This window comes from Mycobacterium sp. G7A2, assembly GCF_041902445.1.
GTDB lineage: Bacteria > Actinomycetota > Actinomycetes > Mycobacteriales > Mycobacteriaceae > Mycobacterium.
In genome coordinates this window covers 3985941-4100154 of record NZ_CP169251.1, presented here as the reverse complement: position 1 = coordinate 4100154, position 114214 = coordinate 3985941, and the positions used below count along the sequence as shown (strand labels likewise).

106 protein-coding genes (2 of these 106 only partly in view) are annotated in these 114214 nt (G+C 67.6%); 55 read left to right on the top strand and 51 right to left on the bottom strand.

Translation table 11 applies throughout. The features are described from left to right. On the bottom strand, nucleotides 1-724 hold the 5' portion of the coding sequence (locus ACEWX3_RS19510) for a thiolase family protein (protein ID WP_374157388.1). It extends 422 nt beyond the left edge of the window; 724 of the gene's 1146 nt are visible here — the first part of the coding sequence; its start codon is at nucleotides 722-724; its stop codon lies beyond the left edge, outside the window. Nucleotides 725-1054: 330 nt separating this feature from the next. On the opposite strand from ACEWX3_RS19510, the gene ACEWX3_RS19505 reads away from it, so the two are divergent. Further along, nucleotides 1055-2275 carry a cytochrome P450 gene (locus tag ACEWX3_RS19505; protein ID WP_374157387.1) on the top strand — a complete coding sequence of 407 codons (1221 nt, stop codon included), beginning with the start codon at nucleotides 1055-1057 and terminating at the stop codon, nucleotides 2273-2275. 3 nt (nucleotides 2276-2278) lie between these two features. Here the strand turns inward: ACEWX3_RS19505 and ACEWX3_RS19500 are convergent, their stop codons facing one another. Continuing rightward, nucleotides 2279-2653: an NYN domain-containing protein gene (locus ACEWX3_RS19500; RefSeq protein ID WP_374157386.1), complete on the bottom strand. Its 375-nt coding sequence runs from the start codon at nucleotides 2651-2653 to the stop codon at nucleotides 2279-2281. A gap of 45 nt (nucleotides 2654-2698) precedes the next feature. On the opposite strand from ACEWX3_RS19500, the gene ACEWX3_RS19495 reads away from it, so the two are divergent. Continuing rightward, nucleotides 2699-4921, top strand: coding sequence for a molybdopterin-dependent oxidoreductase (locus ACEWX3_RS19495; RefSeq protein WP_374157385.1), 2223 nt, complete (start codon nucleotides 2699-2701; stop codon nucleotides 4919-4921). An 11-nt stretch (nucleotides 4922-4932) separates the two neighbouring features. Here ACEWX3_RS19495 and ACEWX3_RS19490 read toward each other — a convergent pair whose 3' ends face one another. The 4 genes from ACEWX3_RS19490 to ACEWX3_RS19475 all read right to left on the bottom strand — a co-directional run bounded on the left by ACEWX3_RS19490 (nucleotide 4933) and on the right by ACEWX3_RS19475 (nucleotide 10574). Then, nucleotides 4933-6144, bottom strand: coding sequence for a CaiB/BaiF CoA transferase family protein (locus ACEWX3_RS19490; RefSeq protein WP_374159901.1), 1212 nt, complete (start codon nucleotides 6142-6144; stop codon nucleotides 4933-4935). Nucleotides 6145-6337: 193 nt separating this feature from the next. After that, on the bottom strand, nucleotides 6338-7531 hold the full coding sequence (locus tag ACEWX3_RS19485) for a cytochrome P450 (protein ID WP_374157384.1): 1194 nt from the start codon (nucleotides 7529-7531) through the stop codon (nucleotides 6338-6340). Nucleotides 7532-7750: 219 nt separating this feature from the next. Beyond that, nucleotides 7751-9403 (bottom strand): acyl-CoA synthetase, encoded by a 1653-nt coding sequence (locus ACEWX3_RS19480; RefSeq protein ID WP_374157383.1) that lies wholly within the window; start codon nucleotides 9401-9403, stop codon nucleotides 7751-7753. Between the two features lie 136 nt (nucleotides 9404-9539). Continuing rightward, a complete protein-coding gene (locus ACEWX3_RS19475) occupies nucleotides 9540-10574 on the bottom strand; it encodes an aromatic ring-hydroxylating dioxygenase subunit alpha (protein WP_374157382.1) in 1035 nt (344 codons plus the stop codon). Nucleotides 10575-10695: 121 nt separating this feature from the next. On the opposite strand from ACEWX3_RS19475, the gene ACEWX3_RS19470 reads away from it, so the two are divergent. Beyond that, nucleotides 10696-12324: a flavin-containing monooxygenase gene (locus ACEWX3_RS19470; RefSeq protein WP_374157381.1), complete on the top strand. Its 1629-nt coding sequence runs from the start codon at nucleotides 10696-10698 to the stop codon at nucleotides 12322-12324. Between the two features lie 43 nt (nucleotides 12325-12367). Here the strand turns inward: ACEWX3_RS19470 and ACEWX3_RS19465 are convergent, their stop codons facing one another. Further along, nucleotides 12368-12988, bottom strand: coding sequence for a TetR/AcrR family transcriptional regulator (locus ACEWX3_RS19465; protein WP_207066369.1), 621 nt, complete (start codon nucleotides 12986-12988; stop codon nucleotides 12368-12370). 127 nt (nucleotides 12989-13115) lie between these two features. On the opposite strand from ACEWX3_RS19465, the gene ACEWX3_RS19460 reads away from it, so the two are divergent. Further along, entirely contained in the window at nucleotides 13116-13493 is a 378-nt protein-coding gene (locus ACEWX3_RS19460) for a nuclear transport factor 2 family protein (RefSeq protein WP_207066368.1), read from the top strand. Nucleotides 13494-13509: 16 nt separating this feature from the next. Next, nucleotides 13510-14553 (top strand): TIGR03857 family LLM class F420-dependent oxidoreductase, encoded by a 1044-nt coding sequence (locus ACEWX3_RS19455; protein ID WP_374157380.1) that lies wholly within the window; start codon nucleotides 13510-13512, stop codon nucleotides 14551-14553. A gap of 57 nt (nucleotides 14554-14610) precedes the next feature. Here ACEWX3_RS19455 and ACEWX3_RS19450 read toward each other — a convergent pair whose 3' ends face one another. From ACEWX3_RS19450 to ACEWX3_RS19415, 8 genes are all read right to left on the bottom strand, one after another. Next, entirely contained in the window at nucleotides 14611-15363 is a 753-nt protein-coding gene (locus ACEWX3_RS19450) for an enoyl-CoA hydratase/isomerase family protein (protein ID WP_374157379.1), read from the bottom strand. 1 nt (nucleotide 15364) lies between these two features. Beyond that, entirely contained in the window at nucleotides 15365-16903 is a 1539-nt protein-coding gene (locus ACEWX3_RS19445; RefSeq protein ID WP_207066365.1) for an aldehyde dehydrogenase, read from the bottom strand. 23 nt (nucleotides 16904-16926) lie between these two features. Next, nucleotides 16927-17691, bottom strand: coding sequence for an ABC transporter ATP-binding protein (locus ACEWX3_RS19440; protein WP_163673897.1), 765 nt, complete (start codon nucleotides 17689-17691; stop codon nucleotides 16927-16929). Between the two features lie 24 nt (nucleotides 17692-17715). After that, on the bottom strand, nucleotides 17716-18561 hold the full coding sequence (locus ACEWX3_RS19435) for an ABC transporter permease (protein ID WP_207066364.1): 846 nt from the start codon (nucleotides 18559-18561) through the stop codon (nucleotides 17716-17718). Between the two features lies 1 nt (nucleotide 18562). Then, the gene (locus ACEWX3_RS19430; RefSeq protein WP_374157378.1) at nucleotides 18563-19402 is read right to left on the bottom strand and encodes an ABC transporter permease; all 840 of its coding nucleotides are present in this window, start codon (nucleotides 19400-19402) and stop codon (nucleotides 18563-18565) included. Further along, entirely contained in the window at nucleotides 19399-20442 is a 1044-nt protein-coding gene (locus ACEWX3_RS19425) for an ABC transporter substrate-binding protein (RefSeq protein ID WP_374157377.1), read from the bottom strand. The genes ACEWX3_RS19430 and ACEWX3_RS19425 overlap by 4 nt, the downstream gene beginning before the upstream one ends. Continuing rightward, nucleotides 20439-21185, bottom strand: a complete 747-nt coding sequence (locus ACEWX3_RS19420) for a GntR family transcriptional regulator (RefSeq protein WP_207066361.1) — start codon at nucleotides 21183-21185, stop codon at nucleotides 20439-20441. The genes ACEWX3_RS19425 and ACEWX3_RS19420 overlap by 4 nt, the downstream gene beginning before the upstream one ends. 179 nt (nucleotides 21186-21364) lie before the next feature. Further along, entirely contained in the window at nucleotides 21365-22861 is a 1497-nt protein-coding gene (locus ACEWX3_RS19415) for an acyl-CoA carboxylase subunit beta (RefSeq protein WP_374157376.1), read from the bottom strand. A 77-nt stretch (nucleotides 22862-22938) separates the two neighbouring features. Between ACEWX3_RS19415 and ACEWX3_RS19410 the strand changes: the two genes are divergently transcribed. Both ACEWX3_RS19410 and ACEWX3_RS19405 read left to right on the top strand, forming a co-directional pair. Continuing rightward, nucleotides 22939-23982: an LLM class F420-dependent oxidoreductase gene (locus ACEWX3_RS19410; protein ID WP_374157375.1), complete on the top strand. Its 1044-nt coding sequence runs from the start codon at nucleotides 22939-22941 to the stop codon at nucleotides 23980-23982. Next, nucleotides 23979-25217: a cytochrome P450 gene (locus ACEWX3_RS19405; RefSeq protein WP_374157374.1), complete on the top strand. Its 1239-nt coding sequence runs from the start codon at nucleotides 23979-23981 to the stop codon at nucleotides 25215-25217. Before ACEWX3_RS19410 ends, ACEWX3_RS19405 begins: the two co-directional genes overlap by 4 nt. Here ACEWX3_RS19405 and ACEWX3_RS19400 read toward each other — a convergent pair. The 4 genes from ACEWX3_RS19400 to ACEWX3_RS19385 are packed head-to-tail and all read right to left on the bottom strand — an operon-like array spanning nucleotide 25199 to nucleotide 31202. Further along, nucleotides 25199-26497 carry an amidohydrolase family protein gene (locus ACEWX3_RS19400; RefSeq protein WP_374157373.1) on the bottom strand — a complete coding sequence of 433 codons (1299 nt, stop codon included), beginning with the start codon at nucleotides 26495-26497 and terminating at the stop codon, nucleotides 25199-25201. The genes ACEWX3_RS19405 and ACEWX3_RS19400 overlap by 19 nt on opposite strands. A gap of 39 nt (nucleotides 26498-26536) precedes the next feature. After that, complete coding sequence (locus ACEWX3_RS19395) at nucleotides 26537-27916, bottom strand: MFS transporter (protein ID WP_374157372.1); 1380 nt, start codon at nucleotides 27914-27916, stop codon at nucleotides 26537-26539. A gap of 51 nt (nucleotides 27917-27967) precedes the next feature. Beyond that, a complete protein-coding gene (locus ACEWX3_RS19390) occupies nucleotides 27968-29506 on the bottom strand; it encodes an ATP-dependent DNA ligase (protein ID WP_374157371.1) in 1539 nt (512 codons plus the stop codon). Nucleotides 29507-29537: 31 nt separating this feature from the next. Next, a complete protein-coding gene (locus ACEWX3_RS19385; protein ID WP_374157370.1) occupies nucleotides 29538-31202 on the bottom strand; it encodes a molybdopterin-dependent oxidoreductase in 1665 nt (554 codons plus the stop codon). Nucleotides 31203-31352: 150 nt separating this feature from the next. On the opposite strand from ACEWX3_RS19385, the gene ACEWX3_RS19380 reads away from it, so the two are divergent. Together ACEWX3_RS19380 and ACEWX3_RS19375 are read left to right on the top strand one after the other, a co-directional pair. Then, a complete protein-coding gene (locus ACEWX3_RS19380) occupies nucleotides 31353-32120 on the top strand; it encodes an SDR family NAD(P)-dependent oxidoreductase (RefSeq protein WP_207066354.1) in 768 nt (255 codons plus the stop codon). 83 nt (nucleotides 32121-32203) lie between these two features. Then, nucleotides 32204-33256: a phosphotransferase family protein gene (locus ACEWX3_RS19375; RefSeq protein ID WP_374157369.1), complete on the top strand. Its 1053-nt coding sequence runs from the start codon at nucleotides 32204-32206 to the stop codon at nucleotides 33254-33256. A 15-nt stretch (nucleotides 33257-33271) separates the two neighbouring features. Here ACEWX3_RS19375 and ACEWX3_RS19370 read toward each other — a convergent pair whose 3' ends face one another. Next, the gene (locus tag ACEWX3_RS19370; protein ID WP_207066352.1) at nucleotides 33272-34036 is read right to left on the bottom strand and encodes a sulfite exporter TauE/SafE family protein; all 765 of its coding nucleotides are present in this window, start codon (nucleotides 34034-34036) and stop codon (nucleotides 33272-33274) included. Nucleotides 34037-34284: 248 nt separating this feature from the next. Here ACEWX3_RS19370 and ACEWX3_RS19365 point away from each other — a divergent pair, with 248 nt between their 5' ends. Beyond that, nucleotides 34285-34743 carry a homocitrate synthase gene (locus ACEWX3_RS19365; RefSeq protein WP_374157368.1) on the top strand — a complete coding sequence of 153 codons (459 nt, stop codon included), beginning with the start codon at nucleotides 34285-34287 and terminating at the stop codon, nucleotides 34741-34743. A gap of 33 nt (nucleotides 34744-34776) precedes the next feature. On the opposite strand, the gene ACEWX3_RS19360 is transcribed toward ACEWX3_RS19365, so the two are convergent. Further along, nucleotides 34777-36258, bottom strand: a complete 1482-nt coding sequence (locus ACEWX3_RS19360) for a cytochrome P450 (RefSeq protein ID WP_374157367.1) — start codon at nucleotides 36256-36258, stop codon at nucleotides 34777-34779. A gap of 115 nt (nucleotides 36259-36373) precedes the next feature. On the opposite strand from ACEWX3_RS19360, the gene ACEWX3_RS19355 reads away from it, so the two are divergent. Both ACEWX3_RS19355 and ACEWX3_RS19350 read left to right on the top strand, forming a co-directional pair. Beyond that, on the top strand, nucleotides 36374-37000 hold the full coding sequence (locus tag ACEWX3_RS19355) for a TetR/AcrR family transcriptional regulator (RefSeq protein WP_221360961.1): 627 nt from the start codon (nucleotides 36374-36376) through the stop codon (nucleotides 36998-37000). 28 nt (nucleotides 37001-37028) lie between these two features. Further along, nucleotides 37029-37925 carry an SDR family oxidoreductase gene (locus ACEWX3_RS19350; RefSeq protein ID WP_374157366.1) on the top strand — a complete coding sequence of 299 codons (897 nt, stop codon included), beginning with the start codon at nucleotides 37029-37031 and terminating at the stop codon, nucleotides 37923-37925. 50 nt (nucleotides 37926-37975) lie between these two features. On the opposite strand, the gene ACEWX3_RS19345 is transcribed toward ACEWX3_RS19350, so the two are convergent. Genes ACEWX3_RS19345 through ACEWX3_RS19335 form a run of 3 tightly spaced genes read right to left on the bottom strand, consistent with a single transcriptional unit; the run spans nucleotide 37976 to nucleotide 40860 of the window. After that, nucleotides 37976-39145: an AAA family ATPase gene (locus ACEWX3_RS19345; protein ID WP_374157365.1), complete on the bottom strand. Its 1170-nt coding sequence runs from the start codon at nucleotides 39143-39145 to the stop codon at nucleotides 37976-37978. A gap of 39 nt (nucleotides 39146-39184) precedes the next feature. After that, entirely contained in the window at nucleotides 39185-40255 is a 1071-nt protein-coding gene (locus tag ACEWX3_RS19340; protein WP_374157364.1) for a DNA polymerase IV, read from the bottom strand. Next, the gene (locus tag ACEWX3_RS19335; RefSeq protein ID WP_374157363.1) at nucleotides 40252-40860 is read right to left on the bottom strand and encodes a TetR/AcrR family transcriptional regulator; all 609 of its coding nucleotides are present in this window, start codon (nucleotides 40858-40860) and stop codon (nucleotides 40252-40254) included. Before ACEWX3_RS19335 ends, ACEWX3_RS19340 begins: the two co-directional genes overlap by 4 nt. An 80-nt stretch (nucleotides 40861-40940) precedes the next feature. Here ACEWX3_RS19335 and ACEWX3_RS19330 point away from each other — a divergent pair, with 80 nt between their 5' ends. The 5 genes from ACEWX3_RS19330 (at nucleotide 40941) to ACEWX3_RS19310 (ending at nucleotide 45545) form a co-directional block, all read left to right on the top strand. Further along, nucleotides 40941-41492 carry an NAD(P)H-dependent oxidoreductase gene (locus ACEWX3_RS19330; RefSeq protein WP_374157362.1) on the top strand — a complete coding sequence of 184 codons (552 nt, stop codon included), beginning with the start codon at nucleotides 40941-40943 and terminating at the stop codon, nucleotides 41490-41492. A gap of 545 nt (nucleotides 41493-42037) precedes the next feature. Beyond that, entirely contained in the window at nucleotides 42038-42292 is a 255-nt protein-coding gene (locus ACEWX3_RS19325) for a redoxin NrdH (RefSeq protein ID WP_207066344.1), read from the top strand. A 47-nt stretch (nucleotides 42293-42339) separates the two neighbouring features. Next, the gene (nrdI, locus tag ACEWX3_RS19320; RefSeq protein WP_207066343.1) at nucleotides 42340-42792 is read left to right on the top strand and encodes a class Ib ribonucleoside-diphosphate reductase assembly flavoprotein NrdI; all 453 of its coding nucleotides are present in this window, start codon (nucleotides 42340-42342) and stop codon (nucleotides 42790-42792) included. Continuing rightward, nucleotides 42759-44930, top strand: coding sequence for a class 1b ribonucleoside-diphosphate reductase subunit alpha (nrdE, locus tag ACEWX3_RS19315; protein WP_374157361.1), 2172 nt, complete (start codon nucleotides 42759-42761; stop codon nucleotides 44928-44930). Before nrdI ends, nrdE begins: the two co-directional genes overlap by 34 nt. 135 nt (nucleotides 44931-45065) lie before the next feature. Then, complete coding sequence (locus ACEWX3_RS19310; protein WP_374157360.1) at nucleotides 45066-45545, top strand: MarR family winged helix-turn-helix transcriptional regulator; 480 nt, start codon at nucleotides 45066-45068, stop codon at nucleotides 45543-45545. Here ACEWX3_RS19310 and ACEWX3_RS19305 read toward each other — a convergent pair. Continuing rightward, nucleotides 45542-46288: an SDR family NAD(P)-dependent oxidoreductase gene (locus tag ACEWX3_RS19305; protein WP_374157359.1), complete on the bottom strand. Its 747-nt coding sequence runs from the start codon at nucleotides 46286-46288 to the stop codon at nucleotides 45542-45544. The two genes, ACEWX3_RS19310 and ACEWX3_RS19305, sit on opposite strands and share 4 nt — an antisense overlap. 147 nt (nucleotides 46289-46435) lie before the next feature. Further along, a complete protein-coding gene (locus tag ACEWX3_RS19300; protein ID WP_374157358.1) occupies nucleotides 46436-46816 on the bottom strand; it encodes a DUF5997 family protein in 381 nt (126 codons plus the stop codon). Nucleotides 46817-46844: 28 nt separating this feature from the next. On the opposite strand from ACEWX3_RS19300, the gene ACEWX3_RS19295 reads away from it, so the two are divergent. After that, nucleotides 46845-47558, top strand: coding sequence for a LysR family substrate-binding domain-containing protein (locus ACEWX3_RS19295; protein ID WP_374157357.1), 714 nt, complete (start codon nucleotides 46845-46847; stop codon nucleotides 47556-47558). Between the two features lie 61 nt (nucleotides 47559-47619). Here ACEWX3_RS19295 and ACEWX3_RS19290 read toward each other — a convergent pair whose 3' ends face one another. The 4 genes from ACEWX3_RS19290 to ACEWX3_RS19275 all read right to left on the bottom strand — a co-directional run bounded on the left by ACEWX3_RS19290 (nucleotide 47620) and on the right by ACEWX3_RS19275 (nucleotide 50136). Then, on the bottom strand, nucleotides 47620-47880 hold the full coding sequence (locus tag ACEWX3_RS19290) for a contact-dependent growth inhibition system immunity protein (protein WP_374157356.1): 261 nt from the start codon (nucleotides 47878-47880) through the stop codon (nucleotides 47620-47622). Between the two features lie 175 nt (nucleotides 47881-48055). Next, on the bottom strand, nucleotides 48056-48382 hold the full coding sequence (locus ACEWX3_RS19285; protein ID WP_374157355.1) for a contact-dependent growth inhibition system immunity protein: 327 nt from the start codon (nucleotides 48380-48382) through the stop codon (nucleotides 48056-48058). 159 nt (nucleotides 48383-48541) lie between these two features. Next, nucleotides 48542-48862 carry a contact-dependent growth inhibition system immunity protein gene (locus ACEWX3_RS19280; RefSeq protein ID WP_374157354.1) on the bottom strand — a complete coding sequence of 107 codons (321 nt, stop codon included), beginning with the start codon at nucleotides 48860-48862 and terminating at the stop codon, nucleotides 48542-48544. After that, nucleotides 48859-50136 carry an RNase A-like domain-containing protein gene (locus ACEWX3_RS19275; protein WP_374157353.1) on the bottom strand — a complete coding sequence of 426 codons (1278 nt, stop codon included), beginning with the start codon at nucleotides 50134-50136 and terminating at the stop codon, nucleotides 48859-48861. The genes ACEWX3_RS19280 and ACEWX3_RS19275 overlap by 4 nt, the downstream gene beginning before the upstream one ends. Before the next feature lie 197 nt (nucleotides 50137-50333). Between ACEWX3_RS19275 and ACEWX3_RS19270 the strand changes: the two genes are divergently transcribed. Further along, the gene (locus tag ACEWX3_RS19270) at nucleotides 50334-50816 is read left to right on the top strand and encodes a hypothetical protein (RefSeq protein WP_374157352.1); all 483 of its coding nucleotides are present in this window, start codon (nucleotides 50334-50336) and stop codon (nucleotides 50814-50816) included. On the opposite strand, the gene ACEWX3_RS19265 is transcribed toward ACEWX3_RS19270, so the two are convergent. Next, nucleotides 50765-51043 (bottom strand): hypothetical protein, encoded by a 279-nt coding sequence (locus ACEWX3_RS19265; protein ID WP_374157351.1) that lies wholly within the window; start codon nucleotides 51041-51043, stop codon nucleotides 50765-50767. The genes ACEWX3_RS19270 and ACEWX3_RS19265 overlap by 52 nt on opposite strands. Before the next feature lie 109 nt (nucleotides 51044-51152). Then, nucleotides 51153-51569 carry a VOC family protein gene (locus ACEWX3_RS19260; RefSeq protein ID WP_221360947.1) on the bottom strand — a complete coding sequence of 139 codons (417 nt, stop codon included), beginning with the start codon at nucleotides 51567-51569 and terminating at the stop codon, nucleotides 51153-51155. A 208-nt stretch (nucleotides 51570-51777) separates the two neighbouring features. Between ACEWX3_RS19260 and ACEWX3_RS19255 the strand changes: the two genes are divergently transcribed. Beyond that, complete coding sequence (locus ACEWX3_RS19255; protein ID WP_374157350.1) at nucleotides 51778-53934, top strand: EAL domain-containing protein; 2157 nt, start codon at nucleotides 51778-51780, stop codon at nucleotides 53932-53934. Nucleotides 53935-53992: 58 nt separating this feature from the next. Here the strand turns inward: ACEWX3_RS19255 and ACEWX3_RS19250 are convergent, their stop codons facing one another. Next, complete coding sequence (locus tag ACEWX3_RS19250; RefSeq protein WP_221360943.1) at nucleotides 53993-55174, bottom strand: geranylgeranyl reductase family protein; 1182 nt, start codon at nucleotides 55172-55174, stop codon at nucleotides 53993-53995. A gap of 153 nt (nucleotides 55175-55327) precedes the next feature. Between ACEWX3_RS19250 and ACEWX3_RS19245 the strand changes: the two genes are divergently transcribed. From ACEWX3_RS19245 to ACEWX3_RS19230, 4 genes are all read left to right on the top strand, one after another. After that, on the top strand, nucleotides 55328-56068 hold the full coding sequence (locus tag ACEWX3_RS19245; protein ID WP_207066331.1) for a TetR/AcrR family transcriptional regulator: 741 nt from the start codon (nucleotides 55328-55330) through the stop codon (nucleotides 56066-56068). 64 nt (nucleotides 56069-56132) lie between these two features. Next, on the top strand, nucleotides 56133-56876 hold the full coding sequence (locus tag ACEWX3_RS19240) for a hypothetical protein (RefSeq protein WP_374157349.1): 744 nt from the start codon (nucleotides 56133-56135) through the stop codon (nucleotides 56874-56876). Between the two features lie 35 nt (nucleotides 56877-56911). Next, nucleotides 56912-58471, top strand: coding sequence for an HD domain-containing phosphohydrolase (locus ACEWX3_RS19235; RefSeq protein ID WP_374157348.1), 1560 nt, complete (start codon nucleotides 56912-56914; stop codon nucleotides 58469-58471). Nucleotides 58472-58519: 48 nt separating this feature from the next. Next, on the top strand, nucleotides 58520-60037 hold the full coding sequence (locus ACEWX3_RS19230) for a flavin-containing monooxygenase (RefSeq protein WP_374157347.1): 1518 nt from the start codon (nucleotides 58520-58522) through the stop codon (nucleotides 60035-60037). A 14-nt stretch (nucleotides 60038-60051) separates the two neighbouring features. On the opposite strand, the gene ACEWX3_RS19225 is transcribed toward ACEWX3_RS19230, so the two are convergent. Beyond that, nucleotides 60052-60546 carry an FBP domain-containing protein gene (locus ACEWX3_RS19225; protein WP_221360931.1) on the bottom strand — a complete coding sequence of 165 codons (495 nt, stop codon included), beginning with the start codon at nucleotides 60544-60546 and terminating at the stop codon, nucleotides 60052-60054. Between the two features lie 369 nt (nucleotides 60547-60915). Here ACEWX3_RS19225 and nrdF point away from each other — a divergent pair, with 369 nt between their 5' ends. Beyond that, nucleotides 60916-61878 (top strand): class 1b ribonucleoside-diphosphate reductase subunit beta, encoded by a 963-nt coding sequence (gene nrdF, locus ACEWX3_RS19220; protein ID WP_152519616.1) that lies wholly within the window; start codon nucleotides 60916-60918, stop codon nucleotides 61876-61878. 206 nt (nucleotides 61879-62084) lie between these two features. Here nrdF and ACEWX3_RS19215 read toward each other — a convergent pair whose 3' ends face one another. Further along, the gene (locus tag ACEWX3_RS19215) at nucleotides 62085-63134 is read right to left on the bottom strand and encodes an NAD(P)-dependent alcohol dehydrogenase (protein ID WP_207066325.1); all 1050 of its coding nucleotides are present in this window, start codon (nucleotides 63132-63134) and stop codon (nucleotides 62085-62087) included. 130 nt (nucleotides 63135-63264) lie between these two features. After that, a complete protein-coding gene (locus ACEWX3_RS19210) occupies nucleotides 63265-64392 on the bottom strand; it encodes an iron-siderophore ABC transporter substrate-binding protein (RefSeq protein WP_374157346.1) in 1128 nt (375 codons plus the stop codon). 207 nt (nucleotides 64393-64599) lie between these two features. Here ACEWX3_RS19210 and ctaD point away from each other — a divergent pair, with 207 nt between their 5' ends. Both ctaD and serB read left to right on the top strand, forming a co-directional pair. After that, the gene (gene ctaD / locus ACEWX3_RS19205; protein WP_207066323.1) at nucleotides 64600-66345 is read left to right on the top strand and encodes a cytochrome c oxidase subunit I; all 1746 of its coding nucleotides are present in this window, start codon (nucleotides 64600-64602) and stop codon (nucleotides 66343-66345) included. A 33-nt stretch (nucleotides 66346-66378) separates the two neighbouring features. Beyond that, the gene (gene serB, locus ACEWX3_RS19200) at nucleotides 66379-67632 is read left to right on the top strand and encodes a phosphoserine phosphatase SerB (RefSeq protein ID WP_207066322.1); all 1254 of its coding nucleotides are present in this window, start codon (nucleotides 66379-66381) and stop codon (nucleotides 67630-67632) included. Nucleotides 67633-67636: 4 nt separating this feature from the next. Here the strand turns inward: serB and ACEWX3_RS19195 are convergent, their stop codons facing one another. Beyond that, nucleotides 67637-69079 carry a PLP-dependent aminotransferase family protein gene (locus tag ACEWX3_RS19195; protein ID WP_374157345.1) on the bottom strand — a complete coding sequence of 481 codons (1443 nt, stop codon included), beginning with the start codon at nucleotides 69077-69079 and terminating at the stop codon, nucleotides 67637-67639. A gap of 62 nt (nucleotides 69080-69141) precedes the next feature. On the opposite strand from ACEWX3_RS19195, the gene ACEWX3_RS19190 reads away from it, so the two are divergent. The 7 genes from ACEWX3_RS19190 to ACEWX3_RS19160 all read left to right on the top strand — a co-directional run bounded on the left by ACEWX3_RS19190 (nucleotide 69142) and on the right by ACEWX3_RS19160 (nucleotide 74807). After that, on the top strand, nucleotides 69142-69288 hold the full coding sequence (locus tag ACEWX3_RS19190) for a hypothetical protein (protein ID WP_207066419.1): 147 nt from the start codon (nucleotides 69142-69144) through the stop codon (nucleotides 69286-69288). Between the two features lie 126 nt (nucleotides 69289-69414). Further along, the gene (locus ACEWX3_RS19185) at nucleotides 69415-70269 is read left to right on the top strand and encodes an ABC transporter ATP-binding protein (RefSeq protein ID WP_163673973.1); all 855 of its coding nucleotides are present in this window, start codon (nucleotides 69415-69417) and stop codon (nucleotides 70267-70269) included. A 2-nt stretch (nucleotides 70270-70271) separates the two neighbouring features. Beyond that, on the top strand, nucleotides 70272-71102 hold the full coding sequence (locus ACEWX3_RS19180) for an NUDIX hydrolase (protein WP_374157344.1): 831 nt from the start codon (nucleotides 70272-70274) through the stop codon (nucleotides 71100-71102). After that, nucleotides 71099-71803, top strand: a complete 705-nt coding sequence (locus tag ACEWX3_RS19175; protein WP_374157343.1) for an enoyl-CoA hydratase — start codon at nucleotides 71099-71101, stop codon at nucleotides 71801-71803. Before ACEWX3_RS19180 ends, ACEWX3_RS19175 begins: the two co-directional genes overlap by 4 nt. Nucleotides 71804-71845: 42 nt before the next feature. Then, complete coding sequence (locus tag ACEWX3_RS19170; protein WP_221360915.1) at nucleotides 71846-72826, top strand: class I SAM-dependent methyltransferase; 981 nt, start codon at nucleotides 71846-71848, stop codon at nucleotides 72824-72826. Continuing rightward, nucleotides 72760-73998 (top strand): class I SAM-dependent methyltransferase, encoded by a 1239-nt coding sequence (locus ACEWX3_RS19165; RefSeq protein ID WP_374159900.1) that lies wholly within the window; start codon nucleotides 72760-72762, stop codon nucleotides 73996-73998. Before ACEWX3_RS19170 ends, ACEWX3_RS19165 begins: the two co-directional genes overlap by 67 nt. A 68-nt stretch (nucleotides 73999-74066) precedes the next feature. Beyond that, nucleotides 74067-74807, top strand: coding sequence for an esterase (locus tag ACEWX3_RS19160; RefSeq protein ID WP_374157342.1), 741 nt, complete (start codon nucleotides 74067-74069; stop codon nucleotides 74805-74807). Nucleotides 74808-74810: 3 nt separating this feature from the next. Here ACEWX3_RS19160 and ACEWX3_RS19155 read toward each other — a convergent pair whose 3' ends face one another. Together ACEWX3_RS19155 and ACEWX3_RS19150 are read right to left on the bottom strand one after the other, a co-directional pair. After that, nucleotides 74811-76364, bottom strand: coding sequence for an alanine/glycine:cation symporter family protein (locus ACEWX3_RS19155; RefSeq protein ID WP_374157341.1), 1554 nt, complete (start codon nucleotides 76362-76364; stop codon nucleotides 74811-74813). Nucleotides 76365-76494: 130 nt separating this feature from the next. Next, a complete protein-coding gene (locus ACEWX3_RS19150) occupies nucleotides 76495-77793 on the bottom strand; it encodes a PQQ-binding-like beta-propeller repeat protein (RefSeq protein ID WP_374157340.1) in 1299 nt (432 codons plus the stop codon). Between the two features lie 106 nt (nucleotides 77794-77899). Here ACEWX3_RS19150 and ACEWX3_RS19145 point away from each other — a divergent pair, with 106 nt between their 5' ends. Continuing rightward, nucleotides 77900-78637, top strand: coding sequence for an acyltransferase (locus ACEWX3_RS19145; RefSeq protein WP_152516539.1), 738 nt, complete (start codon nucleotides 77900-77902; stop codon nucleotides 78635-78637). A gap of 54 nt (nucleotides 78638-78691) precedes the next feature. After that, the gene (zwf, locus tag ACEWX3_RS19140) at nucleotides 78692-80191 is read left to right on the top strand and encodes a glucose-6-phosphate dehydrogenase (RefSeq protein ID WP_207066313.1); all 1500 of its coding nucleotides are present in this window, start codon (nucleotides 78692-78694) and stop codon (nucleotides 80189-80191) included. Between the two features lie 4 nt (nucleotides 80192-80195). Here zwf and ACEWX3_RS19135 read toward each other — a convergent pair whose 3' ends face one another. From ACEWX3_RS19135 to ACEWX3_RS19125, 3 genes are read right to left on the bottom strand one after another with little or no spacing between them, the layout of a single operon-like run. Continuing rightward, the gene (locus ACEWX3_RS19135; RefSeq protein WP_207066411.1) at nucleotides 80196-81422 is read right to left on the bottom strand and encodes a glycosyltransferase family 4 protein; all 1227 of its coding nucleotides are present in this window, start codon (nucleotides 81420-81422) and stop codon (nucleotides 80196-80198) included. Nucleotides 81423-81424: 2 nt separating this feature from the next. After that, on the bottom strand, nucleotides 81425-83041 hold the full coding sequence (locus ACEWX3_RS19130; protein WP_374157339.1) for a 1,4-alpha-glucan branching protein domain-containing protein: 1617 nt from the start codon (nucleotides 83039-83041) through the stop codon (nucleotides 81425-81427). Next, nucleotides 83038-83847 carry a class I SAM-dependent methyltransferase gene (locus ACEWX3_RS19125; protein ID WP_221360901.1) on the bottom strand — a complete coding sequence of 270 codons (810 nt, stop codon included), beginning with the start codon at nucleotides 83845-83847 and terminating at the stop codon, nucleotides 83038-83040. The genes ACEWX3_RS19130 and ACEWX3_RS19125 overlap by 4 nt, the downstream gene beginning before the upstream one ends. Nucleotides 83848-84086: 239 nt before the next feature. Between ACEWX3_RS19125 and ACEWX3_RS19120 the strand changes: the two genes are divergently transcribed. The 6 genes from ACEWX3_RS19120 (at nucleotide 84087) to mnmA (ending at nucleotide 90090) form a co-directional block, all read left to right on the top strand. Beyond that, a complete protein-coding gene (locus tag ACEWX3_RS19120; protein ID WP_207066310.1) occupies nucleotides 84087-84878 on the top strand; it encodes an electron transfer flavoprotein subunit beta/FixA family protein in 792 nt (263 codons plus the stop codon). Between the two features lie 52 nt (nucleotides 84879-84930). Further along, nucleotides 84931-85887: an electron transfer flavoprotein subunit alpha/FixB family protein gene (locus ACEWX3_RS19115; RefSeq protein WP_207066309.1), complete on the top strand. Its 957-nt coding sequence runs from the start codon at nucleotides 84931-84933 to the stop codon at nucleotides 85885-85887. A 179-nt stretch (nucleotides 85888-86066) separates the two neighbouring features. Further along, nucleotides 86067-86912: a GNAT family N-acyltransferase gene (locus tag ACEWX3_RS19110; RefSeq protein WP_207066308.1), complete on the top strand. Its 846-nt coding sequence runs from the start codon at nucleotides 86067-86069 to the stop codon at nucleotides 86910-86912. Continuing rightward, nucleotides 86909-87769 carry a 1-acyl-sn-glycerol-3-phosphate acyltransferase gene (locus tag ACEWX3_RS19105; protein ID WP_207066307.1) on the top strand — a complete coding sequence of 287 codons (861 nt, stop codon included), beginning with the start codon at nucleotides 86909-86911 and terminating at the stop codon, nucleotides 87767-87769. The genes ACEWX3_RS19110 and ACEWX3_RS19105 overlap by 4 nt, the downstream gene beginning before the upstream one ends. A gap of 45 nt (nucleotides 87770-87814) precedes the next feature. Beyond that, complete coding sequence (locus tag ACEWX3_RS19100) at nucleotides 87815-89014, top strand: cysteine desulfurase family protein (RefSeq protein WP_207066306.1); 1200 nt, start codon at nucleotides 87815-87817, stop codon at nucleotides 89012-89014. A gap of 2 nt (nucleotides 89015-89016) precedes the next feature. Next, on the top strand, nucleotides 89017-90090 hold the full coding sequence (gene mnmA, locus ACEWX3_RS19095; protein WP_207066305.1) for a tRNA 2-thiouridine(34) synthase MnmA: 1074 nt from the start codon (nucleotides 89017-89019) through the stop codon (nucleotides 90088-90090). Here the strand turns inward: mnmA and ACEWX3_RS19090 are convergent. Further along, nucleotides 90087-90734 carry a sensor domain-containing protein gene (locus tag ACEWX3_RS19090; protein WP_374157338.1) on the bottom strand — a complete coding sequence of 216 codons (648 nt, stop codon included), beginning with the start codon at nucleotides 90732-90734 and terminating at the stop codon, nucleotides 90087-90089. The genes mnmA and ACEWX3_RS19090 overlap by 4 nt on opposite strands. A 35-nt stretch (nucleotides 90735-90769) precedes the next feature. Between ACEWX3_RS19090 and ACEWX3_RS19085 the strand changes: the two genes are divergently transcribed. Further along, nucleotides 90770-91780 (top strand): methionine synthase, encoded by a 1011-nt coding sequence (locus ACEWX3_RS19085; protein ID WP_374157337.1) that lies wholly within the window; start codon nucleotides 90770-90772, stop codon nucleotides 91778-91780. Between the two features lie 9 nt (nucleotides 91781-91789). Here the strand turns inward: ACEWX3_RS19085 and ACEWX3_RS19080 are convergent, their stop codons facing one another. Genes ACEWX3_RS19080 through ACEWX3_RS19070 form a run of 3 tightly spaced genes read right to left on the bottom strand, consistent with a single transcriptional unit; the run spans nucleotide 91790 to nucleotide 95332 of the window. Next, nucleotides 91790-93253, bottom strand: coding sequence for a 13E12 repeat family protein (locus tag ACEWX3_RS19080; protein WP_374157336.1), 1464 nt, complete (start codon nucleotides 93251-93253; stop codon nucleotides 91790-91792). A gap of 31 nt (nucleotides 93254-93284) precedes the next feature. Next, nucleotides 93285-94892 carry a 4-coumarate--CoA ligase family protein gene (locus ACEWX3_RS19075; protein WP_374157335.1) on the bottom strand — a complete coding sequence of 536 codons (1608 nt, stop codon included), beginning with the start codon at nucleotides 94890-94892 and terminating at the stop codon, nucleotides 93285-93287. 38 nt (nucleotides 94893-94930) lie between these two features. Further along, nucleotides 94931-95332, bottom strand: coding sequence for an MmcQ/YjbR family DNA-binding protein (locus ACEWX3_RS19070; protein ID WP_374157334.1), 402 nt, complete (start codon nucleotides 95330-95332; stop codon nucleotides 94931-94933). A 154-nt stretch (nucleotides 95333-95486) separates the two neighbouring features. Here ACEWX3_RS19070 and ligA point away from each other — a divergent pair, with 154 nt between their 5' ends. Then, a complete protein-coding gene (gene ligA / locus ACEWX3_RS19065; RefSeq protein ID WP_374159899.1) occupies nucleotides 95487-97532 on the top strand; it encodes an NAD-dependent DNA ligase LigA in 2046 nt (681 codons plus the stop codon). A 64-nt stretch (nucleotides 97533-97596) separates the two neighbouring features. On the opposite strand, the gene ACEWX3_RS19060 is transcribed toward ligA, so the two are convergent. Next, a complete protein-coding gene (locus tag ACEWX3_RS19060) occupies nucleotides 97597-98256 on the bottom strand; it encodes an amino acid-binding protein (protein WP_374157333.1) in 660 nt (219 codons plus the stop codon). An 82-nt stretch (nucleotides 98257-98338) separates the two neighbouring features. On the opposite strand from ACEWX3_RS19060, the gene gatC reads away from it, so the two are divergent. From gatC to ACEWX3_RS19035, 5 genes are all read left to right on the top strand, one after another. After that, nucleotides 98339-98638 (top strand): Asp-tRNA(Asn)/Glu-tRNA(Gln) amidotransferase subunit GatC, encoded by a 300-nt coding sequence (gatC, locus tag ACEWX3_RS19055; RefSeq protein ID WP_207067442.1) that lies wholly within the window; start codon nucleotides 98339-98341, stop codon nucleotides 98636-98638. Beyond that, nucleotides 98635-100119 (top strand): Asp-tRNA(Asn)/Glu-tRNA(Gln) amidotransferase subunit GatA, encoded by a 1485-nt coding sequence (gene gatA, locus ACEWX3_RS19050; RefSeq protein WP_374157332.1) that lies wholly within the window; start codon nucleotides 98635-98637, stop codon nucleotides 100117-100119. The genes gatC and gatA overlap by 4 nt, the downstream gene beginning before the upstream one ends. A gap of 63 nt (nucleotides 100120-100182) precedes the next feature. Next, complete coding sequence (locus ACEWX3_RS19045; RefSeq protein ID WP_152516565.1) at nucleotides 100183-101214, top strand: ATP-dependent 6-phosphofructokinase; 1032 nt, start codon at nucleotides 100183-100185, stop codon at nucleotides 101212-101214. Further along, nucleotides 101211-102755 (top strand): Asp-tRNA(Asn)/Glu-tRNA(Gln) amidotransferase subunit GatB, encoded by a 1545-nt coding sequence (gene gatB, locus ACEWX3_RS19040; RefSeq protein WP_374159898.1) that lies wholly within the window; start codon nucleotides 101211-101213, stop codon nucleotides 102753-102755. Before ACEWX3_RS19045 ends, gatB begins: the two co-directional genes overlap by 4 nt. A gap of 7 nt (nucleotides 102756-102762) precedes the next feature. Beyond that, the gene (locus ACEWX3_RS19035) at nucleotides 102763-104130 is read left to right on the top strand and encodes a sensor histidine kinase KdpD (protein WP_221360875.1); all 1368 of its coding nucleotides are present in this window, start codon (nucleotides 102763-102765) and stop codon (nucleotides 104128-104130) included. Nucleotides 104131-104143: 13 nt separating this feature from the next. On the opposite strand, the gene ACEWX3_RS19030 is transcribed toward ACEWX3_RS19035, so the two are convergent. After that, nucleotides 104144-105277 carry a PQQ-dependent sugar dehydrogenase gene (locus ACEWX3_RS19030; RefSeq protein WP_373889076.1) on the bottom strand — a complete coding sequence of 378 codons (1134 nt, stop codon included), beginning with the start codon at nucleotides 105275-105277 and terminating at the stop codon, nucleotides 104144-104146. Nucleotides 105278-105404: 127 nt separating this feature from the next. Between ACEWX3_RS19030 and ACEWX3_RS19025 the strand changes: the two genes are divergently transcribed. Further along, nucleotides 105405-106232 carry a DoxX family protein gene (locus ACEWX3_RS19025; RefSeq protein ID WP_374157331.1) on the top strand — a complete coding sequence of 276 codons (828 nt, stop codon included), beginning with the start codon at nucleotides 105405-105407 and terminating at the stop codon, nucleotides 106230-106232. 116 nt (nucleotides 106233-106348) lie between these two features. Here ACEWX3_RS19025 and ACEWX3_RS19020 read toward each other — a convergent pair whose 3' ends face one another. Further along, nucleotides 106349-106756: a PH domain-containing protein gene (locus ACEWX3_RS19020; protein WP_207067446.1), complete on the bottom strand. Its 408-nt coding sequence runs from the start codon at nucleotides 106754-106756 to the stop codon at nucleotides 106349-106351. A gap of 294 nt (nucleotides 106757-107050) precedes the next feature. Between ACEWX3_RS19020 and ACEWX3_RS19015 the strand changes: the two genes are divergently transcribed. The 4 genes from ACEWX3_RS19015 to ACEWX3_RS19000 all read left to right on the top strand — a co-directional run bounded on the left by ACEWX3_RS19015 (nucleotide 107051) and on the right by ACEWX3_RS19000 (nucleotide 111175). Continuing rightward, nucleotides 107051-108874: an acetolactate synthase large subunit gene (locus ACEWX3_RS19015; RefSeq protein WP_286183244.1), complete on the top strand. Its 1824-nt coding sequence runs from the start codon at nucleotides 107051-107053 to the stop codon at nucleotides 108872-108874. Further along, nucleotides 108871-109383, top strand: coding sequence for an acetolactate synthase small subunit (gene ilvN, locus ACEWX3_RS19010; RefSeq protein ID WP_152516571.1), 513 nt, complete (start codon nucleotides 108871-108873; stop codon nucleotides 109381-109383). Before ACEWX3_RS19015 ends, ilvN begins: the two co-directional genes overlap by 4 nt. Nucleotides 109384-109447: 64 nt before the next feature. After that, on the top strand, nucleotides 109448-110449 hold the full coding sequence (gene ilvC, locus ACEWX3_RS19005) for a ketol-acid reductoisomerase (RefSeq protein ID WP_207067560.1): 1002 nt from the start codon (nucleotides 109448-109450) through the stop codon (nucleotides 110447-110449). A 99-nt stretch (nucleotides 110450-110548) separates the two neighbouring features. Beyond that, complete coding sequence (locus ACEWX3_RS19000; protein WP_283605254.1) at nucleotides 110549-111175, top strand: DUF3159 domain-containing protein; 627 nt, start codon at nucleotides 110549-110551, stop codon at nucleotides 111173-111175. Here the strand turns inward: ACEWX3_RS19000 and wrbA are convergent. Further along, complete coding sequence (wrbA, locus tag ACEWX3_RS18995) at nucleotides 111172-111768, bottom strand: NAD(P)H:quinone oxidoreductase (protein WP_374157330.1); 597 nt, start codon at nucleotides 111766-111768, stop codon at nucleotides 111172-111174. The two genes, ACEWX3_RS19000 and wrbA, sit on opposite strands and share 4 nt — an antisense overlap. 10 nt (nucleotides 111769-111778) lie before the next feature. Then, the gene (locus ACEWX3_RS18990; protein WP_374157329.1) at nucleotides 111779-113230 is read right to left on the bottom strand and encodes a phytoene desaturase family protein; all 1452 of its coding nucleotides are present in this window, start codon (nucleotides 113228-113230) and stop codon (nucleotides 111779-111781) included. A 35-nt stretch (nucleotides 113231-113265) separates the two neighbouring features. Between ACEWX3_RS18990 and serA the strand changes: the two genes are divergently transcribed. Then, nucleotides 113266-114214, top strand: partial view of a phosphoglycerate dehydrogenase gene (gene serA, locus ACEWX3_RS18985; RefSeq protein WP_207067452.1) — the 5' portion only. The gene runs 647 nt beyond the window's last position; 949 of the gene's 1596 nt are visible here — the first part of the coding sequence; it begins with the start codon at nucleotides 113266-113268; its stop codon lies beyond the right edge, outside the window.

Below are 114214 nucleotides of genomic sequence, written 5' to 3'. Positions count from 1 at the left end.
CCTCGTAGGCGCCGTACTTGCGGGTACGCACCTCGACCGCGCGCACGTACACCGGTTTGTCGGTGTAGCGGTGGGCGAGGTCGGCCCGGCACATGATGACTGCGGCCGCTCCTTCATCAGGTGAGCAGAACATGTACTGGGTCAGCGGATAATTCAGCATCGGTGAATTCAGCACAGCGTCTTCGGTCATCGGTTTGCGGCGGAATGCGTGGGGATTGAGGGCACCATTGCGCAGGTTCTTGGTGACGACCTTGGCCAGCGTCTGACGGCTGATGCCGTGCTGATGCAGGTAGCGGTTGGCCTTCATGCCGAAGAACTGGGTGGTCAGATACTGGCCGTTCTCGGCGTACCAGGCCGGCATGCCCACCAGCGCCGGGTCCTCGGTGAACGCGCCTCGAGGGTGCTTGTCCATGCCGACGGCGATGCCGATGTCGTAGTCGCCCAACCGGATTCCGTCCGCACAGGCCTTGGTGGCGCTGGCTGCGGTGGCACAGGCGTTGAAAACGTTGGTGAAGGGGATGCCGGACAACCCGACCATGCCGACGATGGCGTCCGGATTGGCCACCGTCCAACTGCCGCCCACCCCGAACTGGATGTCGTACCAGCTGATCCCGGCGTCTGACACCGCGGCGCCGATCGCGTCGACCCCCATGTCCATCGCGGATTTACCCTCGAACCGGCCGAACGGGTGCAGGCCGACACCGATGATCGCGACATCAGTCATCGTGGTGAATCCTTTCGGGGCGGCGGAAGAAGTGGATCCGGCCGTTCGGAGTCCATGCAACAGTAAATCTTACGGTAATGCCCCCAGGATGAGAATGCGCGGTTCGGCGAAGCGCAGACTGCGCGCGCCTGATGGCGAAGAGCAACTGCGCCCGCCAGATGGCGAAGAGCAACTGCGCGCGCCGGATGGCGAAGAGCAACTGCGCGCGCCGGACGGCGACGCGTCCAGCTGGGTGTCGCCCGCGTGTGGTTCGACGTTGCGCTCGCGCGGGGCCGTCAGCAGGATAGGCTTATCGAAAGCACAACCGGATGCCTTACAGGAGGTGGGCGCGTGGCCGCCGACACCGAGCAGGACGCCGTGGTGTTCGACCCCTTCTCCGCGGATTTCTACCGGGATCCGCACGCGTTCTATCCCCGGCTGCGGACGCAGGCGCCGGTGTTCTACAACGCGGAGTACGACTTCTACGCATTGAGCCGGCACGCCGACGTGGCGGCCGGGTTGAAGGACTTCGCCACCTATTCGTCGGCCTATGGCGTCGACCTGGGCATGGTGCGCACCGGACAGAAGGCGCCGGCCAAGATGATCATCTCGATCGACCCGCCCGAACACCGGGTGATGCGCAGCCTGGTGAACAAGGTCTTCACCCCGCGCGCGATCAGCGCTTTGCACGACATGGTGTCCGACACCGTGGAAAGATTCCTCGCGGCAGCGTCCGCCGGGCCCAGTTTCGATGTGGTCAGCGACTTCTCGGTGTACTTCCCGGTGGATGTGATCACCCAGATGCTGGGGGTCCCCGAAGAGCGGCGTCAGCAGGTCAGGCTCTGGATCGACGAATCGTTGCACCGCGAACCCGGCCAGATCGACATCTCGGAATCCGGCAAGCAGGCGATGGCCGAGATGTGGCTGATGTACTACCAGCTCATCCAGGAGCGCCGCGAAGCTCCGCGCGAGGACATGATCAGTGCCCTGATCGCCGCCGAAGTGACCCGTGACGACGGGGCCACCGACCGGCTGCGGGACTCCGAGATCGCCGGGTTCGCGACGCTGCTCGGCGGTGCCGGCGCCGAGACGGTGACCAAGTTGGTGGGCGGTGCCATCGCCACCTTCGCCCGCCATCCCGAGCAGTGGCAACAGCTGCTCGACGACCGCTCGAAGATCCCCGCCGCGATCGAAGAACTGCTGCGCTACGACGCCCCGGTGCAGTACAACGTCCGCCGGTCCACCCACGAGGTCACGATGCACGGGGTCACGATCCCGGCAGGCGCCCCGGTGTTCCTGCTCGGAGCGTCGGCCAACCGCGACCCCGATGCCTGGACCGCACCGGATGACTTCGACATCAACCGCGATCGCACCGAGGCGCAGAACCTGGGATTCGGCTACGGCATCCACAGCTGCCTGGGCGCCGCACTGGCGCGGATGGAAACGCTGATAGCGCTGGACAAGCTGCTGGATCTGATGCCGCGCTACGAAGTGCTCTGGGACGGCTGCCGCCGTGTCAGCATGCAGAACGTCGCGGGCTACTCGCATGTCCCGGTGCGGATCCTGGCGTGAGGCTCAGCGCGGGTCGACCATGTCGCGCAGCCGCTCGGCAGGAAACACGGAGGCCCCCGCCGCCCGCACCCGGTCCGCGAGACCGCGGTCGGAGGTGGCGACCCGGATCTGCTCGGGGCGGGGATCGGCGGTGACCAGGCGGACGATCTCGTCGTCGGCGGAATTCGGCGCGGCCGCCGAAGCATGGGTGACGGTGACCGCCTGCGACTCGATGGGCGGCGAAGGGGGACGTTCGAACACCACCGTCACATCGGCGTTCGCGCGTGCCGCCCACTGTCCGAGGCATTCCACCAGTGCGCCCATCGCGGCGCGGCGGTCGCGCCACCACCCGTCAGGACGGCAGCCGATCACGTTCATCCCGTCGACTATCCAGCGCACCGATTTCGACACTATCCCCAACAGCTGCATGCGAAGGTGGATGACATGGCCGACACCACCGCCAACATCGAACACAAGGTGACGTTCTGCCGCATCTGTGAGCCGCTGTGCGGCATGGTTGCCACCGTCGAAGACGGCCGGCTCGTTGCGTTGCGACCCGACAGGGACCACCCGCTGTCCACCGGATTCGCGTGCCAGAAAGGCATCGCCTTCACCGAGGTGGTCAACGACCCCGACCGGGTCACCATGCCGCTGCGGCGCACTCCCACCGGTTTCGAACAAGTCGGCTGGGACGAGGCGATGACCGATATCGCCAACCGCCTCTCGCGCATCGTGGGCGAGCACGGGCCGGGCGCGGTCGGCTGGTACATGGGTAATCCGGGGGCGTTCAGCTATGCCCACGTGCTGTCGATCCTGGCGTTCATCAAGGGGCTGGGCCGCGGCACGCACTTCTACACGGCTTCCTCGCAGGACACCAACAGCCGGCTGATGGCCAGCCAACTGCTCTACGGCACCCCGATCTCGGTACCGATACCGGACCTGAACCGCGTCGACCTTCTGGTCGTGATCGGCGCGAATCCGGTTGTCTCACACGGCAGCTTCCTGACCGCGCCGCGGATCAAGGACCGGATGAACGACGTCGTCAAACGCGGCGGGCGGGTGGTGGTGGTCGATCCACGACGGACCGAGACGGCTGCGGCGTTCGAATGGTGCGGGATCGTGCCGGACACCGACGCCTATCTGCTGCTGTCGTTGCTGCAGGTGATGTTCGACGAGAACCTCGTCGACGAGCGGCGGATCGGCGCGCAGGCCGACGGGCTGGGCTGGCTGCGCGCGCTGGTGGCGTCCTTCGCGCCCGAGACCACCCAGCGGCACACCGGCATCGAGCCCGACGTGGTGCGTGCGCTGGCGCGAGACCTCGCCGCCACGCCGCGCGCGGCGATCTACGGGCGGCTGGGCACCTGCGTCGGGCGCCACGGCACCCTGACCTCGTATCTGATCGATGTGGTCAACCTGGTGGCGGGCAACCTCGATGTGCCGGGCGGGTCGGTGTTCGGCAGTCTCGGGCTGCCCGGTCAGCGGCTGGTGAACATCGCGATGGGCGCGGCGTTGCGGCGCACCTACCGGCGGCGGCGTTCGCGCATCGGCGGTTTCCGCTCGGTGATCGGCTCCGAGCCGGCCGCGCTGATGGCCAAGGAGATGCTCACCCCGGGGCAGCGCCAGATCCGGGCGATGTTCGTCAGCGCCGGCAACCCGGTGCTGTCGGTACCCAACGGTCCCGAGCTGGAGTCGGCGTTGGAGTCGGTCGAGTTGTCGGTGGCGCTGGACTTCTACCTCACCGAGACCACCGCGCACTGCGACTACGTGCTGCCGGTCACCACGATGTACGAACGCGACGATTTCCCGCTGACCTTCCAGATGTTCCAGGCCACGCCGTTTCGTCAGGCCACCGAGGCCGTCGTCGGACCGCCCGGGCAGGCGCGCCAGGAGTGGGAGATCATCGGTGACCTGATCGGACGCCTGAACGGTGAATCGACGGTGTTCACGATGTTCGGTGCGGCCAACCGGTTGCTGCGCCGGGTCGGCATCGAGTTCACACCTCGCAGGTTCGCCGACGGCGTGATCCGGGTCTGCGCGGGCGGTGACCGTTTCGGATTGCGCCGCAGCGGTCTGACGTTCGACCGGCTCACCGCAGAACACGCCCACGGAACGGTCCTCGACGATAACCTGGCCACCGGTGTCCTCGGTTCGGTGATCGGCTATCCGAAGCGCCGGATCCGGCTCGCCCACCAGGACATCGCCGCCGAGATCGCCGGGATGGCCCGCCGCACGGAACCCGAGGGCTTTCCGCTGCGGATGATCGGTATGCGCGAAACCCGTTCGGAGAACTCGTGGATGCACAACGCGCCGCTGCTCATGCGCGGTGATCGCGGCCAGCACGGGTTGATCAACGCTGATGATGCCGCCGAATTGGACATCAGCGACGGGGCCGAGGTGACGGTCAGTTCGCCGTACGGTCGGATCAACGTCCCGGTCTGCGTGACCAAGGACATCGTGCCCGGCGTCATCGCGGTGCCGCACGGCTGGGGTCACAGAGGGACCGGCGGGTGGCGGTTGGCCAACCGCGCAGGCGGCGCCAACGTCAACCAGCTGACCTCCAGCGATCCCGACGACGTGGAGGCGTTGTCCGGGATGGCCTGGTTGACGGGGGTACCGGTGCGCCTCGACAAGGCGAATTCCGCCCTGGCAGGCCTTGAAAAGCCCTGACGCGCAGCGCGTCAGGCGATGGCGCCCACGTCCTTGAGGGCCTCGATCCGGTCCCAGTCCAGCCCCAGTTCCATGAGTACGATTTCGGTGTGCTCAGATGCCTGCGGGGCGCGGGTGGTCTCCAGCGGTTCGTGGTTGAACTGCACCGGTCCCCGAACCACTTTGAATGGCCTGCCACCGTCGTTGGCGTCCACCTCGACGATCATGTCGTTGGCGATGGCCTGCTCGTCGGTGGCCAGATCGACCAGGCTCTGGAACGGCGCCCACTGACCTTTCATCGACTTGAGGTGCTGGCGCCAGTATTCGAACGGCTTGGCCGCGATCGCCGCAGCGATGAGTTCGACACCCGCTTGGGCGTTGTTTATCAGCGGCAGTACGTCGCAGAAGCGCGGATCGTCAGCAAGTTCGGGCAGGCCGAGGTGTTCGAACGTGTCGCGGATGTAGCCGGTCGGGCTGACGATGCACAGGTTGATGGTTCCACCGTCGGAGGTCTGATAGTTGGCCATGAACGGGTTGACCGACGTCGTGGTGCCGGGCATCAGTGACCGCATCGTCTCGCCGGTCTCCATGCCTTGGGTGACGCTCGCACCCGCGGCCCACCATGCGGTGCTGAGCAGGGAGACGTCGATCTCGACGGCTTCGCCGGTGCGTTCGCGGTGGAACAGCGCCGCGGAGATCCCGCCTGCGATGTTCATTCCGCCGATCGAGTCGCCGAAGGCCGGAATGCCCTGCGGCAGTGCCCCGCCCAGCTCCTCGGGGGTCAGCGCGTGCCCGACGCCGCTGCGGGTCCAGAACGCGGTGCCGTCGAAGCCTCCGACCAGTCGTTCGGCCCCCTTGTCCCCGTAGGCGCTGCCCCGGGCGTAGATGATGTTCGGGTTGACCGCGCGGATGTGCTCGATGTCGAACTTGTTCTTCTGCCGCGCCTGGGGCATGTAGTTGGTCAGGAACACATCGGCGGTCTTGGCGATCTCGTAGAGCACCTCCTGGCCTTCGGGGGTGGACACGTCGATGCCGACGCTGCGCTTGCCGCGGTTCGGGTGCTCGATGAGGGGATGGCGATTGGGGTCGAGCTGGAATCCGCCCATGTTGACGAAGCCACGTTGGGTGTCGCCGCGGACCGGGTGTTCGACCTTGATGACGTCGGCGCCCCAATCCGCGAGGATCGCGCCGGCGGCGGGCACAAAAGTGAACTGTGCGACCTCGAGAACCCGAACGCCCTGCATCACCTTGATCACGGAACTACCTCCTGACGACGGCGTCGACCCATGGCAGCGTGAGTGTAGCCGGGTGGAATTACTGTAATAGTTACCGTTGTAATTCCATGAAGGGCGTGGGGTAACAGGTGATCGACGTGCAGTCGCTCCCGCGAGTGAGAAGCCAGGGCTGTGAATCCGGGCCTACCCATAGCCAGGAACTCTATTTCGCGGGTTGGGCGGAGGCGGGCCGGAACGTCACCGGCAGCGCCGTCGGTGACCGGAACGGCTGGCCGTGGATGTGCGGGTCGTCGTCGGTGACCAAGCGGATGTCGTCGAGCCTCGTGAGCAGGCATTCGACGGCGACCCTGGTCTCCATCCTGGCCAGGTGCAGCCCCATGCAGGTGTGCTCGCCGGCGGCGAAAGAGATGTGCGGGGTCCGCGTGCGGAAGATGTCGAACTCCTCGGAGCGTTCCCAGCGGCGCTCGTCGCGGTTGGCCGAGCCGATGCACACGTCGATGACCGAGCCGGCCTCGATCGGCACCCCGTCGATCTCGGTGTCCTCGCTCGTGTAGCGCTGCACCGTGGTCAGCGGCGTCTCGAAGCGCAGTGCTTCTTCGATCGCCGAGCCGATCAGGCTGTGGTCGGCGTTGACGGCGTCGAACTGCTCGTGGTGGGTCAGCAGCAGGTACAACAGGTTGCCCGAAGACCGGTAGGTGGTCTCCAGCCCGGCTGGCAGCAGCAGGCGCAGGAACGAGAAGATCGCTTCGTCGGTCAGCCGTTCGCCGTCGATCTCAGCCGACACCAGGTGGCCGATGATGTCTTCGGTCGGCGCTGATCGCCGTTGATCGATCAGGGTGAGGAAATAGTTCTCCAACTCCGCCGAGGCCTCGAAAGCGCGCTGGTAGTCGACCGCGTAGCTGATCAACGCCACCGCCCTTTTGCGAAACCAGGGCAGATCCTCCTGGGGGAGACCCAGCAGCGCCGAGATCACCCGGGTGGGAAATTCGAAGGTGAAGTCCCGCACCAGGTCTGCCTCGCCAAAGTCGACGAGTTCGTCGATCAGCGAGGTGACCACCGGCCGGACGATCTCGGGCTCCCAGCGCGCCAGCGAGCGCGACTTGAACGCCGCGGAAACCAGATTGCGGTGTGCCCAGTGCGTCCTTCCCTCCATCGCCAGGATCGTCGGGCCGATGAACAGGCCGATGGTGGAGTCGTAGATCGTCGAGTTGAACACCTTGCCGTCACGGAACACCCGGTTGACCGCATCGAACGATACGGCTGCGTAGACGTTCTGCGGAGTCATCGAGGCCGGGGTCTTGGACCAGTCCATCACCGAGCCGCGGAACACCCCGCCTTCGCAACGTCGCCGGGCGAACATCGGGTAGGGATCGTGCAGGTCGAGGGGTTCGTCCATCTCGGTGTCTCGTACCGGCGATTCCACAGCTGGGCCTCCCGTCGGTTCTGCCGACCAATCTGCAAAGTCATACTGTAATACTTACAGTAAATGGTGTCGAGGAGGCGTCACCGGCGTTCGGCCTGGCGGGGTTGTGCGGGTGGAGGGTGAGATGGTGCGACGGTCCCGACTTCCGGTCCTTCGTCGAGCGCACCCGGCGCCGGCTCCGGAAGAGCTGACTCAGGAACCGCCGACAGCCTGCTCTCGGGCCCACCGGTAGTCCGCCTTGCCGGCCGGGCTGCGCTCGATGGCAGGGCGGAACACGACGGCTTTGGGGAGCTTATAGCGTGCGAGGACGGCCGCGGCGTGGTCGACGAGCTCCTGTTCGGTGGCCTCGGCGCCGCCGGCCAACGCCACGACGGCCACCACCTCCTGCCCCCAGCGGTCGCTGGGCCGACCGGCGACCACCACGTCGGCCACGGCGGGGTGAGACAGGATCGCCGATTCGACCTCTTCGGCGAAGATCTTCTCGCCGCCGGAGTTGATCGTGACCGAGTCGCGGCCGAGCAGCTCGATCGCTCCGTCGGCGAGATGCCGCGCACGGTCCCCGGGAACGGAATAGCGCACCCCGTCGATGACGGGGAACGTCGCGGCGGTCTTGGCGGCGTCGCCCTTGTAGCCCAGCGGGACATAGCCGCGCTGCGCCAGCCAGCCCATCCCCTCGTGGCCCGGCTCGAGAATGGAGCCGAGGTCCTCGGCGGCGACGAAGGTGTCCGGCCCGGCGGTGAACGTGCCGGTCGACACCGCACCCGGTGCGGACATGTGCGTCATCTGGGCGCCGGTCTCGCTGGAGCCGACACCGTCGACGACCATCATGTTGGGCTTGGCGTCGATCAGGCGCTGCTTGGCCGTCGGGGTCAGTTGCGCGCCTCCGTTGGCCACCACGGCCAGTGAGGACAGGTCCGCTGAGGTGCGCTCCAGCGCGTCGGCCAGCGGCCGCGCCATCGCGTCGCCCACGACCGTGACGGCCAGGACCTTCTCGCGCTCGATCGTGCGCACCACGTCGTCGACGTCGAGGTGGCTGGTCACCTGTGAAAACACCACGGACTGGCCGGTATTCATCGCCGTGAAGACCGCCCACTGCGCGGCGCCGTGCATCAGCGGCGGTAGCACCAGCAGCGTGGTACCCGGCGAGTCGGTACACCGCGCGGCGATCTCCTCGTAGGTGGTGGCCAGCTCGCCGGTGTAGAGGCTGCGCCCCCCGAACGACGCCACGAAGATGTCGTGCTGACGCCACAGCACGCCCTTGGGCATACCGGTCGTCCCTCCGGTGTAGAGCACGTAGAGGTCATCGGGTGATGGTTGCACCGGCGGCGCCGTCGCCGGCCCCTCGGCCACGATCGACTCGTAGTCGACCGCGCCGGGCAACAATTCGTTCCCCGACTCGTCGGCGATCTGGATCAGGACCTCGAGCCCAGGCAGGTCTGCCAGCACCTCGGCCAGCCGCGGTGCGAACGCGGCGTGGTAGAGCAGCGCCGACGCCCCCGCATCGGACAACAGATACTGCAGCTCACTCTTGACGTAGCGGTAGTTGACGTTGAACGGGGCGACCCGTGCACGCCAGGCGCCCAACATGCCTTCGACGTACTCGGGTCCGTTGTGGGCATAGATGCCGAGCAGGTCCTGCCCGACTTCATGGCCGGCCAGCTGGCCGCGTTCGGTGTGGCACCCCAAGCCCCGCGAATGCAGATACCCGGCCAGTCGGTTGGAGCGCTCGACGATCTGTGCGTAGGTGAACCGGCGGTCGCCCTGGATGATGAACTCCCGATCGCCGATGACAGCAGCGACGGCGTCGGCGGCGGCGGGCACGGTGAACTCGATCGGGTCGGTCATGACAGGAACTGTAAACGTCGCCGATCGGCGGGTGGACACTTGGCCGGGAGTTGTATGGTCGAAGTCATGGCGTCCACGCGCCGATGAGGTCGTCGGTGGTGGTCACGGTGGGCAGGAGTGACAGCGTGCTGCCGACTCATGTGCGGGCCGCAGAGTCGGCGGTGACCCCGGCGGGAGGGTGGGCAGGAATCTCGTAGAACTGCTGCGCCCATCTGCGCAGCGCCATGTAGGGCTTGGCGTCGACCTTCGCCAGTGGCGGATTCTCGATGTAGCGCTGATGGCGCCAGATGTCACAGTCCTCCCACACCGTCTTGAGGAACTGACGTTCGACCTTGGCGCGCACCTCATCCGGAGGAATGTCGGACGTCGCGCCGGCGACCTTGGGCCACCAGATCGAATAGAACATGTCCGACACCTCGTCGTCGACGGGTGTGCAGGCGAAAATCAGACGGTGGTTCGACGAGCCCTCGAATGCGCTCACCGCAAAGCCCAAACCGGAGAAGTGGCTGTGGATCCGCAACGCCATCGTGGTCGGGTCGTCACTGGTGACGTCCGGCCAGCCGGTGAGGAAACGCCACTCCTCGCCGACGTGCTCCCAATGCAGACACACCGGGGTCACGGTCGCGCCGTGCACATAGCGGAAGTGTGAGCTGTCCGGACCGTTCTCGGCGACGATCTGCGGGTGCACGGGGATCGCGTCGGCGCGGCTGGAGAACTCCGGATAGGGCCGGTAGTAGGCGTCCGGGTCGGTCTCGAACTGGGGGAACTTGTGGAAGAGGTCGGGCAGCTCCCACTGCGGCTCCTTGCCCTGCGGCTGGTACCACATGAACACGCAGCCGTACTGCTCCTGTACCGGGTACGACCGCAACCGCAGCGCGCGGTTGGGCCGGTCCGGCTGGTAGGGGATGTGACGGTTGGTGCCGTCCGGGCCCCAGCGCCATCCGTGGAACGGGCATTCGACGCATTCCCCCACGACCTTGCCGCCATGGCCGATGTGCGCACCCAGATGCCGGCAGTGCGCCTCGAGTACGTGCAAGCCTCCCGACTCGTCGCGGTAGGCGACCAGATCCTCGCCGAAAAAGCGCAGCGGACGCACCGACTGGTCCCCGAACTCCGCGGACCAGCCGATCATGAACCATCCGGTGACCTTCCACGTGAACGGAACCTTCACCATGCCTCCCTGCTGCCTCGACGCAGAATCCGGCCGATCCGCTGCCCAGCCGCTATGGGCGACGATACTGTAAGAGTCACAGTAGCCTGCCCGAAGCCACCCGATCCAGGTCGGAGGAGCAATGACGATCGACGGAGACATCGCACGCTTCGACGTGATCGTCGTCGGCGCCGGGTTTTCCGGTCTCTACGCGCTGCATCATCTGCGCGAACTCGGTCTGCGGGTTCGCGTGCTGGAGAAGGCGCATGCGGTCGGTGGCACCTGGTTGGTCAACCGCTACCCCGGCGCACGGTGTGACATCGAGAGCATCGAGTACTCCTACTCGTTCTCCGAAGAGATCCAGCAGGAGTGGGTGTGGACGGAGACCATGTCCGCCCGGCCCGAGATCGAGGCCTATCTCAACTTCGTGGCCGACAGGCTCGACCTGCGGCGGGACATCGACTTCGACACCGCCGTCGTGGCCATGTCCTACAGCGACGAGGCAGCCGAGTGGACCGTGCACACCGAGGGCGGTGCCGCGGTGGCCGCGCCGTTCGTCGTCGCGGCCACCGGCATTCTCTCGGTGCCGCTGGAACCCACGATCCCCGGGATGGACCGCTTCACGGGCACTTCGCTGCACACCAGCAGGTGGCCCGACGGTGTGGTGGACCTTTCCGGCAAGCGGGTCGGCGTCGTCGGCACCGGGTCCACCGGCGTCCAACTGATCCCGGTGGTGGCCCGGGAAGCCGAGCACCTCAGCGTTTTTCAGCGCTCACCCGCGTACACGCTGCCCTGGCACGTTCGCGCGTTCGAGCCGGGCGAACTCGACGAGCTCAAGGCGAGCTACCCCCAGATCCGTGCGGCGCAGCGCGAACACCCGGTCGGGGCGGCGCGGCTGAGCGCCTTCTCGGTGCTGCTGGACATGCTGGCCAAACCGCCGCTGAAGGAGGCGTCGGCCGAGGAGCGGGCCGAAGCGGTCGAGACCGACGGCATCATGGGAGCGCTGAACTGGGGTGATCTGTTCTTCGACATCGAGGCCAACCAGATGGCCGCCGAACTGTACGGCCAAGCCATCGCGCGCATCGTCGACGACCCTCAGACGGCGCGGGCGCTGACCCCGAGTCATCCGTTCGCCTGCAAGCGGCCGATCATCGACCAGGGCTACTACGAGACCTTCAACCGGGACGACGTCACCCTGGTCGACCTGCGGACCGACCCGATCGAGTCGGTGTGCCCAAACGGAATCCAGACCGCGACTGGCCTGCACGAACTCGACGTGATCGTCTACGCCACGGGATTCGACGCGATGACCGGTGCCCTGAACCGGATCGATGTCCGGGGTCGGGGCGGCGCGTCGCTGCGAGAATTCTGGACCGAGGAGGGGCCGTTGAGTTATCTCGGTCTGGCGGTAGCAGGCTTCCCGAACCTGTTCACCATCCAGGGACCCGGAAGCCCCTCGGCAGCAGCCAATTTCGTGGCTGCCATGGAGCAGAACGTGGAATGGATCGGTGCCTGCGTGTCGTATCTGCGCGAACACGGCTTCCGCACGATCGAGGCGCTGCCCGAGGCGCAACAGGAGCGGATCGAGCAGGCCACCGCACTCGTCGCGCCCACCGTGCTCCTACACCCGAACTGTCGATCCTGGTACAACGGCGGCAACGTTCCCGGCAAGAAGCGCATGTACATGGGCTACACCGCGGGGATTCCGGAGTACCGGCGGCGGTGCGATGACATCGCCGATGCGGGCTACGCCGGATTCAAGCTGGCGTGAGGCCTCGGAGTCCACTCGGCTTCCGAGGCGTGGCCGCGCGACGTCAGTACGGCGGTGAGCCGTAATCGCGGATGAACCGGTCACGCACATAGCGCAGTTCACGATCCAGGTCGTAGCTCTGGCCACCCACGGTCCACAGATAGGCCGAACCGAAGACTGCGGCGCTGAGATCGGCTGTTGCCCTGTCGATGTCGGTGTCGGCGCGCACCGAGCCGTCTCGTACCCCACGGCGCAGGCCCGCCTCCACCTTGTCGATGCCGCGCGTCAGCCATGCCTGCACCCGCGGCCGCAACGGAGAGGTGCTCTTGACCGCCTCGAACGTGGCCACGAACATCGCCCGCAGGAACTCGCTGTCCTCGGCGAACAGATGACGCACCCGGTCGAAATGACCAACGGCCTCCGCCAGTCCTGTTGCGGTCGGGTCGGGTTCCGGGCTTAGGTCCCGGACGTACTCGTGCAGGAAGAATGCGTCCAGAATGGCGTCCTTGTTGCCGTACCGGGCGTGCACCATCGCTCTGCTGTAGCCGGCGCGCCGCCCGATCTCGGCGGCAGTGGTTGCTTCCCAGCCCTTTTCGACGATCAGGGCGGCAGCTGCCTCGACCAGGCGGCGACTGGACATCTCGACGCGCTCGGGCTGGGAGAGGCCTCGGGCGGGGGACGGCATCCTTGCATATTAGACGCTCGACAACTAACTTAGTTGCGCAGTGGCAAATAACTCGGGAGGTCGGCGTGACTTCGAGCGGGGTGGCCAGAGGCACGCCCGACACTGTGCCGAGCGGCGCCGTGTTCGCATGACGCACCGGTCGGCGCGCGAGGTCGTCGAGCAGTACAACCTCGTGGTCTGGAACCAGCGCGATTTCGCCCTCGCCGAACAACTCCTCGGTGACACAGTGATCCGCCACGACGTGGGCGAGTCGACGACGCTGACCCACGAGCAGGCCGTCGCTCGGGTGGTCGGACACTGGGAGATGTTCGAGAGCATCCGCTTCGATCTCAACCTCGTGGTCGCGGGCGACGACGGCGAGCATGTCGCAGTCGTCTATCAGTCACCGATGACCCTCAAGGACGGTACCGAGACGACGATCGGCAGCATGGAGATCTTCCGGGTGGTCGACGGCAGGATCACCGAAGTCTGGAATTGCGGCTACAAGCAGGGAGTGTGGGCATGAGCGGAGCGAATCGCCGATGACAGCGCGGATCTTGGACGAACTCGGGTATTACCTGCTGGCCGGCGCCGGCGGGGAAGGCCCGGCCACGCTGATGGACGAGGCTCGCCGCGGTGAACAACTCGGCTTCGGCACCGCGTTCATCTCCGAGCGGTGGAACGTCAAGGAAGCGTCGTCGCTGACCGGCGCGGCGCTCGCGGTGACCGAGCGCATGCGAATCGCCACGGCGGCGACCAACCACAACACCCGTCACCCGCTCATCACAGGTTCGTGGGCTACCACCATGCACCGGCTCTCCGGCGGCCGGTTCACGCTCGGGCTGGGACGTGGGATCGCCGCGATGTACCAGGCATTCGGAGTCCCGTCGGTCACGACCTCCCAGATGGAGGACTTCGCGCAGGTCATGCGCAAGCTCTGGCACGGCGAGATGATCTTCAACCACGACGGGCCGATCGGCAAGTACCAGATCCTGTTCCTCGACCCCGATTTCGACGAGGACATCAGGCTGGCATTGGTCGCGTTCGGCCCCAAGACCCTGGCGCTGGGCGGGCGGGAGTTCGACGACGTCATCCTGCACACCTACTTCACCCCCGAGACCCTGCAGCGCGCGGTGAAAACCGTCAAGAACGCCGCGGAGCAGGCTGGTCGTGACCCCGCCAGCGTGCGGGTGTGGTCCTGCTTCGCCACCGTCGGCGATCATCTGCCCGAGGAGTTGCGGCTGAAGAAGACCGTCGCCCGGCTGGCCACCTATCTGCAGGGTTACGGAGACCTGCTGGTCAGCACCAACGGCTGGGATCCGGCGGTGCTGCAACGGTTCCGCGACGACGCGGTGGTGCAGTCGATCCCCGGCGGTATCGACCACAAGGCCAGCGCCGAGCAGATCGAGCACATCGCCACGCTGATCCCCGAGGAGTGGCTGGAACCGTCGGCGACCGGGTCGCCTCAGCAGTGCGTGGACCGCGTCCGCAAGGAGTTCGACTACGGGGCCGACGCGGTGATCATGCACGGCGCCACACCCGACGAACTCGAACCCATCGTCACGGCCTACCGCGCATCCGAGTGAATTCGGCGTGGTTGTCGATGCTCGGCGGCGACGACAACCACGCCGAATTCGCAGTTTTCAGGGGGTGGCCGCGTGCCGGCGGCGGAGTGACCCGAGTACCAGCCTGTCGCTGGCCAGCTCGTAGGACTGTTGCTGCGAGAGCGACTCCACGGAGTTGAGCATGGCTTTGATCTCGGTGTGGACCCGAGGTTGTCCGGCCGACAACATCGCGATTGCCTGCTCGACCGCGGCGTCGAGTGCCTCGGAATCGTCGACGACGTCGTTGAGCAGCCCGATTCGAACAGCCTCGTCTCCGCAGACCTGAGCCCCACTGGCAGTGAGCCAGAAGGCCGCGCGCCTGCCGACCATCCGCGGCAGCCACGCCAACACCAGAGCCGGCGCCAGATCGATGCGGACCTCGGGAAAGCCGAGCTGTGCTGCACGGGTGGCAAGTGCCACGTCGCACAGGGCGGCGAGCCCGACACCGAACCCGGCTGCGTCTCCGTGCACTCTCGCCACGGTGACAAGACGTGTCGCCGTCAGCGCTTCATTGAGGGCGACAAGTCGGCGGACTTCTGCGGGTAGGTCATCGGGAGTGGCGGCCGTGCGTTCCCGACCCATGCAGAATTGGTCCCCGGCGCCTGTGATGAGCATGATGTGTGCGGAATCCGGGGGAGCGGAGAGCACCTCGACCAGTGCGTCGCACATGTCCATGGTCATCAGGTTTCCCTCGGGACTGTCCAACCGGACGGTCAGTATCGAGCCGTCCTGCTCGAACGAGAGGCCCTGTACTGCGGGGAGCGAGGTTTCGCTCAACAGATGCGCGGTCATGTCAGTTCAGCCTTTCCAGAGCGATGCCGCCGTACCAGTCCACGTCGTCGGGCGCGGTGCGCACCGTGACGGCGCGGACGTGGGTGAAGTCGTTGAATGATTCCCAGCCGCCTTCCCGGCCGTGTCCGCTGTCTCGAACCCCACCCCATGGGGAACACGGGTCGAGCCGGTGATGATCATTGACCCAGACGATGCCCTGCTCGAGCTTGGATGCGACTCGATGTGCACGGGCGACGTCTCGCGTCCAGATGGACGAGCCCAAACCGTACGGCGAGTCGTTGGCGATGCCGATCGCATCGGCTTCGTCGGTGAAGGGGATGACCACCAGCACCGGCCCGAAGATCTCTTCCCGTGCGACCCGCATCTGGTTGGTCACGTTGGACAGCACGGTGGGGGCGAGAAAGTACCCGTCGAGTCCCGGTACGTCCGGAACGACGCCGCCGGTGGCGAGCGTCGCGCCCTCGCCGATGCCGATGTCGACGTAGTTGAGAATGCGTTGGCGGGCGCGCTCGGAGATCACCGGCCCGAGCTGGGTGTCGGGTAGGCTCGGATCACCGATTCTGATCCGCTCCGCCTGCGCAACCAGGGCAGCGACGAATTCGTCATAGATGCTCTCCTGCACCACGATTCGAGTTCCGGCGATGCATGTTTGGCCGGCTCCGACGAAACCGCCGAACGCCGCCCCGCGAGCGGATACCTCGACCGGGACGTCCTCGAACACCAGCACCGGTGTCTTGCCGCCCAACTCCACCGTCGATTTGGCAAAGCGCGACGCGGTGGCCATCGAGATGCTGCGGCCTACCTCGGTTCCGCCGGTGAACACCACCTTGTCGACCAGGGGATGTTCGGCCAGTCCGGCACCGGTGACCGGACCCAGTCCGGGGATTACGTTGAACACACCCGGTGGGACTCCGGCCTCCAGCGCCAGCTCGCCGATCAACAACGCCGTCAACGGCGTCTGCTCAGAGGGTTTGAGTACCACGCTGTTACCAGTGGCCAATGCCGGGGCAACGCTCTTCGAGGCGATCATCAGCGGATGGTTGAACGAGGACAGGGTGGCGACCACGCCGAGGGGGAACCGTGAGGTGTAGGCGTGATAGGAGCCGGACATCGGGACCACGGAGGTGCGGTCAGCCAACAGCAACGCGGCGTTGTAGCGGTACCACTCCGGCAGTCGGGTGATCTGGGCCTTGGTTTCGGTGATGGGCCGGCCGTTGTTGTCGGTCTCCAGTCGATACAGCTTGTGCATGTCGCGTTCCAGAAGGTCACCGAAACGGTTCAGTATCCGCGCACGCTGATGGATCGGCATCTGCGACCACACGCCGGAGTCGAACGCTGTTCGTGCGGACACCACCGCAGCGTCGGTGTCTTGCATGGTGGCGCTGTGACAACGGGCGAATACGGTTGCCGTCGCAGGGTTGATCAGTTCGAGGATCTCGCCGCCGCCGGGTCGCAGCTCGCCATCGATCAGAAGACCGTGGACATGCTCGCCGTTACGCGAGGTGGCGGACGCGGCAGAAGCCACCGAAGAGTCAGTCATGGGATTCCTTGTCGGTCAGGTCGTCAGGCGCTGGTGGCGACGCTGGGTTGGCGGGAGCTGGCTTCGAGTTCCTCGAACCGGCGCAGAATCGACGACTCCAGCACGGCGACCTCGGTGTTGGAGGCCTTGCGCGGGCGAGCGAGGTCGACGGGGATGTCTTCATGGATGGTGCCGCCGGGCGCCAGCATGAGAATCCGGTCGGACAGTTCCGCGGCTTCGCTCACGTCATGGGTGACGAAGACCACCGTCTTCCGGGTCTGGGCCCACAGCTCCTGGAGGTGTTCGCGCAGACCGCGCGCTGTGATCGCGTCGAGGTGGCTGAACGGCTCGTCCATCAGCAACACGTCGGGCTCGATGGACAGGGCCCGGGCGATCCCGACGCGCTGCTGCTGCCCGCCGGAGAGCTGCCCGGGCCACTTGCGCTCGGCGTGGCCCAATCCGACGCGCGTGAGCGCCTGATGGACGCGCTCCTTGGCGGCCTCGTCGCGCACCTTCTGGACGTACATCAGGTTGTCGAAGATCGACCGCCAAGGCAGCAGCCGCGGCTCCTGGAAGACGTAGGCGAGTTTGGCCTGCTGGCCTGCGGCGCCCACGCTCACCGTTCCGGACGTGGCCGACTCGATGCCGGCGATGATGTTGAGCAGAGTGGTCTTTCCGCAGCCGGACGGGCCGACCAGAGAAACGAACGAACGGTCCGCGATCTCGAAGTTGATTCGGTTGATGACGGTCTGCGGACCTGTCGGCGTGTTGAACACTTTGAGCAGATCGGTGACAGTGACGTTGGCCATGCCAGTCTCCTTGATGTCGGGTTGCTAGGCGGCAGCTGCCGCGGATGGTTTGCCGGGCGCGGATTCACCGTCACGCCACCGGAACGCCCGCCGGGAAAGACGCTCGAGCACAACACGGTCGGTCAGCACCATGAAGACGATGAAGAACGCTATCCAGGCCACGAAGCCCGGAAGTTGATTGGCGTCGTACCAGTACCGCGCGCGGTGACCCACGCCGTCAGCGGAGCCGAACCACTCGGACAACAGCAATCCGTTCCAGCCCGACATCACGCCGAACCGGATGCCGGCTACCACGTATCCGGTCACTGCGGGAAGGACAGCGTGGCGTAATCGGCGTGTCCGCGGCACGTCGTAGGACTGCGACATGTCCAGGAGGTCGGGTGGTACCGACCTGGCGCCTGCGGCGACGTTGACGACGACGAACGGAACAGCCGACAGGATCACCGTGACGATCGGGGCCGTGTCGGCGAACCCGAACCACATGGTGCACAACAGCGCCCAGATCACCGCCGGTATCGCCAGTCCGACCAGATTGACGTCACCGAACAGGTTGTCGAAGATTCGCGACGAGCCGATCGCGATGCCGAGGGCCACGCCCACAACGATCGACAGTGCCATGCCGATCGCGAAGCGCTGCATGCTGATCGCGAAGTTGTAGAAGAACTCGCCGCGTTCGATCTCGCTGATCGCCGCATTCACCACCGGCATCGGCCCGGGAATTCGCTCCCCGAACGTGCCGGCCAGCTGCCACGCCACGAGAAATACCAGCGCTGCCGCCAGACTGGCCCCGAACGGACCGGTCAGCCAGTTCTGCCGCGGGGTCACTCGGCCGTCGACCGCCTGCCCGGGGTTGATCGCAGGTGCGCTCATCTCACCGTCCACCTCTCCACGCGAAGAACCGTCGTTCCAGGCCGGCCAGGAAGACTCGTTCGATCAACAGGATGAAGATCACGAAGAAGCCGGTCCAGGCCAGCACACCGGCCACCGAAAATTCTTGATAGGACTGACGGATCATGAACCCGATGCCGCTGCGACCACCGAACACCTCGGTCAGCGCTTCCACCTTCCAGGCCATGGCGAACCCGTATCGCAGTGCGGCGAACAGGAACGGCATGACAGACGGCAGGAACACCGACTTGACGATCTCCGCTCGTCCGATGCCGTACACCGCGCTCATGTCGATCAGCTTGGCGTCCACCTCCTCGACGCCCTGGGCGACGTTGAGCGCCACATAGGGAAGAGCAACGAACGCCACCACCACGATCGGACCGATGGCGCCGATGCCGAACAAGATGAGTGCGAATACCGCGAAGGCCAAGCCAGGTACGTTGCCCAGGACCAGCAGAGGTTGCTGCCAGAAGTACTTCTGGTAGCGCACGCGGCCCATCAGCAAGCCGAGCGGAACCCCGAACGCGGTGCCGATGGCGAACCCGAGGGCGATCTTGACAATGCTGGAGCCGAACTGGACAAATGCGGTGCCGTCAGCGGCGAGATGCCACATCTCGGCGGCGACTGTCCACGGTGCCGGAAGCACGTACTCGGTGAACACCACCAGCGAGCACATCGACCAGATGGCCAACAGCGTTGCGTAGCCGGCCAATTGGAGCCCGACGCGGCGGGCCATCGCGGCCCTCGGGCGGGCGGCGGGAGCGGCGCCCTCATCGGGGGCCGCGCCCGCCCCGCTTCGGGGCTTGCTCTGGGTTACTGTCACGAAGCGCCGCCTTGTTCAGACGGCCGGAACTTCGGCAGTGCCTGGTCCTGCTCCATGAACCCGGTCTCCTTGAGCAACGGGAACACCTGGGACTCGTTGTCGGCCCATGCCTGGTCGAATCGCACGTCGCGCACGAACCAGTCGTGGTCACCGACGTACTCCTGGACGAACGTGATGTCTTCCGGCGCCTCGACCGCGAAGTGCTGAGGATAGGTCTCGATGATCGTTGACTGGTTGGCCTCCCACTCCTCCAGGCCGCGCTGCCAGACGTCGAGGAAGAACTCCACCTTCTCCGGATTCTCTTCTGCCCACTCGGCACCGGCGAGGAACACGTTGATCATCGGGCCCTCATGGCCTTGCACCACCAGCTCGGAATACATGTCAGATGAGGCTTTGCCGTCGTAGAGCACCTTCAGCTCGCCGCTGCGCAGCCCCGGGGTGGCGAACTCGGGCAGGCATACGCATGCGGCGACCTCGCCCTTCTCCACGAGCTCGGCTTGTTGCTGCGGGTCCGACACGATGATGTTGTAGTCGCCGCCTCCCGAACGGAAGTCGACGTCGTGAAGCTTCTTGGCGTAGGCGCCCCAGACCAGTGTCGCCGATACGGCGGTGAAGGCCGAGATGTCCTCACCCTTCAGGTCGGCCAGCGTGCTGGCCGGATTGTCGGCGCGGGCGATGATGACGCTGCGGTCCATGTTGTACTTGCCGATGACCACGGTGTCGCGCCCGGTCTCCTGTTCGATCACGGGCACCTCGTAGGAGGCCGAGGACACGATGTCGGCGTGGCCGCCCGCGAAAACGCCGAACTCGTCCCAGGTCGAGGACGCGTCGATGGTGAACCCGGACTGTTCCTCCATCTCCGCCAGGATTCCCTGGTCGGTGATGTAGTCCCAGACAGGATCCGGTGCGAACGTGAACCGGATGACGCCCCCTTCGCCGCCGCTTGCTTCCGATCCTGGCCGGGAAACGCACCCGGACATGGTGATTGCGGTGGTCGCGGCGAGCAGAGCGGCTGCGAGCCGTTGTCCCAATCCGTTCACGATTGAGTTCCCTTCACTTGGGCGCCCCTCGGCTTCTTTGCCGTGGGTGCGGGTTCTTGGTTACCGCGGTCGTGGTAGTTCACGACGTCGTCGACCCCGGCTCCACCGGGATGCTCGAGCAGGTAGGAGAGGATGTAGTCATGTGAGGTCGCCAGATGCTCACGGGTGAGCCTCGCCGCGAGCGCTGCGTCGCCGCTTTCCACTGCGCGCAGGATTCCCAGGTGCTCGGCGTGGAGGTGTTCGGTATGCCCGATGACCTCGAGGTGCATGTAGAGGTACCGGTCGGTGAGCCGGCGCAATTGTTCGACCAGTTCGATCATGCGGGGCCGGCTGGCCCGTTTGTAGACGCACGCGTGAAACTCGGCGTTGGCTGCCAACCAGATCGGCGCTTCGTTGCTCGATTCCATCAGCTCCATGTGCTTGCGCATGGACAGGATGTCGGCGCGCCCGACGCTGGGCACCGCAATCTGGGTCGCGAGCGGTTCGACCGCTTCGCGTAGTTCGTAGAGCTCCTGCAGTTCGGGGACCGACATGCCGGTGACGATCGCGGTCGCCTTCGATGTCGGGTGCAGTAGTCCCTCGCCGGCGAGCAGCTGGATCGCGTCCCGCACGGGTATGCGGCTCACTCCGAAGCGCTCGGCGATGCTCAGTTGCGAGAGGCGCGAGCCGGGCGCCACCTCCCCGTGCAGAATCTCGTTCCGCAGCTGGCTTGCTATCCGACTCGCGGCGCTTTGGTATGCCATTTGGCCTCCATGTCTACTTACTAGCCAAAATGTATACATAGCCGAGGTGTGCTGTCAATCACGTCGGAGGGGATCGAAGGGGCCCATCACACCACGCCGAGGGTGCGGCCCTCGGCGAAGCGGGGTGATTCGCCGTGACGCTGAGCACAAGGCGTGACACGTCACGCCCGTCGGGTTGGTCAGGGGGTGATCGTGGTGCGCGCGACGGGTTCGGCGGCCGCCTGACGGCGGTGGATGCCCCGTGACAAGCCGTCGAGAAGCGCGTCGCGGGTCTCCTCGGGGTGAATCAGATCGTCGAAGCCGAGGTGGCCGGCCGAGCGGAACGACGCGTCGACTTCCGCCTGGCGCAGTCGCGCCTCCACGTCTTCGGCCGCGTGCGAGGCCCGGCTCAGCGCGGCGGCGCTCATCGCACCCATCGTGGCGCCCGGATAGGCGTAGGTAGCGCTCTGATTGTCGAATCCCAGCAGCGACATCACCATCGACCCGAATCCGTAGGCCTTGCGCAGCGTCACGTGCAGCTTGATCGTTGTCGCCGTGGTCTGGGCGGCGAACATGCGTGCCCCACTGCGCAGTACACCGCTCTTCTCGCTGCGGCTGCCCGGCAGCATCCCCGGATTGTCGGCGAGGAAGACGATCGGGAGATGGAACGAGTCGGCCACGGTGATGAAATGCGCTGCCTTGTCGGCCGCGTCGGCGTCGATCGAGCCGGCCAGCACGCGCGGCTGGTTGGCCACCACGGCGACGGGATGCCCGCCCAGGTGGGCCAGCGCGCAGATGATCGCCGGCCCGAACTTGGGTTGGACCTCGAACCAATCCGGACGGTCGAACACCGCGTCGAGCACCGCGCGCATGTCATAGACCCGGCGGTTGCCGCGCGGCACGATCTCGAGCAGTTCGGGCGTGGGTCGTGGTCCGGTCGTGTCGTCGGCGCCACGCGACGCCGGGTACGACCAGGCGCTCGACGGAAAATAAGACAGGTAGCGGCGAATGTCGTCGAGCACCGTGGCATCGTCACTGCCCAGGTTGTGGATGACGCCACTGCTCAGCGCCACGTCCGGTCCACCGAGCTCCTCTTTCGAGATGTCCTCTCCGGTGGACTCTTTGACCACCGGCGGGCCGGCGGTGAAGATGGCGCCCTGGCTGGTCATGATCGTCCAGTCGCACACCGGCGCAACGAGGGCGCCGTGACCGGCCGACGGCCCGAACAGTCCACTGACGGTGGGCACCTGCCCCGAGCACCGGGCCTGTGCCAACAGATCGGTCGGGGTGCGTCCGTAGTGCTCGCCGCTGGGACGAAAACCCGCTCCCTCCAACAGCATCACCAACGGGATGCGGTCCGACAGCGCCAGTTCGGCCAGCCGGTAACGCTTGGCGTTTCCGCCAGGGCCGATGCTGCCCGCCAGGGTGGTGAAGTCTTCGGCGCCCACCATCACGGGTCGGCCGTCGATCAACCCGGCCCCGGCGACGATTCCGTCGGCGGCGATGTCGCCGCCGACCAGGCCGCCGAACTCGCGGAATGAACCCTTGTCCAGGAGGTGGTCGATGCGGCCGCGGGCATCCAACTTGCCCTTGCCGTGATGCTTGGCCAGGCGCTCGTCACCACCCATCGCGCGGGAGTGATCCCGGCGACGGGCGAGCTCGCCGAGAGTTTCCTGCCAGTCCCCGGTCCCTGCCATCGGTATCTCCTGTCTTCGGTGGCGACGCGGCCTGCAGCGTTGACCATACTGAATTGCTTACTGTAGCGTCGCTCAGCATGGGTGCTGGAGGCGGCCTGAAGGTGGATGCGGCCGTCGTCAGTCCGCTCGCCACCGCTGCGGACGCGGCGATTCGCCTGCAGGGCTTGGGCTACGACGGCTGCTGGACCGCCGAGATCAACCACGACCCGTTCCTTCCGCTGGCGCTGGCGGCTGAACACACCACCAGCATCGACCTGGGCACCAGCATCGCGGTGGCGTTCGCCCGGAATCCGATGACACTGGCCCAGATCGGCTGGGATCTCCAGGACTACTCCCAAGGCCGGCTCATCCTGGGACTCGGCTCCCAGATCAAGCCGCACATCGAGAAGCGCTTCGGTATGCCGTGGGGCAAGCCCGTGGCCCGGATGCGGGAGTTCGTGCTGGCGATGCGCGCGATCTGGTCGTGTTGGCGCAACGACACCCCACTGGATTTCCGCGGCGACTTCTACACCCACACGTTGATGACGCCGATGTTCGTCCCGCCCGCGCACAGCTTCGGGGACCCCAAGGTCTTCGTCGCCGCGGTCGGGGATCGGATGACCGAGATGGTCGGCGAGGTCGCCGACGGGCTGCTCGCCCACGCGTTCACGACGCAGCGTTACCTGCGGGAGGTGACGGTGCCGACGCTGTCACGGGGCCTGCAGCGCGCGGGGCGGGCCCGCGCCGACGTCCAACTCGCGTGCCCGGTGTTCGTCGTCACCGGTCGCGACGACAACGAAGTGGCCACGGCTGCGACAGGCATCCGCAAACAGATCGCGTTCTATGCGTCCACCCCGGCCTACCGCAGCGTGCTGGAACTGCACGGCTGGGGGGAGCTGCAGACCGACCTGCACCGCCTGTCGCGTGCCGGGCGCTGGGATGAGATGGGCGCCTTGATCGACGACACGATCCTCGACGAGTTCGCGGTGGCCGCGCCGGTGCAGGACGTGGTGACGAAGATCAGGTCGCGCTGCGCCGGCCTGATCGACCGTGTGCTGGTGGGCTTTCCGTCATCGATCGACGAGACCACCATTGCCGAGCTGGTGACCGATCTGCGCAGTGGGACGAAGGAGACGAGATGAGCGTTCGGATCGCCGACGAAGCGGCCAGGGTGTTCGCCGACCCGAGTGCCTACGCCGACGAAACGCGCCTGCATGCGGCGATGACACATCTGCGGGCCCACGCTCCGGTGTCGTGGGTGGATGTCGAGGGCTACCGCCCCTTCTGGGCGATCACCAAACACGCCGACATCATGGCGATCGAACGCGACGACGCGGTGTTCACCAACTCGCCCCGTCCGGTGCTCACCACCGCCGAAGGAGACGCCCAGCAGGCCGCGATGGGTGTGAGCACACTGATCCACATGGACGATCCGCAGCACCGCAAGATCCGGTCGATCGGTGCGGACTGGTTCCGCCCGAAAGCGATGCGCGCGTTGAAGGTCCGCGTGGACGAGCTGGCCAGAGACTTCGTCGATCAGATGTTCCGCCGCGGCGGGGAGTGCGACTTCGTCCAGGAGGTCGCCGTGAACTTCCCGCTCTACGTCATCATGTCCCTGTTGGGCATACCCGAGTCCGACTTTACCCGCATGCTCACCTACACCCAGGAGCTGTTCGGTAGCGACGACACCGAGCTGCAGCGCGGCGTGACCATGGAGGAGCGTGGGCTCGCGTTGTTCGACATGTTCACCTACTTCAACGAGATCACCGCTGCACGGCGGGCGCAACCGACCGACGACCTCGCGTCCGCGATCGCCAATGCCCGCATCGACGGGGAGCCGCTGTCCGACATCGACACGGTGTCCTACTACCTGATCGTCGCCACCGCCGGGCACGACACCACCAGCGCCACCATCTCGGGTGGCCTGCACGCCCTGATCGAACATCCCGACCAGTTGCACCGGCTCCAGCGCGAGCCCGCGCTGCTGCCGCTCGCGGTCGAGGAGATGATCCGGTGGGTCACGCCGGTCAAGGAGTTCATGCGGACAGCCCGACAAGACACCGTCGTTCGCGGCGTCCCGATCGCCGCGGGGGAGTCGGTGCTGCTGTCCTACCCGTCGGGCAACCGTGACGAGGACGTCTTCACCGATCCGTTCACCTTCGACGTCGGTCGCGACCCCAACAAGCACGTCGCGTTCGGCTACGGGGTGCACTTCTGTCTGGGCGCGGCGCTGGCCCGCATGGAGATCACCAGCTTCTACGCCGAATTGCTGCCCCGGCTCACCTCGGTGGAACTGGCCGGAACGGCCGAGCATACGGCCACCATCTTCGTGGGCGGGCTCAAGCACCTACCCATCCGCTACGCGCTGACTGGCTGACCACCCGAGTTGCCGCGGGCGGCCGCGTGCAACGCCGCACCTCGCGAACCCTTCTCGTGGTGCGACAGGGCCTGGATGGACACGTCGTGTCCTTCGGCCGCCTTGCGCAGCGCGCCGACGGTCGCCTGGTCTTCGGCGATGTGGCTGAACGGGTCCCAGTGATACCACCGCATCGCGTTCTCGAACGTCATCTTGTTGATCTCGTCGTCCGGCACGTCGTTGGCCTTCAGGACCTCGTCGAGTTGCTCGGGGGCCTCGGGCCACATCGAGTCGCTGTGCGGATAGTCGGCCTCCCAGCAGATGTTGTCGATGCCGATCTGGTTCCGCAACGCCACCCCGACCGGGTCGGAGATGAAACAGGTCAGGAAGTGGTCCCGGAAGACCTCGCTGGGCAGCTTGCCGCCGAAATCCTGGCCCGTCCACGTGGAGTGCATCTCGTAGGTGCGATCGGCCCGTTCCAGGAAGTACGGGATCCATCCGGTGCCGCCCTCACTCAGCGCGATCTTCAGATCCGGATACTTCTTGATCGGCGCGGACCACAACAGGTCGGCGGCAGCCTGGACGATGTTCATCGGCTGCAGCGTGATCATCACGTCCATCGGCGCATCCGGGGCGGTGATCGCCAACTTGCCTGAGGAGCCGATGTGGACGTTCATCACGGTGTCGGTGTCCACCAACGCCTTCCACACCGGGTCCCAGTATCCGTCGTGGAAGCTCGGATAGCCCATGGCTGCGGGATTCTCGGAAAAGGTCAGCGCGTGCACCCCCCGTTCGGCGTTGCGCCGGATCTCGGCGGCGCAGGCCTCGGCGTCCCAGATCACCGGCAGGGTCATCGGGATGAACCGGGCGGGGTAGGCCCCGCACCACTCCTCGACATGCCAGTCGTTGTAGGCCTGCAGCAGCGCCAGGCTGAACTCCGGATCCTCGGTGGCGAACAGCCGACCGGCGAAACCCGGAAACGACGGAAAGCACACGGACCCGAGGATGCCGCCGGCGTTCATGTCCTTGACCCGCTCGTCGACCTTCCAGCAGCCCGGCCGGATCTCATCGAGGCCCTGCGGTTCCAGGCCGTACTCCTCCTTGGGCCGGCCCGCCACGGCGTTGAGCGCCACGTTGGGGATCACCACATCGCGGAACTGCCAGGTATCGGAGCCGTCCTCGTTGTGCACCAACCGCGGCGCCTCGTCGAGATACTTCTTGGGTAGGTGGTTCTTGAACATGTCCGGCGGCTCCACCACGTGGTCGTCCACGCTGATCAGGATCATGTCGTCTTTGTTCATGGCCGCCGTCCTGTATTCACTTACCGTATGGGCGACAGTTTAGCGCGCCAGGTCTATCCGGTCGGCCGAGTCCAGTGACGCGTCCCGGGTCTCGCGCATCACCAGGATCGCGACGAAGGTCAGCGACGCCGCGATGAACAGGTACAGCCCCACCCACGCGACACCGAAACTGGTAGCCAGCCAGGTGGCGATGAACGGAGCCACCGCGGCACCGAGAATGCTCGAGACGTTGTACGAGATCCCCGACCCGGTGTAGCGGACGTTGGTCGGGAACAGCTCCGGCAGCACCGCGCTCATCGGACCGAAGGTCAAGCCCATCAACGTCATTCCGATGATCAGGAACAGCAGCATGGTGCCCGCCGAAGTGTTGCCCGAGCCGAGCATCGGGGCGAACAGCGCGCCGTACACCATGATCCCGGCGGTCACCACCAACAACGTCCGTCGCCGCCCGAACCGATCGGCGAGCAGACCGGCGACCGGCAGGGTGGCCGCGAAGAACAGCACCGCGATCAGCTGCAATTCCAGGAAGTCGACATAGGCGAAGCCGAGCCCCGCACCGTCGGGCGGCAGCTTGGCGGTGCCGAAGCTCAGCGCCCACGTCGTCACGATGTAGAACAGGGTGTACGTCGCGAGCATCACGAACGTGCCGATGATCAACTGCCGCCAACTGGTGCGGAACACTTCTGCCAGCGGGGCTTTGACCTTCTCACCGCGAGCGACGGCCCGGCTGAACACCGGGGTCTCCAGGATGCGCAGCCGGACATACAGTCCGATGGCGACCATCACCGCGCTCAACAGGAACGGCACCCGCCAGCCCCAGGTGAGGAACGCGCCGTCCGGATCGGGGTCGACGTTGCTGTGGCCCAGCATCAGGATCAGCCCCACGAACAGGCTGTTGGCCAGCAGGAAGCCCAGGGGCGCCCCCAGTTGCGGCCACATCGCGGCCCACCCCCGCTTGCCGGGTGCCGCCGTCTCGGTGGCCAACAACGCCGCGCCACTCCATTCGCCGCCGAGCGCCAGGCCCTGAGCGAACCGCATCACCGCGAGCAGCGCCGGTGCGACAACGCCGACCTGGGAGTAGGTGGGCAACAGTCCGATCGCGAACGTCGCGATACCCATCAGCAACAACGAGGCGACCAGCGTGGTCTTTCGCCCCGCCCGGTCGCCGAAATGACCGAAAAGGATGGAGCCCACCGGGCGGGCGACGAACGCAAGGCCGAACGTGGCCAGCGAGGCCAGCAGCGCTGTGGTCGGGTCGCCCTTCGGGAAGAACAGGTGGGGAAACACCGAGACGGCCGCGGTGGCATAGATGTAGAAGTCGTAGAACTCGATGGTGGTGCCGACCATCGAGGCCAGCACGATCCGGCGGCGGGGGACCCCGTCGATCGTGTTGCCGTCCGAACCGTGACTGCTGTTCACCGCACCTCCAGGTGGTCGGGCAAAGCCACATCATGCCAGCGCGGCGGCGGATCAGTTGGCGCGTTCCCAGATGGCGCGCACCGTGTCGATGGTGTCGGCCTCGGAAGGGGGTTTGTCGTCGCGGTAGCGCAGCACCCGGGCGAACCGCAGCGCCATCCCCCCGGGGTAGCGCGACGACGTTTGGATCCCGTCGAACGCGATCTCGACCACCTGCTCGGGACGCACCGAGACGACGTAACCGTCGGTGGGGCCGTCGGCCAGGCTCAGGAAGCGCTCGGTCTGCCAGGCCAGAATCTCGTCGGTCATTCCCTTGAAGGTCTTGCCCAGCATGACGAAGTTGCCGGTCGCCGGGTCCAGCGCGCCGAGGTGGATGTTGGACAATCTGCCGGTGCGCCGGCCCGAGCCCCATTCGACAGCCAGAACGACGAGATCGAGCGTGTGCACCGGTTTGACCTTCAGCCAGCCCGCGCCGCGGCGGCCGGCCTCGTACGGCGCGGTGGGGGACTTGGCCATCACACCCTCGTGGCCGGCCGCGAGGGTGGCGTCCAGAAACTGCTGGGCCGCAACGGTATCCGAGGTGGTCAATCGGTCGACGCGCTGCGGTGCGGGCACCGCGGCGTCGAGCAACGCGAGCCGATCACCCGCGGGTAGGTCGAGTACATCCCGGCCGTCGATGTGCAACACGTCGAAGAAGAACACCGACAGTTGCTGGGCGTCGGCCGCCGCGACCCCGCCGCGCCGGCCGAATCGCGAAGCGGTGACCTGGAAGCGGTGGGGTCGGCCGTCGGCGCGTAACGCGATCGCCTCGGCGTCGGCGATCAGCCTGCTGACCGGCAGGGCCAAGGTGGCGGCCTCGATTTCGGGCAGCCGTGCGGTGACGTCGTCGAGGCTGCGGGTGTAGATCCTCACCGCCTGGCCGTCGCGGTGGATCTGGACCCGGGCTCCGTCGAGCTTGGCTTCGAAGACGGCTGTGCCGCCCAGTCGCTCGAGAGCGTCACCGACACCGGTCGCCGTCTGCGCGAGCATGGGCCCCACGGGGGTGCCCACCTGCAGCGTGAACCGCTCGAGCGCCGCCGCACCGTCGGTCATCGCCGCGGCGGCCACCGCCGGCAGGTCGCCGCTGAGCATCGCGGCGCGGCGGACCGCCGCACCCTGCAGGTCGGCAGCCCGGGCGACCGCGTCGGCCATCACCCCGACCAAGGCGCCCTGGCGCAGTTCGCCGGTGAGCAGGCGGCGCAGGAACATCTGTTCCACATCGGTGGCCGCACCGAACAGTTCGGCCAGCAGTTCGGCGCGGCGAGCCTGCGAGCCCTTCCCGGCGGTCGCGCCGATCGTGCCGAACCTGTCGTCGACCTCGAGCACATTCAGCACCGGCACCGTCGCGGGTTCCGGGACGGTGCGCAGTGCGGCCCAGCCGACACCGATCTGGCGTTGGGTCAGCTCACCGGACAACCACGACACGATGACGGCGACCTCGCGGGGCTCGGGCCCGGCGAGCCGCAGCAGATCGGCGATGCGCGCGACCTTGGCCAGCCGCGCCGACGTGCCGGCGACGTCCGCGGAGGCACGGGCAACCTCTACCAACAACACGGCGTCAGCCTGACATGCCGCACCGACAGCGTCACGTCACGGCGAAATCGACGGAATGCCAGCCCGTCGCGCCGTCGGGAACCGGATCGGCCCGTTCGGAGGTCTGCGTGTAACCGGTGTTGTCGGTGGCGCGCACGGTGATCGTGTGCGGTCCCGGTTGCCGGGCCTCCCAGTCGAGGCTCCACAGCCGCCACGTCTCGTCGGAGTACGCGGCACCGAGCGTGGCCTGCTGCCAGCGGCCCTCGCCGTCCGGGCCGTCGACGCGGACCTCGACGGCACGCACCCCGCGGTCCTGCGCCCACGCGACACCGCCGAACGTCACCTGGCCCGCGGGTACGTCCTGGCCGCTGCGTGGGACGTCGATGCGGGATTCGGTCTTGATCGGGCCCCGGGCCGACCAGCCCAGCCGCGTCCAGTACGCCTCGGCGCGGTCGAAACGGGTGACCTCCATGTCGATCACCCACTTGGTGGCCGACACGTAGCCGTAGAGGCCCGGCACGACGAGGCGGGCCGGGTAACCGTGCTCGACGGGAAGCGGTTCGCCGTTCATCGCGACGGCGAGCATCGCCTTCTCGCCGGTGAGGGCGTCGACCGGAGTGCCGGCGGTCCAGCCGTCGATCGACCGGGACAGCACCATGTCGGCGTCGTCGCGGACGCCGGCTTCGGCGAGCAGATCGCGCACCCGGTAACCGGTCCACACCGCATTCGAGATCAGTTCGCCGCCCACCGGATTGGAGACGCAGGTCAGTGTGACGGCCTGCTCGACGGCTTCGAAACGGTCCAGGTCGCCCCAGCGGAAGGTCACCTCACGATCGACCATGCCGTGAATTCTGAGTTCCCACTGCTCCCGGCTGAGCTGGGGCACCGTCAGCGCGGTGTCGATGCGGTAGAAGTCGGGGTTGGCGGTGACGAACGACGGTAGATCGACGTTCTTCGGTTGCACCGTCGGCGGAATCGGGGCAGCGGGCACGTCTACCTCGGGCAGCGCGAACTGCTGTCGATCACCGGCCACCGACGAGGTCAGCCGGGTGATGACGGCCCCGGCGACGCCGCTGGCGACCCCGGCGCCGATCAGGCCCAGCGTGAGCAGCGACCGGCGTTTCGCACGGTCGGGAGGCCCGGCCTCGCTGTCTTCAGCACTTTCACCGGCTCCGCCGGCTGGGCTGGTTCCACCGGCTCCGCCGGCTTCACCACTCTCACCGGCTCCGCCGGCTTCACCACTCTCACCGGCTCCGCCGGCTTCACCACTCTCACCGGCTCCGCCGGTGGTGGCAAACCGGTCCGAGATCAGCAGCCGCAGAGTCCCGATGCCGCACACGGCGCCGACGATGGTCGGGATGACGTCCACCGCGGAGCCCTGCGCACGGCTGAGCACCGCGGCGCACCCGACCACACCGGCGATCGCGATCATCGCGCTGCCGATCGGGCGGCGCTTGCGTTCGGCGAGACCGGCGACCGCGGCGAGCAGCGCGATCGCCACCAGCACGGCCACCGACAAGAACAGCTTGTCGGCCGTGCCGAACAGCTGGATCGCCCACTCCTTGACCGGGCCTGGGGTCAGCTCGATGACGGCAGAGCCGACCGCGGTACGCACATCGGCCTGCGGGCCGAACGCGGCACCGAGCAGTTGCGCGACACCGACGGCGACTGCGGCTGCGGCGATGCCGCCCGCCGCGCGCGGGCCTTGTGCGCTCATGCCGCCAAGTTACCGCCGGGAGGTACCCAAAAGCCTTACCGAACTATGTCATCCGCTAGGTTGCTTTACAGTTCCACCACAGTTTGGAAAGTCCAGAGAAGCCAGAGAAGTCCTGGAAGAGCGTCAGCAGAGTCACGGAAAGGGAGCTAGATGGAGATCGAGGGCAAGAAAGCCGTCGTCGTCGGGGGCGCGTCCGGGTTCGGTCGAGCGACCGCGGAGGCGCTGGCCAAGCGTGGCGCGGCCGTCGCCGTGCTGGACCGTCCCCAGTCGAACGGCAAGGACGTTGCCGCCGAGATCGGTGGCACGTTCCACGAGGTCGACGTCACCGACTTCGAGGGCACCGAAACCGTGCTCAACGCAGCCGTCGACGCTCTCGGAGGCCTGCACATCGCGGTCACCACCGCCGGCGGCGGGATCGCCGAACGCACCCTGAAGAAGGACGGCCCGCACAGTCTCGACTCGTTCCGCAAGAGCATCGACCTCAACCTCATCGGCACCTTCAACATCAGCCGGCTGGCCGCATGGCACATGTCAACGAACGATCCCGTCGATGAGGCAGCCGAGGAGCGCGGCGTCATCATCAACACCGCGTCCATCGCGGCGTTCGAGGGCCAGATCGGGCAGGTCGCCTACACCGCCTCGAAGGCGGCGATCGCCGGGATGTGCCTGACCATGGCGCGTGACATGGGAAGCCTGGGTATCCGCGCGCTGGCGATCGCGCCGAGCCTGTTCGCCACCGGTCTGACCGAGGGCATCCCGGATGAGTACGTGTCGATGCTGACGAAGGATGCGGCGTTCCCCAAACGCCTCGGCAAGCCCGAGGAGTACGCCAAGCTCGCACTGGCGATCGTGGAGAACCCGATGCTCAACGGACAGTGTCTGCGGCTGGACGCGGGACAGCGCTTCGCCCCCAAGTAAACGGTCATTCGGCGTGGGTGTCGCCGCTGGGGACGTTATCGGTTCAGGGCCATCCACGCCGAAGTCGCTGGCAGGATGACGGCATGCCCGTCGACGTGATGCTCACCGAGACCGATCTCGATGCGCTGCAACGCTGGGTGCAACGGACCGGGATCGGCACCTCGGTCTCGGAGGTCGAACCGCTGACCGGTGGCTCGCAGAACATCGTCGTGCGCCTGCGGGTCGACGGCCAGCCGATGGTCCTGCGCCGCCCACCCGAGCATCCCCGGCCGACCAGCGACAACACCATGCGCCGCGAGATCGCGGTTCTGAGCACGCTCGCCGGCTCCGATGTGCCGCATCCGGAGCTGATCGCCGGCTGCGAGGACCTCGACGTGCTCGGAGTGGTGTTCTACCTGATGGAGGCCGTCGACGGGTTCAACCCCGGCACCGACGTCGACGACGCGTACGTGCAGGACGCCGGCATGCGACATCGCGTCGGTTTGTCCTACGCGGCCAGTCTGGCCCGGCTGGGCCGGGTAGCGTGGCAGGACCGTCCCCTCGCCGAGCTCAAACGCCCGGGATCCTTTCTGGCGCGCCAGGTTCCGCAATTCATGCGGTTGTTGGACAGCTACCGCCACGAGCGCTACGAACCCGAGTCGTTCCCGTCGGTACACCCGCTGGCCGAGTGGCTGGAGGCCAACCGGCCCCCGGACGCCGAGCCCGGCATCATGCACGGCGACGCCCATCTGAACAACGTGCTGCTGCGTCGTGAGGTCCCCGAGCTCGCGGCGTTCATCGACTGGGAGATGTGCACGGTCGGGGACCCGCTGCTGGACCTCGGCTGGATCCTGATCTGCTGGCCGCAAGGTCCGAACCCGATCGACGCCGGCGCCGAACTGGGCGTGCTCGGTGGTCTGGCGACCCGGGCGGAGTTGCTCGAGGCCTACCGGGATGCGGGCGGGCGTCCGACCGATCGGCTGGACTGGTACCTGGCGATGGCGTGTTTCAAGCTGGCCATCGTCATCGAGGGCACGTGGTCGCGCTACCTCGCCGGCCAGGCCAGCTCCGAAGCCGGCGAACGTCTGCACGCCTCGGCGGTCAACCTGATCGAGCTGGGAACTCGGGTGACACGGAACGACAATCCGTTTCTGTGACCCGCGTTCGGGCCGTCACCGGTAGGCGTCCCACCCCAGCTTGACCGCCAGCGCGAGTCCTGCCAGCCCGATGGCGAACCGCATCGGCCGCACCGGTGCGTGACGCACGATGACCGGACCGAGGCGCGCACCGAGCAGGCAGCCGAGGCCCAGCGCCGCGACCGCACCCCACTGCACCGGCGCGATCACCGCGAAGATCAATGCGGCCACGCTGTTGGCGACGCCGAGGATGACGTTCTTGGCCGCGTTGGCGTGGGCCAGCCGCTCGTCGCCGACCCGGAGTAACAAGGCCAGCAGCAGCACCCCGGCGGCAGCGCCGAAGTATCCGCCGTAGATACAGATGGCGAAGATCGCCACCGCCTGGGCGGCGACTTTCACGGTGTGCCGGTTGTGGCTGGACACCCGCGAATAGCGCGTGGGCCGTACCGGGATCAGGATCGCCACGGCGGCGAACCCCAACAACAGCGGCACGAGCCGTTCGAAGCCCTCAGCCGGGGTGGACAGCAGCAGCGCCGCACCGACTACACCGCCCAGCGCGGCCACCGGCAGCACGCGACGCAGAGACGCGCCCTGACCCGCCAGTTCGGGTCGCGAACCCACCACCGAACCGACCCCGTTGAACACCAGCGCCACGGTGTTGGTGACGTTGGCGGTGACCGGCGGCAGTCCGATGGCGAGCAGCGCAGGGTAGGTGGCCACCGATGCGAGACCGGCGATGCTTCCGGTCAATCCACCCAGGATTCCGGCCGCGAACAGCAGCACCGCTTGCGACCAGGACACCGGCACATTGTGACAACCCGATCCCGCAACCAGCCCATCGGCGATATGTGTTTGCGCTCACCGGCACCCGGGGGTGTAGCATCGCTGCCGTGCCGAGTCGACTCGTAGTAGCAACCCGCAGCGGGGTCTGATCCTGACCGACCCCTCGCTGTGGGTCGTCGCTACTTCGTCGGTCACTTCCTCTTCCGAAGGCCGGCACCATGAATTCTCTGATCGCTTCCCCAGCCAGTGCGGCACCACGCGCTGTGATGCCTTTTGCGACCCATATCGACCATCCGATGCCGCGTGCGCTTAGAGAGCATGCCGCCAACAAGACGTTCGACGAGTTCGTCGACGAATTCGCACCAACGGCCGGACCGGTGCGATTGGGCCAGTGGTCCTGCGACGACGAGAAGCGCCCTGCCCGCCGGATTGGGCCGCAGGCCCGCACCTATCAGGCGACGTTGGCGCTGGGGGACTCCATCGACACCTCCCGGGCCGCGGCGACGGGCCCCGTCGCGGCGTTGACCGCGATGCTCTACGAGCGGGGGATCGCCGTCGAGATGACCGCGTTTCACCAGCTCCCGGCCGGTGAGCACACCGCGACGTTCATCCGGGGGTGCGACGGCACCCGCAGCGAGTGGGCGATGGGCTGGTCCGCCGACCCCACCCAGTCCGCCCTGCGAGCAGTGATCGCCTGCGCGAACCGGTTGCTCGCGTCGGCCTGAGATCAGCGCCGCAGCGCCCCGGCCCCGCAGTGCTCAGCGCAGCGGGCGCAGCACGATGGGCATGCCGTCGACCGGGACGGCCATGCCGCCGTAGTCGTAGCGCGGCGTATATCCCGGATGGGTGAGCTCGAGGCGGTACTTGCGCAGCAGCCGGTGCATGACCGTCTTGATCTCCAGCTGCCCGAACACCATGCCGATGCACTTGTGCGCGCCGCCGCCGAACGGGGCGAACGCGTAACGGTGTTTCTTGTGCTCGTTGCGCGGTTCGGCGAAGCGTTCGGGATCGAACTTCTCCGGGTCGGTCCACAACTCGGGAAGACGGTGGTTCAGCGCCGGCCACGTCATGATCGCGGTGCCTTCCGGGATGTAATACCCCAGCAGGTCGGTGTCACGCACGGCCTGGCGGAAGTTGAAGGGCAGCGGGGTCTGCATCCGCAGCGCCTCGTTGATCACCAGGTCGTAGGCCTCGAGCTTGTCGAGCGCCTCGATGTCCAGTGGGCCGTCGCCGATGCGCTCGGACTCCTCGCGCAGCCTCTCCTGCCACAGCGGGTTGGCCGCGAGGTGATAGGCCATCGTGGTCAGCGTCGACGTCGAGGTGTCGTGAGCAGCCATCATCAGGAAGATCATGTGGCTGACGACGTCGTCGTCGGTGAAGCTCTGGCCGTCCTCGTCCTGCGCGTGGCACAGCACGCTGAACATGTCGGTGCTCTCGGAGCGCCGCTTCTCGCCGATACGCGCGTTGAAGTAATCCTCCAGCGTCTGGCGTGCCTTGATGCCGCGCCACCAACTCAGCGGCGGCACCGGTTTACGCACGATGGCGTTGCCCGCGCGCGTGGTGGTGGTGAATGCCTCGTTGACCGTGGTCACCAGTTCCTTGTCGGTACCGGCCTGATGCCCCATGAACACCACCGAGGCGATGTCGAGGGTCAGCTCCTTGACGCTGGGATAGAACAGGAAGCGAGGATCGTCGGCGACCCAGTCGTGGGCGATCACGGATGAGGCCACCGAGTCGATGTGCTCGACGTATCCGGTCAGGCGGCTGCGGGTGAATGCCTCCTGCATGATTCGGCGGTGGTACATGTGATCGTCGAAGTCGCGCAGCATGAGCCCGCCCTCGAAGAACGGCCCGATCACCGGATCCCAGGCGCGCTGTGAGAAGTCCTTGTTGCGGTTGGAGAAGACGGCCTGCGTGGCGTCGGGTCCCAGCGCACCCACCGCGGGCAGCACCTGCGAGCCCGAGTAGTAGATGGGGCCCCACTTGCGGTACTGGTGCAGGATGAAGTCCGGTCCGCCGCGGAACATCTCGATCATGTGGGCGAGGATCGGCAGGCCCTGGTCGCCCTTCACGGCCTTGAGACCGCTGCCGGCCGGCGGCTCGGCCAGCGTGATCTCCTTGAAATCGTGCGCCAGCAGGCGCTTCTCCACCGCGCCCATCCCCGGGATGGTCACCGGGGTCGGCTTCAGCCGTCGTTTGGCCTGGTCAATCCAGTAATCAGTGCTGCTGATCGTCGTCATCACACGCTCCTGAGCGGGCATACTGTGGTCGATGTCACCTGCGCTCATCCTGGTAGCACGACTTGACGCATGTCAAGTTTGGCCGAGGGCGAGTCGTGGTGCGAAGGTCTAGCCCATGACTGCCGAACCCAACGACACCCGCCAGAGCCGCGGCGACCGGCAGCGTGAGGCGATCATCACCGCCGTCCGTGAGCTGCTCGAGGAGCGCTCGTTCGCGGAGTTGTCCGTCAGCACCATCAGCGAGCGGGCCGGCGTCGCGCGTTCGGGTTTCTACTTCTACTTCGAGTCCAAGTACGCCGTGCTCGCGGTGATCGTCGCCGACGCGATGGAAGAACTCGACAAGCTCACCCACGACTTCGCCCCGCGAGAGCCGGACGAATCCCCGTCGAAGTTCGCCGAACGCATGGTGGGTTACGCCGCGGCCGTGTTCGCGTCGAACGACCCGATCATGGCTGCGTGCAGTCTGGCTCGCAGCACCGATGCGCAGATCCGTGAGATCATGGACGACTTCCAGGACACCGTGGTCGACAAGATCGTCGGCGTCGTCGACCAGGACGCCGGGGCCCGGCCGGTGTCGTCGGACATCCGGGGGTTGGTGCGGACGCTGACCGCAGTGACGTCGATGACGCTGTCGCACGACAGTGCTTTCGTCGGCCGCGACCAAGACCCTGCCCGGGCCGTCGAAATCGTGCAGCGCCTGTGGCAGTACGGCCTGTGGGGCCGCGACGACCTGCCGAGCTGACGGTGGGTCGCCGGTAGGGTCGGCTGTCATGGCGCAGCAGAGCAGCTCGAACCCCGGATTCCGCACCGGCTTTGCGGGGAAGCGCTGCTTCCTGACCGGGGCGGCGAGCGGGATCGGCCGCGCGACGGCGCTGAGGCTGGCCGCTGAGGGCGCGGAGCTCTACCTGACCGACCGCAACGCCGAGGGGTTGGCTGCGACGGTTGCCGACGCCCGTGCGCTGGGGGCCGTGGTGGCGGCTCATCGTGTCCTCGACATCTCCGAGGTCGACGAAGTCGCCGCGTTCGCGGCGGATATCCACGCCAGTGGGCCCGCGATGGACGTGGTGATGAACATCGCCGGCGTGTCGGCCTGGGGCACGGTGGACAAGCTGACCCATCGGGACTGGAAGTCGATGATCGACATCAACCTGATGGGCCCGATCCACGTCATCGAGAATTTCGTGCCGCCCATGATCGAGGCGCGCCGCGGCGGACACCTGGTGAACGTCTCGTCGGCCGCCGGGTTGGTCGCGCTGCCCTGGCATGCCGCCTACTCGGCGAGCAAGTACGGCCTTCGCGGTCTTTCGGAAGTGTTGCGGTTCGATCTCGCCCGTCATCGCATCGGGGTGTCGGTCGTGGTGCCCGGGGCGGTGCAGACCCCGCTGGTGGACACCGTGCACATCGCGGGAGTGGACCGCGAGGACCCGCAGGTGCGCAAGTGGACCGGACGGTTCTCCGGTCACGCGGTGTCCCCGGAACACGCCGCCGAGCGGATCTTGCGCGGCGTCGCCAAGAACCGCTACCTCGTCTACACCTCGCCGGACATCCGTGCGCTGTACCTGTTCAAGCGAACGATGTGGTGGCCCTACAGCATCGCGATGAAGCAGGTGAACCTCGTGTTCACCCGGGTGCTGAAGCCGAAGAAGGCAAAGCCGCAACAACGCTGACAACCAACAGCGCAACAGCGCCGACGCTTAGGGCGCAACAGCGCAGAGGTTCAGCGCGTACCCCAGTCCCACGGCGGTGTGGTGAGCAGACCCTGCTCTGCGATCCGGGTCTCGCCCCAGTCCTTGTACAGTTCGAGCTCCCATCCATCGCTGTCCTCGGAGCCGAGCGGCGCGGCGCCCAGGCACTCGCGCAGCGTCGGCGAGTGCGTCACGACGATCAGCTGGGCGCGGGTGGCGGCCGACGCGATCAGCGCCGCCAAAGGCCGGACCAACTCGGGATGCAGAGAGGTCTCGGGCTCGTTGAGCACCATCAGCGAGGGTGGCTGCGGGCTCAACAGCGCGGCCGCCCACAACAGGAAACGTAATGTGCCATCCGAGATCTCGGCGCTGCGCAACGGGCGCAGCATGCCCCGCTGGTGAAGCTGCAGGTCGAACAGGCCATCGTTGACCGTCACCGACACCGTCGCACCATCGAATGCGTCGGCGACGGCGCGGGCGAGATCATCGGTACCGGTCTCGAGGATAGTCTGCACGGCGGCCGACAGGTCGGCGCCGTCATCGGCGAGTACCGGGGTCCGGGTGCCGACCTGGGGCCGTCGCGACGGCGCGTGGGGGTCGGCCCGGAAGCCGTCGTAGAACCGCCAGTCGCGCAGTCGCTCCCGCACCATGACCAGCTCCGGCGTCGCCCCCGCCCAGTCGGCGAGGACGCTTCGATGCGCAGGAAGGTCGCGGACGAGCTCGTCGAACCCGTGCCCGGTATCGGCTGCTACCTCGACGTATCCACGCGTCCTGCGCACCAGCGTCGTCGCGCGCCGGGCGGCGGGCCCGGAGAAGATCACCTCGCGTTTGATCTCGGGGTCGCGCCCGAACGCGGTCTCCTTGGCCTGCGGGAGGCCCAGATCCACCAGATAGCCGAAATCGTCGGAGGCGTAACCGAGTTCGATGGAGACCGGGCGGGTACGCGGGCCGCCCTCGGCGGTGCCGGTCCGACGCGCACCGCCGAGGTGCTCGGGGCCGGCCCACAATGCCGAAGCGACGCCGCCCTCTCGGGCGAAGGACCCGATCACTTCGCCGCGCCCGCAATCGGCCAGCAGGCGCAGCGCCCGGTACAGCGACGACTTGCCGGTGCCGTTGGCGCCGGTGACGACGGTGAGTCGGCGCAGTGGCACCACCACCTCGCGCAACGACCGGTAGCCCCGGATCGCGACCGTCTGCAGCATGGTTGCGACGCTAGCGGTCCCCGCCGACATCACCGACGATCACTGTGGGGCCGGCGTGGGGGCGGGCATCGCCAACTCCAGTCGCACGCCGAGCAGACGCACCGGCCTGTCCAGGTCGAACAGATCGAGCAGCTCCAGAGCCGTGGTGACGACCGGGCCGGGGTCGGTGGTGGGCAGGTCGAGTTTGCGGATCTTGGTGCGGGTGAAGAACGTGGCGGTGCGGACGGTGACCGCGACGCGGGTGACGAGGCGGTGCTGTTCGACGACCTCGGCCAGGGTGCGGTGGGCCAGGTCGGTGACCGCGTCAGCCATGTCGGCGCGGTCGGTGAGATCGGCGGCGAAGGTGACGACATGGCTGCGTGAACGCGGCACCCACGGTTGCGCGCTGACGGTGTCGTCGCCGCCGCCCTTGGCCAGCAGCAGGATCCACAACCCCGTCGTCGGGCCGAATGCCGACGTCAGGATCGCCGCGTCGGTGCCGGCCAACTCGGCGACGGTGGTGATCCCCATGGCGGCGAGTTTCTTCGCGGTCTTCGGTCCGACGCCCCACAGCGCGTCGACAGGCCGGTCGCCCATGGTGGCCAGCCAGTTCTCGTCGGTCAGGGCGTGGATGCCCGCCGGCTTGCCGAATCCGGTGGCGACCTTCGCGCGCTGCTTGTTGTCGCTGATACCCACCGAACAGGTCAGACCGGTCTGGGCGGTGACGAGTTCCTGGATGCGGCCGGCGAGGTCGACGGCCTCGCGCAGCTCGACGAGGTCACCGCCGACATAGGCCTCGTCCCACCCCCACACCTCGACAGGATGGCCCAGGTCGCGCAGCAGACCCATCACCTGCTCGGAGGCGGCGTCATAGGCCGCGGGGTCGGATGGCAAGAAGGTCGCGTCAGGACAGCGGCGGGCGGCCCTCCGCAGCGGCATGCCGGCATGGACGCCGAAGGTACGTGCCTCGTAGGAGGCACATGTGACCACCTTGCGCGGCTCGGACGGGTCGCCGTTGCCGCCGACGATGACCGGTAGGCCGGCGAGTTCGGGATGGCGCTGCAACTCGACCGAGGCCAGGAAAGCGTCGATGTCGACGTGCAGGATCCACGGTCCGGCCGCCGGGGTCATGTCCCGCAGAGCTTGCGCGCCACCGTCTCCCAGGCATCACCGAGATCGACCAGGCTGCGGCCGCGGTCGGTGAGCTCGTGCCGCACGTAATCGGCGTCGAGCAGGTCGAGCAGAGCGGTGGCCTGGGTGTCGAGGTCTCCCGATGTGCCCGCGCTCTCGAGCAGCAGCCGGATATGGCTGTGGTGCAACGTCATCGGAGCGTTGAACCGCATCTGCGGGTCACGGTTGACGTCGGAGAGCAGAGCGTGGTGGGTGTCGACGAACTTGAGGCGCTCGCGACCGTAGGCGAGCAGGCGCTGCAGGGGAGGGGCGCCTGGACCCAGGGGCGGAGGGCCGAACAGGATGGCCTGCTGCTGAGCCTTCTCGTCCTCGTCGAGCAGCACCACCATCAGGCCGGCGCGGCTGCCGAACCGCCGGAACAGCGTGCCCTTGCCGACGCCGGCCGCCGCGGCGATGTCGTCGGTGGTGACCGCGTCGGCGCCGCGCTGGTCGACCAGCCGGCGCGCGGCCTGCAGCAGCAGGGCCCGGTTGCGTGCGGCGTCGCCCCGCTCGGGCGGGCCGGCTTCGCTCACCGTCAGCGTCGGCAACCGGTCAGACACAGGCACCTCACAACTCTATCCCAGCCGGAATAATTCGGACTCAAGTCCGGTTAGTGGAGGCGATGACGAGCGAGCGGAGGGTGGACGTGACGGAGAATGCGAACGCGACGGTACTGGTGCTGGTGGGAAGCCTCCGGGCCGCCTCGGTCAACCGCCAACTGGCGGAACTGGCCGCGGAATCGGCGCCGGCCGGCGTCCGGGTCGAGGTGTTCGACCGGCTCGGCGAGGTTCCGTTCTACAACGAGGACATCGACGGACCGACCGTGCCCGAACCGGCGCAGGCGCTGCGTGCTGCCGCCGGCCGCGCCGCCGCCGTTCTGGCCGTCACGCCCGAATACAACGGCAGCGTGCCGGGGGTGTTGAAGAACGCGATCGACTGGTTGTCCCGGCCGTTCGGCGACGGGGCGATCAAGGGCAAGCCGCTGGCCGTCGTCGGCGCGGCGCACGGCCGCTACGGCGGCGTCTGGGCGCACGACGAGACCCGCAAGTCTTTCGGCCTCGCCGGAGCGCGGGTGGTCGAGGACCTGAAGTTGTCGTTGCCGACCGCCGAGCTGGGGGACCGGCATCCGCGGGAGAACGCCGAGGTCACTGCCCGTTTGCGTGACATCGTCGGCAAACTGCTGGCCGAGACCGACTGACGCTCGTCGGTCCGGCCGAGGTTGCCGCTCTGGCGCAGCGGCTCTGCTGGAACGCCATCGGGGTGGAAGCGCAGGTGGCTGAGCGCGGGAAATGCCGTCCCACTCTGAGTTTGCGGAGCCGGCGAACTGTTTGCTGGCGGGTTTGGGTGGCGGTACCGAGGGTGCGCGTCGTGTCGGTGGCTGGTGCTAGACATCTCTTGTGGCTTCCCGACACGCCGATGTGATGCGCGACACGCCGGACGCCGCGCTGGTCGCAGGCTTACGACCTGGGAATTTCAGAAATGTCATTCAGAACATCTTGTATCCCTTCGCAATGTCGGACACTAGGTGTAGTGTTTCGAACACCGACGGACCCCCAAGATCTGGTGGTCGGCCGGAGTCACCAGATCCGGCGGAGTCGGCCTACCGGCCCGGCGGGACGTGGCCCGGACGGCCAGGAATTTCACGGGCCGGCGGGCCGCTGAACCTCAGTGGGACGCACCATCCGACCAGTTGCCAGCACCAGCCGTTGACTCGCCTCATTCTCGACAGGAGCCGTAGCGCAGATGACTCAGCCCGCATCCGTCACCGTGTACACCAAGCCCGCCTGCGTGCAGTGCAACGCGACCTACAAGGCGCTCGACAAGCAGGGCATCGCCTATGACGTCGTCGACATCAGCCTCGACGACGAGGCCCGCGACTACGTGATGGCGCTGGGCCACCTGCAGGCGCCCGTCGTGGTCGCAGGCGGCGAGCACTGGTCGGGCTTCCGTCCCGATCGGATCAAGGCACTGGCCGGCGTCGTCTCAGCGTCTGCCTGATCCTTCCCACCTGCCGGCGGGCCCGGAACCGACCTCGAGGAGTCACCGTGAGTCATCTCGTCTACTTCTCCAGCGTGTCCGAGAACACCCACCGCTTCGTCGCGAAGCTGGGATTGCCCGCCGAGCAGGTCACCAGGATCCCGTTGCACGGGCGCATCGAGGTCGACGAGCCCTACGTGCTGGTGGTGCCCACCTACGGCGGTGGGAAGGCCACCCCCGACATCAACAGCGGTGGCTATGTGCCCAAGCAGGTCATCGCGTTCCTCAACAACGAACACAACCGGTCGTTGCTGCGCGGCGTCATCGCCGGGGGGAACAACAATTTCGGCGCCGAGTTCGCCTATGCGGGCAACGTCATCTCCCGCAAGTGTGCGGTGCCATACCTCTATCGCTTCGAACTCATGGGAACCCCGGACGACGTGGATGCCGTTCGTGCCGGACTGGAAGATTTCTGGAAGGAACAGACGTGCCACCAACCGTCACAGCTGCAGAGCCTGTAACCACCGACGGCGCGCACGCGCTTCCGGGCGAAACGGATTACCACGCGCTCAACGCGATGCTGAACCTGTACGACGCCGAGGGCAGGATTCAGTTCGACAAGGATGTGCTCGCCGCCCGCGAGTTCTTCCTGCAGCACGTCAACCAGAACACGGTGTTCTTCCACAATCAGGACGAAAAGCTCGACTACCTGGTCCAGAAGAACTACTACGAGCGCGAGGTGCTCGACCAGTACTCCCGCAACTTCGTCAAGACGCTGCTGGATCGCGCGTACGCCAAGAAGTTCCGGTTCCCGACCTTTCTGGGCGCGTTCAAGTACTACACGTCCTACACGCTGAAGACCTTCGACGGGAAGCGCTACCTGGAGCGCTTCGAGGACCGCGTCGTCATGGTGGCCCTGTCGCTGGCGGCGGGTGACACCACGCTGGCCGAGAGGCTGGTCGACGAGATCATCGACGGCCGCTTCCAGCCGGCCACCCCGACATTCCTCAATGCCGGCAAGAAGCAGCGTGGTGAGCCGGTGAGCTGCTTCCTGCTGCGCATCGAGGACAACATGGAGTCCATCGGGCGCTCCATCAACTCGGCGCTGCAGCTGTCCAAGCGCGGCGGCGGAGTCGCGTTGTTGCTGACCAATATTCGAGAGCACGGCGCACCGATCAAGAACATCGAGAACCAGAGCTCGGGTGTCATCCCGATCATGAAGCTGCTCGAGGACTCGTTCTCCTACGCCAACCAGCTCGGTGCGCGCCAGGGCGCCGGTGCGGTGTACCTGCACGCCCACCATCCCGACATCTACCGATTCCTGGACACCAAGCGGGAGAACGCCGACGAGAAGATCCGGATCAAGACGCTGAGCCTCGGTGTCGTGATTCCGGACATCACGTTCGAGCTGGCCAAGAAGAACGAGGACATGTACCTGTTCTCGCCCTATGACGTGGAACGGGTCTACGGCATCCCGTTCGCCGATATCTCGGTGTCGGAGAAGTACTACGAGATGGTCGACGACAGCCGCATCCGCAAGACGAAGATCAAGGCCCGCGAGTTCTTCCAGACCGTGGCCGAGCTGCAGTTCGAGTCGGGCTACCCGTACATCATGTACGAGGACACGGTGAACCGGGCCAACCCGATCGACGGCAAGATCACCCACTCCAACCTGTGCTCAGAGATCCTGCAGGTCTCGACGCCCTCGGAGTTCAACGACGACCTGTCCTACGCCAAGGTGGGCAAGGACATCTCGTGCAACCTTGGGTCGCTGAACATCGCCAAGGCGATGGACTCACCGGACTTCGCGCAGACCATCGAGGTGGCCATACGGGCGCTCACGGCGGTCAGCGACCAGACCCACATCACGTCGGTGCCGTCGATCGAGCAGGGCAACAACGACTCTCACGCCATCGGCCTCGGACAGATGAACCTGCACGGCTATCTGGCGCGCGAGCACATCTTCTACGGCTCCGAAGAAGGTGTGGACTTCACCAACATGTACTTCTACACCGTGCTCTACCATGCGCTGCGGGCGTCGAACCGCATCGCGATCGAGCGGGGCACCCACTTCAAGGGCTTCGAACGCTCGAAGTACGCCAGCGGCGAGTTCTTCGACAAGTACACCGCCCAGGTGTGGGAGCCCAAGACCGACAAGGTGCGCGCGCTGTTCGCCGATGCCGGCATCCGCATCCCGAACCAGCAGGACTGGGAGCGGCTCAAGGAATCGGTGCAGGCCCACGGCATCTACAACCAGAATCTGCAGGCGGTTCCGCCGACCGGATCGATCTCCTACATCAACCACTCGACCAGCTCGATCCACCCGATCGCCAGCAAGGTCGAGATCCGCAAGGAAGGCAAGATCGGCCGCGTCTACTATCCGGCGCCGTACATGACCAACGAGAACCTGGAGTACTTCCAGGACGCCTACGAGATCGGCTACGAGAAGGTCATCGACACCTACGCCGCGGCCACCCAGCACGTCGACCAGGGGCTGAGCCTGACGCTGTTCTTCAAGGACACCGCCACCACCCGAGACGTGAACAAGGCGCAGATCTACGCGTGGCGCAAGGGTATCAAGACGCTGTACTACATCCGGCTGCGCCAGATGGCTTTGGAGGGAACCGAAGTCGAGGGTTGCGTGTCCTGCATGCTGTGACCGGGATGGTGCGGCCGCCATCGCGAACGTGTTGCCACGGTAGCGCCGAGACGTTCCTCGCTACCGTGGGTGCACGTTCGGCGGCCGGTCGCCGGCGAACGAAGGGGTGCGCGTGAAACGGGCGACTCGGCTGCGGTGACCGATTACCCGCTGACGCCGGTCCAGCAGCGCGCGTGGTTGAGCTACATGCGCGTCTACCATCGGCTCGAGTACGAGATGAACCATCACCTGCGGGCCGAATGCGGACTCTCGCTCTACGACTACACGGTGCTCAACGCGCTGTCGCGCGCACCGGATCGCCGCCTACAGGTGACATCGCTCGCGACGGTGATCGGGTGGGAGCGCAGCCGACTGTCGCACCACCTCGTGAGGATGGCGCGTCGTGGCCTCGTCGACCGTCTGGCGTCGGAGACCGACGGGCGGGGCACGTTGATCGTGCTGTCTGAGCAGGGCTGGGACCTGCTCGTGCGCGCCGCTCCGACGCACGCCGAGTGGGTGCGTCGGGCCTTCTTCGCCGACCTGGATCCCGAACGCGAGGAAGCCCTCGCCGACATTCTCGCCACCGTGCACGAGAGATTGTTGCGCGAGGGCACCCTGCCGTGTCCGGACGTCTAGACCTGGTTGATGCCACCGTCGACGACGATCTCGGACCCTGTCATGAAACTGCTTGCGTCCGAAGCGAGAAACACGACCGCTGCGGCCAGTTCCTCGGGATCGCCGATGCGTTTCATCGGGTTCGAAGCCAGGCCATCCAACATGGCTTGGCGCTGCTCTTCGTCGGCCTCCAAGCCGTGCAGCCCCGGTGTCATGATCGGACCGGGAATGACGGTGTTGACGCGGATTCCGCGGTCGGCCAACTCCGTCGCCCATGTGCGACCGAACGACCGGATCGCGGCTTTGGACGCGGCATAGGCGCCGAACGCCGGGGTGCCACGGGTGGCCGCAGTGGAGCCGGCCAGCACGATCGAGGCGCCGGGGGTGAGCAAGGGCAGTGTTTTCTGCACCGTGAACACCGTGCCGCCGACGTTGCGGTTGAACGTGTCGGCGAGGTGTTCGGGGGTCTCCTCTTCGAGGGTCACGTACTCACCGCCGCCGGCGTTGGCAAAGACGATGTCGAGCCCGGTACCGCCTTCGCGAATGACATCGATCAATCGGTCCAGATCCGCCAATGCGGTGACGTCACTGGCCACACCGACCACGCCGCTTCCGAGGGACGTGGCGGCATCCTGAACCCGTTCTTTGGTGCGACCCGTGATGAACACCTTCGCGCCTGCATCGGCGAACGCGCGGGCGGTCGCGTAGCCGATGCCCGACGTCCCGCCGGTGACCAGTGCTGTTTTACCTGCAAGTGGGGACATCTCATGCTCCTGTTGTCGGGGAACGTCCGTCGCGTTCCGCCCCGCACAACAAGGTGACATGTCACCTTATTTCGCGGTGGTGTGAATCCAGCCCCCGCCCGTCGTCGGTCACTTCGGGATTCCAAGAGGGCGACGCTGAATCAGACCTCACCGCGTCTTGTCTGCACGCTGTGCTTTCAAGCGTCTCTCCTCGCGCAGGACGTTCTGGTAGCTCTCACGCTCGGAGATCAGCCAGTCGGGCTTCTGCTCGAGCAGCGCATCGATCTGCTCGGTGGTCAGTGCCTCGGTGACCCCGCCCCGCGCGAGGCCGGCGATCGACACGCCCAGCTTGGCCGCGACGAGGTTCTTCGGGTGCGGGCCGTCCTTGCGCAGGTCTTTCAGCCACGGCGGGGGATCGGCCTGCAGAGCAGCGAGCTCGTCGCGGGTGATGGGATTCTGCTGGAATTCTTCCGGGGTGGCGGGCAGGTACACATCGAGCTTCTTCGCCGCGGTGGCGGGCTTCATGGACTGCGAGTTCGGCCTGCTCATGGCTCGAGCCTATCGGTACCCTGGCGTGGTGACCCGGACCTCGCTCACCGTGGGATACGTCCCGGGAGTGACACCCGCGAAGTGGGCCCGGACCTGGGCGCAGCGCCGCCCCGAGTTGCCGCTGGAGTTGCGGGCCGTCGCGGCGGCGGACGCGGTGGCCGACGTGCGGGACGGCGCCGTCGACATCGCCATCCTGCGGCCGCCTGCCGATACCTCCGGGCTGGCGGTCATCCCGCTCTACGAGGAGACCACGGTGGCCGTGGTGCCCACCGATCACATCCTCAGCGCCGCTGACGAGGTCACCGCTGCCGACCTCGCGGACGAACCGACACTGTTGCCGATCGACGATGTGGTCGACTGGGCGGAGGCGCCCGGGGTCTTGGTCGAACACCGACCTGAAACCACGCTGGCTGCAATCGAACTCGTCGCCGCGGGCCTCGGCGTGCTGATCGTTCCGCAGTCCCTGGCGCGGCTGTACCACCGCAAGGACCTCACCTACCGCGCGATCGCCGATGCGCCCACCTGTCCCGTGGCGCTGGCATTCCCGAAGGGGGAGCAGTCCGAGCTGGTCGAAGAGTTCATCGGGATCGTGCGTGGCCGCAAAGCCAGTTCGTCACGGGGACACACCGAGTCCGCACCGAAGCGCACCGCGCGGGAGAAGACCCTCGCCAAGCAGGCGGCACGCGCCGCGGCGGGCAAGGTCGCCCGGCGGCCGGGGCGTGCGGGTCGCGGTCGACGCTGAGTCGATACCGCTCGGGATGGCGACGATCCCTCGTTGAAGAATAGGGTCGGGTGGTGAGGGCTCACAGCGAGGATGAGCCGGTGTCGGCCGCATTGGCTCGCTGGCGCAACCGTTCCGCGATCTGGCCCAACCACTGCTTGTAGGTCAGCGGGCTAGGCTCGTAGTAGGCGCCGACCGCATAGCCAAGGAACTGTGCTAGATCCACTTCGGGTCGAGCGTGCCGCAGTTCGTCGATTTCTTGGGCTAAGCGTCGCAGAAGTTCTACCGAAGCGTGGTCGGCGGCATAACTGTCGGCGATCCCTTCCCCGTCATCGGCTTCCAAGTCCCAATCTTGGTGAAAGTATGCAGCGAAAATCGGTGAAAGTCCTTCGAGATTGAACCGCCGTTCATGGGCGGGCGAAATCCTGTGAACTGCAGCTCTTCGCCTGTTCCAACGCCTTTGGAGCCACTCTAAGTCGCAGGCGCTAGATACCCAATCAAAGGTCGGCGCCTCGAAGTCAAGGCGCTCCAAGGTCGCTAATTCCGTTCGCATGCTGGCGGAATCGGTTTGCGATCTGTCTCAGCCACTCGTTGTACGCCAGCGGCGCGGGGCGATTGTCGACCCGGACGACGCGCACGAGGAGTTTCTTCAGGTCTGGCTCAGCACGGGCGTCAAGGAGGTCATCGATTTCCTGGGTCAACATCCGCAGGGGCTCCGCGGCAGGGTGTTCGTTGACACAGTTGTCGACCATTCCTTCCCAGCTATCGGCTTCCAAGTCCCAATCCTGGTGGAAGTTGGTGCCCAGGAACTGATACAGGTCTGTCGATATCGAACCATCATTCATGCTTCGGGAATCCTGTCAGCACGTACCATCCACCGGTTCCATCGCCTCTCAAAACAATCCCAAGGCTAGTGCCTGCAACTGCCTCAATCGAGTGTGCAGCGAAGAAACGGTGCAATCCATTGATGGTAAGTTCGTCGCCCATTATCAATTCGGCAACTGTTAGGCGCGAGCGATATCAGACGCCCTACCAGGCTGCCCTCGCAATCGTTCGGCAACCATCCCCAACCATTCCCGGTAGGTCATTTCCGGTCGAGGGTCGTAGTAGCCGCCCATCTTCAACATGGCTTCGTGAAGTTGGGATTCTGCCCGATCGCGGCGAAATTCATCAATGTCATGTGCCAGACTGCGCAGATGTTCAGGCTTCTCGTCGACGACAAAGCTATCGACGATCTGCGGCCAGTCTGCGGCATCGAGGTCCCAGTCTGGGTGAAAATAGCCGCCAAAAAATTGTTCCATTGCGTACGAGGGCAGGGTGTTCATGGCTGCACATATCCGGTCAGTATATTCCAATTTCCCATTCCGTCGCCCTTGAGTACGACCTTAACTGAACTTCCAGTTATCGATTCTACGCCTCCGCGCGTTAGGACCTGCCCGCCTTCGAATGGCGCAGAAATGGTGAGTGTTTTTCTGGCGCCCTCGGTTATCCAGGTGTCCACAGCCGCCTGATTGTGTTGAAGCGCTGTGATAGCTGCTGTCGCTGCTTTATCGACCGATGCAAATGTCGAGACTTCGGAAAGTCTCGGATTATTGGCTAGGCGAGTGGCGAGGTCGTCGAAAGTTTGGCCGACGTGTCGTTCGATGAGGTGTCCACCGGATGCTTCGCTCGCCTCCAGCAGCGCCCGGGCGTCCTCGATGCCGAACGGCGTGATGTCTGCGATGTCTCCGCCGCTGTGGTGCGGCACATCGACGTCGGGTGTGGGTATGTCGTCGGCGTGGCGGGCTGCGCCCGCGGGTGCGTCAACCCCGTGTTCGAAACCCTCGGCGAAGAATTTGCCGCCAGGGATCGGCGCCATGCCGGCGACGTCGAGCACCGCGCCGGCTTGATCCGCGCCGGAGTGTTCGCCCCAATTGGTGAAGACGTCGATGTCGTGGGCGACATCGGGGACGAGACCGAAGGTGCCTTCGCTGAGTGCCCGGCTGCCTTCGGCGAACGCTGATGGCTCCTGCGGGAAGGCTTGCACGTCAGCGTTGGGGGGAAGGGTGGGCACGGCGGCCATTGGTGCGCCGGCTTCGTTCGCCGCCTGGTTGAGAGCTTCAAGAATGCGGATCTGATCGGTGAGTTCGCGGCGGGCGTCGAACACAGCCTGGCTGAGCGGGACGGTTTCCCCCCGTCCTGGTCCTGCGGCGGCACCCTGCGTGTAGGACTGTCCGGCAGCGTCATCGAGCGCGGCTTGGGCAGCGTCGAGATCACTTCGTGCGGCTTCGACGCGCGCCAGCTGCTCATCGACAACCGCGGGATCAGCCCCGACGATCGGAGCCTCTAATGGAGACCGGGTGTAGCGCGTCTCGCTGTGGCCGCGTCCGGTGTGCTGGCTGATGACCTGATCGACTGCGCTCGGAGTTTCCGGAACCGGCTGGCCGGCAACTTCGTCCAGTGCGTCGTCGAGGTTCGCGGGTTGCTCGGGATCAGTCGTCTTCCCGGGGACCAGCATGTCGTCCAACGGGGACGATGACGCACCACCCACACCCTCGGCCGCCTCGTTGGTGCCGCTGTTGGCGGCTTCGCCGGTCGACGTTCCCGGTGGGCGAAGCATGTCCTGCCACGTTTTGGGCCTCTGGCCAGAGTCCGCGCCGCCGGCGTCGGTCTTGTGGTCGACCAACTGGATCGACTCGTCACGGCCTTCACCGTCGAACTGGATGCCCTGCAGTTCGAGCGCCTCGGCCTGCAGCTGGCGACTGACAAGGGCATCGGTGGCGACGAGTTGTTCTGCGCGCCAGCGATGTACTCGGCATGCTCGGCCGCGGCAGTCGCCCTGGCGGCAGCAGTCATCGGGTCGAATTCGCGGGTATCGGTGACCGAGAGGTCCTCGCCCACTCGGAAGTCATCGGCTTCGGCCTCGGCGATGGCGTCGAGCACCGCGCGGCGGGCCGCTGCAATGTCTTCGCTGCCCCGTGCAGCGACATCGGCTGCGTGGCGCTGCACGTCCCCCTGGCGGCGCACCACCCCGAGATCCGCGGCAACCCGGTCGAGCGCAGCGTCCTTGGCGTCGCCCTCCCACTCGGTGCCGCCCGGAGCTGCGATGTTCTGCCGGTGCTGCTCGAACACCGTCTCCGCCGCAGCCGCCGCCCCCCGCCAACGCTGGGTGGCGTCGTCGAGGGCAGTGGTGTCCCAGCTCTGCACCTGCGAACGGGTCGGCGCCGCCGACGCGGCAGCGGCCGGGCTCACATGGTCACCGAGATGTCGTCGGCGCTGCTCCCGTCGGTGTCGTCGTAGTCGGCGCTCGCCGCAGATAGGGAGTCGGCCTGGCCGGCGATGCGGCGTCCCTGCCGGACGCGTAGCGCCGCAGCTGCGGCATCGACGGCCGCGACCCCGGCATCGCTGGGCCGCGTGCCTGCTGTGGCGCCGACTGTGCCGCCGTTGAGCACCTCGATCGCGGCCTGCGCGCTGCCCGCGGCCGCCACCTGCAAACCGTCAGTGTCGACGGTCAAGTCTCTTGCCATACTGCCCCCTCGACCCCACTCCGATGCACGCTACCGCACCGGGCTGGCCATCCCGCCCGGCAAAGTCGCCGGGCGAGCACGTTCGACTGGTGCCCAGGTCTAATCGCATTCAGAGCGTCAGCGTGCCGTCGTCATTGATGGTCCAGAACGGGTTCATCGCGACTTCCCAGACGTGCCCATCGAGATCGGCGAAATACCCCGAATAGCCGCCCCAGAACACCTTTTCGGCCGGCTTGAGGATCGTCGCGCCGGCGGCCGCGGCCTGGGTGAGCACCATGTCGACGTCGGCTTCGGTGCGCTCGTTGATCGCGATGGTGATGCCACTGAACCGTCCGTCGACGGGATGGCGCGCATCCTCGGCGAGATCCCGGCGGCCGAACAACGCCAACGCCACTCCCGGCAGCTGGTAGAACACCACGCCCTCGGGAGCGTCCTTGGCCTCCCACCCGAGCCCTTCCTCGTAGAACCGGCGGGCCCGCGGGAGGTCGTCGACGCCCAGGGTGATCAGGCTGATGCGTTGCTCCATGGCGGCGACGCTACGCGTGCGCTGTGACAGGCCGGAACCTCGATGCGCCGGCCCGACCTCCGCCGTCTGCCGTTTCTAGTTGTCGCGCACGGCCCGTCTGGTATCTGAGTTTGCCGACCCGGTCCCGACGGTGATGTCGCCGCCTGGCGGCCGGCCTGTACGCCACACGGGAGAGCTGTGAAGATCGGCCGCACGGGTACAAGTGTCGATGTCGTCATTTTTCGCGCCGGGGCTCCACGTCGCGTCTAGTGTGTTTGCCATGCTGGTCGACGGAGCCGGGGGGCTCCCTGCCGCGGAATCGGAGACGCCGGTCGACCTGATCCGGACGATGTTGAGTGTGCTCAGGCGCCGCTTGGGCCTGGAGACGGCATGGCTGTCGTCGTTTCGCGACGACGTCCAGGTGTTCGAGGTGCTAGACGGAAATCCCGAAGCGATGGGCCTCTCATGCGGTGCCGGCGCTTCGCTGGCCGGCTCGTACTGTGTGCGCGTCATCGACGGGCGGCTGCCCTCCGTCATCCCCGACACCTCAGTCAATGAGACGACCGCGATCCTGCCGATCACGGGTGAGCTGGATCTGGGCGCCTACGTGGGTGTGCCGGTACTGGGACCTGACGGCTCAGCCCTGGGCATGGTGTGCGCGGTGAGCCGGCAGGCCAGCCCGCATCTGGTCGAGCTCGACCTGCGGATCGTCGAGCGCGTCGCGGAGCTCATCGGTCTGCTGATCGAGCCGCCTTCGGCGCCGACGAACGGCACTGCCGATCGCCACACAGCCGTCCGACGCGTGGTCGCCCAGCGCGATTTCGAGGTCGTCTTCCAGCCAATCCACGACGTTCACACCGCCACGGTGGTGGGGCTGGAAGCGCTGGCCCGCTTCCCTTGCGAACCATTCCTGCCCGACGCATTCCTGGCCCAGGCGGCCTCGCTCGGGCTGGCGACGGAGTTGGAGACGGCGATCCTGGAACGGGTGCTGTCGTTGCTTCCGCAGCTGCCCAACGACGTGTTCATCGCGGTCAACATCTCTCCGGCGGCAGTGCAACACGCGCCTTGGACGGATCTTCTCGACCGCGTCGACACGACGCGAATCGTCCTGGAGATCACCGAACATGCCGCCGTCGAGAACTACGGTGCTCTCGACGACGCGTTGGACGTGTGCCGCGCCAGAGGCGTACGGGTCGCTGTCGACGACGTCGGCGCCGGCTTCTCGTCGTTCTCCCACGTGCTCGAGTTGAACCCGGACTTCGTCAAGATCGACAAGTCGATCATCCGCAATATCGACAGTGACGCCGCGCGACGCAGACTGGCCCAAGCCATCTGCGAATTCGCGGCGCAGACCGGCGCGACCGCCATTGCCGAAGGCGTGGAGACCCAGGCGGAACTCGATGCGGTGGGTGCCGCCGGCATCAGATGTGCGCAGGGGTATTACCTCGGTCGCCCCAAATCTCATGTTCACGGTTTCGCGTCCGCCGCTGTGTCCGCGATGACCACCGAAGCAGCTCCGGCGGCGTTGGATCTGTTGGGGGAACGCAGATTCGAGCTGGCCCTCGCTCACTCGCCCATCGGTATGGCGGTCGTCGACCTCGACGGTGCGTTCCTGCGGACCAACCGCGCGATGCACGCAATGCTCGGGTACACCGGCCGGGAGATGGCCCGCTTGAACTTTCGGGACATCACCCATCCCGACGACCTCGATGCGGATCTGTCACTGATGCACGAGTGCCTCGCCGGCAAGCGGCGCTCCTATCACATCGCCAAGCGCTACATCACCGCCGATGGACGAGTCGTGTGGGGTGCACTCACCGTCGTGCTGGTGTGCGGGCCGTCCGACCGACCGCACTGTTTCATCTCCCAGATCCTCGATGTGACCGCCGAGCGGGTCAGGGAAGCCGATCTGGTCCGCCGAGCCGACACTGATCCGCTCACCACGATCGCCAATCGCGCCGCCGCCTGGAGCCGCCTCGAAGAGTTGGACGCCCGCGACGCCGGCTACGGCGTCTTGTTCTGCGACATCGAGCGATTCAAGTCGGTCAACGACCGCAGCGGTCACCACGCCGGCGACCACATGCTGGTCGAGGTCGCCGAGCGGCTGCTGGCCGCCATCGGTCCCGACGATCTGGTGGCCCGCTGGGGCGGCGACGAATTCCTGGTGGTGACCGAGTCGGTCGACGACGACGACCTTGCCCTGCTCGCCGGGCGGATCGCCGACCGAATGGAGCGCACACCGGTCACATTGGCCGATGGCACCGACGTGCCGGTGACACTGACCATCGGCGTGTGCGCGCACCGTCGGGGCGATGGCCGGTCCATCGATGACGTCCTCGCGCTGGCCGACGAAGCCATGTACCGGAAGCGGCGCAGCCGACTGTGACCGCAGGGAAGCCGGCTGAGCCAAGGCTGCGGTGAGTGCCGGAGCGGTCCCGGCCTTGTCAGAAGGTGTGCTGGGGGCCCTGGGCCTTCTTGTACAGCGCCTTGAGCATGCGGTCGCGGAACGCGGCGTTGTCGATCAGCTTCACCCCGGCGTTGGCCAGCTTCGGCTGCCCGATCAACTTGTGCATGTAACGCCCGCGCTTGTACTCGCGGCCCCACGCGGCCTCCATGCGCTGGGCGTAGTTGGTGAAATCGTCGGGGCCGCCGTTGGTCAGCGCCGCGATCGCGCACTCGCCGGCCGCCAGTCCGGATTCCAGGGCCTTGGAGATGCCCGCACCCGAGGCGGGCTTGCCCGCACCCAGCGAGTCACCGGTGAACAGCACGCCCGGCCGCCAGGGCGGCCATGCCGTGAAGCCCATCGGCAACCGCCAGGCTCGCACGCTCTTGTTCTTCTTCAGTTCCTCGATCGCCGGCAGGTCCCACTCGCGCGGCAGGGTGCGCAGGAAGTCGCCCAGGAATTTGGTGGCGTTGATCGACTGCCAGTTCTTGTAGCTGTTGACGTACCCGAGGCCGATGTTGAAGATTCCGTTGCCCATCGGGAACACCCAGCCGTAGCCCGGCAGCTGATCGCCTTCGAACATCAGCTTCAGATAGATGTCCAGCGAGTCGGAATCGGCCCGGTTGGCAGGCATCTCGGAGCGGATCGCGATCGCGGAGTAGCCGTTGTACTCGGAATCCACCTTGAGGGCGCGCTTGATGGGGGAGTAGGCGCCGTCGGCGGCGATGACCGCGTCGCCGTAGACCTTTTCGCCGCTCTTGAGCACGACGCCGATCACCCGGCCGCTGGCGTCGAGCTCGGGCCCGGACACCTCGGCGCCCTGGCGGATCTCTGCACCTGCCGATTCGGCGTGCTTGAGCAGCACAGTGTCGAGATGCTCTCGACTGACGGTGTGACCGTGGTCAGGCATGCCGGGCCGCTTCGGAAACGACAACTCCCACTTGCTCGGGCTGAACACCGTCACGCGGTTCACCCGATGGAACGTGGCCACCTCGTCGGCCAGGCCCATCTTCTGCAGGTAGCTGACCGCGCGGGCCGTCAGGCCGTCGCCGCACGGCTTCGCGCGCGGGAATTGCGCTTTGTCCAGCACCACCACTTTGGCGCCGGTCTGTGCGGCCTGCCATGCGGCGGCTGAGCCAGAGGGCCCTCCGCCTGCGATGACCAGGTCGTATCGCTGCGTCATACTTCTCGTCTCGTTGAGCGGCTGTCGCTGCGATAGTACCCAAAGCGCGTGATCGCCTCGCGGCGGGCGAACAGCGCTGGTCAGCGTGCCGTCCGGCGCCTTGTCGGCACGGTCAGGCCAGGTCAGCGGTGCCTGAACGGGTACAGTGAGCGGGTGCGGCGAGGGTCGAGATCACGTTCTGCTGACGAACCGGGTGTCAAGGTCGACGCCCGCAGCGAGCGTTGGCGCGAGCACCGCAAGAAGGTGCGCTCCGAGATCGTCGACGCCGCGTTCCGTGCGATCGACCAACTCGGTCCGGAGGTGTCGCTGCGGGAGATCGCCGAGGAGGCCGGCACCGCCAAGCCGAAGATCTACCGGCATTTCACCGACAAGTCCGATCTGTTCCAGGCCATCGGCAAGCGGATGCGCGACATGTTGTGGGGCGCCATCTTCCCCGCCATCGACATAGCCAAGGACCCGGCGCGCGCCATCATCCACCGCGCCGTCGAGCAGTACGTGCACCTCGTCGACGAGCATCCCAACGTCATTCGCTTCCTGATGCAGGGGCGGTTTGCCGAGCAGAGCGAATCGACCATGCGGGCTCTCAACGAGGGCCGCGACATCACCCTGGCCATGGCCGACATGTTCAGCAACGAGTTGCAGGAGATGGAACTCGACGCGGCGGCCTTCGAGATGGCCGCGTTCGCGACGTTCGGGGCGGCGGCGTCGGCGACCGACTGGTGGCTCGGCGCCGATCAGGACAGCCCGCGGCGGCTGCCGTCGGCGAAGTTCGTCGAGTACCTGACCACGATCATGATGGGTTCGATCAACGGCACCTGCGAGGTGCTCGGCGTGCAGGTCGATCCCGACCTGCCGCTGCACGAGGGTGTGCGCCGCCACGAGCGCGTCGCCTGACCGAGCGGACAAATGAGGCAGATGCCTCATGTGTCGATCGCCGCGGCTCGCGACGATCGTTGTCATGAACACACGACTCACTCCCCGCGAAGCCGCGGCAGCGGTGAATGCGCATCCCGTTCTGCCCGCCGGCGACGATGAACGTTTCATCGGGTTCGGCATCATGGGGCTGCCGTTCGTCAGCGGCCACTATCTGGCGTTGCGCCAATTCCCGGCAACCACTTTCGCGCCGGCGTACGTCTCGGTGTGGCATCGCGGCCCCGCATGCACCTGGACGTTCTACGCCACGACCCCGGGTCCGCAGAGTTGCGCGCGATATTTCAGTGCCGCCACCCCGAATGACGCCGTGCAGTGCGACATCGACCTCAGCTGGCCGACACCGTGGTCGGTGAGCGTCGAAATACCCGGACTTCTACGGTGGTCGGTGCGGCTCCACGCGACCCGGGCCACCCGGCTGATGACGGCGATCGGGAACCGGCTGCCTGAAGCCGCCTGGACCGACCCGATGAGCCTGTCGCTTCTGGGCCGGATTGCCGGGCCCGCGCTCGGTGTGGGTGATATCCGTCTGACCGGTAGCGCCGCCAACGGCCAGCGCTACATGGTGGCGCCGAAGACAATGTGGGCGGTCGCGGAATCGCATGCATCGCTCAACGGTCAGGACCTCGGGCCGACTGGTCCGCTGCGGCGCCAGGCCCGGCTCGGGGACTTCCGCCTGCCACAGCGCGGTATCGGCGTGATCGGCTCCGGTCACTTCGAGAACTTCGATGCCGATCGCCATCTGGCCTCCGAGCGCACCGTGACGTTCTGATCGCCGGTCCGATCGCGACGAGGCACAATCGTCGGATGGCGCCGCCGGGCCCACCACCGTCGGCCAGCAGGGCCGAACTGCTGGCGGCGCTGTCGATCGCCATAGACCTCGGTCTCGGGCAACCTGCTGAGCACATGCTGCGCTCGGCGGTCATCGCCACCCGGCTCGCCGACCGACTGGGTCTGAGCGGTCCGGACCGAGACTGTTGTTACTACACCGCCTTGGTCATGTGGATCGGATGTCATGCCGACTCCCATGAATACGCCCAGTGGTTCGGCGATGACATCGCGGTACGTCGCGACTCCTATCTGGTGGACTGGGTGGGGCTGCCTTACCTGCGATTCCTGGTGAGCAATACCGGCCGCGGTGAACCGTTGTTGCATCGATTGACCGTGCTGGCAACGCTTCTCGTCGATACCCGCGGCCGCATCGCCTCCCTCATCCATTCTCACTGCACGTCGGCCGGCGTGCTCGCGGATCGGCTCGGGCTCAGCGCCGACGTGCAGTCGGCTCTCCGCTACAGCTTCGAGCGGTTCGACGGCGCCGGTCTGCCGGCCGCAGTTGTAGGTGAGCAGATCCCGATGGCGACGCGGGTGGCGCAACTGGCGGACATGGTGGAGGTGCACCACCGCGCCTACGGCGTCGACGGGGCGGTGGCAATGGCGCGCAGCCGCCGCGGTGGGCAATTCGACCCACGAGTCGTCGACGAGTTCGTGGCCGACGCCGCTGCCGTTCTGGGCGGCCCGTGTACCGGAGATGCCTGGGAGGTGGCGCTGCGTGAAGCCCCAGATCGAGGCAAGCCACTCGATGATGCGGAGCTCGATCCGCTGCTGGTTGCCCTGGGTGATTTCGTCGACCTCAAATGTCCCTTCACGCTGGGTCATTCGCGGGCCGTCGCCGAATTGGCGGCCGGCGCCGCCACCGCGATGGGGCTGGAGGGCGAGACGACGGCGTTGGTGCGGCGCGCCGGGCACTTGCACGACCTCGGCCGTATCGGGATCTCGAACCAGGTGTGGTCGAAGCCGGCGCAGCTGACGGCCAGCGAGTTCGAGCGAGTCCGCCTGCATCCGTATTTGACGGTCCGGATCCTCAGCCAGGTGCGGGGTCTCGAGGAGGTGGCGCAGGTCGCGGGCAATCATCACGAATGCCTCGACGGCTCTGGGTATCCGCGCGGTCTGCCTGCCTCGGCGCTCGGTGTGCCTGACCGCGTGCTCGCCGCGGCGGTGGCATACCAGTCTGCAGTCGAGCCGAGGCCATACCGGGCGCCCCTGTCGACCTCGGGCGCCGCGGGCCGGCTGCGCGACCGGGTGCGGGCTGGTCACCTCGACCCGGTCGCCGCCGACGCAGTGTTGCATGCCGCAGGGCACCGCAACCGCGGCGGCCAGCGTCGTTTACACGGGCTGACGCCTCGAGAGATCGAAGTTCTCTGCCTCGTCGCCCGCGGCGCGTCGAACCGGGACATCGCGGAGCAGTTGGGCATCTCGGGCAAGACAGCGCGCAACCACGTCGAGCGGACTTACGCGAAGATCGGGGTGACCAACCGCATCGGTGCCAGCATGTTCGCGCTCCAGCACGGTCTGGTGCAACCGATGTGACACCGGCCCCGATTCCCGGTACCGGCGTTCCCCAGTACAGTCGGGTCCATGACCGTCGCTGAACAGGCCGCCGGCACTCCCGCGGTCGATGACCGGGCCCCCGTGCACACCCGCGCGCTGATCATCGGATCCGGATTCTCCGGGATCGGGATGGGCATCGAGCTGCAACGCCGCGGCGTCGATTTCCTGATCCTGGAGAAGGCCGACGAAATCGGCGGCACCTGGCGGGACAACACCTATCCCGGTTGTGCCTGCGACATCCCGTCGCACATGTACTCATTCTCCTTCGAACCGAAACCGGACTGGACGCACATGTGGTCGTTCCAGCCCGAGATCCAGAACTATCTCCTCGGGGTCACCGAGAAGTACGGGTTGCGCCGCTACGTCCGGTTCGGTGCGCACGTCGACCGGGCCCAGTGGGACGACGACGAGCAGCGCTGGCACGTGTTCACCGACGACGGCGGCGAGTTCATCGCACAGTTCCTGATCTCCGGAGCCGGCGGACTGCACATCCCGCTGATCCCCGAGTTCGACGGCCTCGACGACTACCTGGCCGGCGACGGCGTGGCGTTCCACTCGGCGCAGTGGGACCACGACGTCGACATCACCGGCAAACGTGTCGCGGTGATCGGCACCGGCGCCAGCGCGATCCAGATCGTGCCCGAGATCGTCAAAGACGTCGCCGGCCTGCAGCTCTACCAGCGCACCCCCGCCTGGGTGATGCCCCGGCCCAACAACCCGATCCCCGAGGGGATGCAGCGGATGTTCGCCAACGTGCCGGGCACCCGAGCAGCGATGCGCGCCGGCATCTACTGGATCCACGAAGCGGTCGGTTTCGCGATGACCAAACAACCCCGCCTGCTCAAACTCGGTGAGCTGATGGGCAAGTGGAACATCCGTCGCTCCATCAAGGATCGCGAGCTGCGCCGCAAGCTCACCCCCGACTACCGGGCGGGTTGCAAGCGCATCCTCAACTCCGACACCTACTACCGCGGCATCGCAGACCCGAAGACCGAGGTGATCACCGACCGCATCGCGCGGTTCACCCCGTCCGGCATCGTCACCGCCGACGGCCGCGAGCGGCCGGTGGATGTGGTGGTCTTCGCGACCGGCTTCCACGTCACCGACTCCTACACCTACGTCGACATCAAGGGGCCGGACGGAGAGGACCTGGTCGACCGCTGGAACGCCGAGGGCATCGCGGCCCTGCGCGGGATCACGGTGGCCGGAATGCCCAATCTGTTCTTCCTGCTCGGCCCGAACACCGCGCTGGGACACAACTCCGTGGTGTTCATGATCGAGTCGCAGATCCGCTACGCCGGGCAGGCCATCGCCGCCGTGGACCGTGCCGGCGCCCAGGCGCTGGCTCCGACCCGGGACGCGCAGGACCGCTACAACGACGAACTGCAGGACGAGTTGAGCGGCACCGTGTGGAGCACCGGTGGCTGCCGCAGCTGGTACCTCGACGAGCGCGGGGTCAACCGCACCCTGTGGAGCGGAATGACGTGGCAGTACTGGTTGGCCACACGGCGTTTCAAGGCTTCGGAGTACACCTTCACCCGCTGAGGGAGCAGCCGCGCTCAGCTCTCTGTGGAGAGCACCTTGTCGACGAATCCGTGCACCTTGCTCCGCAGCTCTTCGACCCGCTGTTCGCGGATGAGGTCGAGGTCGGTCTCCTTGTGATAGGCGGGCGGCAGCTGCCGGACGTTGCCGGAGCAGCCGAAGTTCGCGCAGATCAAGGTGCCCAGGGTATCGCCCTTGCGGCCGGCCGCGCCGCCCCGGCGGACGGTGTAGAGCACCGCCTCGTCGGTCAGGTTGACGTCATTGCACCAGGTGCACATGGTGCGCCCCCGCGGCTTGACCGCGGCCCGGTTGAGCAGCAGCGCCACCGGTCCGTCGGGCCTGTCGACGAGCAGGTACGCGCGGCGCGGGATCTTGGGGTCGGTCCAGCCGTAATACTCCAGCTTGCCGAACGCCACGGCGTCGAAGTCGGGTGCGAAGGTGACCTTCTTGACCTCGCTGCGGGTGGCCCCGCGGAAGGCGGCGAGGATCTGGTCACGGGTGTACGAATTCATCGGTGGAACCATCCTGAAGAAAGGCGCACAGCGGTGCGCCTGGTGAGTGAGGGTACGACTGCGCCGCCGGCCCGGTGGGTCGGCGACGGGGCGCGGTCATCTGATGTCGGCGCGAGCGCCGACGACCTCCTCGACTCGGATGTTCACGCACGCGACGATAACGAGTGACGCCTGCGGCCGCCATGGATTTTTTCGCCCGGGGGACCGCTGCGCAGCACCTGATCGACGGTCACGGAGGCGACACGCCAAACACAACATCTCGTACTGCGCGGAGATGTCGCACACCAGTTGTAGTGTTGTGGTCGTCGTCGGCGATTCCGCGGCGTCGCACAAAAAGCCAGGTGAAATGGGGTTCTCGTGAGTGATGGCATCAAACTGATCGACCGCGTCTCGGCCATCAACTGGAACCGCCTCCAGGACGACAAGGACGCCGAGGTCTGGGATCGCCTCACCGGTAACTTCTGGCTGCCGGAGAAGGTGCCGGTGTCCAACGACATCCCGTCCTGGAACACGCTGACCGAGCACGAGAAGCAGCTCACGATGCGGGTGTTCACCGGGCTGACGCTGCTGGACACCATTCAGGGCACCGTGGGAGCGGTCAGCCTGATCCCCGACGCGCTGACCCCGCACGAGGAAGCGGTGTACACCAACATCGCGTTCATGGAGTCGGTGCACGCCCGCAGCTACAGCAACATCTTCTCCACGTTGTGTTCCACGCAGGAGATCGACGAGGCGTTCCGCTGGTCGGAGGAGAACCCCAACCTGCAGCGCAAGGCCGAGATCGTCATGCAGTACTACAAGGGTGACGAGCCGCTCAAGCGCAAGGTGGCCTCCACGCTGTTGGAGAGCTTCCTGTTCTACTCGGGCTTCTACCTGCCGATGTACTGGAGCAGCCGGGCCAAGCTCACCAACACCGCCGACATGATCCGGCTGATCATCCGCGACGAGGCGGTGCACGGCTACTACATCGGCTACAAGTACCAGCGCGGGCTGGCGATGGCCGACGAGGCGACCCGCCAGGAACTCAAGGACTACACCTATGAGCTGCTGTTCGAGCTCTACGACAACGAGGTCGAATACACCCAGGACCTCTACGACGGGGTGAACCTGACCGAGGACGTCAAGAAGTTCCTGCGCTACAACGCCAACAAGGCGCTGATGAACCTCGGCTACGAGGCGTTGTTCCCGCGCGACGAGACCGACGTCAACCCGGCGATCCTGTCGGCGCTGAGCCCCAACGCCGACGAAAACCACGACTTCTTCTCCGGCTCCGGGTCCAGCTACGTCATCGGTAAGGCCGTGGTCACCGAAGACGAGGACTGGGATTTCTAGAACGCCAGGGAGTTCCAAAACTCCGGACGCGCCGGGGTGACTTCTGGCCCGGCCCGCGGGGGTGATTTCCGGCCCGGCCCGCGGGGGTGATTTCCGGCCCGGCCCGGCGGGATGATTTCTCATTCCCTTCGCCGAGTGTGCATCTGCTGCGAGAAATGTCGCTGGCAGTCGCAGTGGATGCACACTCGGCGCGAACGCCGGCGCGACTAACCGCGCAGCGACGCGGTGTCGATGACGAAGCGGTAGCGCACGTCGCTGGCGATCACCCGCTCGTAGGCCTCGTTGACGTAATCGGGCTGGATGACCTCGATCTCGGGAGCCACGTTGTGCTCGGCGCAGAAGTCCAGCATCTCCTGGGTCTCGGCGATGCCACCGATCAACGATCCGGCCAGTCGCCGGCGCCCGAAGATCAGTGCGCCGGGGGGTACCTGCATGGCGTGTTCGGGCATGCCCAGCTCGACGAGCGTGCCGTCGAGGGTCAGCAGCCCGAGGTAGTCACCCATGTCGAGATTGGCCGAGACGGTGTTCAGGATCAGGTCGAAGGAGCCCTTGAGCTTCTTGAACGTCTCACGGTCACTGGTGGCGTAGTACTCCGAGGCGCCCAGGCGCAGCCCGTCCTCCATCTTCTTCAACGACTGGCTGAGCACCGTGACCTCCGCACCCATCGCGACGGCGAGCTTCACCGCCAGGTGTCCGAGACCGCCGAGTCCGATGACCGCGACCCGAGAGCCGGGTCCGGTGTTCCAGTGCCGCAACGGGGAATAGGTGGTGATGCCCGCGCACAGCAGCGGCGCGGCTTCCTCCAGTCCGATCGCCTCGGGGATCGACAACACGTAGTTCTCGTCCACCACGATGGCGCCGCTGTAGCCGCCCTGGGTCGGTTTACCGTCGCGGCCGATGCCGTTGTAGGTGCCGACCATGCCGGGGTTGTCGCAGTACTGCTCCTCACCGGCCAGACAGAATTCGCATTCACGGCACGAGTCGACGAAGCACCCGACGCCGACGCGGTCACCGACGTTGAACTTCGAGACCTCCGAACCGACCTCGGTGACGATGCCGGCGATCTCGTGCCCGGGCACCATCGGGTATTTCACCTGACCCCACTCGCCGCGCACGGTGTGGATGTCGGAGTGGCAGATGCCGGCGAAATGGATGTCGAAGGCCACGTCGTGGGGACCGACCTCACGTCGCTCGATCGTGGTCTTGGACAGTGGCTCGGTCGCGGAGGTGGCCGCATAGGCGGAAACGGTGCTCATCACGTCCTCTTCGGTTGCACGGATTCAGGGGCTGCCGCCACGCTGCGGCTCAACTCGAGGACAACGAACCGACCGGCGGCATTAGTCCCCGCGCATGTGTGACATTGCCGACTGGCGCTGCCGACGGTGCTCAGTTGATCGGCGCGTCGACCAAGTTCAGATCAGCCAGGACTCCGCGGGCGGCGATCAGGCCTTGACCGGACTGCCAGACGGCGTTGTTCACGGCGAACACCCGGTCGTCGCGGACCGCCGACAGCCGCTTCCAGGCATCGCTGCGCATGATCTCGGTCCCTCGTTGTTTGGCTTCGTCGGAGGCGAACGACACGTAGACGAGGTCACCGTCGGCGGCAGAGAAGTCCGGGTCGTCGCCCATGTCGGCGTCGGAGATCCCGATCTCGTCGAAGGGCTTGTCGGTGAACCGTTGAGTCGCGGGCCGGTCCACCGAGGCGGCCGCGAGAACACTGCCGGGGAAGTTGTCGACGCCGAAGATCCGCAGGGTGGAGTCGGTGAACTGCACCACCGAGGCCTGGAAGTGGGTCGCGTCGTTCTGCTCGCCCGTGGTGGCGGCGGCACGGTCGAACTCCTCGATGAGGGTGTCGGCCGCCGCGGGCCGTCCTGTCGCGGCGCCCACGGTCCGCAGCGTCTCACGCCACTCGGTACCGGCGGGGCCGCTGAACACCGTCGGCGCGATCTCGGACAACTCCGGGTGGATCCCCGGCGTCAGCGCGGCCGAGCCGAGAATCAGATCTGGATCGGCGTCGCGGATCGCGCCCAGGTCGGGTTCGGAGCGACTACCCGCCCCGGGCAGGTCGTGGATCACGGTGCCCAGGTAGGCCGGCTGCACGTCGGAGCCGTCGGGCAACGCCGCGGCAACGATCCGCGACTGGAGGCCCAGGGCGCACAGGGCGTCGAGCTGGCTGCCGGACAGCACCACGATCCGCTGCGGATCCGCGGGAACCAGCGTCGTCTCCGGAATCGGCGGGCTGACCGCGTGGCCGGTGGCATTGCGCACCTCCCGCTCGGGCGGGCCGTCCTCGAGCGGCGCGGGCTCCGGTGCACACGATTCGTCGGGGCGGCGGTCGTTGCCCAACACGCCCGCACCCGCGATGCGCGTGGTGCTGGTGATGATCGAGCCGTCGGGGGGCGTGTCACCGCCGGAGCCGCAGCCACTCAACGCGGCCACGCAGACGGACAGCAGGACGGCCAACACCGCTGCCCGGGACGCTCGACCGCCCCGCCGCGCACCCGTGAACAGCACGTCGCCGACCGTAACACCCGGCGGATCCGTCACTGGTCACGCGCGGTGCCGAGGAAAACCCGGAGTGCTTGCGGCGGCGAATACGACAGTTTGTAGGACCACCCCGACCCAGCCGGGGTTCGGGGGCTAGGATTCATACCGAACACCGGGATCCGGCGGCTTGCCCGCCAGCCGGCCCGGTACGACACGGCAAGGTTGGAGGATCAGTTGGTAGCCGAAGCGCCCCCAATCGGAGAACTCGAGGCCCGGCGTCCGTTCCCGGCGCGCCTGGGACCCAAGGGCAACCTGATCTACAAGCTGATCACCACGACCGATCACAAGCTGATCGGGATCATGTACTGCGTCGCGTGCTTCGCGTTCTTCCTCATCGGCGGGCTGATGGCGTTGTTCATCCGCACCGAGTTGGCCGTGCCGGGTCTGCAGTTCCTGTCGAACGAGCAGTACAACCAGCTGTTCACCATGCACGGCACGGTGATGCTGCTGTTCTACGCCACCCCGATCGTGTTCGGGTTCGCCAACCTGGTGCTGCCGCTGCAGATCGGCGCCCCCGACGTGGCGTTCCCACGGCTCAACGCGTTCTCGTTCTGGCTGTTCCTGTTCGGCGCGCTGATCGCGACGGCAGGCTTCATCACCCCCGGCGGCGCCGCGGACTTCGGCTGGACGGCGTACTCGCCGCTGACCGACGCGATCCACTCCCCGGGAGCCGGCGGCGACCTGTGGATCATGGGACTGGCCGTCGGCGGTCTGGGCACCATCCTCGGCGGTGTGAACATGATCACGACGGTGGTCTGCATGCGCGCACCGGGCATGACGATGTTCCGGATGCCGATCTTCACCTGGAACATCCTGGTGACCTCGATCCTGGTGCTGCTGGCGTTCCCGATCCTGACCGCCGCGCTGTTCGGCCTGGCCGCCGACCGTCACCTCGGTGCCCACGTCTACGACCCGGCCAACGGCGGTGTACTGCTGTGGCAGCACCTGTTCTGGTTCTTCGGCCACCCCGAGGTGTACATCATCGCGTTGCCGTTCTTCGGCATCGTCAGCGAGATCTTCCCGGTGTTCAGCCGTAAGCCGATCTTCGGCTACACCACCCTGATCTACGCCACCCTGGGTATCGCCGCCCTGTCGGTGGCGGTGTGGGCGCACCACATGTACGCGACCGGGGCGGTGCTGCTGCCGTTCTTCTCGTTCATGACGTTCCTGATCGCGGTGCCCACCGGCATCAAGTTCTTCAACTGGATCGGCACGATGTGGAAGGGCCAGTTGACGTTCGAGACACCGATGCTCTTCAGCGTCGGCTTCATCGTGACGTTCCTGCTCGGTGGTCTGTCCGGTGTGCTGCTGGCCAGCCCGCCGCTGGACTTCCACGTCACCGACAGCTACTTCGTCATCGCGCACTTCCACTACGTGTTGTTCGGCACCATCGTGTTCGCCACCTACGCGGGCATCTACTTCTGGTTCCCGAAGATGACCGGCCGGCTGCTCGACGAACGGCTGGGCAAGCTGCACTTCTGGCTGACCTTCATCGGCTTCCACACCACGTTCCTGGTGCAGCACTGGTTGGGTAATGAGGGCATGCCGCGCCGCTACGCCGACTACCTGGCCAGCGACGGATTCACGTCGCTGAACATCGTGTCGACCATCGGCGCGTTCATCCTGGGCGCCTCTACGCTGCCGTTCCTGTGGAACATCTTCAAGAGCTGGCGCTACGGCGAGCCGGTGACCGTCGACGACCCGTGGGGTTACGGCAACTCACTGGAGTGGGCCACCAGCTGCCCACCACCGCGGCACAACTTCACCGAGCTGCCCCGGATCCGTTCGGAGCGTCCCGCGTTCGAGTTGCACTACCCGCACATGGTCGAGCGGATGCGCCGTGAGGCCCATGTCGGGCGTGCGCACGGCCCCGGCGACGGTGACGTGACGCGCCTCGAAGACGAGAACGTCCGTACCTGATCCGGCTTGCCGACAGAAACGAGCGCCCGGGGGATGAGCGCGTCGCCGCTGTTCGAACCGTCGCGTAACCGCTCCTCGTTACTGATCACGGTGACCGGGCGCGACCAGCCGGGCGTCACATCGGCATTGTTCGAGGTGCTGTCCCGGCACGGTGTGGACCTGTTGAACGTCGAGCAGGTCGTGATCCGGGGACGACTGACGCTGGGGGTGCTCGTTGCGGCGGCCGCGGAGGTTGCCGCAGGAGCAGAGTTCCCGGCCGAGGTCGAGGCCGCGATCCACGGCGTCGGTCTCGAGGTCAGCATCGAACGCAGCGACGATCTGCCCGTGATGCAGGAACCCTCGACTCACACGATCGTGGTGCTGGGCCGCCCGATCACGGCCCAATCGTTCGGGGTGGTGGCCCGCGAGGCCGCCGCGCTGGGGGTCAACATCGACTTCATCCGGGGGGTGTCGGACTACCCGGTCACCGGCCTGGAGCTGAGGGTGTCGGTGCCCGCCGGGGTGTACGGGGAGTTGCAGGCAGTCCTGGCCCGCGTGGCAGTCGCCGAGAGCGTCGACATCGCCGTCGAGGACTACAGCCTGTCCCGGCGGGCCAAGCGGCTGATCGTGTTCGACGTCGACTCGACCTTGATCCAGGGCGAGGTCATCGAGATGCTCGCCGCGCACGCTGGGGCCGAGGCGGCGGTCGCGCAGGTGACCGAAGCGGCGATGCGCGGTGAGATCGACTTCGCCGAGTCGCTGCACCGACGGGTCGCCACGCTGGCCGGGTTACCGGCCGGAGTGCTCGACGAGGTGGCCGAGCAGATCGAGCTGACACCCGGGGCGCGGACCACGCTGCGCACGCTGCGCCGGCTCGGCTATCACTGCGGAATCGTCTCCGGTGGTTTCCGGCAGGTGATCGAGCCGCTGGCGCACGAGCTGATGATGGACTTCGTCGCGGCCAACGAGCTGGAGATCGTCGACGGCAAGCTCACCGGCCGGGTGATCGGCGCGGTCGTGGACCGTCCGGGCAAGGCCAAGGCGCTGCGGGACTTCGCTCAGCAGGCCGGGGTGCCGATGGAGCAGACGGTGGCCGTCGGCGACGGCGCCAACGACATCGACATGTTGGCCGCCGCCGGGCTCGGGGTGGCCTTCAACGCCAAACCGGCGCTGCGCGAGGTCGCCGATGCCTCGCTGAGCCACCCCTACCTCGACACCGTCCTGTTCGTGCTGGGCGTCACCCGGGGCGAGATCGAAGCCGCCGACGCGTTGGACGGCGTCGTGCGCCGGGTGGAGATTCCCGAGTAGGGCTTCAGACCACGACGGCGGTCGGCTCGGGTACGGCCATCCCCGTGACGCTGCGCCAAGCGCGGGCGAGCAGTTCGATAGCTTCGACGAGTTTCGGCTCGGGCAGCGTGTACGGCACCCGGATGAAGCGTTCCAGGGTTCCGTCGACACCGAACCGCGGCCCGGGCGGGATCTCCAGCCCGATCCGCGAGGCAGCCGCCGACAGGGCCGAGCTCATCGGCGCCGGCAGCCGCACCCACACCGACATGCCGCCCTTGCCGGGAGCGGGCTGCCAGTCGGGCAGATGCTGGGCCAGCAGCTCGAGCAGCAGCGCCCGGCGGGCCCGCAGGATCTCCCGGCGCTCCGGTAGCACCTCGGCTTCGTCGGCCAACAGCCTCGCCGCCGCCAGCTGCTCCACGATCGCGGTACCCATGTCGATGGCAGGCCGCAGCGCTGCGATCGTCGGCAGCACGCTGCGTTCGGCCCTGATCCAGCCGATCCGCAGGCCGCCCCAGAACGACTTGGACATCGAGCCCACGGTCAGCAGCAGATCCCGGCGTTGGGTCATCATCGTGCCGAACGGCGGCGGTACCTGCTCGTCGAGCCACATGTCGGTGATGGTCTCGTCGATGATGGTGCGGGTGCGCGTGTCGCTGATGATGTGCGCCAACCTTTTCCGGCCGGGCTCGGGCAACGTCATCCCCGTAGGGTTCTGGTTGTCCGGAATCAGGTAGGCCAGATCCGGCGCCAGCTGGCGGACTGCGGCCTCGACGGCGTCGAGTTCCCACCCGTCGGCCGTCATCGCCACCGGCACCGGACGCAGACCGCGGTTGGCGATCGCCGACAACGCACCGTGGTAGGTGGGCTGCTCGACGAGCACCCGATCCGCGGGCTGGGTGAAGGCGGCCAGGACCAGATTGATGGCGTGCAGAGCGCCGGTGGTCACCATGATCTCGTCGGGATCAGTGGGAAGTCCACGGGCGCAGTATCGTTCGGCGATCGCGACACGCAGCGGCGCTACGCCGAGCAGCTCGATCCCGATGTCGTGCAGGTACGGGCTCACCTGTTCGGCGGCCTCGGTGAACGCTCGCGCCACCACGGTGGCCGGCGCGGCAAAGCTGGCGGCCGCCAGGTTCGCGGTCGCCGCCGCGGGGATGGCCGGTGCAGCGGGGGAGACCGGCAGGGCTGTGGTGCTGCGCGCGCCGCGGCGGGCGTTGAGGTAACCGTCGTCGCGCAGTTGCGTGTAGGCCGCGGTGACGGTCGTGCGCGAGACACGCAGCGCATCGGCCAGTGCTCGCTCGCTGGGGAGTCGGGCACCGACCGGCACCCTGCCGTCGACGATCAGCAGCCGGACGGCGTCGGCGAGGCCGTGATAGGCCGGGCCACTTCGATTGGCCGTCCGCCAATTCCCCAGTTCGCGAACCAAGAGGTCCACATCGAGCTTTCGCGCCGCCACTGAGCCAGTCATCAGGGCCAGTATTGCCGAACTGGCTATTGATAGACAAGCCAGTTGCTCGAAATCATAGCCAGATGACCCACTGGATATCTCGGTTGGCGCACCGGCTGGCCGATCTGTACTACCCGCCCACCGCGTACAGCGACGAACGCGACGCCGACGCCCGCCGGATGCGCAGCGAACTCGACGCGATCCGGATGCACTTCCCCGATCACGCCTGATCTGCCGGCCCGATCGGAGCGCAGGGTGCGTTCGTTTATTCGAACGATGAGCGCGGTGAGAGCGGTGAGGACGTTCACGCGCCGGCGCCGGCGGCTGGGGGACCCCCGCCTGACTACGATGGGCGGGTGCCTGTCGACCGCTCCGATGATGACGCCGAAGCCGCCGACCCCGACCTGCTGATCGACTTCGCCAAGATCACGCTGCGGCGTGGCGGGCGAACGCTCGTCGGCCCGGTGACCTGGTCGGTGGAACTCGATGAGCGCTGGGTGGTGGTCGGACCCAACGGTGCGGGCAAGACCTCACTGCTGCGCATCGCGGCGGCGATGGAACATCCGTCCTCGGGCATCGCCTATGTGCTCGGCGAACGTCTCGGCCGCGTCGACATGTCCGAGCTGCGCTCGCGGGTCGGTCTCAGCAGCGCCGCGCTGTCCCAGCGGGTCCCCGACGACGAAGTCGTCCGTGACCTGGTGGTCTCGGCCGGCTACGCCGTGCTGGGCCGGTGGCGTGAGCAGTACGACGAGATGGACTACGAGCAGGCCATCGACATGCTCGAAAGCGTCGGCGCCGAGCATCTGGCCGACCGCACGTACGGCACGCTGAGCGAAGGTGAACGCAAGCGGGTGCTGATCGCGCGGTCGCTGATGACCGATCCGGAGTTGTTGCTGCTCGACGAGCCCGCGGCTGGTCTGGATCTGGGTGGGCGCGAAGAGTTGGTCGCGAGGCTGTCCGACCTGGCCGACGACCCCGATGCGCCCGCCCTGGTGCTGGTGACCCACCACGTCGAGGAGATCCCGCCGGGATTCACCCACTGCCTGATCCTCGCCGAGGGCGAGGTGGTGGACTCCGGGTTGCTGCCCGACGTGCTCACGGCGGAGAACTTGTCGAAGGCGTTCGGCCAGTCGATCGCGCTGGACTACATCGACGGGCGCTACTTCGCGCGGCGCACCCGCACGCGCGCCGCGCACAGGAGGCGGATGTGACCATGACCGACGAGCCCTTGCCGGCGCGGCCGGCTGCGACCGTGATGTTGATTCGGGACGGCAAGAGCCCGCTGGAGGTCTTCTTGATGCGTCGTCATTCGGCGATGGAGTTCGTCGCCGGCGTGATGGTGTTTCCCGGCGGGGGAGTCGACGACCGGGACCGCACCGCCGACGTCGCCTGGCACGGTCCGGACCGGCAGTGGTGGGCCGAGCGGTTCGGAGTGGACCCCGACCTCGCCTCGGCTCTGGTGTGCGCGGCGGCACGCGAGACCTTCGAGGAGTGCGGGGTGCTGTTCGCCGGGGCTGCCGACGATCCCGACCTGCTGGTCGACGACGCATCGGTATACCGGGAGCAGCGGGCTGCGCTGGAGAACAAGTCGCTGTCGTTCGCCGAGTTCCTGCGCGCGGAGAACCTGATGCTGCGGGCCGACCTGCTGCGTCCATGGGCGAACTGGGTGACCCCGAAAGAGGAGCGCACCCGCCGCTACGACACCTACTTCTTCGTCGGAGCACTGCCCGAAGGCCAGCGTGCTGACGGCGACAACACCGAAACCGACAAGGCCGACTGGGTCACGCCGCGGGCCGCCCTCGACGACTTCGCCGAGGGACGTAGCTTCCTGCTGCCGCCGACGTGGACGCAGCTGGATGCTCTCGACGGGCGCACGGTCCCCGAGGTGCTGGCCGTGGAGCGGCAGATCGTGGCCATCGAGCCGTCCCTGGCCGCCCAGGAGGGCGGCAACTGGGAGATCGAGTTCTTCAACAGTGAGCGCTACAACGCGGTCCGCAACCGCCGCGCACCGCAGGGCTACACCGACGGAGCACCGCTCAGGTGAGCGAGTTCGTCGACGTCGTGGTCGCCGACCTTGCCGACCATGCTGCGCCGGAGAGTCGAGACGGCGATTCCGCGCCGCGGCTGGCGACCCTTCTGTTGTCCCGACCACCGACCAACGCGCTGACCCGGCAGGTGTATCGGGAGATCACCGAGGCCGCCGCCGCCTTGGACGCGCGCGACGACATCGCCGCGGTCATCCTGTTCGGCGGCCACGAGATCTTCTGCGCGGGCGACGACATGCCCGAGCGGGCCACCCTCAGCGCTGACGAGGGCGAGGCACGCGCCCGCCTCGGCGCCGAGGCCGTCGATGCGGTCGGCGCGCTGACCAAGCCGACCGTCGCCGCCATCACCGGCTACGCGCTCGGGGCGGGACTGACCCTGGCGCTGGCCACGGACTGGCGCATCAGCGGCGACAACGCCAAGTTCGGCGCCACGGAGATCCTCGCCGGGCTGGCGCCCGCCGCTGGTGGCGCCGTCCGGCTCGCCGACACGATCGGGTCCAGCAAGGCCAGGGACCTGGTGTTCAGCGGCCGCTTCGTCGATGCTCGCGAGGCCCTCGAACTCGGCCTGATCGACCAGCTGGTGGCGCCAGACACCGTCTACGACGCCGCCGTGGCGTGGGCCAGTCGGTTCCTGGACTATCCGCCCTCGGCCCTGGCCGCCGCGAAGGCCGCTTTCGGCGTGGCCACCGCCGGGCGGTAGACGGTTCGGGCGGGCACCCCGCCAACAGTTAGGCTGCCCTGCATGACGGAAACGAAGGACCCCGGCGTCCCGGCTCCGACGCCGCACGCGACGCAGGAGCAGGTCGAAGCCGCGATGCACGATTCCAAGCTCGCCCAGGTGCTCTACCACGACTGGGAGGCCGAGACCTACGACGACAAATGGTCGATCTCCTACGACCAGCGCTGCGTCGACTATGCGCGCGGTCGCTTCGACGCCGCCGTACCCGAAGAGGCCCAGCGGCAGCTGCCCTACGACCGGGCCCTGGAGCTGGGCTGCGGTACCGGGTTCTTCCTGCTGAACCTGATCCAGGCCGGGGTGGCACGGCGCGGATCGGTGACCGATCTCTCGCCCGGCATGGTCAAGGTGGCCACCCGCAACGGGCAATCGCTCGGTCTGGACGTCGACGGTCGGGTCGCCGACGCCGAGGGCATCCCCTATGACGACGACACCTTCGACCTGGTGGTCGGGCACGCGGTGCTGCACCACATCCCCGACGTCGAGCTGTCGCTGCGGGAGGTGGTGCGCGTGCTCAAGCCCGGCGGGCGGTTCGTGTTCGCCGGCGAACCGACGACAACAGGCAACCGGTACGCCCGTGAGCTCTCGACGCTGACCTGGCGGGTCGCGACCAACGTCACCAAGCTGCCGTTCCTGGCCGATTGGCGACGCCCGCAGGCCGAGCTCGACGAGTCGTCGCGCGCCGCAGCCCTGGAGGCGGTCGTCGACCTGCACACCTTCGATCCCGCCGACCTCGAACGGATGGCCGCCAACGCCGGCGCCGTCGAGATCCGCACCGCCAGTGAGGAGTTCACCGCGGCAATGCTGGGGTGGCCGATCCGCACCTTCGAGGCGGCCGTGCCTCCGGGGCGGCTGGGCTGGGGCTGGGCCAAATTCGCGTTCGGCAGCTGGACCAGGTTGTCGTGGCTGGACGCCAACGTGTGGCGCCACGTCGTTCCGAAGGGCTGGTTCTACAACGTCATGGTGACCGGGGTCAAACCGTCGTAGCGTTTCGCCTCGACGATGTGGCCTACCTGCGCAGCGCGGACGGACGCGCGGCGCTGGACGAGGTCGCCGGATATCAGCTCACCGACGCTTCGCTGATCGCTGAAATCAGCTCTGCCCGAGCGCGATTCGGTGATCGAGCCGGTGTTCTGGTGGAAACGGTACGGCTGCGCCGACGGGCGTCGGCGAAGCTCCGCAAGGCCGAGGGCTGGTTGTTCACCGACGAGGCGCTGCAGCAGGCCACCGCGACACCGGTGGCCGAGCATCGGGCCCGGCGGTTGGCCGGCGCCGTCGTGCACGATGTGACCTGCTCGGTCGGCACCGAGCTTGCGGCACTGCGTGATACGGCGCAGCTGGTGGTCGGCAGCGACCTCGATGCGGTACGGCTGGCGATGGCCGAGCACAACCTGGGGTTGCGCGGTGATCCGGTGCTGCTGTGCCGGGCCGACGCGCTACGTCCGGTCACCGCCGACGCGGTCGTGGTCGCCGACCCGGCACGGCGCAGTGGCACCCGCCGCCGATTCGATCCGCGCGGCTATCTGCCGCCGCTCGACGACCTCATCGGCGTTCTCGCAGGCCGTGAGTACGTCGTGAAGTGCGCTCCCGGAATCGATTTCGATGCGGTGCGGCGACTGGGCTTCGACGGGGAGGTCGAGGTGACGTCGTGGTCGGGGAGCGTGCGTGAAGCGTGCCTGTGGTCGCGCGGGCTGTCGCCGCGGGGCGTGCGCCGCCGCGCGTCGGTGCTCGACACCGGCGAACAGTTCACCGACGGCGAGCCCGACGACTGCGCGGTGCGGCCCGCGGGCACCTGGATCGTCGACCCCGACGGTGCCGTGGTGCGGGCCGGGCTGGTGCGCCAGTACGCGGTCCGGCACGGGCTGTGGCAACTCGACGCCGACATCGCCTATCTGTCCGGGGACCGGTTACCCGCAGGGGTACGCGGTTTCGAGGTGCTCGACACGCTGCCTTATCACGAGCGGCGGCTGCGGCAGGCGCTGTCGGACCGCGGCGTCGGTGCCGTCGAGATCCTGGTACGGGGGCTGGACGTCGACCCGGATGTCCTGCGGTCCCGGCTGCGGCTGCGCGGCTCGTCACAGGCCACGGTGATCTTGACCCGGCTCGGATCCGGGCGTGCCGGGCGGGCAACGGCATTCATATGCCGTCCGTCACGTTGACCGGGCACGTACCCTGGCATCAACTCCGCCGGGGACCGATCCGGCGCCGATCACGAGGACATCCGACGTTGCGCAATCTTGCCGCCGCCCTCTTTGCCGCCGGTGTGGCCACCGTTCTGGCGAGCGCCCCCGTCGCCGCCGCCCAGTCGGCCTGCGCGGAGCTCGGTGGATCGGTCGACGACGAGCAGACGTGCCGGGTGCACGTCTCCAACCCGACCTACACGCTGGATTTCACGTTCCCCGCCGACTACCCCGACCAGCAGGCGATCACCGACTACCTGCGTCAGACCCGGGACGGGTTCGTCAACGTCTCCGACATGCCCGGCTCGTGGAACCTGCCCTACGTGCTCGACGCCCGCGGAACCGACTACCGCTCCGGTGCTCCGGAGGACACCGACGCCGACGCCGCGACACCGCAGACGGCACCGCCGGCTGACGAGGCCGGTACCCGCAGCGTGGTGTTCGAGGTGTACGAGAACGTCGGCGGTGCGCACCCCCAGACCTGGTACAAGTCCTTCAACTGGAATCTCGAGGCCGACGCGCCACTGACCTTCGACACATTGTTCCGGCCGGACACCCGGCCGCTGGACGTGATCTTCCCGATCGTGCAGGCCGATGTGGCGCGTCAGCTGGGCGTCGACGCCCCGATCGCCCCCGCCGACGGCCTGGATCCAGCCAAGTACCAGCAGTTCGCGCTCACCGACGAGGAGCTGATCTTCTTCTTCGGTCAGGGCGAGATCATGGCCGGTGCCGGCGGCGCGCTGCGGGCCACGGTTCCCCGCAGCGCGATCGCCGACATGCTGGCCTGAGGGTCACTCCGGTGCGGCCGCCGAACGCTGCTTGTCCTTGCCGGTGGCCGGGTCGTAGTTCTCCCAGAATGTCGCGTTCTTGATGCCGAGGGCGATCGGGTCGAACATCGGGTCCAGACCCTGCTTCTTCTGCTTCTCGTAGTCCCACAGCGCCTTGTACGCGGGCTGCTGCAGGATCAGGATGCCGACGATGTTCAGCCAGGCCATCAGCCCGACACCGATGTCACCCAGCGTCCACGCGTCCGAGGCGGTCGACACCGCGCCGATGGTGACCGACACCAGGATCAGCGCCTGCAGCAGGATGGTCGTGTTCGAGCCGACCGTGCCACGGATGAAGGGGACGTTGATCGTCGCGGCCTTGCCCAGCAGGAACCGCAGGTTCGTCTCCGCCATGTAGTAGTAGGCGATGATCGTCGTGATGCAGAAGAACGCGAGTGAAATCGCGATGAAGCTGGCTCCGGCGCCGCTCCACAGCGTGTCGAAGCCGGTCTGCGCGAACGCCGGGCCCACCTCGACACCCTCCGGGAGGATGCCGCCCTCGGCGATCACCGCGCCGTCGGCGCTCTCACCCTCGAACACGCGGTAGGCCCCGGTCGACAGGATGAGGAACCCGGTCGCCGAGCAGATGAACAGCGTGTCGACGTAGACGGCGAAGGCCTGCACCAGGCCCTGCTTGGCCGGATGGGACACCTCGGCGGCGGCCGCGGCGTGCGGACCGGTGCCCTGACCCGCCTCGTTGGAGTAGATCCCGCGCTTGACGCCCCACATCACCGCCACCCCGAGGATGGCGCCGAACGCGGAGTCGATGCCGAACGCGCTGGAGAAGATCAGCGAGATGATCGACGGGATCTCACTGGCGTTGATCAGCACGATGACCAGCGCCAGCGCGATGTAGACCACCGCCATGAACGGCACCACGATCGAGGCGAAGGTCGCGATGCGCTTGACGCCGCCGATGATGACGAAGGCCAGCACGATGACGATGCCCACGGCCACCCACCACTCGCTCCAGCCCCAGGCGATGTTCATGGCCGAGGCCATCGAGTTGGACTGCACGCTGGGCAGCAGCAGACCCATGGCCAGCATGGTGACCGCCGCGAAGACGTAGCCGTAGATCTTCATCGGGACCGCCGCGGCCGTGTTGGCGAACGCCTGGCTGAAGTAGTACGCGGGGCCGCCTCGGTATTCGCCGGTCAGTTTGTCGCGGTCTTTGTAGATCTGGCCGAGCGTGCATTCGACGAACGAGGTCGACGCGCCGAGGAACGCGACCGCCCACATCCAGAACAGGGCGCCGGGCCCGCCGAACGCGATGGCCGTTGCGACGCCGGCGATGTTGCCGGTGCCGACACGGCCGGCCAGCGAGATCGTCAACGCCTGGAAGCTCGACACACCCGACGGTGACTTCTCTCCCTTGAGCATGAGCCGGATCATTTCCGGGATCTGGCGTACCTGCACGAATCGGGATCGGATGGAGAAGTACACACCTGCGGCCAGACAGAGATAGACCAGCGTCTCGTGCCACACGAGACCGCTGACCGTTCCGAGGAATTCCGACACCTGCGTCCCCTTGTTCGTTTTCCGGGCATGTTGGAGTGATCTGAGTGTGCACTCTTACACCGCTTCGAAAGATCGGTATTACCTGACTGTGACGCTGGTGTTAGCGCGACCAGCGGATTCCGGAACAGATTCAGGCGGGAGCGAAGCCGAACACGCGGCCGTCGCTGGTGGCGGTGACCAGGCGACCGTCGTGGCCGACCGAGACCCCGACCGGCCATCCACTGCCCCCGGGCAGTTCGTAGCGATTGATGGTGTGACCGTCGCCCAGGTCGAACACGGCCAGTGCCATGCCCGTGTCGTCGTCGCCCTCTGCGGCGCCGTCGGAGACCACGGTGTAGCCGACGCCGGCGAGGCTCGAGGTGGACAGCGGCGTGATGTCGTCGCGACGCCAGATCTCCTCACCCTCCTCGGCGGTGTCGCGGATCGCGACCAGCTGCGCCCCCGGGCCTCCACCGGCCACGACCAGACCGCTGGGGGTCACCGACGGCGGCGTCTGCGCCAGGTAATCCAGCGGGACCGACCACTTGGCGGTGCCGTCGTCGCTGTTGATGGCCCACAGCCGCTCGTCGCGGCCGTTGACGTAGATCGTTGATCCGTCGGCGGACATGACCGGGCTGGCCAGCGGCCCGCCGCCCACGGCGTCGCTGGTCCATTCGCGGCTCAACAGCGGGGTCTGGCCGGGGCGGTAGCGCAGCCCGATGAGCACGGGCGCGTCGGCACCCGGCTCCCACAGCGGCGCCACCACCAGGCCTGCGGCCTCCGAGAACGCCGGCGCGGCGGCCACCGGGCAGTCCGGTCCGCCGCTGCGGCAGTCGTCGAGACCGCGGAAGGAGTCCCGCGGGTCCAGGCCGGCGACCAGGTCCAGTGAGGTGCCCACGACGGTCCCGCGCTGGGCGTCGAAGACCAGCACCTGCCCCAGATGGGTGAGCACCAGCAGTCGCCCGGGCGACAGGAATCGCATCGTCATCGGCATGCCGATCACCGGGGTGCGCCAGCGCACCCACTGCGTCGTCGGAAACGACTGCACCAACCCCGGTTGACCCATGTAGACGTTGTCGAAGCCGTCGAGGAGGGGGCTGGCGAAACCGCCGCCCTGGACCAGCCGCGTGCACCAGCGCTGCCTGGCCCGGTTGTCGTTCTCCCACACCATCAGCGAACAGCCCGCGGCGGTCTGCCCGTTGACCGCGAGGTAGTGATCCGAGCCGAGGGCGACCTGCGCGGCGACCTCGCCCTTGACCGAGCGGATCCAGTCCAGCCGCAGCTCATCGGGACCGGCGCTCTCGGAGTAGCTGCTGTTCTCGGCGGTCGCGTACTGCGCGGCCCAACCGGTGGCGGCTCGCGCGAGCACCCAGTCGTCGGTGTCACCACAGCCGGCGCACGCACCGGCGATCAGCACTGTCGTGGCCAATACGAGGATTCGCCGCAGCACGTAATTCCTTTACTGGTCGACGGGCGCGGGGGTACGGGTGTCGTTGTTCCGCGCCCACGTGAGGGTAACCGCTGGGCCCCTGTGGGCTCGCGTAGGCTTTGCGGCCATGACGACGATGTGGGGTGCGCCGCTGCACAAGCGCTGGCGAGGCTCGCGTCTGCGAGATCCGCGTCAAGCGCAGTTCCTCACACTGGCCTCGCTGAAGTGGGTGCTGGCAAACCGCGCCTACACCCCGTGGTACCTGGTGCGGTACTGGCGGCTGCTGAAGTTCAAGCTGGCCAACCCGCACATCATCACCCGCGGCATGGTGTTCCTGGGCAAGGGTGTGGAGATCCAAGCCACCCCCGAGCTGTCCCAGATGGAGATCGGCCGCTGGGTGCACATCGGAGACGGCAACACGCTGCGCTGCCACGAGGGGTCCCTGCGCATCGGGGACAAGGTCGTGCTCGGCTGCAACAACGTGATCAACACCTATCTCGACATCGAACTGGGCGATTCGGTGCTGATGGCCGACTGGTGCTACGTCGTCGACTTCGACCACAAGATGGACAACATCGAACTGCCGATCAAGGATCAGGGCATCGTCAAGGCCCCGGTGCGTATCGGGCCGGACACGTGGGTGGCCGCGAAGGTCAGCGTGCTGCGCGGCACCTCGGTCGGCCGCGGGTGCGTGCTGGGCGCCCACGCCGTGGTCAAGGGCGAGATCGCGGACTTTTCGATCGCGGTGGGGGCGCCGGCGAAGGTGGTCAAGAACCGCAAGCTGTCCTGGGAGACCTCGGCGGCGCAACGCGCCGAACTGGCCGCGGCGCTGGCCGACATCGAACGCAAGAAGGCCTCCCGCTGAGGTGGGTTTGCTGCTGATGCTGCGCCCCGCCGACGGGGATGACAGCATTTCGGCATGGCCCTAGCCAACCCGCAGAACATCGCCTATCCCGCCACCGGGGCCCACCCCTTCCGCCACGACGAGCCGCCGCTGGCCCCGTTCGTGATCGTGCTGTTCGGCGCCACCGGGGATCTGGCGCGCCGCAAGCTGCTGCCCGGCATCGCCTACCTGGAGCAGTCGTCGCTGACACCCGACATCCGGTTGGTGGGCACGTCACTCGAGGACTACACCGACGACGAGTTCCGGGCGTTGGCCCGCGAGGCGGTCGACTCGTTCGGCAACCGCCCCCTCACCGACGAACAGTGGAGTCAGTTCGCCGAGAAGGTGACCTATGTTCCGCAGGGCGAAGGGCCCGAGGCGCTGGCCGCGGCCGTCACGCGTGGTGAACGAGAACTCGGCGACGGGGTGCAGCGCCTGCACTACCTGTCGGTGCCGCCCAAGGCCGCCGAAGCGGTGATCACGATGCTCGAGGAGGCCGACCTGGTCGAGCGGTCGCGGGTGGTGATGGAGAAGCCGTTCGGCACCGACCTGGACAGCGCGGTGCGGCTCAACGCCTTCGTGCACGAGACCTTCGACGAGTCCCAGATCTTTCGTATCGATCACTTCCTGGGTAAGGAAGCCGCGCAGAACATCCTGGCGTTCCGGTTCGCCAACGGGCTGTTCGAGCCGATCTGGAACCGCAACTTCATCGATCACATCCAGATCGACATTCCCGAAACGCTCGGTCTGGATGCGCGCGCGAACTTCTACGAGAGCACCGGCGCCTTCAAGGACATGGTGGTCACGCATCTGTTCCAGGTGATGGCATTCGTGGTGATGGAACCGCCGACCGCTCTGGAGCCGCGGGCGATCAGCGAGGAGAAGAACAAGGTCTTCCGCTCGATGCTGCCGATCGATGTCCGGAAGGTGGTGCGCGGCCAGTACACCGGCTACCGCGAGGAGGACGGGGTCGCCCGCGACTCGGACACCGAGACGTTCGTCGCGCTCGAGGTGGGCATCGACAATTGGCGCTGGGCCGGGGTGCCGGTGTATCTGCGTACCGGAAAGAAGATGGCCGAAGGCCAGCGGATCGTGTCGATCGCGTTCAAGGAGGCGCCGCGAACCATGTTCCCGGCGGGCTCGGGCGTCGGTGCGCAGGGCCCGGATCATCTGACGTTCGATCTGGCGGATTCGTCGAAGATCTCGCTGTCGTTCTACGGCAAGCGCCCGGGCCCCGGCATGAAGCTGGAGAAGCTGTCGATGCAGTTCTCCACGCAGGAAACCGAATACGTCGACGACGTACTGGAGGCCTACGAGCGACTGATCCTGGACGCGATGCGTGGGGATCACACACTGTTCACCACGGCGCAGGGCATCGAGTCGCTATGGGAACGGTCGGCCCCGCTGCTGGTCGACCCGCCGCCGGTGAAGATGTATCAGCCCGGGACGTGGGGGCCGAACGCGATTCACCAGCTCATCGCTCCGCACGCCTGGCGATTGCCGTTCGAGCGGGTGTGGCGGGAGAAGAAATCCTGATCGCTCAGCGGTCGGGCAGGGCGCGTTCGGCGATCGGGTGCCGCGGCTGCGGGCTGCGTTCGCCGCGCTTGGCGCCCAGATAGACCTGTGCGGTGGCCGCGGCCACGGTGTGCCAGGCGAATTCGGCGGTCAGTCGATCGCGGGCGGCGTTCGCGCGCCGCTGGGCGGCGTCGGCGTCGTCGAGCAGCACACGTACCGCAGCGGCCAGTGCCGCGACGTCCCCGGGTGGATGGGAGAGTCCGGTCTGCCCGTCGATCACCGCCTCGCCGAGCCCGCCGGCGGTCGACGTGACCAGCGGTGCTCCTGCGGCCGCCGCTTCGAGGGCGACGATGCCGAACGGCTCGTAGTGCGACGGCAGCACCGCGGCGTCGGCTCGGTGGAGCAGCCGCAGCAGTCCTTCATGGTCAACGCGCCCAACGAAGTTCGTCGCCTTGAGTACCTTGTGTCGGCGGGCCTGCTCGGTCAGGAAACCCAGTTGGGTGCCGTCACCGGCGACGGTCAACGTGGTGCCGGGATGGGTGCGCCGGATCCGGGGCAACGCGGCGATCGCGTCGTGCACGCCCTTCTCGTACTCGAGCCGGCCGAAGTAGAGCAGTTCCGGCGGGCCCGTCTGCGGGCGCCGGGATGCGAACGGCCATCCGTCGGTGTCGATGCCGTTGGGGATGACCGCCACCTCGGCCAGATCGGGACCGAACAGGGCGGTGATCTCGTCACGCATCGAGGCCGAACAGGCGATCAGGGAATCGGACTCGTGCACAAGCCAACGCTCCAGGGCGTGCACCTGTCGACTGACCGGCCCGGAGACCCAGCCCGAGTGCCGGCCGGCTTCGGTGGCGTGGATCGTGGAAACCAAAGGTGCATCGAAGAACTGGGCCAAGGCGACGGCCGGGTGCGCGACCAGCCAGTCGTGGGCGTGCACGACGTCGGGCCGCCAGTCACCCAGGGCGATCCCGGCCCGGATCATCGCGTGGCCCATCGCCAACGTCCAGGCCATCATGTCGGTACCGAACGCGAATTCGTGCGGATCCTCGGCGGCGGCGATCACCCGCACGCCGTCGGCGACCTCGTCGGTGGTCGGGTGGCTGTGCGGGTCGGTGGCGGTCGGTCGCCGGCTCAGCACGACGACGTCGTGTCCCGCAGCAGCCAGTTCGGTGGCCAGATGGTGCACGTGACGGCCCAGCCCGCCGATGACCACCGGCGGGTACTCCCAGGAGACGAGCAGGACCTTCATCGTCACGGGCCCGGGAGCCTGCGCGCGTCCAGCGCACCGAACAGCCCGTCGGCACGGTTCCAGCCCTCGGCCAGGCGGGCGGCCTGCTCGAGGCGGCCGGCGGCTTGCGCGGCGGCGATCTCCCGGGTGGCGTGGGCGTGCAGGTGGGCCCGGTAGCGGGCGTAATCGGCGGCGGAGTCCTTGCTGACCATGAAGGGCCAGTCGCTGGAGACCGTCAACAGCGTCTCGCGCAGAATCTGGTCGGCGACGGTGTGCCGCGGCGTCGGTGAGCCCGGCAGTGCGGTCTGGGCGAGCGCTTTGTCGACGGTGCTCAGCGCGGTGTCGACGACCTCGCTGTTGAGCTGGACGAGATCGGCGACCTTGTCGCCGGACCACACCTGCCAGTCCTTGCCCGAGCCCCACGAGCTGGGGGGCAGATCCACCGGCGTGCCGACGTACCCGTCGGCGACCGCATCGGCCAGAGTGCCGACCCGGATGCCGGCGGCCGGCAGGGCGCGCAGCACCCGTTCCAGCCAGACCGGCCCCTCGTACCACCAGTGCCCGAACAGTTCGGTGTCGAAGGCGGCGATCACGTGTGCGGGCCGGCCGATGCGCGCCGATTCGGCGGTGAGCCGTCGGCGCACCGTGTCGACGAAGTCGGCGACGTGGCCGTCGACGGCGGCTTCGGCGCGATCCGGGTCGTAGGGCGCCTTGTCCTGCGAGGGGATGTTGCGTCCCGTCACGCGGGCCGGTTTGAGGCCGGTGGCGTGGTCGTAGGTGTGGAAGTCGCGGTAGGCGGCGTGGCCGGGGTATCCCGAGCGCGGTGACCACACCCGGTAGCTGACCTGCAGATCCCGTCCGAATGCGACGACGTCGGTGTCGCCGACGGGGCGCCCCAGCGCAGTGTCGCCGTGTAGCGAGGGCCCGTCGACCATGAAGTGGCCGACGCCGGCGCCCGCGTAGTCGGTCTCCATCCCCGGCGCGTAGGCGCATTCCGGCGCCCAGATCCCGGCGGGGCGGTGCGCGTAGCGTTGCCCGGCGTCGGCCAGGCCTTCGCGCAGCGCGAACTCGCGCAGGCGCGGGTTGAGCAGGGGCTGGAACGGGTGCGCCAGCGGCCCGCCGAGCAGCTCGATGACCTGGCCGTCGATCAGCTCGCGCAGCACCGGGCTGGCGCCGTGGCGCCACAGCGTCTCGAACTCGTCGAGCTCGCGGTCGGCTTCGCGGCATTCGCGGGCGCCGAACCGGCGCAGCGCCGGCGGCGCCGAGTAGGACGCCGGCGGCGCCGAGGACGGGGTCGGAGACGCCGAGGACGGGGCAGGTCCGGTCGCGCCGCGCATGGTCGCCGCCTCCAGGGCGCGCAGCCGCCAGTTCGCCAGCCAGTGATGCATGCCCTGCAGGCAGTACGGGTCGTCGAGCTGGGCGGCCACCACCGGGGTGACGCCCAATGTGACCAGCTGGCGGCGGTTCTCGGCGGCCAGCGTGCGCAGCACCCGCACCAACGGCAGGTAGGCCGCCGACCATGACTGGTAGAGCCACTCCTCACCGACCGGCCAGCGGCCGTGGTGTGCCAGCCAGGGCAGGTGGGTGTGCAGGACCAGGGTGAACAGTCCCGGGACTGGTTCGGGCCTCGGTTCGCTCATGCCCGCACCGCGATCGCCACCAGATCCAGGCTGTCGTCGATGTGCCGGTGCGGACCGCCGGCCTCGAGGTCGAAGTCGTCGACGGTGATCGACTCGATGTCGGCCAGCAGCTCGGGTGACCACGGTGCGTCGGCCACGGCCCGGGTGATCTGCGCGTCGATGATCGATCCGCCGTGTCGTGCGTCGAGGGCAGCGAGTCGTGCCGCGTGGTAAACCCCCAGCATCGACTCCAGGACGAAGCCTCCCGACTCGAGCAATTCGGTGAGTTCGGCGGCGTTGAGTTCGCGGGTGTGGAACGGGTTCACCGGGGTGTCGCGGCCGGGGGAGAAGGTGACGCGGTTGGGGGTCGACATCAGCAGCAGGCCGCCCGGTCGCAGCACCCGATGGCATTCGGTGACGAAGCGGTGCTGGTCCCACAGGTGTTCGATCACCTGGAAGTTGACCACGACGTCGACGGAGCCCGGAGCCAGCGGCAGGTCGGCCAGGTTGCCCTGGCGCATGTCGACGCGGGGGTACCGAACGCGGACATGGTCGACGGCCGACTGGTCGTAGTCCAGGCCGATCACCTGGTTCGCGACGTCGGTGATCAAATCCGCACCGTAACCTTCACCACACCCGGCTTCGAGGACGTCGCGGCCGCGGCAGCGCTCGGCCAGCCGTCGGTAGACGACCTCGTGTCGGCGGAACCAGTAGTTCTCCTCCGCCACCCCGGGCACGGTCCGCTCGCCCGTCAGCGGCAGCTGAGCAGCACCGGGAGTGCTGCGGGGCGGATCGCCGGCGGGGCCGTCGGTAAGTGATGCGCTCATCTGGACCATCTTCTCTTCGGGCAAGCCCTCATCGGGGGCAGGCTAACGCGTAACCCTGCAATGGCGAACTGTTCGTCGCGTCTGCACCTGCCCGACGGCCTCATCGAGCACAAACTTCGACCAGCTATGGTGATCCTGAGAGCCACATTAAGTTACCCACGGGTAACATGGTGGTGATTGCTTACAACGTGGTATTGCAGGCCGGTCTCCGGCCTCTTCGAGGAGGACGAACCAGAGTCATGACGAACATCGTGGTCCTGATCAAACAGGTGCCTGACACGTGGTCCGAGCGCAAGCTGTCCGAGGATGACTGGACCCTGGACCGTGAGGCTGCCGACGCCGTGCTCGACGAGATCAACGAGCGCGCCGTCGAAGAGGCGCTGCTGATCAAAGAGAAAGAAGGCGGTGACAGCACCGTGACGGTGCTGACCGCCGGTCCCGAGCGTGCCACCGAGGCCATCCGCAAGGCTCTGTCGATGGGCGCCGACAAGGCCGTGCACCTCGTCGACGAGGGCATGAGCGGCTCGGACATGGTGCAGACCGGCTGGGCGCTGGCCCGCGCGCTGGGCACCATCGAGGGCACCGAACTGGTCATCGCCGGCAACGAGGCCACCGACGGCACCGGCGGCGCCGTGCCGGCGATCATCGCCGAGTACCTCGGCCTGCCGCAGCTGACCCACGTGCGCAAGCTGACCGTGGAGAACGGCAAGGTCACCGGCGAGCGCGAGACCGACGAGGGCGTGTTCACGCTCGAGGCGTCGTTGCCGGCCGTCGTCAGCGTCAACGAGAAGATCAACGAGCCCCGCTTCCCCTCCTTCAAGGGCATCATGGCCGCCAAGAAGAAGGAAGTGACCACGCTGACGCTGGCCGAGATCGGTGTCGAGGCCGACGAGGTCGGCGTGGCGAACGCCGGGTCGAAGGTGCTGTCGTCGACTCCGAAGCCGCCGAAGACCGCTGGCGAGAAGGTCACCGACGAGGGCGAGGGCGGTTCCAAGATCGCCGAGTACCTGGTGGCGCAGAAGATCATCTAGCAGAGCATTCGAACTTTCATCCCCCTGACAGACATAGAGGTAGACGAAACCCATGGCTGAAGTACTCGTGCTCGTGGAGCACGCCGACGGTGAGCTGAAGAAGGTCACCGGTGAACTGATCACCGCCGCCCGCGTGCTGGGCGAGCCCTCCGCCGTCGTGGTGGGCAAGCCGGGCACCGCCGACGGCCTGACCGACGGCCTGAAGGCTGCCGGTGCCGCCAAGATCTACGTCGCCGAATCCGACGACGCCGAGAATTACCTGATCACGCCGTACGTCGACGTGCTGGCGTCGCTCGCGGAGTCGGCCACGCCGGCGGCCGTGCTGCTGTCGTCGAATGCTGACGGCAAGGAGATCGCCGGCCGGCTGGCCGCGCGGATCGGGGCGGGCATCCTCAGCGACGTCGTCGACGTCAAAGAGGGCGGCAAGGCCATCCATTCCATCTTCGGTGGCGCCTACACCGTCGAGGCCGAGTCCGTCGGTGACACCCCGGTGATCACCGTGCGTCCGGGTTCGATCGACGCCGAGCCCGCAGAGGGCGCCGGCGAGGTCGTCACCGTCGAGGTCCCGGCGCCCGCCGAGAACGCGACGAAGATCACGTCTCGCGAGCCCGCCGTGGCGGGCGACCGTCCGGAGCTCACCGAGGCGACCGTCGTCGTCTCCGGTGGTCGCGGCGTCGGCAGCGAAGAGAACTTCAAGGTCGTCGAGGAGCTGGCCGATTCGCTCGGCGGCGCCGTCGGCGCCTCGCGTGCCGCGGTCGACTCCGGCTACTACCCGGGCCAGTTCCAGGTGGGCCAGACCGGCAAGACCGTGTCCCCGCAGCTGTACATCGCGCTCGGCATCTCCGGCGCCATCCAGCACCGCGCCGGCATGCAGACCTCGAAGACGATCATCGCGGTCAACAAGGACGAGGAAGCCCCGATCTTCGAGATCGCCGATCTGGGCATCGTCGGCGACCTGTTCAAGGTGACCCCGCAGCTGACCGAGAAGGTCAAAGCCCGCAAGGGCTGATCCTCCGCTGCCCAGGCAGCCGTCAGGACCCCCGTCTCCATTCGGAGGCGGGGGTCCTTTCATCGCTCTTCTGCCGGGTTCTCCTGCCGGCACGCACACCCCGAACCGTCACTTGGCGCTCACGAACACGTCACGCACCGATTGCCGTCGCGCCCGACGGCTGCGCGACCGTGCTGGCTATGAGCACTGCTTCTGTACTCATCTCGTCCGACGAATCGACGCCGAGCGGGGACTCGTCCGCTCATCCGCGGTACTCGATGCTGCTGTGCACCGACGCCGAGTCCATCGAAGCCGCGCAACGTCTGCGCTATGACGTGTTCACCTCCGAACCCGGGTTCACGCTCACCGCCGACAGCGGAGGCCTTGATGCCGACCGCTTCGACGAGCACTGCGACCACCTGCTGGTTCGTGACGACCACTCCGGCGAGTTGGTCGGGTGCTACCGCATGCTGCCCCCGCCCGGTGCGATCGCCGCGGGCGGGCTGTACACCGCCACCGAGTTCGACGTCTCGGCGCTGGATCCGCTGCGGCCGTCGCTGGTCGAGATGGGCCGCGCCGTGGTCCGGGAGGGGCACCGCAACGGCGCGGTGGTGCTGCTGATGTGGGCGGGGATCCTGGCCTACCTGGACCGCTGCGGCTACGACTACGTCACCGGTTGCGTGTCGGTTCCCGTCACCGACCCGGATGGGGTCTGCCCGCCCGGGAGCCAGCTACGGGGCGTGCGGGATTTCGTCAGGCGCCGGCACGCCGCGCCGGCCGAGTACACCGTGCGCCCGTACCGCCCGGTGGTGCTCGACGGGCGCGGCCTCGACGACATCGAGGCGCCTGCGCGGGTATCGGTGCCGCCACTGATGCGCGGCTATCTGCGCCTCGGCGCGCAGGTGTGTGGCGAGCCCGCGCACGACCCCGAGTTCGGTGTCGGGGACTTCCCGGCCCTGCTGGACAAACGCCGCGCCGACACCCGCTACCTGACACGGCTGCGATCGGTCGGCGCCGCGGCGGTGGCAGTGGGTGAGTCCGCGTGACGCTCGCGACGGAGCACGCCTGGCTGCAGCGCGCCAGCTGCGGCGCCGGATGTGTGCACGCCGGCGCCGACGACCCGGGTCGTCGCTGGATCGTGGTATGCCGCACCGCGCTGCGCACCGCGGCGGCACTGACACTGTTCTGCGGGGTATGGCTGCTGGCCGTGCCGATGCCCGGTCGCGCACACGTGCAACGCGGCTACTGCCGGATGATGCTGCGCACCCTCGGGGTGCGCATGCAGGTGTCCGGCGGCCCCATCCGCAACGTGCCGGGCGTGCTCGTGGTCAGCGGCCACGTGTCCTGGCTGGACATCTTCACCATCGGCACCGTGCTGCCCGGCTCGTACGTCGCTCGCGCCGACCTGGTCGACTGGCCGGCGCTGGGTCCGGTCGTGCGGCTGATGAAGATCATCCCGATCGACCGCGCGCGCCTACGCAGGTTGCCTGCCGTGGTGGCCGCGGTCGCTGAGCGGCTGCGGGCCGGCCACACCGTCATCGCATTCCCGGAAGGCACCACCTGGTGCGGGCTGGGTTACGGTCGGTTCCGGCCCGCGATGTTCCAGGCTGCCGTCGACGCCGGCAGGCCCGTGCAGCCGCTTCGGCTCAGTTACCGCCACCGCGACGGCAGGCCGTCCACCGTTCCGGCGTTCGTCGGCGACGACTCGCTGCTGACGTCGGTGCGGCGGGTGATCACCGCCCGGCGCACCATCTGCCACATCCACGTCGAGTCGCTGCAACTGCCCGGTACGGACCGACGGGATCTGGCTGCCCGCTGCGAGGCCGCCGTGCGCGTTCAGGCGAACCGTACTGCGCTGGTCGCGCCCACCGACTGCGGCGAGGGTCACGCGCTGGTGGCGTGAGCGCGGTGCGGTCGGTCCAGCCGCGACGGCTATGGTGGAACGGTTATGTCTGTGCCAGGCCCGGTCTATCTCGACCACGCCGCCACCACCCCGATGCGCCCCGAGGCCATCGAGGCCATGACGGCTGTGCTGGCTTCCGTGGGCAACGCATCCTCGCTGCACGGAGCGGGGCGGGTGGCCCGTCGGCGCCTCGAGGAGGCGCGCGAATCGCTGGCCAAGGTGCTGGGCGCGCGCCCGTCTGAGGTGATCTTCACCGCAGGCGGCACGGAGAGCGACAACCTCGCCGTCAAGGGCATCTTCTGGGCGCGCCGCGACGCCGATCCGCGTCGAACCCGGATCGTCACCACCGCGGTCGAGCATCACGCCGTCCTCGACGCGGTCGAGTGGCTCGTGGAGCACGAGGGCGCCGAGGTGACGTGGTTGCCGGTCGACCAGCAGGGTGCGGTCAGTGCCGCCGACCTGCGAACCGCGCTGGAGGACCCCAGCGATGTCGCCCTCGTCTCGGTGATGTGGGCCAACAACGAGGTCGGCACCCTCATGCCGATCAGGGAGCTCACCGCGGTCGCCGCCGAGTTCGACATCCCAGTGCACAGTGACGCCATTCAGGCGGTCGGTCACATCCCGGTGGACTTCTCAGCCAGCGGGCTCGCGGCGATGAGTGTCGCCGCGCACAAGTTCGGCGGCCCCACCGGGGTCGGTGCGCTGCTGCTGCGCCGCGATGCCGCGTGCGTGCCCCAGCTGCACGGGGGCGGGCAGGAACGCGATGTGCGATCCGGCACGCAGGACGTCGCGGGCGCGGTGGCGATGGCCGTGGCGGCGCTGGACGCCGTGCAGAACATGGAGTCGACCAGCGCCCGGGTGCGGGCGCTGCGGGACCGGCTCATCGACGGCGTGCTGTCCGCGATCGACGACGTCGACGTCAACGGCGCCCATCCGGAATCGGGCAGGCTGCCGGGCAACGCGCACTTCACGTTCCGCGGCTGTGAAGGTGACTCGCTGCTGATGTTGCTGGATGCCAAGGGCATCGAGTGTTCCACGGGATCGGCGTGCACCGCCGGCGTGGCCCAGCCGTCGCACGTGCTGCTGGCCATGGGAGCGGATCCGGCCAGCGCCCGCGGGTCGCTGCGACTGTCGTTGGGCCACACCAGCACCGAGTCCGACGTCGACGCAGTGCTTGCCGTTCTGCCCGCCGCGGTGGAACGCGCACGGCAGGCGGCGCTGGCCAGTTCCGGCGGGCGGGCCTAGCGATGCGGGTTCTGGTCGCGATGAGCGGCGGAGTGGATTCATCTGTCGCTGCCGCGCGGATGGTCGACGCCGGCCACGAGGTGGTCGGGGTGCACCTGGCGCTGTCTACGGCCCCCGGCACGCTGCGCACGGGGTCGCGCGGATGCTGCTCGAAGGAGGACGCCGGCGACGCCCGGCGGGTCGCCGACGTGCTCGGTATCCCGTTCTACGTCTGGGACTTCGCCGACCGCTTCAAAGAAGACGTCATCGACGACTTCGTCGACTCCTACGCCCGCGGTGAGACGCCCAACCCGTGCGTGCGCTGCAACGAGCGGATCAAGTTCTCCGCGTTGGCCTCTCGCGCTCTCGCGCTGGGCTTCGACGCGCTGGCCACGGGCCACTATGCGCGACTGTCGGAGGGCCGGTTGCGCCGCGCCGTGGATCCCGAGAAGGACCAGTCCTACGTGTTGGCCGTGCTGACCGCCGATCAGCTAGCGCACGCCATGTTCCCGATCGGTGACACAGCCAAGGCGCAGATCCGCCAGGAGGCCGCGCGACGGGGACTGGCTGTGGCAGAGAAGGCCGACAGCCACGACATCTGCTTCATCCCGTCGGGCGATACCCAGGCGTTTCTCGGTGCCCGGATCGGCGTGCGGCGCGGCAGCGTGGTCGACTCCAGCGGCGCGGTGCTCGCCGAGCACGACGGCGTGCACGGGTTCACCATCGGGCAGCGCAAGGGTCTCGGCATCGCGGGCCCCGGCCCCGACGGTCGGCCCAGGTACGTGACCGGAATCGACGCCGCCACCGCCACGGTGCAGGTCGGCGATGTGGCCGACCTCGACGTGCACACTCTCTACGGTGAGGCCCCGGTGTTCACCTCCGGGGTCGCCCCTCGAGGCCCGCTCGAGTGCGAGGTGCAGGTGCGCGCGCACGGCGGGATCACCGGCGCGGTCGCCGAATTACGCGACGGCGAACTCGTCGTCGAGCTGCGCAGCCCGCTGCGCGGCGTGGCGCCCGGGCAGACCGCGGTCTTGTACCGTCCCGACCCCGCCGGCGACGAGGTGCTCGGCAGCGCCACCATCCGGGCGGCGCACTAGCCCGGCACGTTGGCGAGGATGTTGGTCATCACGATGTCGGGCACTGAGTCCGGAAACGCGCAGAACGTGACCTCCACCAGCACCGCCGACTTGATCCGGTAGTCGCGGCCGCAGTCTCCGGGCCTGGTGTGCACCGAATCCGTGGTGCCGGCGAACTCGCCGACCAGCTGCCGGCCCGCCCGGCTCTGATCGCAGCCGCGTATGCGTTCGACCAGGCCGTCGAACGCGGCTCGCGCGGTCGGCACATCGCGATACCCGGCGGCGGCCTGGCTGATCACACCGCCGCGGCGGGGGCTCTGGTAGGTGGACTTCGTGAACTCCTCGATGTCGGGTCCGAAGACCTGCGTTTCGGCGAACACCCATTGGCATTGCTGCGGAACGGAATCGAGCATCAGATCGATGTCCACCGGTATCTTGCTCTGCATTCCGGGGATCGCGGTCAGGTTTTCGCCTGCCCCGGTGATGGCCTGCAACTCGGCTCGATCGAGCAGCACGGTGTCGACGTCGACCGGAGAGCGCGAGTCCTCGTCGATGGTGGGGGCGGTCCGCAGCGCGGTCCCTGAGACCGTCTGGGTGCACGCGGCAACCGGCACCGCCGCGAGCGCCACCGCCAACAGCGTGGACACGCAGAACCGGGCCGTCATGTCATGACACTAGCGGTGTCGATATCGTCGGGCGAGTGAGTGTTTTCGCGACCGCAACCGGCACGGGCTCCTGGCCGGGATCGGCGCCCCGGGAAGCCGCCGAGATCGTCGTGGGGGAGCTGCCCGGGCTGCCGCATCTGGTGGAGTTACCGGCCCGCGGGGTGGGGGCCGACCTGATCGGGCGCGCCGGCGCCCTGCTCGTCGACATCGCTCTGGACACGGTGCCCCGCGGATACCGGATCGCCACCGGACGCCGGGCCGCCACACGCCGGGCGGTCAGCCTGCTCGACGAAGACATCGATGCACTCGAAGAGGCCTGGGAGAAGGCGGGCATACGGGGGTCCGACCGAACGGTGAAGGTGCAGGCGCCCGGTCCGGTCACTCTGGCCGCGCATCTGGAACTGCCGAACGGGCACCGGGCCATCACCGATGTGGGAGCGGTGCGCGATCTGGCTGTGTCGCTCGCCGAGGGGGTGTCCGCCCATCGCGCACAGGTGTCGCGCCGACTGCAGACCCCGGTGGTCGTGCAGTTCGACGAGCCGTCACTGCCGGCTGCGATGGCCGGGAGACTGTCCGGGGTGACCAGTATGGCGCCCGTGCATCCCGTCGACGAGGCGATGGTGGGCGGTCTTCTCGATGACTGCGTCGCGGTCGTCGGCGGTGACGTGGCCCTGCACAGCTGTGCGGAGGGACTGTCGTGGCCGCTGCTGCAGCGCAGCAGCATCGCCGCAGTGTCGGTCGACATCGCCACCCTGACCCCAGCCGACCTGGACGGCATCGGCGAGTTCCTGGAGTCGGGGCGCACCGTGCTGCTGGGCGCGGTTCCGAGCATCCAGCCCACCACGCGATTGGGCACCGAGCATGTCGCGGCGTCAGTCGCGTCGGTGACCGACCGACTCGGTTTCGCTCGCGTGGTCTTGAAGGACCGCATCGGGGTGACCCCGGCGTGCGGCCTGGCCGCGGCGACGCCCGCCTGGGCGCGCGGCGCGATCGAGCTTTCCCAGCGGGTCGCCGACGCAATGGCCGAGGACCCGGAAGGTATTTGAGCCAACCCCTCAGAAGGGTGGTGGTTCGTAGGTGGCGGCGAGCCAGGCTTGGTGTTGGCGTTGGTGTTCGGCGTTGATGTCGAGGCGTTGGCGGCGTTCGTGGTGGATGCGGGCGCGGCGGTCCTGGTCGCGGGTGGTGCGGCGTGTGGGCATCATCATGCTGCGGTGGGGCGTTGCCGGTTCGGCGCCGGCGCCGGCGCAGGCGCAGGCGCCGGTGCTGGTGCTGGTGGTGCTCAGGGGTGCGGTGGGGCGGGCCAGGGTGGGGAACAGCAGTCCGCCGGCGGCTTCGGTGGTGTAGGTGTGCCCGGTGGGGGCGGTGAACACGATGGTGCCGTCGGGGCGCTGCTGATCGGTCCAGCCCAGCGGGCCGGTGTAGAACGTTTTGAGCAAATGATGGGCCCGGCAGTAGTGCTTGAGCCCGGAGGGGTGGGTGAGCCCGACCGGCCAGGGTTGGGTGTGGTCGAGGTCGCAACGGGCCACCGGGGCGTCACAGCCGGGCCAGCGGCAGGTCAGATCGCGCCAGCGCAAGAAATCGGTCAGCGGCGCCGAGGCGCGATAGCCGGGCTCTGGGGCCGGGCCGGGCAGCCGCACCGGGGTGAGTTTCGCGCCGCGGGCGGCGCTGCGCACCGCCTCGGCGGGCTGGACCCCGAACCCGGGTAGATAGCCCGGAGCGGTGCCGCTGCCGGTGATGGTGGTCTGCTCGGCCAGCAGATGGATCACGACCTGGGCCGCGCCGTCGCGCACGGCGCGGTTGGGGCACTGCGCATCGGGGCATTGGCAGGCCAGGCTGGTTTCCCAGCGTCCGATCGCCCCGCAGGCATCAGCGCGGCGTTGGGCGGTGGTGCGCGGGTCCTCGTCGCACACGGTGGCCGCGATCGCGGTGATGCGGGCCTGCAGCGCGGCGGCGTCCATCGCGTGCAGCGCGCCCCCGATCAGCGCCATGCCCGCCGCGGTGGGGTGGGGGTCGATGTCGAGGTAGCGCTGATCCCGAACTGCGGGCGGCACACGTTCACCGGCGGGGTCGACCGTGGCCACCCATTTGTCGATACGGTCACGTAACGCATTCTCCGAGAACCGGTTCCAGCGGCCCACCCGCTCGGCCAGCGCCTCATCGAGACGGCCGATCACCTCGTCGTCGACGTTGTCGGTGCGGGCAATGATGATCCGCAACGCCCGGTAGTCGATGTCCCCGGCGGCGAACACCTCCGCGACCCGGGGCAGGCGTTCGAACAGCGAGACCGCCATGCGCACCTGCACCCCGGCGCGGGCGCGGCTGATGTTCTGGGCGGCCGAGACCTCCGCGGCCACCGCGTCGAAGATATCGCTGGCCCAGTGCTGGCGGCCTTCGTAGTCGCGGCAGCGCTGGGCATACAACCCGGCCACCGCTTTCAACCGCGCCGCGATCGCCGCCGACTCCGCGCGCACCGCCGAGGCCATCGCCTCGATACACCCCGCCGCCCCGGACTCGAACATGTGTTCTAGTCTAGATCCGGGGGGTGACAAGTCAGCGCGAGCGGAGATCCTTTCGCAGAATCTTGCCCGACGCCGACTTCGGCACCGCGTCGATGAACTCGACCTTGCGGACCTTCTTGTAGGGCGCAACGTGTTCGGCGACGAACGCCATCACGTCATCCGCGGTCAACTCAGAGTCGGACTGCTTGACGACGAACGCCTTCGGTACCTCCTCGCCTTCGTCGTCGAGTGCGCCGACCACCGCGGCGTCGGCGATATCGGGGTGGCTCAACAGCACGGCCTCCAGTTCAGCCGGCGGCACCTGGTAGCCCTTGTACTTGATGAGCTCCTTGAGTCGGTCGACGATGTAGACGCATCCGTGGGCGTCCACCTGGGCCAGGTCCCCGGTGTGCAGCCAGCCGTCGTCGTCGATGGTCGCCTTGGTGGCCTCGTCGTTGTTCAGATACCCGGCCATGACGTTGGGGCCCTTGAACCAGAGCTCGCCCGTCTCACTCAAACCCTCTTCGGGAACGGGGATTTCGCGCCCCGTCTCGGGGTCGACGATCTTGGACGCAGCATTGGAAACCGTCCAGCCGACCGAACTGAGCGGTGCCTCGACACGCATGTCGTGCTCGCCGTAGTCGAATGGGGTGATGTGGCTGACCGGGCTGAGCTCGCTCATGCCGTATCCCTGTACGACCGTGCACCGCAACCGCTCGGCGACCGCATGTCCGAGGTCGGCGTCCAACGGTGCCGCCCCCGACATGACCACGTTCAGCGAGGACAGGTCGTAGTCGTCGATCAACGGATGCTTGGCCAGCGCGACCGCCACCGGAGGTGCGATGAACGCGACGGTGCACCGGTGTTCGGCGATGTTGCCGAGGAATTCGCCTAGGTCGAAACTCGGCATGATGACGAGGCGGGCGCGCGCGTGCAGTGCCGCATTGAGCAGCACGGTCATGCCGTAGATGTGGAAGAAGGGCAGGACGGCCAGCACCACGTCGTCACTCGTCATGCCGTGCAGCGGCCGGATCTGGGCGACGTTGGCGACCAGGTTGCGGTGGGTGAGCATGACACCCTTGGGATTGCCGGTCGTGCCCGAGCTGTAGGGCAGCACCGCCAGGTGCGCCGACGGAGCGAAGCTGACGTCCGGCGCGGCGGCTCCCGCCGCGAGCAGGTCCTCGGCGTTGGGGTGGCCGTCGGTGTCGCGGCCCGCACCATCGAGAACCACCACGTTCTCCGCAGGCAGGCCCGCCGCGGCCGCCCCCTCCCGGGCTTGTTCGCGCAGCGGGCTCACGGTCACCAACATGGTGGCCTTGGAGTCGGTCAGCTGCTTGGCGATGTCCTTGGCCGTGAACAGCGCATTGATGGTGGTTGCTGTCGCGCCGGCACGCAGGATGCCGTGGAAGGCGACCGCGAACGCCGAGCTGTTCGGAGCGAGCAGTCCGACCACATCGCCGACGCCGAGGCCGCGGGCGGCCAATCCGCCGGCGAAGGATTCGATACGGGCGACCATCTCGCGGTATGAGGTCTGTCTGCCGGACTTCGCGTCGATCAGGGCGACACGGTCGGCGTCGTGGTCGTGGAGGTCGTCGAAGAGATAGTCGTAGACACTCGCGGTGGGGATGTCGACTTCGGGGAAAGGGCTGGAGAAACTCATGGCAGCTCCGATCGAAGCATGTCCGACCGCCGAATGGGTCAACGTTGGTCGAGCTGCTTGATTGTTTTCTTCGGCGCGACCATCCGGAAGGACGCGTCGATCAGCTCGGTGACCTCGGCCCAGTCGACCGGTGCGGCCTCGAAATCCAGGCCGAGCCAGCCGAACGGTCCCATGTAGGCGGGGAAGAAGAACCGGCTGTCCTGCTCCAGTGCCCGCCGTTCGCTGTCGTCGACCTTGACCAGCACACAATGCGGGTACCGGGTGTGCTCAGCGCCGGCGGCGCTTTTCGCCGAACCTCCGTACACCGCGAACATCTTGGGGGCGCAGAACACCGGCCTACCGTGGGAGATCTTCTCGAACGTCTCGGGAAATCCGAGCGCGATCCGCCGGACCTCGGCCAGGCCCATGTCGTCGTCGCGGAACATGATCGGGTGCGGCATGGGGTCAGGTTATGCGCGCGGTCCGACGGCCGGGGCGGACCGCCGTGTCGGCGGCCTTCGATAACCTGCCAGAGTGAGTCCCAAGGCGAGTCAGGATCCCGAGGCCGCGCTGGCCGAGCAGGCCGACGGCGCTGTCGACGCCGTCGACGCCGACCTGCGTCGGCAGTGGCAGGAGCTCGCCGAGGAAGTGCGAGGCCACCAGTTCCGCTATTACGTACGCGACGCGCCGATCATCTCCGACGCCGAGTTCGACACGTTGCTGCGGGAGCTCGAGGCGCTCGAGAACGCCCACCCGCAGTTGCGGACCCCCGATTCGCCCACCCAGCTCGTCGGCGGTGCGGGGTTCTCCACCGACTTCACCTCCGCCGACCATCTCGAGCGGATGCTGAGTCTGGACAACGTCTTCACCCCCGACGAGCTCGGCGCGTGGGCCGCCCGCATCAGAAGTGAGATCGGCGACGGCGCGCACTACCTGTGCGAGCTGAAGATCGACGGCGTGGCGCTGGCGCTGGTCTACCGCGACGGACGATTGGTCCGCGCGGCGACCCGCGGCGACGGCCGCACCGGCGAGGATGTCACCCTCAACGCCCGCACCATCGACGACGTGCCTGAGAAGCTCACCGGCACCGAGGAATTCCCGGTTCCGAAGGTGCTCGAGGTCCGCGGCGAGGTGTTCTTCCGGGTGGCCGATTTCGAGGAACTCAACGCAGGACTGGTCGCCGAGGGCAAGCCGCCGTTTGCGAACCCGCGCAACAGTGCCGCGGGCTCGTTGCGGCAGAAGAACCCGGCGGTCACGGCGCGGCGCAAGCTACGCATGATCTGCCACGGACTCGGTCACGTGGAAGGTCCTGCGGGCTTGACGTTTGCCACACTCCACGACGCCTACCGGGCGCTGGGGCAGTGGGGTCTGCCTGTCTCGGCCCACACCGCACAGGTCCAAGGACTGGAAGCGGTGACAGAACGCATCGCCTACTGGGGTGAACACCGCCACGACGTCGATCACGAGATCGACGGTGTGGTGGTCAAGGTCGACGAGGTCGCGCTGCAGCGCCGGCTCGGATCGACCTCGCGCGCTCCGCGCTGGGCGGTCGCCTACAAATACCCACCCGAAGAGGCGACCACCAAACTCCTCGACATCCGCGTCAACGTCGGGCGGACCGGCCGGGTCACGCCGTTCGCCTACATGGAACCGGTCAAGGTGGCCGGGTCGACGGTCGGGCTGGCCACGCTGCACAACGCCTCGGAGGTCAAGCGCAAGGGTGTGCTCATCGGCGACACCGTGGTGATCCGCAAGGCCGGCGACGTCATCCCCGAGGTGCTCGGCCCGGTCGTGGACCTGCGTGACGGGTCCGAGCACGAGTTCGTCATGCCCACCCACTGTCCCGAGTGCGGAACCGAACTCGCTCCCGCCAAGGAGGGTGACGCCGACATTCGCTGCCCGAACTCGCGCTCGTGCCCGGCGCAGTTGCGGGAGAGGGTGTTTCACGTCGCCGGGCGTGGCGCATTCGATATCGAGGGCCTGGGTTACGAGGCTGCGACCGCTCTGTTGCAGGCCGGCGTCATCGCCGACGAAGGTGACCTGTTCGGCCTCACCGCAGACGACCTGCTGCGCACAGAGCTGTTCACCACGAAGGCCGGCGAAGTGTCGGCCAACGGCAAGCGCCTGTTGGCCAATCTCGGCCAGGCGAAGGCGCAGCCGTTGTGGCGGGTGTTGGTGGCGCTGTCGATCCGCCATGTCGGGCCGACCGCGGCTCGTGCGCTGGCTACCGAATTCGGCAGTCTCGAGGCCATCGAGTCCGCCTCCGAGGAGCAGTTGGCTGCCACCGAGGGCGTGGGCCCGACCATCGCGGCGGCGGTGATCGACTGGTTCACCGTGGACTGGCACCGCGCAATCGTCGAGAAGTGGCGCGCGGCCGGCGTGCGGATGGCCGACGAGCGTGACGCCAGCATCGAGCGCACGCTGGAAGGATTGACCGTGGTGGTGACGGGGTCGCTGACCGGGTTCTCCCGCGACGGCGCCAAGGAAGCGATCATCACCCGGGGCGGGAAGGCGTCCGGGTCGGTGTCGAAGAAGACCGACTACGTCGTCGCCGGGGATTCGCCGGGATCCAAGTACGACAAGGCGATCGAGCTCGGGGTGCCGGTGCTCGACGAAGACGGCTTCAGCCGCTTGCTTCAGGAGGGCCCGGAGGGGGTCTAGCTGCCCGTCCGCTCGCCGCAGCTGACCCCGTGACTGCCGCGACTGACCCCGGGAACGTGGCCGCCTAGCCGGTGATCGTCGCGACGATACCGGCGAGGTATCCCAGCCGCGCCACCTCGCTGGGCCGGAATTCGGGACCACCGGGGCGACCGAGCACCAGGGCGGTGGCCGATCCCCCCAGCGGTGCGGCGGCCAAGGTGGTGTCCATGTCTCGCCACACCTGCGGCACCCAGTCCGCGGTCGCGTCCAGCGCCTGGGCCCGGTGGATCGGCAGCCACGGCGTTTCTGCGGCCACCGTCTCCGGGGCGCCGGAGCTGCCCACCACCCGTTGAGGGCCCGCGTCGGTCAGCCTGGTCACCGTGCACCAGCCGACGCGCAGCACCTTGGGCGCCTGGTCGACGAGCACCTGCAACTGCTTGACCGTGCCGTCGGCAGCGGCGACGTGGTCGATCAGTTCCAGCTCGCGGTGGGCCTCGAGTAGCCCGGTGTGCGGCCGGATGCTGTCGACGTAGACCCCTTTGATCTTCTCGGCGGCCGTGATGAGCATGTCCGGCATGGCTCCGGGCGGAAGCTCGACGACGAGATCGTCGACCGCGTAGCCCGCGGCCCGCTCGACCACGTCGAGCGAGAGGATGTCGGCACCCGCGGAGCCCAAGGCCACGGCCAAGGAGCCGAGGCTGCCGGGCCTGTCCTCCAGCTGGACCCGTAGCAGATACGAAGGCACGCGCAACACTGTGTCACGGACTGCCTGGCGCAGGCGACTCGGACGACGGCCCCGCGGAGGCGTTGAACTAGGCTTCGTGGTCGTGTCCCAGATCTCCCGAGACGAGGTTGCGCACCTGGCGCGACTGGCCCGACTCGCCTTGACCGACGGCGAGTTGGACAGTTTCGCCGGCCAACTCGACGCCATCCTCGGCCATGTCAGCCAGATCCAGGCCGTCGACGTCACCGGCGTCGAGGCCACCGACAACCCCCTCAAGGACGTCAACGTCTTCCGGCCCGATGTGCCGGCGCCCTGCCTCACCCAGGACCAGGCGCTCGCTGAGGCGCCCAACGCGGTCGACGGGCGTTTTGCCGTGCCCCGGATCCTCGGAGAAGCAGAGTGAGCGACCTGACCCGGCTCGACGCCGCAACGCTCGGCGCGAAGATCGCCGCCAAAGAGGTGTCCTCGACCGAGGTGACCCAGGCCTGCCTGGACCAGATCGCCGCCACCGACGGCGCCTACCACGCGTTCCTGCACGTCGGCGGTGACCAGGCGCTGGCCGCCGCGGCCGCCGTCGACGCTCAAATCGCTGCCGGCGAGAGCCCGGCCTCGCCGCTGGCCGGGGTGCCGCTGGCCCTCAAGGACGTCTTCACCACCACCGACATGCCCACCACCTGCGGGTCGAAGATCCTCGAAGGCTGGATGTCGCCCTACGACGCCACGGTGACCGAGCGGCTGCGCCAGGCCGGCATCCCGATCCTCGGCAAGACCAACATGGACGAGTTCGCCATGGGCAGCTCGACCGAGAACTCCGCGTACGGGCCGACCCGCAACCCGTGGGACACCGAGCGGGTGCCCGGCGGCTCGGGCGGTGGCAGCGCGGCAGCCCTGGCGGCGTTCCAGGCGCCGCTGGCCATCGGCTCCGACACCGGCGGGTCGATCCGCCAACCCGCAGCGCTGACCGCGACCGTCGGCGTGAAACCCACCTACGGCACCGTGTCGCGGTACGGGCTGATCGCGTGCGCATCCTCCCTGGACCAGGGCGGACCGTGCGCGCGCACGGTGCTCGACACCGCGCTGCTGCACGCTGTGGTCGCCGGGCACGATCCGCGCGATTCCACCTCGGTCGACGCCGCCGTCCCCGACGTCGTCGGGGCAGCCAAAGCCGGCGCCAACGGTGACCTCAAAGGCCTGCGCGTCGGCGTGGTCAAACAGTTGCGCAGCGGTGAGGGCTATCAGCCGGGCGTGCTGAACGCGTTCAACGACGCGGTCGACAAGCTCACGGCGCTCGGCGCCGAGGTCAGCGAGGTGGACTGCCCGCACTTCGACTACTCGCTGCCCGCCTACTACCTGATCCTGCCCTCGGAGGTGTCGTCGAACCTGGCCAAGTTCGACGGCATGCGCTACGGCCTGCGCGTCGGCGACGACGGAAGTCACAGCGCCGAGGAAGTGATGGCCCTGACCCGCGCCGCCGGCTTCGGGCCGGAGGTCAAGCGGCGCATCATGATCGGCGCCTACGCGCTGTCGGCGGGTTACTACGACGCCTATTACAACCAGGCGCAGAAGGTGCGCACCCTCATCGCGCGCGACCTGGACCAGGCCTACCGCAGCGTCGACGTGCTGGTCTCACCGGCGACGCCGAGCACGGCGTTCCGCCTCGGCGAGAAGGTCGACGATCCGCTGTCGATGTACCTGTTCGACCTGTGCACATTGCCGCTCAACCTCGCCGGACACTGCGGAATGTCGGTGCCCGCGGGACTCTCCCCGGACGATCAACTGCCGGTGGGACTGCAGATCATGGCGCCGGCGTTGGCCGACGACCGGCTCTACCGTGTCGGCGCCGCGTTCGAGGTTGTCCGCGGTCCGCTGCCGACGGCGGTCTGAAAGGGCAAGATAGGTCGGCGAGGAGCCGAACAGATCATGCGCACGCGAGGAGCGAGATAGATCATGCGGATCGGAGTGCTGACCGGAGGCGGGGACTGCCCGGGGCTCAACGCGGTCATCCGGGCGGTCGTGCGCACCTGCGACGCCCGCTACGGCTCGTCGGTGGTGGGTTTCCAGGACGGGTGGCGCGGGCTGTTGGAGAACCGCCGCATCCAGCTGCACAACGACGACCGCAACGATCGACTGTTGGCCAAGGGCGGCACGATGCTCGGGACCGCCCGCACCAACCCAGACCGGCTCCGTGCCGGGCTCGACGAGATCAAACAGACGCTCGACGACAACGGCATCGACGTGCTGATCCCGATCGGCGGCGAGGGCACTCTGACCGCGGCGAGCTGGCTGTCCGAGGAGGGCGTGCCCGTCGTCGGAGTGCCCAAGACCATCGACAACGACATCGACTGCACCGATGTCACGTTCGGCCATGACACGGCGCTGAACATCGCCACCGAGGCCATCGACCGACTGCACAGCACCGCCGAGTCGCATCAGCGGGTCATGCTCGTCGAGGTGATGGGCCGTCACGCGGGCTGGATCGCGCTCAACGCCGGGCTGGCCGCCGGTGCGCACATGACGTTGATCCCCGAGCAGCCGTTCGACGTCGAAGAGGTGTGCCGCCTGGTCAAGGCGCGTTTCGTGCGCGGTGACTCGCATTTCATCTGCGTCGTCGCCGAAGGCGCCAAGCCTGCGGAGGGCTCGATGCAGCTGCTGCAGGGCGGCATCGACGAGTTCGGCCACGAGCGTTTCACCGGGGTGGCCCAGCAGCTGGCCGTGGAGGTGGAGAAGCGCATCAAGAAAGAGGTGCGTACCACCGTGCTCGGCCACGTGCAGCGCGGCGGCACGCCGACACCGCACGACCGGGTCCTGGCCACCCGCTTCGGCGTCAACGCCGCCGACGCCGCCCATGCCGGCGAGTACGGGATGATGGTGTCGCTGCGTGGCCAGGACATCGGCCGCGTGCCGCTGGCCGACGCGGTCCGCCAACTCAAACTGGTTCCGCAAAGCCGCTACGAGGACGCGGCGGCGTTCTTCGGCTGACGAAGGCGGCGGGAGACGCCCGCACTAGGATCAGGGGCATGTCTGTCGCCACCGCCGAGCTGCTGGATTACGCCGAGGTCATCGCCCGCTACGAGCCGGTCCTCGGTCTCGAGGTGCACGTCGAGCTGTCCACCGAGACCAAGATGTTCTGCAGCTGCGCCAACCGCTTCGGTGGCGAGCCCAACACCCAGGTGTGCCCGGTCTGCCTGGGTATGCCCGGGTCGCTACCCGTGCTCAACCAGGTCGCCGTCGAGTCCGCGATCCGCATCGGCCTGGCGCTCAATTGCGAGATCGTGCCGTGGTGCCGCTTCGCCCGGAAGAACTATTTCTATCCGGACATGCCGAAGAACTACCAGATCTCCCAGTACGACGAACCGATCGCCATCAACGGCCACCTCGAGGTGCCGCTGGACGACGGCAGCACCTGGCGCGTGGAGATCGAGCGGGCACACATGGAAGAGGACACCGGCAAGCTGACCCACCTGGGCAGCGAGACGGGACGTATCGCCGGAGCCACCACGTCGCTGATCGACTACAACCGCGCCGGGGTCCCGCTGATCGAGATCGTCACCAAGCCCATCGAAGGCGCGGGGGAGCGGGCCCCGGAGATCGCCCGCGCGTACGTGACCGCATTGCGAGATCTGTTGCGCGGCTTGGGTGTTTCCGATGTCCGGATGGATCAGGGCTCGATGCGGTGCGATTCGAACGTTTCGCTCAAACCGATCGGGCAGGCCGAGTTCGGTACCCGCACCGAAACCAAGAACGTCAACTCGCTCAAGAGCGTCGAAGTCGCCGTGCGCTACGAGATGCGCAGGCAGGCAGCGGTTCTGGAATCAGGTGGCACGATCCTGCAGGAGACTCGGCACTTTCACGAGGACGGCTATACCTCGCCCGGTCGCAGCAAGGAGACCGCGCAGGACTACCGGTACTTCCCCGAACCGGATCTGGAGCCGGTGGCTCCCAGCGCCGAGCTCGTCGAGCGGCTGCGTGCCACCATCCCCGAGCTTCCGTGGCTGTCGCGCAAGCGGATTCAGCAGGACTGGGGTGTTTCCGACGAGGTGATGCGCGACCTGGTCAACATCGGCGCGCTCGATCTGATCGCCGCGACGGTCGAGCACGGCGCGTCCAGCGATCAGGCTCGCGCCTGGTGGGGCAACTTCCTAGTGCAGAAAGCCAACGAATCCGGAGTCGAACTCGACGCCCTGCCGATCACGCCGGCCCAGGTGGCCGCCGTGGTCAAGCTCGTCGACGAGGGCAAGCTGTCCAACAAGCTGGCCCGCCAGGTCGTCGAGGGCGTGCTGGCCGGTGAGGGCGAGCCCGAGCAGGTCATGAACGACCGCGGCCTGGCCGTGGTGCGCGACGACTCGCTGATCCAGGCCGCTGTCGATGAGGCGCTGGCCGCCAACCCCGATGTCGTGGAGAAGATCCGTGGCGGCAAGGTCCAGGCGGCAGGAGCCATCGTCGGAGCGGTGATGAAAGCCACCAAGGGCCAGGCCGACGCCGCGCGCGTGCGTGAGCTCGTCATGGCCGCCTGCAGCTAGCGGTTCGGTGAAAACACGCCCCCAGGACCTGGTCTTCCGCATTCTGGCGCACCCGCTGCGGCTGCTGTCGCTGCGTTCGATCGTCATCCTGGCCCAGCTGGGGGTGATCACCCTGGTGCTGACGCTGGGGGTGTGGGTGTGGGTCGGGGTCACCAATGACCAGCTCGACCAGCTCGACCGGCGTCTCGATTCGTTGTCCAGTTTCGGCGACGTGAACACGCTGCTGCGCAGCGTGCAGGACGGGACCGGGCCCGAGCCCACCGAGAACGGCCTGGTGCGCACCGCCAGGTTGGGAGACGCCACGATCTCGGTCCCCGCTGACGTCGTGTTGCCCGAGCTGCCCGCCGGCTACGCCGACGCCAGCATCGACGGCGTCGAATACCGGGTTCGGACGTTGACCACAGGCAACGCCTCCATCGCGCTCGGCGCACCGTTGGCCGAGACGCAGGCCCGGATCGACTCGCTGCACTGGCGGGTGTTCTGGATCTGCGCCGGGGTGATCCTGAGCACACTGCTGGTCGGCTGGGTGATCTCGCTGATCATGGTCAACCCGTTCCGACTGCTGGCCCAGCAGGCCCGTGCCATCAATGCCCAGTCCAACCCCGACGAGGTGCAGGTGCGCGGGGTGTGGGAAGCGGTCGAGATCTCCGAAGCGGTCGAGGGCATGCTGGCGCGGATCGGTGACGAACAGCAGCGCACCCGCGCAGCGCTGGAGTCGGCGCGCGACTTCGCCGCCGTGGCCTCCCACGAGCTGCGAACGCCGTTGACGGCGATGCGGACCAATCTGGAGGTGCTGCTGACCCTGGATCTGGCGCCCGAGCAGCGCAAAGAGGTGATCACCGACGTCATGCGCACCCAGTCCCGCATCGAGGCGACCCTGGGGGCGCTGGAGCGGCTGGCGCAGGGGGAGCTGACCACCGTCGACGACTTCGTGCCGGTCGATGTGGCCGAACTGCTCGACCGCGCCGCCCACGATGCCATGCACAACTATCCCGGGCTGGATGTGTCGCTGGCCTCCTCGACGTCGGTGTTGATGCTCGGCATGCCCGCCGGTCTACGGCTGGTCATCGACAATGCGATCGCCAACGCCGTCAAACACGGCGGCGCCACCCAGGTCAGGCTCAGCGTGGTGTCGTCGTCGGAAGGTGTCGAGATCGCCGTCGACGACAACGGTGCCGGTGTGCCCGAGCAGGAGCGGGCGACGGTTTTCGAGCGCTTCCACCGCGGCACCACCGCTTCGCGATCCGGGTCGGGCCTGGGGCTGGCGCTGGTGGCGCAGCAGGCCGAGATCCACGGCGGCACCGCGGCGCTGGAGGTCAGTCCGCTGGGGGGCGCCCGGCTGATGCTGAGGCTGCCCGGTCACGGTCCGCAGTAGCGGAGCGTCTCGATCAGGTCTTCTCGTCGTTGGTCCGCGGGAACCCGCCGCCCTGCGGGAACAACGGGAACACCACGTCGTCGAGTCGCTCGGCGTCACCGGCGGTCTTGTTGACCGTGGCGCCCCAGATGTTGCCGTCGGGGGACACCTGCAGCGCCCACGCGTGACCGTGCTGGTCCTGGCGCACGACTTCGGGCTCGCCGGTCACCGCGCCGGTGTCGGGGGACAGCCGCACGGCGACGGTCTGCTTGGTGTCGACGAGATTGACCAGGATGGTGCCGTCCAGCGCCGCGCAGCCGGCCACACCCGGCCGGTCCGGCCAGGTCCAGACCTCCGAAACCACCGAGTTCTTGGTGATGCGCTGCAACCGGTCGCCGCCGGCGGTTCTGTCGGTGATGTACAGCGACTGATCGGCCGGGTCGATGCAGGTCCCGCCCGCCGCGCCCAGACCCGACAGTGCGGTCGTGGTGGGCGCCTGGTCGACGGTCGTGGGCTGCTCGATGCGCAGCAGCTTGCCCGCCATCGAGGCGGGATCTGCGGCCAGCGCGGGGTTGCCGGCGTCGCCGGTCTGCACCATCAGCGTCGTGGGGCTGGAGAAGATCAACGAACCCCGATTGCCGGTGGTGCCCTTGGGGATGCCGGTCAGGATCGGCTTGGGGATGTCGCCGTCGGCGATCCGGATCACCCGGTTGTCGGTGGGGGTGGTGATGTAGGCGTACATCAGCCGGTCCTGCGAATAGGTGGGTGACAGCACGATGTCCATCAGGCCACCGTCACCGGTCGGATCCACGGGAATCACGGTCTTGACGGTGGGTTCGGCGCGCACCGACACCTGCTTGACTGCTCCGGTCATACGCTCGCCCACCAGGGCGGACTGACTGTCGGGCAGCATGATCAGCCCGCTGGTGCTCTCCAGGCACCCCTGCATGACGCCGGGGGCCGGGCACTCCTTCGGGAACGGCTTGGCGGGCAGCGGCGGCGGAGGTGTCGGTGTGGTGGTGGGCCCCGGTGCCAGCTCGGGCTCGGTGGTGAACGGCTGCGACTGGGCGGAATCGAACCTGGCGCAACCGGCGACGGCCAGAAGTCCCGCGCACATCAAGGCGCACACCGCGGTAGCGGCTGTGCGTGCCGACCGGCGCTTTGTCATGCTGGCCAGGTTACGGATCGTGCGGCGGTGCGCGCCACGCGCTACCCGTCCATCCTGCGCCAACAGGTGCGAAGGCGCGCCGGGCTAATTCCCGAGCAGCGGCTCAGCAGCACTTACCCTGGCTGTTGTGACGAGTCCCCATGACCCCAGCGCCTGGCAGCGGCCCGACGACTCGGGCCGGCCTGCCTCGGCACGGCTGGTGGACCCCGAGGACGACCTGCATTCGCCGAACTTCGGCGGCGACACCGAGACGACGGCGATCCCGCGGTACGACACCCCGAAGGCGACCACCGACCAGACGCCGTTCGGGCTGATGAACGACCCGGAGCCGCTGCCCTACGTGCAGCCGTCCGCCGGGCTGGCCCCCGGCGCCTACGGCTCGACCGCGACACCGACCGAGGTCGAGCCGGCCGACCCGGCTCGTTCTGACCGGCGCGGCACCCAGAATCTCGGATTGTTGCTGCTGCGGGTGGCGGTCGGGGCGCTGTTCATCGGTCACGGTCTGCAGAACCTGTTCGGCTGGTGGGGTGGCTCCGGGGTGGGCGGGTTCCGCGACTACCTCGCCGACCTGGGCTTCCGCTACGCCGACATCCTGGCCTATGTCGCCGCCGGCGGTCAGGTCGCTGCCGGTGTGCTGCTGGTTGTCGGCCTGTTCACCCCGGTCGCGGCGGCCGGGGCGCTCGCCTACCTGGTGACCGGCATGCTGGCCGAGGTCGCGGAGGCGCACGACGACGCTCGGCTGTCGGCGTTTCTCACCGACGGCCATCAGTACGAGGTGATTCTGCTGTGCGCTGTCGCGGCGATCATCCTGATCGGGCCGGGCCGGTACGGCCTCGACGCCGGGCGGGGCTGGGCGCGCCGCCCGTTCATCGGTTCGTTCGCGGCACTGGTGCTCGGAATCGGCGCCGGGGTGGCGATCTGGGTGCTTCTCAACGGCACGAACCCCTTGGCGTGACCCACGCCGTGGCTTGATTGGCGTGACCCACGCCGTGCCTCATTGGCGTGACCCACGCCGCGGCTTGATTGGCGTGACCCACGCCGCGGCTTGATTGGCGTGACCCACGCCGTGGCTCACGAGTAGGGGTTGGGGACCCGCCCGTCGCTGGCAGCGGTGAGCAGCGGCAGCGTCGCGAAGGTCACCGCCGGCAACGGCACCTCTGTGCCGTCGTGCAGACGGGCCAACGCCCACGCCCGGCGGCCGAACCGCAGCCCGGCGATGTCGTCCCAGCGGACGGCCCGGCTGCTGAGCAACGTTCGGGCGGTGACGCCGTCGCGGTCGGCGGAGGTGCGGTAGCGCACGATGGCCACCGACGCGAAGACCGGGATGAGCAGCAGCAACGCCCACCAGGGCGGTCCGGCCAACACGATCGACAACATCGCGAACGCGAGTATCAACACCGCGATGTGTGCCATCGGCGAGATCTTGATGACGACCGGCGTCGACTCTGGCGCCGAACCAGACGCCGAGGGGGTGTCCATGGCGCCATCATCCCATCGGGGCGGGCCGCCCCGGCACGCCGGGCGAATTTGACCTTTCGCCAGTTCGGAAGCTACCGTCGTGGCTTATGTGGACCACCCCGGGACTGGTAGTAATTGGGTTGCGCGTTGATGCCGCGCTGGCCCTCACCCGGGTATAGCCACCACAGCATCGACGCGCAACCCTCGTTCAGCCGCCGGGCTGACGGGGGTTTTTTCTTGCCCGATTGACAACAGACACAAGAGACCGAGGACATCGTGAGCGCACCCACCACGCGAGCACCCGAACAGTCGGAGATGCCGGCCAACGGCGGTCACCTCCCCACCGGCGCGAAGGCCACCCCTGCGCAGCCGAAACGGATTGCCCCGCAGCAGATGACCGGAGCCCAGGCGGTGATCCGCTCGCTCGAGGAGCTCGACGTCGACGTCGTCTTCGGTATCCCCGGCGGCGCGGTGCTGCCGGTCTACGACCCGCTGTTCGACTCCGACAAACTGCGTCACGTGCTGGTGCGCCACGAGCAGGGTGGCGGTCACGCCGCCAGCGGGTACGCCCACGCCACCGGCCGGGTCGGGGTCTGTATGGCGACCTCGGGTCCCGGGGCCACGAACCTGGTGACACCGCTGGCCGACGCCTACATGGATTCGATCCCGGTGGTCGCGATCACCGGACAGGTCGGGCGCGCTCTGATCGGCACCGACGCGTTCCAGGAAGCCGACATCTCCGGGATCACGATGCCGATCACCAAGCACAACTTCCTGGTGCGCAACGGAGATGACATCGCCCGCGTCATCGCCGAGGCGTTCCACATCGCCGCCAGTGGACGTCCCGGACCCGTTCTCGTCGACATCCCCAAGGACGTGCTGCAGGGTCAGTGCACGTTCGCCTGGCCGCCGCAGTTCGAGCTGCCCGGTTACAAGCCCAACACCAAACCGCACAACCGTCAGATCCGCGAGGCGGCCAAGCTGATCGCCGAGGCGCGCAAGCCGGTGCTCTACGTCGGTGGCGGCGTCATCCGCGGTGAGGCGACCGACCAGCTGCTCGACCTGGCCGAGCTGACCGGTATCCCGGTGGTGACCACCCTGATGGCCCGGGGCGCGTTCCCGGACAGCCACCCGCAGCACATGGGCATGCCCGGCATGCACGGCACCGTCTCAGCGGTGGCGGCCCTGCAACGCAGTGACCTGCTGATCGCGCTGGGCACCCGGTTCGACGACCGGGTCACCGGAAAGCTGGATTCGTTCGCGCCCGAGGCGAAAGTCATCCACGCCGACATCGACCCCGCCGAGATCGGCAAGAACCGGCACGCCGACGTGCCGATCGTGGGCGACGTCAAGGCCGTCATCACCGACCTGATCGAGGCGCTGCGCCGCGACGGCACGCTGGGCACCCTGAAGACCGACAACTGGTGGGAGTACCTGCGCAACGTGCAGTCGACCTACCCGTTGAGCTACGGCCCGCAGAGCGACGGCAGCTTGTCACCGGAGTTCGTCATCGAGTCGCTGGGCAAGATCGCCGGACCTGACGCGGTGTACGTCGCCGGGGTGGGCCAGCACCAGATGTGGGCCGCGCAGTTCATCTCCTATGAGAAGCCGAAGACGTGGCTGAACTCGGGCGGCCTGGGAACCATGGGTTACGCGGTGCCCGCGGCGATGGGTGCGAAGATGGGCTGCCCGGACACCGAGGTGTGGGCCATCGACGGGGACGGCTGCTTCCAGATGACCAACCAGGAGCTGGCCACCTGTGCGATCGAGGGTGTCCCCATCAAGGTGGCCCTGATCAACAACGGCAACCTGGGCATGGTCCGGCAGTGGCAGACATTGTTCTACGAGGAGCGGTACAGCCAAACGGATCTGGCCACGCATTCGCGGCGCATCCCCGATTTCGTCAAGCTCGCCGAAGCGCTGGGTTGTGTGGGTCTGCGCTGCGAGCGCGCCGAGGACGTGGCCGAGGTGATCGCTCAGGCCCGCGCGATCACCGACCGCCCGGTGGTGATCGACTTCATCGTCGGCGCGGACGCCCAGGTGTGGCCGATGGTGGCCGCCGGCACCAGCAACGACGAGATTCAGGCGGCGCGTGGCATCCGGCCACTGTTCGACGACCCGGAAGAGGGACACGCATGACGACCACCGCACGCCGCACGCATACGCTGTCGGTGCTTGTCGAAGACAAGCCCGGTGTCCTGGCCCGGGTCGCGTCGTTGTTCTCCCGGCGCGGCTACAACATCCAGTCACTGGCCGTCGGAGCGACCGAACAGAAAGACCTGTCCCGCATGACGATCGTGGTCGACGTGGAGGATTCTCCGCTCGAGCAGATCACCAAACAGCTCAACAAACTGGTCAACGTCATCAAGATCGTCGAGCAGGAGGACGCCAACTCGGTGTCCCGTGAGCTTGCGTTGATCAAGGTCCGCGCCGACGCCGCCAGCCGCGGTCAGGTGATCGAGGCGGTGAACCTGTTCCGCGCCAAGGTCGTCGACGTCTCCAACGAGTCGCTGACGGTGGAGGCGACCGGTACTCAGGAGAAGATCGAGGCGCTGCTGCGCGTGCTCGAGCCCTACGGGATCCGCGAGATCGTCCAGTCCGGCGTGGTTTCGCTGGCGCGCGGCCCCCGCGGTATCTCCACCAAATAGGACCAAGACCCAAGACCCGCAACAGTCAAGACAAGAAGGAAGATTCACGAATATGGCAGTTGAGATGTTCTATGACGACGACGCGGACCTGTCGATCATCCAGGGCCGCAAGGTCGGCGTCATCGGCTATGGCAGCCAGGGCCACGCCCACTCGCTGAGCCTGCGCGACTCGGGTGTGCAGGTGAAGGTGGGCCTGAAAGAGGGCTCGAAGTCCCGCGAGAAGGTCACCGAGCAGGGCCTGGAGGTCGACACCCCGGCGGAGGTCGCCAAGTGGGCCGACGTGATCATGCTGCTGGCGCCCGACACCGCTCAGGCCGAGATCTTCTCCAGCGACATCGAGCCCAACCTCGAGGACGGCAACGCGCTGTTCTTCGGCCACGGCCTGAACATCCACTTCGGTCTGATCAAGCCGCCGGCGAACGTGACCATCGGCATGGTCGCCCCGAAGGGCCCCGGGCACCTGGTGCGCCGTCAGTTCGTCGACGGCAAGGGCGTGCCCTGCCTGGTCGCCGTCGAGCAGGACCCCAAAGGTGAGGGTCTGGCGCTGGCGCTGTCGTATGCCAAGGCCATCGGTGGTGCGCGGGCCGGCGTCATCAAGACGACGTTCAAGGACGAAACCGAAACCGACCTGTTCGGTGAGCAGGCCGTGCTGTGCGGCGGCACCGAGGAACTCGTCAAGACCGGCTTCGAGGTCATGGTCGAGGCGGGTTACGCCCCCGAGCTCGCCTACTTCGAGGTGCTGCACGAGCTGAAGCTGATCGTCGACCTGATGTACGAGGGCGGCATTGCCCGGATGAACTACTCGGTGTCCGACACCGCGGAGTTCGGCGGGTACCTGTCGGGTCCCCGGGTGATCGACGCCGACACCAAGAAGCGGATGCGCCAGATCCTGTCCGACATCCAGGACGGCACCTTCGTCAAGCGTCTGGTCGCCAACGTCGAGGGTGGCAACAAGGAGCTCGAGGCGCTGCGCAAGCAGAACGCCGAGCACCCGATCGAGGTCACCGGCAAGAAATTGCGCGACCTGATGAGCTGGGTCGACCGGCCCATCACCGAAACCGCCTGATTTTCGCCTACGAGAATTCCCGGTCGTCGATCCGATGAGGATCACGACCGGGATTTCTCTTTCGCGGTGCCGGTGCCGCGGTCGGTACTCTCGGTGGACATGACGGGCGCACAGACGCCGGGTGAGCGGCTCCTCGCCCGCGCGGGCGGATTCCGCGGGCTGGTGTACACATCGCTTCCGGTGGTCACTTTCGCCGCCGCCAACGCGCTCGCCGGGCTGGGCCCCGCCCTGATCGCGGCGCTGGGCGCGGCGGCGGTGGTGCTGGTTTGGCAACTGCTGCAGCGCGAATCGGCCCGACCGGCGCTGCTGGGATTCGCTGGCGTCGCGGTGGGCGCGGCCTTCGCCTTGGTCACCGGCCGAGCCAAGGACTTCTACCTTCCGGGAATCTGGATGTATCTGGCCCTGGCCGTCGTGTTCACCGGCTCGGTACTGGTCGGGCGCCCCGTGGTCGGCGTGGTGTGGGCGTGGATCACCGGCCGTGACGACAGCTGGCGTCGGGTCCGGCGCGTGCGGTTGGCCTTCGATCTGGTGACGCTGGGCATGGCGGCCATCTCGGCCACCCGGTTCGCGGTGCAATACCACCTCTACACGACCGACCAGGAGGGGATGCTCGCCGTGGCGCGCATCGCGATGGGCTGGCCGGTGCTGCTGGTGACCTCGCCGGTGCTCTATTTCGTCATTCGCTCGGCGATGAGGGCGATGCCGCGCACCGGCGACGGAACCTAGGAGAGTCGTTCGGCGACCGCCACCACTCTGCGGGCCAGGTGGTCGAGCGCGTCCAGCGTGGCGTCGTCGAGTTCGTTGCGGTTTTCCGGTCCGGTGACATGGCCGACGCCGTACGGGTTTCCGTCGGCGAACTTCACGCCGTCCGTGTAACCGGGCGGTACGAGGATGCCCCCGAAATGCATCAGCGAGACATAGAGGGTGACCAGCGTGGTCTCCTGCCCTCCGTGCGCGGTTTGCGACGAGGTGAACGCCGCGTACACCTTGTCGGCCAGCTGGCCCTTGGCCCAGAGCCCGCCCAACGAGTCGATGAACGCCCGAAACTGAGAGGCGGCGTTGCCGAACCGCGTCGGTGTGCCGAAGATCACCGCGTCGGCCCACACGATGTCGTCACCGCTGGCGGCAGGAAGGTCCTTGGTCGCTTCGTAATTGGCTGTCCACGCGGAGTTCGACGCGAACGACTCCGGGTCGCGGGTCTCGGCGATGTGGCGCAGCCGCACCTCGGCCCCGGCGGTCTCCGCGGTCGCGGCCACCCGGTTGGCCATCGCGGTGCCGTGACCGGTCGCGGAGTAGTAGATGACTGCCAATTTGGTCATGGCTGCGAGCCTACCCAGCCAGCGAGGGCAGGTCGCGGATGCCGAATTCCTTGCGCAGCACGGTGCGCGCAGCGTAGTAACCCGCCATGCCGTGCACACCGCCACCCGGTGGCGTCGCCGACGAACACAGGTAGGCCCCGGGGATCGGCGTCGACCACGGATTCCACCGCACCGCAGGCCCGGTCAGCGCGCTGAGCATGTTGTTGCCGCCGACCCCGATGTCGCCGCCCACCAGGTTGGCGTTGTGGTCGGACAGCCGAGCGGCAGGCACGCTGCGGACCCCGACGACCAGATCCCGGAAGCCGGGTGCGAACCGTTCGAACACACCGCTGACGGTCTCGGCCATGTCGACCGTCGACCCGGCGGGGACGTGCGCGTAGGCCCACAGCGGTCGCCGGCCCTGCGCATCGACCCGGCCGGGATCGGTCAGATGGGGCAGCGCGGCGAGCACCATCGGCCACTCGGCGTGGCGTCCTGCGGCGATCTCGCGTTCGGCCAGCGCCATCGTGGCTCGGTCGCCGCCCAGATGAAGAGTCGGAGCGTCGGCCAGACGTGGATCGCGCCATGGGATCTCACCGGAGAGCACGAAATCGACCTTGGCCACCCCGGGGCCGTACTTGTAGCGCAACAGTGTCCTGGCATAGCGCGGGGGCAACCGGTCTCCGTAGATGCGCAGCAAGGCGGTGGGTGCGGTGTCGTAGAGCACCACCCCCGGTGGTGGACCGGTCACCTCCTCACCGAGGACCAGTTCGCCACCGTGCGCACGGAGGTCGGTCAGGAGGGCGTCGGGAATCGCCTGCGAGCCGCCCACCGGAATAGGCCACCCGACCGCGTGCGCCAACGTGGCGAGCATCAATCCCGCGCCGGCCGACACCAACGACGGCATCTGCGAAATCGTGTGGGCCGCAACCCCGGTGAACAGTGCGCGGGCATCCTCCCCACGCAGACTGCGCCAGGCGGGACTGCCCTGGGCCAGCAGGCGCGGGGCGACGCGCGCCGCCGCCGGGATGCTCGGGGGAATCGAGCGCTTGTCGCCGAGTAGCAGTCCCACCACGCCATCGCAGTCGGCGGCCAGCGGTCCGAGCAGGCTGCGCCACGACGCCCCCTCGTCCAGTTCGGCGCAGGTGCGGTCGATGTCGCGGTACCCGATCGCCGCCGGCCGGCCGGGCAGGGGATTGCCGTAGGACACCTCCGGTGAGGTGAGGGTGACGCCGCGGGAGCGCAGATCGAAGGCCGAGAAGAACGGCGACGCGAGGGCCAGCGGATGCACCGCCGAACAGATGTCGTGGCTCACCCCGCTGAACTCCGGGTCGGGCAGGGTCCGGGCCCCGCCCCCCGCGGTGGACTGCGCCTCGATCACGCGCACCGACAGACCGGCCCTGGCGCAGATCACCGCGGCGGCCAACCCGTTGGGGCCACTGCCGACGACGGTGACATCGACGCTCGAATCATTCCCGCCCACCACCCGGTTATAGCAGCCCGTTAGGCTGAAGCCTCGTGAGTCTGCCTGTGGTACTGATAGCCGACAAGCTGGCCGCCTCGACCGTGGAAGCCCTGGGTGACCAGGTGGATGTCCGCTGGGTCGACGGCCCCGACCGGGAGAAGCTCCTCGCCGCGGTGGTGGACGCCGACGCCCTGCTGGTGCGCTCGGCCACCACCGTCGACGCCGAGGTGTTGGCCGCCGCCCCACGGCTGAAGATCGTCGCCCGCGCCGGCGTCGGTCTCGACAACGTCGACGTCGAGGCGGCGACCGCGCGTGGTGTGCTGGTCGTGAACGCCCCGACCTCCAACATCCACAGCGCGGCCGAGCACGCCGTGGCGCTGATGCTGGCCGCCGCCCGGCAGATCCCCGCCGCCGACGCCACCTTGCGGGAACACACCTGGAAGCGGTCGTCGTTCTCGGGTACCGAGATCTTCGGCAAGACGGTCGGCGTGGTGGGCCTGGGCCGGATCGGTCAGCTGGTGGCCCAGCGGTTGGCGGCATTCGGGGCGCACATCGTCGCCTACGACCCCTACGTGTCGCACGCGCTCGCCGCGCAGCTGGGCATCGAGTTGCTCACGCTCGACGACCTGCTCGGTCGCGCCGACTTCATCTCGGTGCACCTGCCCAAGACCAAGGAGACGGCGGGTCTGATCGGCAAGGAGGCGCTGGGCAAGACCAAACCCGGCGCGATCATCGTCAACGCCGCCCGGGGTGGACTGATCGACGAGCAGGCGCTGGCCGAGGCCATCACCAGCGGACACGTCCGCGGGGCCGGCCTGGATGTCTTCGCCACCGAACCGTGCACCGACAGCCCGCTGTTCGAACTGCCGCAGGTCGTGGTGACGCCGCACCTGGGTGCATCGACCGCCGAGGCACAGGATCGCGCGGGCACCGACGTCGCCGCCAGTGTCAAGCTGGCCCTGGCCGGGGAGTTCGTGCCCGACGCGGTCAACGTCGGCGGCG

Coding starts and splice junctions, on each gene's coding strand:
- ilvC (WP_207067560.1), top strand. CDS start 109,448: ATGTTCTATGACGACGACGCGGACCTGTCGATCATCCAGGGCCGCAAG.
- ACEWX3_RS19130 (WP_374157339.1), bottom strand. CDS start 83,041: ATGAGCGAACCGAGGCCCGAACCAGTCCCGGGACTGTTCACCCTGGTC.
- ACEWX3_RS19120 (WP_207066310.1), top strand. CDS start 84,087: ATGACGAACATCGTGGTCCTGATCAAACAGGTGCCTGACACGTGGTCC.
- zwf (WP_207066313.1), top strand. CDS start 78,692: ATGGCCCTAGCCAACCCGCAGAACATCGCCTATCCCGCCACCGGGGCC.
- ACEWX3_RS19350 (WP_374157366.1), top strand. CDS start 37,029: ATGGCGCAGCAGAGCAGCTCGAACCCCGGATTCCGCACCGGCTTTGCG.
- ACEWX3_RS19340 (WP_374157364.1), bottom strand. CDS start 40,255: ATGACCCCGGCGGCCGGACCGTGGATCCTGCACGTCGACATCGACGCT.
- ACEWX3_RS19305 (WP_374157359.1), bottom strand. CDS start 46,288: ATGTCCCCACTTGCAGGTAAAACAGCACTGGTCACCGGCGGGACGTCG.
- ACEWX3_RS19000 (WP_283605254.1), top strand. CDS start 110,549: ATGACGGGCGCACAGACGCCGGGTGAGCGGCTCCTCGCCCGCGCGGGC.
- ACEWX3_RS19360 (WP_374157367.1), bottom strand. CDS start 36,258: ATGACGACGATCAGCAGCACTGATTACTGGATTGACCAGGCCAAACGA.
- ACEWX3_RS19345 (WP_374157365.1), bottom strand. CDS start 39,145: ATGCTGCAGACGGTCGCGATCCGGGGCTACCGGTCGTTGCGCGAGGTG.
- ACEWX3_RS19325 (WP_207066344.1), top strand. CDS start 42,038: ATGACTCAGCCCGCATCCGTCACCGTGTACACCAAGCCCGCCTGCGTG.
- ACEWX3_RS19460 (WP_207066368.1), top strand. CDS start 13,116: ATGACGCACCGGTCGGCGCGCGAGGTCGTCGAGCAGTACAACCTCGTG.
- ACEWX3_RS19480 (WP_374157383.1), bottom strand. CDS start 9,403: ATGACCGACCCGATCGAGTTCACCGTGCCCGCCGCCGCCGACGCCGTC.
- ACEWX3_RS19485 (WP_374157384.1), bottom strand. CDS start 7,531: ATGGACGAACCCCTCGACCTGCACGATCCCTACCCGATGTTCGCCCGG.
- ACEWX3_RS19420 (WP_207066361.1), bottom strand. CDS start 21,185: ATGGCATACCAAAGCGCCGCGAGTCGGATAGCAAGCCAGCTGCGGAAC.
- ACEWX3_RS19125 (WP_221360901.1), bottom strand. CDS start 83,847: ATGAGCGCATCACTTACCGACGGCCCCGCCGGCGATCCGCCCCGCAGC.
- ACEWX3_RS19070 (WP_374157334.1), bottom strand. CDS start 95,332: ATGCCGCACCCGATCATGTTCCGCGACGACGACATGGGCCTGGCCGAG.
- ACEWX3_RS19075 (WP_374157335.1), bottom strand. CDS start 94,892: ATGAGTTTCTCCAGCCCTTTCCCCGAAGTCGACATCCCCACCGCGAGT.
- ACEWX3_RS19240 (WP_374157349.1), top strand. CDS start 56,133: ATGAACACACGACTCACTCCCCGCGAAGCCGCGGCAGCGGTGAATGCG.
- ACEWX3_RS19455 (WP_374157380.1), top strand. CDS start 13,510: ATGACAGCGCGGATCTTGGACGAACTCGGGTATTACCTGCTGGCCGGC.
- ACEWX3_RS19270 (WP_374157352.1), top strand. CDS start 50,334: ATGCTCGGCCGCGGCAGTCGCCCTGGCGGCAGCAGTCATCGGGTCGAA.
- ACEWX3_RS19265 (WP_374157351.1), bottom strand. CDS start 51,043: ATGGCAAGAGACTTGACCGTCGACACTGACGGTTTGCAGGTGGCGGCC.
- ACEWX3_RS19260 (WP_221360947.1), bottom strand. CDS start 51,569: ATGGAGCAACGCATCAGCCTGATCACCCTGGGCGTCGACGACCTCCCG.
- ACEWX3_RS19300 (WP_374157358.1), bottom strand. CDS start 46,816: ATGAGCAGGCCGAACTCGCAGTCCATGAAGCCCGCCACCGCGGCGAAG.
- ACEWX3_RS19015 (WP_286183244.1), top strand. CDS start 107,051: ATGCCGGCCAACGGCGGTCACCTCCCCACCGGCGCGAAGGCCACCCCT.
- ACEWX3_RS19450 (WP_374157379.1), bottom strand. CDS start 15,363: ATGACCGCGCATCTGTTGAGCGAAACCTCGCTCCCCGCAGTACAGGGC.
- mnmA (WP_207066305.1), top strand. CDS start 89,017: ATGCGGGTTCTGGTCGCGATGAGCGGCGGAGTGGATTCATCTGTCGCT.
- ACEWX3_RS19380 (WP_207066354.1), top strand. CDS start 31,353: ATGGAGATCGAGGGCAAGAAAGCCGTCGTCGTCGGGGGCGCGTCCGGG.
- ACEWX3_RS19255 (WP_374157350.1), top strand. CDS start 51,778: ATGTCGTCATTTTTCGCGCCGGGGCTCCACGTCGCGTCTAGTGTGTTT.
- ACEWX3_RS19225 (WP_221360931.1), bottom strand. CDS start 60,546: ATGAATTCGTACACCCGTGACCAGATCCTCGCCGCCTTCCGCGGGGCC.
- ACEWX3_RS19365 (WP_374157368.1), top strand. CDS start 34,285: ATGCCTTTTGCGACCCATATCGACCATCCGATGCCGCGTGCGCTTAGA.
- ACEWX3_RS19375 (WP_374157369.1), top strand. CDS start 32,204: ATGCCCGTCGACGTGATGCTCACCGAGACCGATCTCGATGCGCTGCAA.
- ACEWX3_RS19170 (WP_221360915.1), top strand. CDS start 71,846: ATGACGGAAACGAAGGACCCCGGCGTCCCGGCTCCGACGCCGCACGCG.
- serB (WP_207066322.1), top strand. CDS start 66,379: ATGAGCGCGTCGCCGCTGTTCGAACCGTCGCGTAACCGCTCCTCGTTA.
- ACEWX3_RS19490 (WP_374159901.1), bottom strand. CDS start 6,144: ATGCAGGGCGTTCGGGTTCTCGAGGTCGCACAGTTCACTTTTGTGCCC.
- ACEWX3_RS19465 (WP_207066369.1), bottom strand. CDS start 12,988: ATGCCGTCCCCCGCCCGAGGCCTCTCCCAGCCCGAGCGCGTCGAGATG.
- ACEWX3_RS19135 (WP_207066411.1), bottom strand. CDS start 81,422: ATGAAGGTCCTGCTCGTCTCCTGGGAGTACCCGCCGGTGGTCATCGGC.
- ACEWX3_RS19145 (WP_152516539.1), top strand. CDS start 77,900: ATGACGACGATGTGGGGTGCGCCGCTGCACAAGCGCTGGCGAGGCTCG.
- ACEWX3_RS19180 (WP_374157344.1), top strand. CDS start 70,272: ATGACCGACGAGCCCTTGCCGGCGCGGCCGGCTGCGACCGTGATGTTG.
- ACEWX3_RS19435 (WP_207066364.1), bottom strand. CDS start 18,561: ATGAGCGCACCTGCGATCAACCCCGGGCAGGCGGTCGACGGCCGAGTG.
- ACEWX3_RS19115 (WP_207066309.1), top strand. CDS start 84,931: ATGGCTGAAGTACTCGTGCTCGTGGAGCACGCCGACGGTGAGCTGAAG.
- ACEWX3_RS19090 (WP_374157338.1), bottom strand. CDS start 90,734: ATGACGGCCCGGTTCTGCGTGTCCACGCTGTTGGCGGTGGCGCTCGCG.
- ACEWX3_RS19445 (WP_207066365.1), bottom strand. CDS start 16,903: ATGACTGACTCTTCGGTGGCTTCTGCCGCGTCCGCCACCTCGCGTAAC.
- ACEWX3_RS19215 (WP_207066325.1), bottom strand. CDS start 63,134: ATGAGCACCGTTTCCGCCTATGCGGCCACCTCCGCGACCGAGCCACTG.
- ACEWX3_RS19355 (WP_221360961.1), top strand. CDS start 36,374: ATGACTGCCGAACCCAACGACACCCGCCAGAGCCGCGGCGACCGGCAG.
- ACEWX3_RS19190 (WP_207066419.1), top strand. CDS start 69,142: ATGACCCACTGGATATCTCGGTTGGCGCACCGGCTGGCCGATCTGTAC.
- ACEWX3_RS19110 (WP_207066308.1), top strand. CDS start 86,067: ATGAGCACTGCTTCTGTACTCATCTCGTCCGACGAATCGACGCCGAGC.
- ACEWX3_RS19045 (WP_152516565.1), top strand. CDS start 100,183: ATGCGGATCGGAGTGCTGACCGGAGGCGGGGACTGCCCGGGGCTCAAC.
- ACEWX3_RS19030 (WP_373889076.1), bottom strand. CDS start 105,277: ATGACAAAGCGCCGGTCGGCACGCACAGCCGCTACCGCGGTGTGCGCC.
- ACEWX3_RS19250 (WP_221360943.1), bottom strand. CDS start 55,174: ATGACGCAGCGATACGACCTGGTCATCGCAGGCGGAGGGCCCTCTGGC.
- ACEWX3_RS19405 (WP_374157374.1), top strand. CDS start 23,979: ATGAGCGTTCGGATCGCCGACGAAGCGGCCAGGGTGTTCGCCGACCCG.
- ACEWX3_RS19285 (WP_374157355.1), bottom strand. CDS start 48,382: ATGAATGATGGTTCGATATCGACAGACCTGTATCAGTTCCTGGGCACC.
- ACEWX3_RS19195 (WP_374157345.1), bottom strand. CDS start 69,079: ATGACTGGCTCAGTGGCGGCGCGAAAGCTCGATGTGGACCTCTTGGTT.
- wrbA (WP_374157330.1), bottom strand. CDS start 111,768: ATGACCAAATTGGCAGTCATCTACTACTCCGCGACCGGTCACGGCACC.
- ACEWX3_RS19440 (WP_163673897.1), bottom strand. CDS start 17,691: ATGGCCAACGTCACTGTCACCGATCTGCTCAAAGTGTTCAACACGCCG.
- ACEWX3_RS19415 (WP_374157376.1), bottom strand. CDS start 22,861: ATGGCAGGGACCGGGGACTGGCAGGAAACTCTCGGCGAGCTCGCCCGT.
- ilvN (WP_152516571.1), top strand. CDS start 108,871: ATGACGACCACCGCACGCCGCACGCATACGCTGTCGGTGCTTGTCGAA.
- ACEWX3_RS19280 (WP_374157354.1), bottom strand. CDS start 48,862: ATGAACACCCTGCCCTCGTACGCAATGGAACAATTTTTTGGCGGCTAT.
- ACEWX3_RS19020 (WP_207067446.1), bottom strand. CDS start 106,756: ATGGACACCCCCTCGGCGTCTGGTTCGGCGCCAGAGTCGACGCCGGTC.
- ACEWX3_RS19400 (WP_374157373.1), bottom strand. CDS start 26,497: ATGAACAAAGACGACATGATCCTGATCAGCGTGGACGACCACGTGGTG.
- ACEWX3_RS19100 (WP_207066306.1), top strand. CDS start 87,815: ATGTCTGTGCCAGGCCCGGTCTATCTCGACCACGCCGCCACCACCCCG.
- ACEWX3_RS19275 (WP_374157353.1), bottom strand. CDS start 50,136: ATGCTTCGCCCACCGGGAACGTCGACCGGCGAAGCCGCCAACAGCGGC.
- ACEWX3_RS19410 (WP_374157375.1), top strand. CDS start 22,939: ATGGGTGCTGGAGGCGGCCTGAAGGTGGATGCGGCCGTCGTCAGTCCG.
- ACEWX3_RS19470 (WP_374157381.1), top strand. CDS start 10,696: ATGACGATCGACGGAGACATCGCACGCTTCGACGTGATCGTCGTCGGC.
- ACEWX3_RS19080 (WP_374157336.1), bottom strand. CDS start 93,253: ATGTTCGAGTCCGGGGCGGCGGGGTGTATCGAGGCGATGGCCTCGGCG.
- ACEWX3_RS19235 (WP_374157348.1), top strand. CDS start 56,912: ATGGCGCCGCCGGGCCCACCACCGTCGGCCAGCAGGGCCGAACTGCTG.
- ACEWX3_RS19230 (WP_374157347.1), top strand. CDS start 58,520: ATGACCGTCGCTGAACAGGCCGCCGGCACTCCCGCGGTCGATGACCGG.
- ACEWX3_RS19385 (WP_374157370.1), bottom strand. CDS start 31,202: ATGAGCGCACAAGGCCCGCGCGCGGCGGGCGGCATCGCCGCAGCCGCA.
- ACEWX3_RS19495 (WP_374157385.1), top strand. CDS start 2,699: ATGGCCGACACCACCGCCAACATCGAACACAAGGTGACGTTCTGCCGC.